We start from the raw sequence: 114641 nt of genomic DNA, 5'->3' as shown, positions 1-114641 counted from the left end.
GGAGTGGCTCAGATTCTTTGGAATAGAGGATCTTGCTGAACGGCCTATGGAGCAAGCCTCATATGGACAGCTTCGCAAGGCTTTTATTGCCAGAGCACTGATAGCCGGGCCGGACGTATTACTTCTTGATGAGCCTATGGCTGGTGTGGATGAAGAATCACGCAAAGAAATTTATGCTCTTCTCGAGCTTTTGGCTGCTGCAGGTGTTTCAATGGTTTATGTTACTCATCATCGTGAAGAACTTATTCCCTCAATTTCTCATGTTCTTGAACTGACTGACGGACGGGTGTCTTTCCGGGGAAGTAAAGAAGATTACTTTTCATTAAAAAATAGAAAATAAATTATGAGGAGCTGTACAGCTCCTCTTTGTTTATTTTTTTATCCAACCTTTTCCAGCCATGCATCTTTCGAAAGCTTTTGATTCATTTGTCTGCTCTTTTTGCTGCGAATCATATGTTTTGAGGAATTGCAAGTCGTTGCGCGGTTCAGAATTTGTAACTTTTTTGGAACGATCACGGCATGCCTGACGGTCTGTTTTGAAACGTTCGTTGCGGTTAACAGATACATCAAGACTGGGATTGTAGTATGAAGTACAACCCACAAGAAGAAGAAAAATTGTAAGAATTAAATAACGCATATGAATTCCTTTTTTCAAGCTTTAACTATAAAACCTTTATTTCGTAAGTTCTCTTTATTGTATGGGAACTCAGATCCATCTAAAGAAGTCATAGTCCCTCCTGCAGCCTCAACAATTGCCTGACCTGCAGCTGTATCCCACTCCATAGTCGGATTAAATCTCGGATAAAGATGGGCTTTACCTTCTGCAACCTGACAAAATTTTAGAGCACTTCCGGCAGGGGACAATTTCGCCACATTAAGTTTGTCCAGATACTCTGCAAGATCAGGTGAAGGGTGAGATCGACTGCCAACAACGATAAGTCCTTCTCCTTCAGATGGAGGTCTCGTACGTATTTGCTGGGGGGAAGATCCGGATAGGCTAACGTATGCCCCTGACTCGGCACAGCCTGTATAAAGTGTATCTTGTGTTGGTGCGTAGACAACTCCGAGAACAGGTCTATTCTTGCGCATCAGGGCAATACATACGCAGAATTCACCGTTATCTTTGATGAACTCTTTTGTTCCGTCCAATGGGTCCACGAGAAAGAATTCTGTCCACTTACTGCGGTCTGTGTAGCTGATCTTCGTTCCTTCTTCCGAAAGAATAGGGATATCCGGATACATTTGCGCAAGCTGATATGAAATCACTTCATTTGAAGCAATGTCAGCTTCCGTAACAGGTGATTTATCTGCTTTGTTTACTACTTCGAATCCTTTGTTTCTTACTTTCATTATAGCTGCGCCCGCACTGCGCGCCACTATAGAAAGATTTTTTATCATGTTCTGCATGATGAAGGATTTATCAGACCTTCGGTTGTGTGTCACCATCAGCAGTCTAATTAATAACATAATTTAGACTTGCTCGTGCAGCTGGATTTACTACATTAATTAATGCCAATGTGTATTAGAGTTATTTTAACCTGAGTATTTTATAAACAATTGGTTTTCGTTATTCAAAGCTTGCGGTATGCTGAATCTGCAATATCGTATTTTTGAAAGAAGTATAGATTGCATCAGTTTTTAATTAAGTAGCGATATTATTAAAAATTCTCTCATAACAGGTGGTTGAATTGTGCGTATTGAAAATAAAATCCGCGACATGTTAAGCTGTAAGCTGGTTGAGAAAGATTTCTCTGAAAGTGGGATAGTAAAGATTGCCCCACATGAAGTGTCACTAAACATTGCCAGTGAATTGGGACTCGACATTAATTGTGTAGAGAGAGTTATTTTTACGCAAGGAGCAGTCCCTGAAAGATATGTGCGAAATTTGATAACTTTCAGTGCAAAAGAACAGACGTCTCTTTTTTTTTCTAAGGCCGCTGTTATAGGGCTTGGTGGATTGGGAGGACATTTGCTGGAATCCATTGCCCGTGCCGGAGTTGGTACTATAAAAGCTTGTGACGGAGATTCCTTTGAACCCTCCAATTTAAATAGACAACTGCTTGCAACTGAAAATTCACTTAACATTAAAAAAATTGACGCTGCTTTTGAACTTGTCAGAAGTATTAATCCAGCAGTATTTCTTGATGTACGTGATGAGTATCTTACAGGGGATAAATTTTATGATTTTGTTTCTGGTGCTGATATAGTGATCGACTGTCTTGGTGGTCTTGAACATCGCGGGCAACTTAAAGATGCTGCAGCTAAGGCGGGAATTCCTATGGTGACAGCGTCAGTCGCAGGATGGACTGGTATCGTATCCACTGTATATCCGGGTGATGTTTCACCGTCAGATTTTTTTGGTGATGTTAATGGGCTTGAAGAGTTTCTTGGCACTCCTTCGCCTGCTATAACTACTGCTGTGGGAATACAAAGTTCAGAAGTTTTGAAAATACTCAGTGGTAAAGGTGCAGAGCTCACTGGAAAAGCTCTTATGTTTGACTTATCAAAGATGTACTTTGACTTGATAGTTCTTTAGACCGTATAAAAGAATACGGTGAATCTTTTTCATTTCACTGATTACAATTTAAATATGATTTTAAACCGAGTTCTATTTTTTAGAACTCGGTTTTTTTATTTATGAATTATTATAGTTACTATTCTTGATAAATATATAAAATATTATTGTTCAATATAATTTAAAAAAACAATACTGTTGGATGTTGTTTGAATGTTATATGTGAGAAAAAACATCTATAATTAATTAATTGCTATTATATTATATTTATTAAAACTTATAACATTAACTATATATATATTGTAGATGAAAAATACATTTAATTCTTTGAAATATGGTATGTACTATTTTCATATGAAAGTAATATTTATGTTATTTGTTTTTATGTAAAACTTTTAAAAATATAAAAATGATTATATGTTAGCAAATAGGTGAATCTATTGAAAAAAATGCATAAAACGCTAGACAAAATAGTCTTTCATATATAGCTTTTTGCTCATTAACAGCCTTTGTAGTGATTAAATTAAATAGGAGTTTATATGAATAAAAGTATAGAAGATGTTGTTTATGAGCTTAATAACATAACTGCTTCATTGGATTTTCTCAGTAATTCATTAGAGTGTCATGATTTAGAAGGTCGTGAGATTAATGCGGGGGGCATGGCTTATCTGCTAAAGGGGCTCTGCTCAAATTCTGCCTGTGTAGCAGAATTGTGTTGGGAAATTAGGCATGATTCACGGTTAAGAAAGGATAGAGATGAATAATAGTCAAATATATTATACTACAGAAATTTAATATTTTGTGTTAGGCTGGCACCACATATCAGGTTAAGGTATTCTGATATATTTTATAGATACGTTTGGAGGCTGCCTGTGAATGAAGAATCGAGTGTGAAACTCGGAGGTGAAATCCCCAAAGTGCTTGTGGTAGATGATTCTGCAACTATGAGGAATTTCTTGATCCGTGTTCTTGAAGATGATTTTGATGTTGTTACAGCCTCTGATGGAGTTGAGTGCATTGACAGATATAAAGATGTAAAACCCAGCGTGATTCTACTCGACCTCATGATGCCTGTGATGGACGGATTTGATGTGATTGAAGAAATTCGTAATCGTATTTGTGATCAAGAGGTTATTATTATTGTCCTTACCGGGCAGGATGAGCAGGAAATTAAAGCTAAAGCTCTTAACAGCGGGGCAAATGATTATCTTACAAAACCATTTCATGTCGTTGAGTTGAAAGCACGAGTCGGGGTTGCTGTCAGACAGGTCTTGCTGACCAGACAGTTGCAGGCAGCCAACTCCAGTTTGCAGAGAGCTTATAATATTATTGATGATGAAGTCCGGCTGGTTGCCAGACTTCAGGATAAACTGTTACCCACCGTAGTTCCAATCATTGACGGGCTTGATATTAAAAGTCTTTATCGCCCTTCAGGAAGAGCAAGCGGTGATTATTTTGACGTATTCAGTATTGATGAAGGTGTAGTCAGAGTTGTTATGGCTGATGTCTCAGGGCATGGACCTCAGGCAGCCTTTATTATGGCTATCGTCCGTACTTTATTTAAAGCTGATGGTGCTGAGAAAAGTCCTCTTGATCACAGTATGGAGCTGGTCAATACGCATCTGCTGGACTTGATTGGAAAGGACAGTTATTTTGTAACTCTTTTTGCTGCTGATATAGATTTTAACAAAGGTGAAATGAGGTATTTAAGCGCGGGGCATTGTCCGGCAATTGTTATGCTGGATGGTGAAATGATAGAGCCTCTCGTCGCTATGGTTCCACCTTTGGGTTTTTTTCCTATTGATTGTGGTCTATTAGAATGCCGTTTTTCAACTTCTTTGCGTTTGTTTTTGTTTACTGACGGGTGTTATGAATGGCGTATGGGAAGTGATTTCTTCAGTCTCGATCCGTTCATGGAAATTATCAAAGAGCGTTTGGAAAGTAATAGTCTAAATCTTGATTCTATTGAGGATCTTTTGGAAGATAAAACAGGCGTACGTCCCGAATTTGATGATGATGTTACAGCTCTGTTATTAAACTGGACTAAGGTTTAAATATATTCAAAATTTTACACTTTGAGATTAATGGCATAATCCTCTGCCGCTGCATAAATGCGAATATTAAAATAGTAAGAAAAGTTAGAATAATAACTGTTGTGATATGCCAATATCTTTCGTCAGGAAGGGGCATCCATTTTTTTATAATTTCCTGCCGACGTGATTTAGGAATGGCCGTCATAAAGTAATTGATGCGACCAAGTAGTTTTTGGTTTTGGTGGTGGACAGCCGGATATAATTCCCGCGAATATAAAATTTTCTGGCATTTGAACTTATCATTGATTTTAAATTTTTTAAGCTGATACATTGCCACGGGGTAATCAGCGACAAACATTTTTATTCTTCCTTCAGCAGCAGTTTTGAATAATTCTTTTGCTGAGTCGAAAAGCATGAGTGCTGTGAAAGGAAAGTTCGTTTCCATATAAATTTTAGAGTATCCACCCTTGATAACTCCGCAAATAGTATTTTGCATATCCAGTTTGCTTAATCCATCATTCTGATTATCAGTAAACAAAGCCCCTCTCATTGAGAATAAGCAGTTACCGAAGATTAATTGCTCAGCTCTATCTGGAGAGTAAAATAGTCCTCCATTAATAGTATCAGGATTCCGTCCAGTCATGCTCATTGCTTCTTTCCAATTTGTGAGCTCAAAGCTCACGTCACTTCCTGATTTTTTGGACCATTCTTTCCAGAGATCAATGAGAATACCGTCAGCATTTCCTTCTTCATTGATAAAAGAGAGTGGGGGCATGGATGCAGAGTGGATAATTTTTAGTGGAGAAGCAAATACCACAGGCGCACTGGCAGAAATTATTATCATTTCAAATAGAAGAAATAAGAATATTTTTATATATCTGCCCATTTAATTACCAATTGTGCCTTGCATTCATGTTTATTTTTCGACCCAGAAGTCTTCTAATGTATATTATGGATATGTGTAAACAGAGTGTTAGACCAGAAAAATATTACTGGCAATAAAACAGATGGTGTTTTTGACTTATTATAAAAGATGATTTGATTTTGCAGTACATGCTTTTAGAATATTATCAGGTCTGAGCGTAACCGATCATACCGTCTAAAAAATCAGTTTGTCCCTGCAAGCTTAATTAGTAATTGAATGCTTTCGTCCAGAGTTTTTTTGTCCTCAACTAATTGTTGCAGGAATCCGTTGATTGCCGGCTGTATCTTAATTGCTGCATCAATGACTGGATTGGCACCTGACTGGTATGCACCAATATTGACCATATCTTCAACTTTTCGAAATGTAGCCATCTGTCCAGTCACTTTACGTCCGGCTGCGACAACCTCGCTCGGAATAATATCACTGCGAACCCTGCTGACACTTTTCAGTACATCAATACAGGGATAGTGTCCCTGGTCGGCAAGATCGCGTGTCAGTACTATATGACCATCAAGAATAGAACGGACAGCATCGGCAATAGGTTCAGTAAAATCATCACCATCGACAAGAACAGTATAAATCCCGGTGATTGATCCATTTTGGTTTTTGCCTGCCCGCTCCAGCAATTTGGGTAACTGCGCAAAAACTGATGGAGTATATCCGCCACGTGTCGGAGGTTCTCCTGCAGCAAGACCTACTTCACGTCCAGCCATTGCAAAACGGGTAACTGAGTCCATCATGAGCAGAACGTCTTTATTCAGATCACGGAAATATTCAGCGATAGCTGTCGCTGTATATGCTGCCCGCATACGGATAAGAGGGCTTTTGTCTGAAGTTGCAATAACCAGTATAGAACGGGCAAGTCCTTCAGGACCAAGGTCTCGTTCAATAAATTCTACTACTTCACGTCCACGTTCGCCAACAAGGGCGATAACGTTAATATCCGCCACTGTATAGCGGGCCATCATGGAAAGTAATGTCGATTTTCCGACTCCTGATCCGGCCATGATTCCCATACGCTGTCCTTTTCCCAGCGTAAGCAGACTGTTGATGGCTTTTACACCTACATCCAGTGGTTCGTTGATACGAGGACGTTCAAGAGGGTTGGGGGGATCACGATGAAGGGGATTATAGCTGTCGGGAATAATGGGCCCTTTGCCGTCAATTGGTTGACCGAAAGCATCTACTGCGCGGCCCAGCATATTCATCCCTACCGGGACTTTCGGAGGGGCACTTGAGTTCATGATCAAACTACCCTGACTTATGCCATGCAGTTCGCCATAGGGCATGAAAAGGCATGACCCATCTTTGAATCCGACAACTTCGGCAGCAATAGTTGAGTCAGAATCTTCTGGTATGAGATGGCATACAGAACCCAGAGGAGCTCTAATTCCCTTACCTTCAGCAATAAGTCCTACAACTTTGCTTACCTTGCCATAGCTTCGGCACGGATTAATAGATGACAAAAGTTCTGTGCAGTCTTTCATGCCTGCCATGATTTATTCCTCAACTGTTGCTGTCAACTGTGCAAGAATTTCCTGCACTCCTTCCCAGCGGGAAGTAATGGTGTTGTTGATCATAGCATCTTCAGCTTCAACAATAACTCCTCCATTATCTATGGAAGGATCGGGTTTAATGCGCCATTTAGCTAAATCCGGATATTCGGTTTGTGCCTGTTCAAGCAGTGGGCCGATTATTTCTGAATCAGCAGGTGAAATTTTAATTACCAATTGAGTCAGAGAATCTATATGTGAGAGAGATTCATCCAGCAGGGCAGCAAGAATTTCCCTCCTGCTGCTTTCCATTTCTACTGCTAGGGTTTTTTCAATAACCATAAGAACAAGTGATATTGCATCAGCTGACTGGCTTAAAATGATATTACGGGCATTATCCTGTATATTTCCCAGAGTCTGGGCAATATTTTGACTGAACGCTATCATATGCTGTTCAGCTTCTGCCTTGGCTTGATTCTGGCCTTCTGCGTAACCAGCAGCCTGAGCTTCAGCCTTAATGGATTCAGCCTCAGCTATTGCTTTTGCAATAATCTTTTTAGCCATGTCCTGAGCTTTTATTTTGACTCTTTCAAAGTATTCTTTGTCAGTATCATCGTTCCAGGTCGGCTTTTTTTTGCCTTCCATTTCCTGAAGAGTCATTTCCTGGGAGTTGTTGTTTGAATCAAGACCCATGATGACTCTACCAGTGTAGAACTTGTTATCTTCAGCTTTAGACAAAGACATCTCCTGAACCTCTGCTGATCATAATCCGGCCCTCGTCTTCGAGTCTACGGATATTTTTAACAATATTCTGCTGTGATGATTCCACATCGGAAAGTTTCACAGGTCCCATAATTTCGAGGTCTTCACGAATCATATTAGATGCACGCTCGGACATATTCTTGAAAAACAATTCCTGCAGATCATCAGATGCACCTTTGAGGGCTGTAGTAAGCTCTTCATTGGATACTTCTTTGAGGAGTTCCCTGATTGCGCGGTCATCAAGCCCTTTGATGTCTTCGAAGACAAACATGAGGTTTCTGATTTCTTCTGCCATCTGGGTGGATTCTTCTTCAATCTCTGAAAGAACTTCTTCTTCGGTAGAGCGGTCCACTGCGTTGAGAATTTCTGCAACAGCCGGAACACCGCCAACTTTTTTACCTTCTTTACCGCCCATGGCAATGAGCTGACTCTGCAGCACCCGGTCAACTTCCATGAGCATTTCTTCCGCTACTGCTTCCAGCTTAGCCAGTCGCATAAGCACTTCAGCTCTTACTCCTCCCGGCAGGTTGGATATCAGGTCTGCTGCCTGATCAGGGTGTAGATGACCTATAATCAGTGCAAGAGTCTGAGGATGTTCATTTCTTAATATCTGAGCAAGAATCTTAGGGCTGACATTCTGAAGTTCCTGAAATGGGGCAGGTCCGCTTTCCAGATCAAGTTTGTCCAAAATGTATTTTGCGGTTTCTTCGTCAAGAGATTTGCTAAGCAGTCTTTTGACTTGATCAGCACCGCCCATAAGAAGTTCTGCCCCGTATGCCAGAGTTTCATTAAACTCTTTCAGTACTTCAAGAACCTGTTCCTTGGGGACTGAATCCATCTCAAGCATAGCTCTGGATACGTCAGCAATTTCCTTTCGGCTCATGCGTTTGAAAGACTCAGCCGTAAACTTATCTCCGAGGGCGAGAAGTACAATGGCTGTTTTTTGATTACCGGTGAACGGCGTTGACAATTTAAGCTGCCTCCTGCTTCAGCCAGGTCTTCAGTACCTGCACTGCCTGATCCATATTCTTTTCTGAAAGTTGCAGAGCCTGAGCCTTAGCGTTCTCAAGTCTACGTGCCGTATCAAGAGCCTCTTCGTCAAGGTCACTGTCATCAATTGCGAGTCTTTCTCCACCTTCAGGCAGTCCTGCAACCTCATCGATATCCTCTTCAGCAACACGGGGTTTGATGAGAGCCATTACAACCGGGCGTACTACAAGGATCAGGAAGAGGAATATCAGCAGGCCGTTAAGGAAAGGTTTTCCCAGTCTCTGAGCGTATTCCAGCATGGTGCGCATGAGACCTTCGTCTCCGAATATGTCCTGCATACCGAAAGTCATATTGGAAACTTCGAGTGTATCACCGCGGACATCATCATATCCTACAGCGTTTCTTACCAGTTCCCTGATGCGCTGCATCTCTTCTTCAGAGCGGGGGATATAGGTCATTTCTCCTGTTTCAGCATTCTTTTCATATGTGCCGTCAACTACAACCGCAACACTGAGTCGTTTCAGTTCACCTACAGGAACAATAATCTGCTGCTCTTCTTTGTTGATTTCGTAGTTGGTGGTACGTGTTTCACGAGTTGAATCCTGAGTAGTCGCTGTTCCGGTAAAACCATCGCCACGGAAGTTTGCTTCAGGTACGCCGCCGTCAACATTTGCTGTGCCGCGAGTGTTTTCTTCACTGGTCTGTTCTGAGCGTGCAACCTGACCGTCAGGGTCATATGCTTCTTTTTTAATCGTGCGCTGTCTGAAATCTAGATCTGCATTGACCTTAGCGATAACCTTGTCCGGTCCGACTATGGGCATAAGCAGGCGCTGGATGCGCTGTTCTATTTTGGCTTCAAGACCGCTTTTGTAGTCTAGCTGACTATTGCTGATATTGATACCCATGGAATCATCTTCAGGCTGGTAAAGGACCTGCCCGCGCATATCTGTAATAGTCACTGTCGATGGTTTGAGACCTTCTACTGACATGACAACCAGATTCAGAATTCCTTTAATCTGCTTATCTTCAAGTTTTTCACCATCTTTAAGTTTGAGGACTACAGATGCTGTCGGTTCAGCCTGTTCTTCAATGAAAAGTGATTTGGCAGGGAGCACCAGATGTACTCTTGCTCTTTCTATCTGGGGAAATTCGCTGATGGTTCTTGCAAGTTCTCCCTGCAATGCCCGCTGGTAGTTGATGCGCTGGATAAAGTCTGTCTGTCCAATCTGGACCTGGTCAAATATCTCATAACCGATGCCCTGTCCGTGAAGAGCTCCTTCACCGGCAATTTTCAGACGCAGTTCATAAACTCTGTCTGCTGGAACCAGAATGGTAGAGCCGTTATCCTGAATTTTATATGGCTCTTTGGTAGACTGAAGGATGCCCACGACGCGGGAAGCGTCTTCTGAGTATAATTTTGTATAAAGAACACGGTATTCCGTTTGGTTAAGCCAGAAAACCATGAGGATAAACGCGATAACTACAGTAGCTGCGAGGCCTCCGATCATTATTCTCTGGGCAGCAGTACGGTCGGTCCAGAAATTTTGAAACTTACTCAGATATTCAGCGATAAAATTGGGCATAATTAAACTCCTGACGATTTTTCAAGGAGAAATGCAATATGTGGCCCAATGTTATAAGTCTTAATTATATTAGTATCTTATGAGTGAGTTTTAATTCGTATTTGATGTGCTGTGAAGGGAGATGACAATAAAATGTCTATGAAAAAGTTAGAAAATTCCGGCTGGTAACAAGTAATCTTTCTGCTGCTGGGATAATTAAAATTATCCCAGCAGCAGAAAGATTACTACAGATTATACCTGAAATTTGACACTGATCCTGTGAAGGCTGCTTTTATCAAAGCACGTAAGCTACTATACCAAGGAGATGTGTTACGTGCCTATGGCTAATACTATATGTATCAATCCTAGAAAGGCATTTTCAGCATTTCCTGATAAGCGGTCATCACTTTAGAGCGCACTGTGCTGGTCATGGTCATGGCAATATTGGCTTTTTGCATGGATATCATCAATTCATGAACATTCTGATTTTTACCTGATGCAAAGTCTGCAATCATGGATTTTTTTTCAGTTTCCATGTCATTAACTGTTTTGAGTGAGCTTGTCAGAGTCTCTGAAAATGAATTGCCTTGAGGCTTATTCATCTCCATCGTCTTGTCAAACTTCTTCTCAAAATTCTTCTGGGTCTGAAGAGCGTTTGTGTATGCCTGCATTGCTACGTTCTTGATTGCCATTTTATATCTCCTTGGTGTCGGTCAGTTCTTCGTTGTCAAATTTCAGTCAAATTTAAGTCATACCGATTCTAAGGGCACGGTTGAACATGTTTTTAGCTGAATCAACAGCCTGTGCGTTAGCTTCGTATGATTTACTGATGGTGATCATGTTAACCATTTCTTCGACAATGTTGATGTCCGGGTATTTGACAATCCCTTTACTATCTGCATCCGGATGGTTGGGCTCATACACTTCTTTAAATGGCCGTGTATCAGAAACGATTCCGCGAACAGTTACGCCTCGAAGCATTTTGTTTTGTTCCTGATTCATAACGGAATCAAAAGGTGAGAGCAGGGGGCTGGACTCCATGGCAACACTTTTACGGCGGTATGGCCCGCCATCTTCAGTGCGTGTTGTTCTGGAGTTCGCCATGTTCATCGACACGACGTTCAGGTACTCGCGCTGTGCTTTGAGTCCTGACGCTCCGATTTCAAGTGCTGTCATGAAGTTCATTATCTTGCTCCGCTCTGGATGACTTTATTCATGCCTTCAAAGCTTTTTGAAATAACCTGAGTCAGCGCATTGTATTGCAGTGTGTTTTTAGCCATGGTTACCATTTCCTTGTCCATGTCTACTGCGTTTTCCCCGTGGACAACTCTGGGTTCAAAGTTGGAGAGAAATTTTCCGTTAAAGGTTCCGGCATTAAATGCCGTCGGAATATGCATTTTGCTGGTTTTGGTCATGTTACCTTGAGCATCAAGACCAAGAGCTTTTTGCAGCTCGCCTTCAAATTCGATCTTTTTTTCCTTATAACCCGGTGTGTTGATATTCGCGATATTGGAGGCGACAAGATTCTGACGTTGTAATCTCAGGTCCAGTACCTTACCAGTTAACCCGACGTAACCTTCGAACATTCCTTTCATTTATATATCCTCCTGCAAAAATTTCCTGGTGCTGTTTAGCTCAGGAAAAGTGAATGTAAAACTAAGTGACTGTGTATAAGCAAAAGTTGTTCCATCGTTTGTATGTGTTTGTTATATAAAGTTATTTATACTGGAAGAAATGTATGAAAGTAGTGCTGTGTCGGAAAATAGTCAGTGTAAAAGTTTCTATTGTTATAATGTAGTACTAGGTAAAAAAGATTTTGGCACATAGGTTGCATTGTTTGTTGCAGACCAATATCGGTCGAAAATAATGCCGCCAAATATGAATCAGCGGTAAAATTTCCGGAGGGGAATTATGAGTCATCTAGATTATGAAATTAACAAGGAACTCGGTGAGTGTTATCTGTTCATGGGCGAACTGGATAAGGCTGAAGATTATTACAAGAAGGCAGCAGGGTCCAACGGGGTTCATCCTGATCCTTATATAGGTCTCGCAACTATTGCCGTTCAGCGTGGTGAATATGATTCCGCTATGCAGCTTTATCAAAAAGCTCATGCAGTAGAGGTCAACGATAAGAGCTTCGCTGGAATGGGGCTTATTCAGATGGAAACATCACGGCAGGAAGAGGCTTTTGACAACTTTTCTGAAGCTCTCAGGATTAACGCAAGTAATATGGTTGCTCTTTTTGGAATTATCAGAATAGGGCACGAGGCTGAAAGAGTTGCTGAAGCAGCTCCTTTTCTCGAAAAGTTTCTTGAAATAGATCCTGCGAAGCATGAAGTACGTTATTCCCTTGCAGGTCTTTATATCTGCATGGATAAAAAAGATGAAGCTGTTCAGCAGCTTGAAATGATCCTTGAAATGGATCCCGCAAATGCTGCGGCAAAGGAACTTCTTGAGCAGATTTAGCTCATAAGGCTCCATTATATAAAGCCGATCCCCTCCCGGTTGGTCCCGTCCTCGATAAGTGTTAATCGAGGACGGGGACCGACTACAGGGAAAAGCTATATACAGATGCTTGCTTTTGGTGCGTAAATCCGGCACAACTCCACAAAAAACTGTTTTTGGGAGATGTCTAATGGATATGTTGCCTATTAAGCGCGGAGTTCTCAGTGTAACTGATAAATCCGGTCTTGCTGAATTTGCGTCTGAATTGGTCGGCTTCGGTGTTGAACTTATCAGCACTGGTGGTACAAGAAAAATGCTTCTTGATGCAGGACTTGAAGTCAAGTCTGTAAGTGATGTTACCGGTTTTCCTGAAATTATGGGCGGCCGTGTCAAAACTTTGCATCCTAGTGTGCATGGCGGTATTCTTGCGGATAAAGACAATCCTGAACACTTATCGACTCTTGACGAGCATGGTATCAAGACGATCGATATGGTTTGTGTAAACCTGTACAATTTTGCCAAAGCTGTAAGTGAAGGGCAGGATCTTAGGAACGCTGTTGAGCAGATCGACATCGGTGGTCCTACAATGCTGCGTGCTTCAGCCAAAAATTTTCATTCTGTTCTGGTTGTACCGAGTCCGGTACATTATCCCCGCATTCTTGACGATATGAAAAAGAATGATGGTAAGGTTTCTTTGTCTCTTAGAAAAGATCTTGCTGCGGAGACTTTTGCACTTGTTTCAGAATACGATGCGATGATTGCCAAATATTTGGCAGATCATGATGCTTAGATAGTTTAAATGGGACGTCTGTTTTATGACGTCTCATTTTTTTTAATTTAAAACATCCCTTGTGGGTAAAGGAAGATTCAGCCATAGCTCTTAAAGCAAAAGGGAACACTCAGGGTCTGAAGCCCAGTGAACTCAAAAGAATCAACCGCTTGGCAGATCGCCGTTACAGCGATCCATGTGGTTTTTCAAATGAACAGGCTCGTGAGCTTTCATTTTTGAGCCATGAAATTGGCCGCCAGATAGGTTTGCTGATCAATCGTCAGGGTAAACCTGAAATGATTCTGGTGGGTGATCCCTCCTCTATCTATATTCCGGAACTCCCCAGAGCTCGTCAGTCCGAAGGGCGTCTTAGAGGATTGCGTCTTCTGCACACCCATATTGCCGGCGATAATCTGTCTGAAGAAGACCTTATGGATATGGTTTTTCTGCGACTGGACAGTGTCACGGTTATGGCATCTGATTCTCACGGAGAGCCTGATTTTGTTCAGTACGCATATCTTCTTCCTCCTGGCTCCAGTGAAAAAGCATATGAACAATTGCCTCCCTCGCGGTGGGATCGTGCAGATATTGATCTCCCTGCTCAGATTAAAGCTCTTGAAGACGAATTTCGCAGGGCAGATCGTACACGCGATACTACCGATAAACGAGAGCGTGCAATTGTAGTCAGTGTTTCTACCGATCCAAAATCAATTCAGGAACGTTCCCTTGATGAGCTTGAAGATTTGGCAGATACTGCCGGACTTAAAGTTGAAGGGCGCTTAGTTCAGCGCATCAAAAAACTTAATCCTAAATTTATTATGGGTAAGGGTAAGCTGGCAGAGCTTGAAGTTCTCGCTTTGCAGGCTGATGCTGAAGTGGTTCTTTTTGATCAGGAACTTTCTGCCGCGCAGATGCGCAACCTTGCCAAACTTACTGAACGCAAAATTCTCGACCGTACTCAGCTTATTCTTGATATTTTTGCTCAGCATGCCACTACCCGTGCAGGAAAACTGCAGGTGGAAATGGCACAGTTGAAATATACAATGCCCCGTCTGGTCGGTAAAAATAGAGCCATGTCCAGATTGATGGGTGGTATTGGCGGTCGTGGCCCAGGTGAAACAAAACTTGAAATTGATCGTCGTCGTATTACTGATAAGCTGACTAAATTAGGGAATGAACTGAAAAAAATTAGTAAACAGCGTGGATTTACCAGAGAACGTCGTGCCCGCGCAGGGGTTCCCGTAGTCTCATTAGTCGGTTACACTAATGCCGGCAAATCAACTTTGCTGAATACTTTGACAAACAGTATTGTTCTTGCTGAAGACAAACTCTTTGCAACCCTTGATCCAACAAGCAGACGTATCCGTTTTCCTATGGATAAAGAACTTATTTTGACCGATACTGTTGGATTTATTCGCCAGCTTCCCAAGGAACTTAAAGAAGCTTTTAGAGCAACTCTTGAAGAACTTGAAGCTGCTGATGTTCTGCTCCATGTGTGCGATTCTTCTCACCCGGAAGTTGATGAACAGATTGAAGCTGTAGAAAAAATTATTACTGATATGGATTTAGGTGAAGTTTCCAGTATACTTGTGCTTAATAAATGGGATCAGCTTAACGATGAGCAGCGCGAACTCATGCAGAACAGCTATCCACATGGAATTCCTGCAAGTGCTCTTGATCGTAGATCTCTTAATAATCTTGTCGAAAAAATAATGGAAGCTTTAGAAAAAGTTGGTGCATCTCCGCGTTAAAACGATTTTAATTTTATTACTCATCAGCTTCTTTGTTTTTTCTTTTAAATTTTATTGCTGTTTCGGCGTTTGTGTATTGCTAGAAAGAGCGTATGATTGTAAATCAAATTCACACTGTATTTCAGCGAATGTGTTTAAAGTTAATTGCTGTTTGTAGACGGAGGATGTTATGGCTAAAGAAGAAGCCATTGAGGTTGAAGGCATTGTGCAGGAAGCACTGCCTAATGCTATGTTCCGTGTGGAGCTTGAAAACGGGCATGTTGTTCTTGGGCATATTTCAGGAAAGATGCGTAAATTTTATATACGTATTTTGCCTGGTGATAAAGTTAAGATAGAACTTTCTCCTTATGATTTGACTAGAGGGCGAATTACTTTCCGTACGAAATAACAGCTCCAAGCTGTATTTAATTTATGATCCAGTGATGAGGTTTTATGAGTTCAAAAGGAATAGTCAGCTGGTTCAATGATATTAAAGGATTCGGGTTCATCACAGATGAAAGCGGAAAGGATATTTATGTCCATTATTCAGAAGTTGTCAGAGAAGGGTTTAAAACTCTGAATGTGGGGGAAAAAGTAGTTTTCGAAGTTATAGATCAGGAGATTGCACCTAAAGCTATTTCAGTCAGAATTATTAATTATTAACTATCTTCAACTGTTGAAGAAGTCTAAGAATAGTTTAGAGTTCGTTTAATTATATATTTCTTTAAAATGGGTAGAAACCGAAATTTGATTATCGGTTCTACCCATTTCGTGTTTTGATTACTTAAAAATTTTTTATAGAATAATTTTTGACGTGTTACGTTATACAATTTTCTACAGAGACCAGGGTTATCTTTGACCAGCTTCATTTTTGGTAGGTTCTAATACTGCATCAATGTTTATAGCTCTTGAAGATAGCTTACCGTTATTAATTTCGTGCCTTGTAAGTGCCCAGTCTATATGATCAATATAATCTATTTTTGCCCACCCTGTTTCTGGTAAACGTTTGAGCAGTTCTTCAAGAAAATCATCAATATCGATAAAATGTCCCTCGTAATCAACATTGAGGACATTGTCTTTGAAGACAACTTTATTAAAGGGCAGACTATGTTTAATTTCTTCAAAATCCTGCTGCGTCAGACCTTGAACATCACCATATACTCTCACATCTTCCATGTGTAGAATCTCCAATTTAAGATTGAATTTTTAGATATACCGTATTTCGGGAGTATAAAGATATGGCCTAGTTTTAATCTAGGCAAGAAAAAAAGGTCGGCATAATTTTTTATGCCGACCTTATGTGCTTTTAAATCCAGTTGGTGTTAGCTGGTTTTACGGGCTTCAATCAATTTGATTGCTTTTTCCGGGATGAGATTTAGATCAGGCTTGGATACCTGTTCATCAGCACCTACCGAATCTCCTTTATGCTTAAGTTCTTTAGTAATTATGGATGAATAAAGGATAACTGGAATATTCTTAAGCTGGTCATCTTCTCTAATCCATTTTGTCAGGCTGAATCCATCCATGAGCGGCATTTCAATATCTGAAATGACGACCTCTACATAATCGGAGATGGGGCGATTTTCCTGCTTGGCGGCAAGTTTTACCTGTTTTAGAGCATTTTGCATTTCTTCACCGTTGTGCAAAATTGTGTGCCGGAAATTTGCCTTACTAAGACTTTTTTCAAGCATGGCCCTAATTGTAGGTGAATCATCACAAGCCAGGGCAGCATATGCTTCTGAAGCAATTGCAGTTGGATTATCAAAGTCTCCGCCTAGGGTCGGGTCCAGATCTGCTAGTATTGATTCAAGATCCAGAAGCTGTATAAATCTGTCTTCTTTCTCGACTATACCGACAATGCAGCTGTCATCAAAGCTACTCATGAATTTGTCCGGCGATAAAACCTGTTGCCAGCCCACCCTGTGTATTTCTGTAACTCCGCTGACTTGGAAACCAGAAATTGTTTGACTGAATTCCGTGACTATTACAATGTCATATTTATTGTTTTTGCGTTCCAGACCAAGCCATACCGCGAGATCAAGTACTGGAAGAATATGGTTGCGAAGCGGAATAGTTCCCAAGAAACACGGATGCGCAGCTGATTCCGGGTGTTCGAGCTGCGGGCTTTCAATGACCTGCATTACTTTAGCAACGTTAACACCGAAATGACATCTTTCTTCCGGTCCTGATTCAGTTTTTGGAAGATCAATATAAAATTCGAGTATTTCAAGTTCATTAGTACCGGTTTCAAGCAGAATATCAGTTTTTGCCATGACAGCAGCTCCTGAATATTTATTTTTAAAGTGTTAACCTAAACCTTATTTTGCTATATTACTATAATCAATTTTGCAGGTCTATAAAATTTCAATTTGTGTATAAACTAAGTATTGGCTTTACAATTTTGATTTGTTGATGTTTATTATATGTAATGAAATGAAAAGAGGATGTTATGCATAAAATATTAATCGCCGAAGATGATAAGATTTCTCAAAAGCTTGCAGCCAGGTTTGTTGAAAATCTTGGGCATATTCCATTTGTTAGTCCTCATGGTAAACATGCATATGAAGCGTTAAAAGCTGAAAATAATTTTGATGTCTTAATTACTGATATCATGATGCCTGAAATGGATGGAAGGCAGCTTGTTCAGACTTTAAGAGGTGATTCACAGTTCACTGATATGCCTATTGTAATTATGTCAGCAGTTGTAGGAATTTCTGATATTTCAAATTTATTGGCGCTTGGTGCAACTTATTTTTTGCCGAAACCAATAGATAAAGCTGAATTTGACGAGGTTATAAGACGTTGTCTTAAGTAGTTTGAAATTTTTTATTTGTGTTTTTTTATTTTAAGACTCAGCATTTGTGCAGAGTCTTTTTTTTTGCTTTGAAATTATTGTGATCTCCAGGGTTGTTACCGGGCGTAATTGGGTATAATGAAAACAAAAGCTGTTTAAAATATAGAAATATTTTACTTGGATGCATACCTATGTGTCTGATGCTGGGGGCGCAAATATTTGTGGGAAAGGCTTTCGGGCTAGGGTATTTAGCGCTGAAGATTTAGAGGTATGATAAGTACCGTAAACGAATAATTGGGGGTGCGGTTTGTCGCTTAAGATTTTAGAAAAATTTAAGGACCCTGAACTGTGCAAAGAACTTTTAAAAAGATTGCAGGCTGAACTGGATGGGGAAATCCGGTTTATGGAAGTTTGCGGAACTCATACCGTAGCGATTTTTCGCAGCGGACTCCATTCTGTCTTACCTAAAGAAGTTGTTCATTTAAGCGGTCCCGGTTGTCCTGTTTGCGTAACTCACGAATCGGAAGTTAATGCTTTTCTTGAATTAGCAGGTAAAGAGAACGTAATTATTGCAACTTTTGGTGATCTTATTAAAGTTCCCGGAGATAAAGGGCATTGTCTTAAAAATGCTCAGGCAGATGGGGCCAGGGTTGAAATTATTTATTCCCCATTTGATTCTCTTGAGCTGGCTCGCAGGAATCCGGACTGTACCGTGGTTTTTCTCGGGGTAGGATTTGAAACTACGGCACCGACCATAGCTGCAACTGTTTTGATGGCCAAGCAGGAAGGACTCAAAAATTTTAAGGTGCTGTCCTTTCATAAATTGGTACCGCCTGCACTGGATGTTCTTATTTCCGATCCTGAGACCAGAATTGACGGTTTTATACTGCCCGGACATGTTTCGACTGTTATTGGAATTCACCCCTACGATTTCATCGGTGCGAAATATGGTAAACCTGCTGTTGTCACCGGTTTTGATCCCGTAGATATTCTGCAGGCTTTACTGCACATGGTCCGTTCGTCTAAAGAGGAAAAACCAGAACCTATCAACCAGTACCTTAGAGCTGTTTCTGAAGACGGCAATCCTAAAGCTGTCGAGGTTATGTATCAGGTCTTTGAGACAGCTGATGCTCTCTGGCGAGGTATAGGCCTGATTCCTGACAGTGGGCTAGAGTTTCGAGAAGAATTTTCTGAGTATGATGCAAAGAAAGTTTTTGATTTAGATATCGGCGAGTGTCCGCCACTCCCCGGATGCAAATGCGGAGATGTTCTTAAGGGCAAAATGAATCCTGAAGAATGTCCACTTTTTGGTAAAGCATGTACTCCGGCAAAGCCAGTCGGTCCATGTATGGTTTCCACTGAAGGCAGTTGCGCCGCTTACTTCAAATATAAAGTAGATTAATATGTCATCAGATAAAGTTTTACTTGATTATGGTTCAGGTGGACGGGCTTCTCAACGTCTTATTTCAGAACTCTTTGTTAAATATTTTGCTAATCCCGAATTGGAAAGGCTTAACGATGCAGCCTCTTTAAAGCTGAAGGGTAATATCTCTATGAGTACAGACAGCTTTACTGTCGACCCTATTTTCTTTCCAGGTGGTAATATAGGATCGCTGGCTGTGCATGGTACAGTTAATGATGTGGCTATGTTGGGGGCAATTCCAAAGTACTTGACCTGTGCTTACATAATCGAAGAAGGTCTGCCCATGGATGATCTTGAAACGATCGTTAAATCCATGGGTGAGGCCTGTAAAGAAGCCGGGGTCAATATCGTAACAGGTGATACCAAGGTTGTTCCTAAAGGAATGGTTGATAAGATTTTTATCAACACCACAGGGGTGGGTGAAATTATTGCTGATCCTGGACCAAGTGGTGATCGTGCCACTGTCGGAGATGCTGTTCTTGTAAGTGGAACAATGGGTGATCACGGCCTGACCATTCTTGGCACTCGTGAAGGATTATCCCTTGAGTCAAATGTGCAGAGCGACAGCGCATCCCTTAATCATCTGCTGATCAAGCTGGTGCAGGAAATTCCCGATGTTCATGTGTTGCGTGATCCAACCAGAGGTGGACTGGCTACAACTCTTAATGAAATTACAGTGTCGTCAAATGTGTGCTGTGAACTTGATGAGTCAAGCATTCCGGTTAAACCGGAAGTTGCCGGAGGTTGTTCTTTTCTGGGACTTGATCCGCTTTATCTTGCAAATGAAGGAAAGTTTTTGTGTATCCTGCCTCAGGAATACGCTGAAAAGGCTCTTGAAATTATGCGGGCTGATAAACTTGGCCACGATGCATGTCAGGTGGGTACAATCACTGATGCAAATCCAGGGAAAGTTATTCTGGTAACTCCTCTTGGAGGTAGAAGATTGCTGAATATGCTTGAAGGTGAACAACTTCCGCGTATTTGTTAGTAATCAGATTTCCTTATGAATAAAAAGCCCTTCTTGATTAATCAAGAAGGGCTTTTCTTATGACTTGAAAGTAGGGTTGCGCGGTAACATGGATAGGCAACAAATAATGAATAGTGCCGGTTGGTAAATAGTTGCAGTTTGCAGCTGCTCAGTGAAAAATAAAAACGTTGTTTTAAATTGAAGCAGACAGAATACGGTTTTTGTATCGTTTTTGGTGAAATATTTTGAATGCATCTGCTGACTTAATTATTCCGACAATCTTGGTTTCTGCATCAATTACCGGAGCAAATGAAACACCGGTTCTTTCAAACAGCATAAGTGCTTCTTTTAAATTTGAATCAAGTTTGATTGATACTACGGTTCTGACCATTAGTGAATCAACCACGGCAGGATGAATCTCTGGTTCATGTTTGTCGCGTAGATAATGCCGCATATCCCGCAGAGTAAGCACCCCGACTACATGGTTATCTTCATCAAGCACCGGGAAATGCGGAAATGGAGAGTTGATAACCATTTCTGAAGCTTTGTTAAGGCTGTCGGTTGTGCGAAGGAAATCGTATTCTGTTTCAATTACTTCAGTTATTGGGACATTGACTAACACTGATTCATCATGACCGCGAAGAATATTGACTCCCTGACGCAGAAGTTTGGCTTCGTATACAGAATATCCATTCAGCATTCTGACAACTAGCGAACTGGTTATGCAGCCCACCATCATCGGCAGAATTATTTTATATGAATAAGTCAGCTCAAAAACTGTAAGTACCGCCGTGATGGGAGCAAGGGTGGTGCCTGCAACAACAGTTCCCATGCCTACAAGCGCATATTGGCTGTGAGTCAGGGCCAGTTCAGGGAAAAACATATTTATAGCCGAGCTTACAGAAACTCCCAGAGCTGCCCCAAGTACGAGCGAAGGGGCGAAGATACCACCACTCATGCCGGAACCGATACACAACGCTGTGGCGACCATTTTCGCCGCTAAAAGTATAATTGCAAGATCTAATGGCAAAACACCTGTCAGCCCCATGTTAACGGCCTCATAACCAACACCCAGTACTCCTGGGATTTTGAGGGCCATGATGCCTAGCAGGAGTCCACCAATTCCTGGTTTAATCCATTCCTTCACCGGAATTTTATTAAATATATTTTCAGATATTTTTATCATTTGAACAAATGCCAGCGAAACAAGACCCGCGAGAATTCCAAGAATGAAAAAAATGATCAGCTCCTTAAAGTTGCTGAACATGAATTTAGGAGCATCAAAGGTTGGGAAATCTCCCCAGAAAAATTTTGAAAGGGCGGATGCAGTAACTGAGGATACGATAATATGGCTGACATAGGACATTTCAGTATCCAGCAGTAAAATTTCGATTGCGAAAAGAGTTCCGGTCAACGGAGCATTAAAAGTTGCGGATATTCCGGCAGCAGCTCCGGCAGCAACACAGACTGGCAGCATGGATTTGTCCAGCCTGAACAGGCGAGCAGCTGATGATCCCAGAGATGCTCCTATTTGCACAACTGGACCTTCGCGACCAACTGAAGCTCCGCAGCCTATGAGCAGACTGCTGACCAGAGCTTTAAGGAATGTAATGCGATGCCTGATGATACCACCACGAACGGCAATAGCTTTAATAACCTCAGGAACTCCCGGGCCTTTTGCCTCCGGCGCCCATCTGGTGATGATCACTCCGGCGATAAGGCCACCGACGCATGGCAGAAGAAGAACCAGCCACTGTGGAGATTTTGCAACACTGTCCAGAAAATTATTTCCACTCAACCAGAATGCATCTTGGAAAAATTCAATCAGCCAGCGGAAGAAAAATGCACCTAAAGCGGCAGCAATTCCGATTGTTATGGAAATAGCCATAAGTAAAACGTATTGAACCCTCGGATTTACCGAGGGTTCAATACGTTTATTTTCATGTGTAGTGTGCGGAGCAACCATCAGGTGCGTTTTTAAAGCTGACTATTTTTCGATTAATGCGATCGCTCTCTGAGCCAGCTGGGTAACCTCTGGTTTGGAGATCTGATCATCTGCACCGACAGACTCGCCTTTATGGCGTAGCTTATCAGTTATGATGGAGGAAAAGAGGATAACAGGAAGTTGTTTGAGAATCGGGTCGGCTTTAATACGAACAGTAAGATTGTGTCCATCCATTACAGGCATTTCAATGTCTGATATAACAACATTGATAAAGTCGGTAATGGGACGTTCTTCCTCTTCAGCCTGACGTTTGAATTCAAGAAGTTTTTCAAAACAATCACGACCGGTATTGGCCATTTCCACATTAAACTTTGCTCTGGTCATCATTTCATAGAGCATTTCTCTGATCAAAGTGGAATCATCAGCTATAATTGCTTTGTAACCGGCAGTATTGGCCCAGTCGATAGAATCATCGAGTTTCAAGCCCAGTTCAGGGTTGAGCTCGGCAACAATCTTTTCAAGGTCAAGTATAAGTGAGATACGGTCTTCGAATTTTACAACACCGGTAATTGAGTCTTCAGAGAGCGACGAGACATAGTTGGAAGGAGCTTCTACTCTTTCCCAGCTAATCCTGTGAATTCTGGTTACACCGGAAACAAGAAATGCTGAAGAAACATTGTTGAACTCAGTAACAATTACTTTGGGTGGCTCTTTTTCAACACGCGGTTTTTTTAGCCAATGGCTTAAATCAACAAGAGGAATTACTTTGTTGCGCAGATTAAATGTTCCCATAATTGCAGGGTGGGCAACTTTAGGAAGCTTAGTTATTTTATCTGGTATTCTGATAATTTCGAGAACTTTTGCAACGTTGACACCATAGAATCCTCGATAAGAGTCTTCACCTTCTTCACGAGGTTCTTCTTCAAGCCAGAACTCAACGATTTCCAATTCATTGGTACCCGCTTCAAGTAAAATGTCAGTCTGTGCTGCCATATCAATCTCCAATAAAAAGCTGTGTGTATTATTTGATTACAAAATATATATTACGCTGTTAAAGCGGTTAACGTCAACAATTGCATTAAAAAAATAAAAGGCTAGCAACGTTCTTTGGTCAAAGTAGAAACTTCAGCTGCTGCAGCAAGCAATTCCTCCCAGTTCTGGCACTCGGAAAGTCGTGTACGAACTGAGCGAATGCCATCCATACCTTTAGCGTAACGAGGTAGAATTGAACGAATTTTTCTAAAAGATCTATTACTGCCGTCGAAGTCTCTGGTCATATTAATATGTTCAGTCATGGTTTTGCCTAAATCAAAAGGGGGAAGATCATCGCATGAAGGGTCGTTCATGATTTTCAGATAATGACTGAAAATAGCAGGATCAAAAAGTGCCCCTCGCGCAAACATGATTCCATCGATTCCTGTCTGCCGTATGCATTCAATGCCGTCTTCAGCAGTAAAAAGATCACCGCTACCAATTACAGGAATGGATACATTCTGTTTTAGAACAGCAAGTTTAGACCAGTCTGCATCGCCGGAAAACATCTGTTTTGCATAGCGTGGATGTAATGTAAGCCACGCAACACCTATATCTTCAAGACGTCTGGCTATTTCGAGGTAATTATCTTCACTATGCATAAATCCCAATCGTATCTTTACTCCTACACGACCTTCGCCTGCAACCTTTACCATTGCCGCAGCTGTCTCAACTAATCTATCTGGATCAAGATGCAGGGCAGAGCCTCCGCCTGTTTTGAGTACTTTTTTTACAGGGCACCCTGAATTTAAATCAAAAAAACTGTAGCCCTCATCTATCAGTTGGGGCATAGTGTCTGAATAATCCTGTGGTTCTCCACCGAAGAGTTGTACAACAAGTGGGCTGTCTTCGGCACAAGTGGCCAGCAGGACCTTTGTTCCTTTGCCATCGTATTTAAGTCCCTTAACGCTGACCATTTCGGTACAGGCCACTGCACAGCCGCGTTTTCGGCAAAGCATACGGAAAGGAAGATCTGAATAACCGGCTAAAGGAGCCAGCCAGGGTTTATCTGGACTTATGGGAAGTAATTTCATTAGTTTATACCTGAAATAAGATTGAGTTCTATGGAAGCTGCTCAAAAAAAGCAGCGGGGGAGTGAATTACGTACAAATGCTCAGAAAGTCAAAGCCTGCCTGCGTTAAGAGCAATACAGAAGCAGGTAATTTTTGAAAAACTTAAAAAAAGTTTTAAAAAGGTGTTGACTTGTTGAGCCTTTTCCGTTTAAACCCCGCTTCGTTGCTTCGGCGAATCACAAGTTTCACGAAGTTTTCAAGCAAGAACAAACTGAAAAAAAACTTCAAAAAGTACTTGCAATTTGAAAACGAAACTTGTAGAACGGTTCGCTCACAAGGGCTGGCGTAGCTCAATTGGTAGAGCAGCTGATTTGTAATCAGCAGGTTGCGGGTTCAAGTCCCATCGCCAGCTCCACTTGTGAAAGGTAACAAAAAAATATAGTGGTGGGGTTCCCGAGTGGCCAAAGGGAACAGACTGTAAATCTGTCGGCAACGCCTTCGGAGGTTCGAATCCTCCCCCCACCACCACTTTTGATAATCGCGCTGTAGGAGACAGGGGAACCTGTTGTGTGACTACGGACATTAGAAGAGCGGGAATAGCTCAACGGCTAGAGCATCAGCCTTCCAAGCTGAGGGTTGCGAGTTCGAATCTCGTTTCCCGCTCCATTCTGAACTTACCCCAGTCCAGCCTGCGCGTTTAATATGAAAGCCCACGTAGCTCAGTCGGTAGAGCACTTCCTTGGTAAGGAAGAGGTCACCGGTTCAAGTCCGGTCGTGGGCTCCATACATTTGTGTAAATGACCTTTGAACGCTTTAAATCAGTGAAAAAACTGAACTAAAATTTAGGGGGATTTATCATGGGTAAGGCTAAATTCGAACGCGGAAAGCCACATGTTAATATCGGTACCATTGGTCACATTGACCATGGTAAAACTACTCTGACCGCTGCAATCACTAAGATTGCAGGTCTTGCAGGTAACGGCGATTACGTTGCATTTGACGAAATCGACAAAGCACCTGAAGAAAAAGAACGCGGTATCACAATTGCTACTGCACACGTAGAATACGAAACTGAAAACCGTCACTACGCACACGTTGACTGCCCTGGTCACGCTGACTACATCAAGAATATGATTACTGGTGCAGCTCAGATGGACGGCGCAATCCTCGTTGTTGCAGCTACCGATGGTCCTATGCCTCAGACTCGTGAGCACATCCTGCTCGCTCGTCAGGTTGGTGTTCCTTTCGTAGTTGTTTTCATGAACAAATGTGACATGGTTGACGACGAAGAACTTCTCGAACTCGTTGAAATGGAAGTTCGTGAACTCCTCTCTGCATACGAATTCCCTGGTGATGATCTTCCTATCATCATGGGTTCCGCTCTGAAAGCTCTGGAAACTGACGATGTAAACAGCCCTGAAGCTAAGCCCATCCTCGACCTCCTCGCAGCTTGTGACTCTTACATTGAAGAGCCTGAGCGTGATATCGACAAACCTTTCCTCATGCCTATCGAAGACGTTTTCTCCATCTCCGGTCGTGGTACCGTTGTTACCGGTCGTGTTGAGCGCGGTATCGTAAAAGTTGGTGAAGAAGTTGAAATCGTTGGTATCAAAGACACAGTTAAGACTACTTGTACTGGTGTTGAAATGTTCCGCAAGCTGCTCGATCAGGGTCAGGCTGGCGATAACGTTGGTGTTCTTCTCCGCGGTGTTAAACGTGAAGAAGTTGAGCGCGGACAGGTTCTTGCTGCTCCTAAATCCATCAACCCACACACTAAGTTTAAAGCTGAAGTCTACGTCCTTAATAAAGACGAAGGTGGACGTCACACTCCTTTCTTCTCCGGATACCGCCCTCAGTTCTACTTCCGTACAACTGACATCACAGGCGTTGTAACTCTGGATGAAGGCGTTGAAATGGTTATGCCTGGTGATAACGCAACTTTCAACGTTGAAATGATCAACCCCATCGCTATGGATCCAGGTTTACGCTTCGCTATTCGCGAAGGTGGCCGTACTGTAGGCGCAGGTGTTGTAACTGAAATTCTGGAGTAAGACATGCGTGTCAAAGTCCAGATGCAGTGCACCGAGTGTAAGCGTCGTAACTATTCGACGATGAAGAACAAGAAGAACACTACTGGTCGTATCGAATTGATGAAGTATTGCCCTTTTGATAAGAAGCATACTCTTCATAAAGAAAACAAGTAGTTTCTATAAATAAGCAGGCCAGTAGTTCCAACGGCTAGAACGTCGGTCTCCAAAACCGAATGCTGGGGGTTCGAATCCCTCCTGGCCTGCCACTTCATTTTGGGAATCAATATGGCCAAGAAAAAAAATAAAGGTGCGGGAGCTCAGCAGACCAAAGCTGAGACTCAAGGATTTAGCGGTAAACTCAAAGAGTTTTCCGAGTTCCTAGAACAGTCAAAGGTCGAGATGAAGAAGGTCGTATGGCCTACTCAGAAAGAGACTATACAGACTTGTACCGCCGTCTTGGTCCTTGTCGTAGTCATGTCGCTTTTTCTGGGTGTTGTTGACATGGGTCTCAGCAAGCTTGTTGAGACAATACTGTCTTAATCAACCCATAAATAGGAAAGAGCTACATGAACGCAGACGCTGAAAAACCTCAGGGAAGGAAAGCCCGCTGGTACATAGTTCATACCTATTCAGGTTTTGAACAGCGGGTCGAGCAGACTGTTCGTGAAATGATGAGAACTGGTCAGGACAAAGGACTGATCGAGGAAGTAGTCGTTCCCACGGAAAGAGTTGTCGAGTTGGTTAAAGGGGAAAAGAGAACATCCACCCGGAAATTTTATCCGGGCTACGTCATGATCAAAATGATCATGGAGGATGAATCATGGCATCTGATCCAGTCTATTCCCCGTGTTACCGGATTTATCGGTGGTAAAAACCGCCCGACACCAATGCGTGACAGCGAAGCAGCCAAAATCCTGAGCCTGATGGAAGACCGTCAGGAGCAGCCGAGACCTAAGTTCAACTTTGACCGTGGCGATGATGTCAGGGTTATTGACGGACCTTTTAGTGGTTTCAACGGCGTTGTAGAAGATGTCAACTACGACAAAGGCAAGCTTCGGGTGTCAGTCTCCATTTTCGGCCGCCAGACCCCAGTGGAACTTGACTTTGTTCAGGTTACCAAAGGGTAGTCCTGACCGCACTGCTGCATATTCATTTCCGACAGTGAGTATCCTCACTGGAATTTTATATAGGACATAAAGCGATGGCCAAGAAAGAAATAGGCAAAATTAAGCTTCAGATCCCGGCTGGCTCAGCCAATCCGTCCCCTCCGGTCGGACCTGCGCTCGGTCAGCACGGTGTCAATATAATGGAATTCTGCAAAGCGTTTAACGCTAAAACGCAGGATCAGAAGGGCATGATCATTCCGGTGATCATCACTGTCTTCCAAGACAGGTCCTTTTCCTTCATTACCAAGACTCCACCAGCATCCACACTTTTGCTTAAAGCTGCAAAGCTGGCAAAGGGTTCCGGTGAGCCTAATAAGAACAAGGTCGGTAAGGTGACCAAAGCTCAGGTTCAAGAAATTGCCGAGCTTAAAGCGCCAGATCTGACCGCTGCCGATACTGAAGCTGCCATGAAATCCATCATGGGAACAGCCCGCAGTATGGGCATTGAAGTCACAGACTAGGTGAGGGAATAGATCATGCCTAAGCACGGAAAAAATTACAGAAAAGCAACTGAAGGTGCTGAACTCCGCGGTCTGACCGTGGAAGAAGCAGTGAAGGCTGCTGTTGAAAAGGCATTTGCCAAATTCGACGAGACTGTTGATGTTGCCATCAACCTCGGCGTCGACCCTAAATACTCTGACCAGATGATTCGTGGTGCAGTATCTCTGCCTAACGGTCTCGGTAAAGAAGTTAGAGTAGCTTGCTTTGTAAGCGGGGAAAAAGAAGCGGAAGCCAAGGAAGCAGGCGCAGACTTTGTCGGCGGCGATGACTTGGTTGCTAAGGTTAAAGAAGGCTGGCTTGATTTTGATAAAGCCATTGCAACTCCTGATATGATGGCCAAAATTGGTCAGATCGGTAGAGTTCTCGGACCTCGCGGTCTGATGCCTAACGCTAAAACCGGCACCGTTACTTTTGATGTGGCTAAAGCTGTTAATGAAGTAAAAGCAGGACGCGTAGAATTCAAGGTTGATAAAGCCGGTGTTCTGCACGCTCCTATCGGTAAAGTTTCTTTTGGTGCTGAAAAGCTCCTTGAGAATCTTAAATCGCTGCTGGAAACAGTAGCTAAAATGAAACCTTCTTCTGCTAAAGGAACTTACATGCAGGCTGTTGCCATAGCTACTACTATGGGTCCTGGCTTCAAAGTAGATCCTTTGTCTGCAAGAAAGTATTCAGAGTCCTAAATCATCAAAGCCGCCTTCGGGCGGCTCTTGATGTTTAAATACACGGGAAGTTTAGTCGAAGAAAGCAGGTGGGATGGTCCCTTAATATCCTGTTGAGACAACACTTTGACTTGCTTTCCGGGTCAAATCATTAGGAGTGTTACGGTGAACAGGCAAGAAAAAGCCCAGATTATTGAGCAGCTTAAAGAAAAAGCTGAAAGGGCGAGCATTGCCATCGTTACCGACTTCAAAGGCCTTGGTGTGGAAGAGTTTACTCAGCTCCGCTCCAACCTGAGAAATGTCGGTGTCGATTGCCAAGTAGTCAAGAACACTCTGGCCCGGTTGGCTTTTGAAGGTACCGATCACGGTACCATCGCCGATAAATTCAAGGAAAACTGTGCAGTTGTAATGGGTTATGAAGATCCTGTTGCAGCAGCTAAAGCAGTTGCTGATTTCGCTAAAGAAAGTAAAACTTTCGATATGCGTTTTGCATCCCTTGAGGGCAAGTATCTTGACACTGATGGCGTGAAGGCGCTTTCCAAGCTCCCGAGCAAGGAACAGCTCCTCGGCATGACTCTTGGCACAATGAATGCTGTGCCTACGAACTTTGTGAGCTTGCTCGCAAACGTACCTCGCGGTCTCCTCAATGTTCTTTCCGCTGTGAAAGATCAGAAAGAAGCTGCATAATAGCCAAGTCAAGGCAACTCAAAGAATTCCCAGGAGGAAATTTCCATGGCAGATATCACTAAAGATCAGGTAGTAGATTTTATTTCTAACATGACCGTTCTCGAACTTTCCGAATTCATCAAAGAACTCGAAGAAAAGTTCGGCGTTTCCGCAGCAGCACCAGTAGCAGCAGTAGCAGCAATGCCTGCAGCAGACGGTGGCGCAGCAGCAGAAGAACAGACTGAATTTGACGTAATCCTTAAAGGTGCAGGCGGCAACAAAATTGCTGTCATCAAAGCAGTTCGCGCTCTGACCGGTCTCGGCCTGAAAGAAGCTAAAGCTAAAGTTGATGGAGTTCCCGCAGCTATCAAAGAAGGCGTTGAAAAAGCAGAAGCAGAAGAAGCTCTCAAGCAGCTTACTGAAGCCGGTGCTGACGCTGAAATGAAATAATTGAAGCAAAATTGCCGTTAAGCAGAAGAGCGCAAACCCTGGTAAAACGGGGTTGCGCTCTTCTCGCTGTTAAAAAGATTGACAAAATTGCCTTATCTATTATTTTGGGAAGATTCGGAATAGGCGCAGCCGAATCGACTTAGCGCTCTCAAAATAAATTTAAAAAATTTTTCTCAAAGGCAAAATTGTTCTGCCGCCCTCTGTTTATCTTGCACTTTTTGACTTATAATTAAATCTTAGTGGTTGATGTTCGTCAAATTGCTTCATTCCAACCCTAACCTTCTCACTTGATGAGGATACGATGGGTCAGCTCAGAAAAATATTTGGAAAGATCAAAGTTACTTTACCGATTCCCCACTTGCTAGAACTGCAGGTGGATTCCTTCAAGAAATTCCTTCAAGAAGGCGTAGCTCCTGCCAGCAGGGCTGATGTCGGCTTAGAAGGGGTTTTTCGTTCGGTTTTTCCGATTGAAGACTTCAATAAAACAGCAAGTCTCGAATATGTCAGCTACGACATAGGTGAGCCTAAATACGATATGGACGAGTGTATTGCCAAAGGCCTTACATACGAAGCTCCTATCCGCATTAAGGTACGCCTTGTTGTATTTGATGTAGATGAAGAGACCGAAAGCAGAACAATCCGCGACATTAAAGAGCAGGATATCTATTTCGGAACTGTTCCGCTCATGAGTGAGCAGGGCACGTTTATTATAAATGGTACTGAACGCGTAATTGTTAACCAGTTGCAGCGTTCTCCCGGTATCATCTTTGAACATGATTCCGGTAAAACTCATACAAGTCGCCGAGTTCTTTATAGCTGCAGAATTATTCCTATGCGCGGCTCATGGTTGGATTTTGATTTCGACCATAAAGATATTCTTTATGTGCGTATTGACCGTCGTCGCAAGATGCCTGCTACTGTCCTACTCAAAGCTATGGGTATGTCTAAGCAGGACATTCTGGACTATTACTATAATGTAGAAGAGTTCCAGATTGACCGTCATATCGTACGCCGTAAGGTAGATGAAAATCAGTACCGCAAGGAGAACGCTTGGGTTGATCTCTGTTCTGAAGATGGCAAAGTCATTGTTCAGCGTGATAAACCTGTTACCAAGTTCGCTTGGAAAAAAATTGTTCGTGCCGGTATTGAATATATAGAAGTAGATCCAAAGACTCTAGTGGGCCAGTTTGCTTCCCATGATATTACCGATCCTGATACAGGTGAAGTTATTGCAGAAGCTGCTGATGAAATCACTGAAGAAATCTTTGAAAGAATTCTTGAAGTAGGTCTCAAAGAAGTAAAAGTTCTGCACACAATGGGTGTGGACGTTTCTTCAGCTCTGCGTGATTCCATGATGCTTGATAAAAGCACCGATGTTGAGTCTGCTCAGATTGAGATTTACCGTAGATTGCGTCCCAGTTCTCCTCCTACAGCCGAAATTGCTGCCAACTTCTTTGAGAATCTGTTTCGCAGTTCTGACTACTATGACCTTTCCAGCGTCGGTCGTTATAAACTGAATGCGCGTCTCAATGTAGATACGCCTCTTGAGCTTAGAACTCTTACCAATGAAGATATTCTTACTGCGGTTAAAGTGCTTTGTAAGCTTAAAGACAGTCACGGCCCTGCTGATGATATCGATAACCTCGGTAACAGGCGTGTACGTCCTGTTGGAGAACTGGTTGAAAATCAGTACAGAATAGGTCTTGTACGCATGGAAAGAGCCATCAAGGAGCGCATGAGCCTCCAGGAAGTGGCTACTTTGATGCCTCATGATCTGATCAACCCTAAACCTGTTGCTGCTGTACTTAAAGAATTCTTCGGAACTTCACAGCTGTCACAGTTCATGGACCAGACCAACCCGCTGTCAGAAGTAACTCACAAGCGCAGACTTTCTGCTCTTGGACCCGGTGGTCTTACCCGTGAACGCGCAGGTTTTGAGGTCCGTGACGTTCACGTTTCTCACTACGGCAGAATCTGCCCTATTGAGACTCCTGAAGGACCGAACATCGGTCTTATCGTTTCCTTGACCACTTACTCCAAGGTTAACGATTTCGGTTTCATTGAAAGTCCTTACCGGACAATCAAAGATTCTACCATGACTGATGAAATCCTTTATTATGACGCAACCAGAGAAGTTGGTCATGTCGTTGCTCAGGCGAATGCGCCTATCGACGAAAATGGCAAATTCTCTAATCCGCTTGTTACATCACGCTTGAACGGTGATGTTTCCATGATGGCCAGTGAAGACGTTACTCTCATGGATATCAGCCCCAGCCAGACCGTTTCTGTTTCTGCTGCACTGATTCCATTTCTTGAGCATGACGATGCTAACCGCGCTCTTATGGGATCAAACATGCAGCGTCAGGCTGTACCTCTTCTTATAACTTCCCAGCCTCTGGTTGGTACTGGAATGGAAGCCAATGTTGCTCAGGATTCCGGTAGCTGCCTGTTGGCTGAGAATGATGGATATATTGATTATGTAGACGCTGAGCGTCTCGTTGTCAGATATGACGATGGTCCTTCTCCGGCTACAGGTGGAATCAAGCATTACGAACTTCAGAAATGGCATAAGTCCAACCAGAGTTCATGCTATGGACAGCGTCCAAGACTTCCTATTGGTAAACGAGTTAAAAAAGGCGAAGTACTTGCTGACGGACCAGGTATTAAAGATGGTGAACTTGCACTTGGTAAGAACCTTCTCGTGGCTTTCATGCCTTGGTGCGGTTTTAACTTTGAGGACTCCATCCTTATTTCTGAGCGTGTAGTTAAAGAAGACGTTTTTACCTCTGTCCATATTGAGGAATTTGAACTCGTCGCTCGTGACACCAAGCTTGGGCCCGAAGAAGTAACTCGTGATATCCCGAACGTTAGCGAAGATATGCTCAGCAACCTTGACGAGTGTGGTATTATTCGTCTTGGTGCGCGTATATCTCCTGAAGATATTCTCGTCGGTAAAATCACTCCTAAAGGTGAAACGCAGCTTACTCCCGAAGAAAAGCTTCTTAGAGCCATTTTCGGAGATAAAGCTCGCGATGTAAAAAATACTTCTCTCAAGGTGCCGCCGGGAATCGAAGGTACTATTGTTGACGTTAAAGTATTTAATCGCCGCTCAGGTGAGAAAGACGATCGTACTAAAGCCATTGAGGATTTCGAGCTTGCTAAACACGATATGAAAGAAAGCAAGCATATCGAATCTCTCACTATTAAGACTCGTGACAAGATCAAAGTTGTTGTTACCAATAAGCAGATCGCACAGACTCTTATGGGCCGCAGAAAAGGCGAAGTTCTTGCTGAAGCCGGACACATTATAACTGATGAAATCCTCGCAGAAGTTCCTTTGAAGAAACTTGGCGGACTTTTCACAGATAAAGATACAAATGAAGCTGTAAAACAGCTTCTCGCTGAATACGACAAGCAGATTCGCGTTATTAAGGGCATCTATGATGTTAAGCGCGAAAAAGTCACTGAAGGTGACGATCTGCCTCCGGGCGTCATCAAAATGGTCAAAGTCTACATCGCTGTTAAGCGTAAGCTTAGCGTGGGTGACAAAATGGCTGGACGTCATGGTAACAAGGGTGTTGTTTCTTGTATTCTGCCTGAGCAGGATATGCCGTTCTTTGATAATGGTACTCCAATGGATATCGTTTTGAATCCACTCGGTGTTCCATCTCGTATGAACATTGGTCAGATTATGGAAACTCATCTCGGCTGGGGAGCATTGGCAATCGGACAGAAGTTCGCCAATATGCTTGATACCGGCGAGGCCCTTGATGTTATTCGTCAGGAAATTAAAAGTACCTTTGAATCTGAAGATGTTTATGAACTCATTGACTCACTTGATGATGAAGAGTTCAGACTTGCTGTCAATAAGGCGCGTCATGGTATTGTGACCAAGACTCCTGTTTTTGACGGAGCCACAGAAGATGAAATCTGGGATCTGGTTAAGAAAACAGGCATTCCTGATGACGGTAAGGTTACACTTTATGATGGTCGTACTGGGGATGCTTTCCATAACCGTGTAACTGTAGGTGTAATGTACATCCTTAAATTGCACCATCTGGTTGATGAAAAGATTCACGCACGTTCGACAGGTCCTTACTCGCTGGTTACTCAGCAGCCTCTCGGCGGTAAGGCTCAGTTTGGTGGTCAGCGTCTCGGAGAAATGGAAGTATGGGCTCTTGAAGCATATGGCGCAGCTTACCTGCTTCAGGAATTCCTCACCGTTAAGTCTGATGACGTAACCGGCCGTGTTAAAATGTACGAGAAGATCGTCAAGGGAGATAACTTCCTTGAAGCCGGTCTACCTGAGTCATTTAATGTTTTGGTTAAAGAATTGATGTCGCTTGGACTTGATGTCCACCTCCTTCAGGACGAAAGCGAAGAAGCTGCTGATAAGAAATAATGAACGCGGGGCCGTTATACGGCCCCGCGACTAAATAAACCTTTTCATGTAAGGGGTATATTAATGAGTCTGGACGAACTGTTCACTATGCGTAGAACATCCGGTGCAGGCCACGCAGGACGCGGCCTCAAAGGTATTCAGATTTCCATTGCTTCTCCGGAGAAGATCAGAGAATGGTCTTTTGGTGAAGTCAAGAAGCCCGAGACCATTAACTACAGAACTTTCAAGCCGGAAAGAGATGGTCTCTTCTGTGCTAAGATTTTCGGGCCTGTAAAAGACTACGAGTGTAACTGCGGTAAATATAAACGCATGAAGCACCGCGGCATTGTCTGCGAAAAGTGCGGCGTTGAAGTTATTGCCTCGAAAGTAAGACGTGAGCGCATGGGCCATATTGAGCTCGCTGCTCCGGTTGCACATATCTGGTTTCTGAAAACTCTTCCTTCCAAGATTGGTACCCTGCTTGATATTACCATGGCCGATCTTGAAAAGGTCTTGTATTTTGATTCTTATATTGTACTAAATCCGGGTGAAACACCGCTTAAGCAGTACCAGATTATCTCTGAAGATCAATATTTTCAGGTTATAGATCATTATGGTGAAGATGCTATCGAAGTCGGTATGGGTGCTGAGACTATCAAAGGTCTTTTGGCTCAGATTGATATGCCTACTTTAAGGCATGAACTTCGTGAAGAGTCTTTGACTACCCGTTCTCAGACCAAGAAGAAAAAGCTTACTAAACGTCTCAAAATTGTTGAGGCTTTTCTTGAGTCAGGTAACAACTGCCAGTGGATGATCATGGATGTTATTCCAGTCATTCCACCTGAGCTTCGCCCTCTTGTTCCTCTTGATGGCGGACGTTTTGCCACATCCGACCTTAACGACCTTTACCGTCGTGTTATCAACAGAAACAACCGTCTCAAACGTCTTATTGAGCTTGGTGCTCCTGACATCATCATCCGCAACGAAAAAAGGATGCTGCAGGAGTCTGTCGATGCATTGTTTGACAACGGACGTCGTGGCCGTGCTATCACAGGTACTAATGGTCGCCCTTTGAAATCCTTATCTGATATGATTAAGGGGAAGCAAGGTCGTTTCCGTCAGAACCTGCTTGGTAAACGTGTTGACTACTCCGGTCGTTCAGTAATTGTTGTTGGTCCGAAGCTGAAACTGCATCAGTGCGGTCTTCCTAAGAAGATGGCTCTGGAGCTGTTTAAACCTTTCATTTATGCTGAGCTTGAGCGCAGAGAAATCGCTACAACTATCAAGAGCGCTAAAAAGATGGTTGAACGTGAAGATCTGGTTGTCTGGGATATCCTGGATGACGTAGTTCGTGAATATCCAATTATGCTCAACCGTGCTCCTACATTGCACAGACTCGGTATTCAGTCTTTTGAACCTACCCTTGTTGAAGGTAAGGCTATCCAGCTTCACCCATTGGTATGTTCAGCATATAACGCTGACTTTGACGGTGACCAGATGGCTGTTCACGTACCTCTTTCTGTCGAAGCGCAGATTGAGTGTCGTGTTCTAATGATGTCTTCAAACAACATCCTTTCTCCTGCTAATGGTCAGCCAATTATCAACCCTTCGCAGGATATCGTTCTTGGTCTATATTATCTGACTGTTGAGCGTGCTTTTGCAAAAGGGGAGGGCATGACCTTCACCGCTCCGTGGGAAGTGGTTGCTGCTCTTGATGCGGATGTAATCAGTCTTCATGCTGCTATTAAAGTAAAAGTAGAAGGCGAGGTTGTTGAAACAACTGCCGGTCGTATTCTTGTTGGTGAACTTGTTCCGGAAGGAATGGGATTTGACTATGCTAACAAAGTTATGACCAAGAAAAATATTGCCGGGCTTGTTTCTAATGCATACCGTACTGCAGGTAGTAAGGCTACAGTCATTCTTTGTGACCGCTTGAAGGATCTCGGTTACGAATATGCAACCAGAGCAGCTATCACTATCGGTCTGAAAGATTTGACTATTCCTGCTGCTAAGGCTGGAATGCTTGACGCAGCCTATACTGAAGTTGAAAACATTGAAGCGCAGTATCGTGAAGGTATTATCACCCGTACTGAAAAGTACAATAAGGTTGTTGACGTTTGGACTAAAGTTACAAACGACGTTTCAACTGAGATGACCCGCGAAATGTCTACTGATGTTCTGGTTGACCCTAAAACAGGTAAGCAGCAGACTAACTCCAGTTTTAACCCGGTCTTCATGATGGCCCACTCTGGTGCCCGTGGTAACCAGGACCAGATGAGACAGCTTGCAGGTATGCGTGGTCTTATGGCGAAACCTTCCGGTGAAATTATCGAAACTCCGATTACTTCATCTTTCCGTGAAGGTCTGTCAGTTCTTCAGTACTTCATTTCAACTCACGGTGCTCGTAAAGGTCTCGCCGATACTGCGCTGAAAACAGCTAACTCAGGTTACCTTACCCGTCGTCTGGTTGATGTTGTTCAGGATGTTACTGTCTCTGAACATGATTGTCGCACTGTTGACGGACTTGAACTTACCCACTACATCAAGGGCGGCGAGATCAAGGAAAGACTTTCTGAGAAAGTTCTTGGTCGCGTAACTATTTACCCTGTAGTCAAAGAAGAAACAGGCGAGATTCTTGTTCCTGCTGACACTCTTATTGACGAAAGGGCTGCAAAAATAATTGATGAGAACGGTATCAATTCGATGATAGTACGTTCACCTCTTACTTGCCGCAGTAAGCATGGCGTCTGCGCTATGTGTTACGGACGTGACCTTGCCAGAGGACATGTTGTAAATGTGGGTGAGACAGTAGGTATTATTGCTGCTCAATCAATTGGTGAACCTGGTACACAGCTGACAATGCGTACCTTCCATATTGGTGGTACAGCCAGCCGTGAAATTCAGCAGTCATCTTTTGAAGCACAGCATAACGGTACAATCGTTCTGAACCGTATGCGTTCCGTTCGCAACAAAGACGGCCACCAGATGGTACTCGGTAAGAGTTGTCAGATCGGTGTTGTTGACGATCAGGGGAGAGAACGTGAAAAATACGTTCTTCCACTTGGTGCAAAACTTTATGTAGAAGAAGGTCAGAGCATTACCCCCGGTGAAGTACTTGCCGAGTGGGATCCACTTTCTGAACCATTCGTAACTGACGTAAGCGGTATTGTTAAGTTTACTGATCTTGTTGAAGGTAAAACTTTTCAGGAACGTATTGATGAAGCCACAAATCAGGCTACTTATACTATTACTGAGTACCGTACTACAAACTTTAAACCGTCAATTTCTATCTGCGGTGAAGATGGCGAGCCCTTGTCTCGTCCAGGATCAAGCCTCAAAGCTACTTATCCTCTACCTGTTGGTGCTATTTTGATGGTTAAAGACGGTAGTGTCATCGATGCGGGTGACATTATCGCACGTAAACTCCGTGAGACATCCAAAACCAAAGATATTGTTGGTGGTCTGCCTCGAGTAGCGGAGTTGTTTGAAGTGCGCAAACCAAAGGAACTTGGAATCATTTCGGAGATTGATGGTGTGGTCTCCTATGGACCTGAATCCAAAGGCAAGCGCAAAATTGTTGTTACACCTGAAGTAGGGGACACTAAAGAGTACCTCGTACCGAAAGGTCGTCATATCACAGCTCAGGAAGGTGACTTCGTTGAAGCAGGTGATTTAATGACTGAAGGTCTGCCTGAGCTTCATGATATCCTGAAAGTTAAAGGTGAGAAATATCTTGCACGCTTTCTGGTTGAAGAAATTCAGGATGTTTACCGCTTCCAGGGTGTTGGAATTAACGATAAGCATATCGAAGTTATTGTCCGCCAGATGCTCAAAAAGGTCAGCGTCGTTGATCCCGGCGAGACCCATTTTCTTGTGGGCGAACAGGTGGACAAGCAGCGGTTTATGGAAACCAACCAGGAAGCTGTCAATAACGGACAAAAGCCGGCGACTGCTCAGACTCATGTTCTGGGTATTACTCAGGCATCACTTTCTACTGCGTCATTTATCTCTGCTGCATCATTCCAGGAGACGACTAAGGTTCTTACCGAGTCATCCCTGAGCGGCAAAAAAGATTACCTGCGCGGATTGAAAGAAAACGTTATTGTTGGTCGACTGATTCCTGCGGGAACAGGTTTTCGTAAGTACGCACGCACAGATATAATCGTACCTGATCAACCTGAGCGTGCCGACAAGTTCCTTGAAGAACTTGAAGAAGAGCCTCTGCTCATTAACGAATGATAATGCCGGCGCCAGAACGCAGTTGACATTTTACCAAGCAGGTCGTTGCAGCCTGATTTGAAGATGTGACATATACTATTTCTTATTTGTTCTTGACAAATCTTGAAATTTTAGTCTAACTGCGTCGGTCTTTGCAATAAAATTAAATTTGGAGGGTTCATGCCAACCATTAATCAGCTCGTAAGAAAAGGGCGTGAAAAGCAGCTCAAGCGTAAGAAAACTCCTGCGCTTCAGGCTTGCCCCCAGCGTCGTGGCGTATGCACTAGAGTGTATACAACCACCCCTAAAAAGCCTAACTCCGCTTTGCGTAAGGTCGCTCGTGTTCGTTTGACCAACAGCATGGAAGTAACAGCATATATCGGTGGTGAAGGCCACAACCTTCAGGAACACTCCGTGGTACTTATCCGTGGTGGTCGTGTAAAAGATTTACCTGGTGTTCGTTACCACATTGTTCGCGGCTCTCTTGACACCGCTGGTGTTGCAGATCGTCGTCAGGGTCGTTCCAAGTACGGCGCTAAGCGTCCTAAATAGTTTTTAATTCCAAGGAGTATACCTATGCCTCGTAAAGGTCCGGTAGCTAAAAGACAAATTCTTCCTGATCCGGTATACGGCTCTCAGCTTGCAACCAAGTTCATGAATAGACTCATGTACGATGGTAAGAAGAGTGTGTCTGAAAATATATTCTATCAAGCTCTTGAATTCCTCGGTGAAAAAACCCAGGAAGATCCTATCAAGGCTTTTGAAAAAGCTCTTGAAAATGTTAAGCCACATGTTGAAGTCAAATCCCGCCGTGTCGGTGGTGCTACATATCAGGTTCCGGTCGAAGTTCGTCCTGAACGCCAGATATCTTTGGCTATCAGATGGTTAATCAATTTTGCCCGTTCCAGAGGTGAAAAGGGTATGGTTGCTCGCCTTAGTGGTGAATTCCTCGATGCTTATAACAAGCGTGGCGGAGCTGTTAAGAAAAAAGAAGACACCCATCGTATGGCCGAAGCTAACAAGGCTTTTGCACACTACCGTTGGTAATCGGAGTACAAAGTGCCTAGAAAGGTTGCAAGAGATAAACAGCGCAATATTGGTATCATGGCCCACATTGATGCGGGTAAAACTACCACTACTGAGCGCATTCTTTTCTATACTGGTGTTTCTCATAAAATCGGTGAAGTTCATGATGGCGAAGCTACCATGGACTGGATGGTTCAGGAACAGGAACGTGGCATCACTATCACTAGTGCTGCTACAACCTGCTACTGGAAAGATCACCGTATTAACATTATTGATACTCCTGGTCACGTTGACTTCACAATGGAAGTTGAACGTGCTCTGCGCGTACTTGACGGCGCAGTAGCAGTATTTGATGCTGTTGCAGGTGTTGAACCTCAGTCTGAAACCGTATGGCGTCAGGCTGACAGATACAACGTTCCACGTATGGCTTTCGTTAACAAGATGGACCGTATCGGAGCAGATTTCTTCCGTTGTGTAGAAATGCTCAAAGACCGTCTTGGCGCAAAAGCTGTACCTCTCCAGATTCCCATCGGATCTGAAGAAAACTACCGTGGTGCTGTTGACCTCGTTACAGGTAAGGCTTTTACTTATACTGATGTCATGGGTAAGGACTACGATATCGAAGATATCCCTGCTGACATGGTTGATCAGTATGAAGAAATGCGCCTTGAAATGATTGAGGCTATTGCTGAAGAAAACGAAGAACTGCTCGATAAGTACCTCGGTGGTGAAGAACTTACCTCCGAAGAAATTGTTGAAGGTATTCGTCAGGCAACTATTAACCTGACAATATGCCCTGTTCTTTGCGGTACTGCATTTAAAAACAAAGGTGTTCAGCCTTTGCTCGATGCTGTTATCGATTATCTTCCTTCTCCTTTGGATATTCCGCCTATCATAGGTATCGAACCCGGTACTGATAAGCAGATTGAATGTCCTTGTGATGATACTCTGCCTCTTGCAGCTCTTTCCTTTAAGCTCATGACTGACCCCTTCGTTGGTCACTTGACTTTCCTGCGTCTCTACTCAGGTAAGATTGTATCCGGTGATACTTTCATTAACGCTGCAAGCGGTAAGAAAGAACGTATCGGACGTCTCCTGAAGATGCACGCTAACAAGCGTGAGGAAATCAAGGAAGCATATGCAGGTGACATCGTAGCTGCTGTTGGTCTTAAGACCATGGCAACAGGTGACACCCTTGCTGAGCAGAAGAAAGCAGTTGTACTTGAATCTCTCGATATTCCTGAACCGGTTATCGAAGTTGCGATCGAGCCTAAGACTAAAGCTGACCGGGATCTTCTCAGTCAGGGTCTTGCCAAACTTGCTAAAGAAGATCCCTCTTTCCGCGTTAAAGGTGATGAGGAAACAGGTCAGACTCTTATTGCAGGTATGGGTGAACTTCACCTTGAAGTTATTGTCGACCGTCTGCTTCGTGAGTTCAACGTAAATGCTAATGTCGGTGCTCCACGTGTTTCATACCGTGAAACAATCACCAAATCCGTCGAATCAAACCTCAAATACGCTAAGCAGTCCGGTGGACGTGGTCAGTATGGTCACGTAGTTGTTACCATTGAGCCGAACAAAGAAAGCGAATATGAGTTTGTTGACGAGATTAAGGGTGGGGTTATTCCGAAAGAATATATTCCTGCTGTCGATCGTGGTATTCATGATGCCATGAAGAACGGTGTTATTGCTGGTTTCCCTCTCGTGGACATCAAAGCTACACTGACCTTCGGTTCTTACCATGATGTTGACTCTTCAGAACAGGCATTCTACATTGCCGGTTCTATGGCACTTAAAGACGCTGTTAAGAAAGCTGGACCACAGCTTCTTGAGCCTATCATGTCTGTCGAAGTCGTAACTCCTGAAGATTACCTCGGAGACGTCATGGGTGACCTTAACGGTCGTCGTGGCCGCGTTGGAAACATGGAAGCACGTTCTAATGCACAGGTAATCTCCTGTGACGTGCCTTTGAGTGAAATGTTCGGTTATGCAACCGATCTTCGCTCTAAAACTCAGGGTCGTGCTACATTTAGCATGCAGTTCGACCATTATGAGCCAGTTCCTGCTTCTATCGCGGAAGAGCTGATCAATAAAAATTAGAATAATTTTGAATTTATTCTCATTTTAGCTTGACAGCAGCTTGCAAAAAGCAGTAAACCTCCCGAACCATAGTGTTTGGGAGGTTCTTATTTTTTTTACGGGAACCGCCCCGTGAAACCACAGAGATCAGGTATAAGGTCCGGCATGCTGGCTGGACGACCATACCAGGCTATTGAAGGAACAACCTCACAATCCTTCTAACCGTTGCAAGTTACGCCGTCTCTGAATTCAATTAGGAGAAATTAACATGGTTTCTATGACTAGTGATCGTATCAGGATCAAGCTCAAGGCATACGATTACCGTATCCTTGATAAAGCAGTTACCGAGATTGTGGATACTGCCCGCAATACCGGAGCTGCTATCGCAGGTCCCATCCCACTGCCTACACAGATCAATCGTACAACGATTCAGCGTTCTGTGCACGTAGACAAAAAGTCTCGTGAGCAGTTTGAGATGAGAATCCACAAGCGTCTGCTTGACATTCTTGAACCCACCCAGCAGACAGTTGATGCCCTTGGTAAGCTTAGCCTTCCCGCTGGTGTTGACGTCGAAATTAAGCTCTAGGGAGGGGTTCAACATGGCAAAAACTATCGGTATACTCGGTAAAAAACTGGGCATGACCCGCGTGTTCTCTGACGATGGTACAATTACCCCCGTCACAGTACTCGAAGTTGGTCCTTGTCCTGTCATTCAGGTTAAGACTGAAGAGAAGGAAGGCTATAACGCCATCCAGATCGGTTACGACACTCTGCCCGAACGCAAAGTGAACAAGCCCTCCAAAGGTCATCAGGAAAAAGCTGGAAAAGGCTACTTCCGTCACCTTCGTGAGTTCCCGCTTGATTCCGTAGCTGATTATGAACTTGGCCAGGAAATATCCGTGGATATCTTTACCAGTGGTGAGAAGGTCAAAGTGACTGGAACATCTAAAGGTAAAGGTTTTCAGGGTGTAATGAAGCGTTGGAACTTCAAAGGTTCCCGTGCATCTCACGGTGCTGAAAAGGTACACCGTTCTCCTGGTTCTATCGGCCACGCTACTTTCCCTGGTAAAGTCTTCAAGGGTAAAAAAATGCCCGGTCAGATGGGTAACGAACGTGTGACTATTTCCAATATTGAAATTGTAGACGTTCGCACCGAGGAAAATGTTCTCGTGGTTAAGGGACAGGTTCCCGGCCCCAAGAACGGATTGGTGATGATCCGCAAGACCAGCTAGAGGAATAAAAAATGGCTACCATTACTATATATGATCAAACTAAAAAGGAAGTCGGGAGCATGGATCTTGCTCCGGAAGTATTTGAAGTTCCGGTCAAGCCCGAAATCCTGCATCTCGTTGTCCGCTCTCAGCTCGCTGCTAAACGCAGCGGCACACATGCTACCAAGACTCGTGGCATGAAGCGCGGCGGCGGTGCAAAACCCTGGCGCCAGAAAGGCACAGGACGCGCACGTTCAGGCTCCACCCGTTCACCTTTGTGGCGTGGTGGGGGAACCACTTTCGGTCCCCAGCCTCGCGACTACTCCTTCAAGGTAAATAAAAAGGTCCGCCGTCTGGGTCTCAGAATGGCACTCACATCCAAATTCAGCGAAGAAAAGCTGATGGTTGTTAAGAGTATTGACCTTCCCGAGATTAAAACTAAGCTTTTTGCTGAAGTTGCAGAAAGTCTCGGACTTTATAAAGCCTTGATCGTTGTCAAGGACGCTGATAATAAACTCCTCCTTTCTGCGAGGAACTTCCCTGGCATCAAGCTTATCTCTGCCGAACAGTTGAATGTTTATGACATTCTTCGCCATCGTCAGGTTGTAATGCTTGAGAATGCAGCACAGGATTTGCAAGAGAGGTTGAAGTAGTCATGGACTATACTCAGATTCTCATCAAGCCGGTCATTTCGGAAAAGGCCACTGACATTAAGGAATCATCCAATCAGGTGACCTTTTATGTGCTGCCTTCTGCCAATAAGACTGAAGTTAAAAAAGCTGTTGAAAAAGCTTTTGACGTTAAGGTTGATTCCGTACGTATCGTACGTAAAAGACCCGGTCTTCGCAGAAAGTTCGGCCGTGTTGTCGGTAAATTGTCCGGCTATAAAAAAGCTTATGTTAAGCTTTTGGCGGGCGAAAAAATCGAATTCTTCGAAGGAGTTTAAGAGATGGCAACTCGCAAGCTGAAACCGACCTCTCCAGGTCGCCGGTTCCAGACTATCTCCACCTTTGAGGAGATTACCAAGTCTACTCCGGAAAAATCCCTCACAAAGGGATTAACAAAGACAGCTGGTAGAAACAACAACGGTAGGGTTACTTCCCGTCGTCGTGGTGGCGGTACTAAACGTTTGTACCGTATCATTGACTTCAAACGTAATAAAGTTGAAGTACCCGCAATTGTTGCATCAATTGAATACGATCCCAATAGAAGCGCACGCATCGCTCTGCTTAACTATGCAGACGGTGAAAAACGCTACATCCTTGCTCCTGTAGGACTTAACAAGGGTGACCAGATTCTCGCTGGAGAGAAAGCCGATATTAAACCCGGTAATGCTCTTTTGCTGAAGAATATACCTGTTGGTACTATCATTCATAATATTGAATTGTATCCCGGAAAGGGTGGACAGTTCTGCCGTGCAGCCGGTACCTATGCACAGTTAGTTGCGAAAGAAGGCAAACATGCTCTTCTTCGCATGCCTTCCGGTGAAGTCCGCAAGGTTCTCGCAATTTGTTGTGCAACCGTTGGACAGGTAGGTAACATCCACCACGAAAACATTACCATTGGTAAGGCCGGACGTAACCGTTGGCTTGGTCGTAGACCTAAAGTCAGAGGTGTCGCAATGAACCCGATCGATCACCCACTTGGTGGTGGTGAAGGTCGTAGTTCCGGTGGTAGACACCCCTGTTCTCCTTGGGGCATGCCTGCCAAGGGATACAAGACCCGCAATAAGAAGAAACCTTCTTCCAAGCTCATCGTTAAACGCCGCGGGCAGAAGTAGGAGACTGTAATGCCAAGATCACTGAAAAAAGGCCCGTTTATTGACGATCATCTGCTTAAAAAGGTCGTAAAAGCTCAGGAATCAGGTGACCGCAAGGTTATCCAAACCTGGTCCCGTCGCTCAACCATCATTCCAGAAATGGTAGGTTTGACCTTCGCAGTACATAATGGCCGTAAGTTTATTCCTGTCTTCGTGACCGAAAACATGGTAGGACACAAATTGGGAGAATTCTCTCCCACCCGTACCTACTACGGCCACGCTGCGGACAAGAAAAGCAAGGCCAAACGCTAGAAGGTGTTGAGCAATGGAAGCAAGAGCTATTGCAAAATATATGCGCATTTCCGCTAGGAAAGTGCGCTTGGTAGCGGAAAACATCAAGGGAAAGCCTGTTGAGGAAGCACTCAACATCTTGAAGTTCACTCCCAAAAAGGGAGCTGAAATGCTCAGTAAAGTGCTTTATTCTGCTGTTGCTAACGCAGAGCAGATTCCCGGTGTGGATGTTGACTCTCTTTGTGTAGACATCGTTAAAATTGACGAAGGTCCTACTTGGAAGAGGATTCAGCCCAGGGCTATGGGGCGTGCGTACCGCATTTGCAAGCGCACAAGCCATATAACCGTCGTAGTTAAAGAAATGTAGGGTAGTGTCATGGGTCAGAAAGTACATCCATACGGGTTCAGACTTGGATACACCAAGAACTGGCTCTCCAGATGGTTCAGTAAAAAGGACTATCCCGCTTTCGTCTTTGAGGACGACAGCATTCGTAAATATGTAAAAGAGAAGATTTTCCACGCAGGAATTTCAAAGATCGAGATTGAACGTGCCGGTGGCAAAATTCGTCTGATCATTCACACTGCGCGTCCAGGTATTATTATCGGTCGCAAAGGTGTTGAAATTGAAAAGCTCCGTGATGATCTTCGTACTAAATTCAATAAAGAATTCGCTCTCGAAGTAAATGAAATTCGCCGTCCGGAAACTGATGCGCAGCTCGTTGCTGAGAATATTGCTCAGCAGCTTGAGCGCCGTGTAGCTTTCCGCCGCGCTATGAAGCGTATTGTTGGGCTTGCCCGCAAATTCGGCGCAGAGGGTATTAAAGTAGCTTGTGCTGGTCGTCTGGCCGGTGCTGAAATCGCACGTACCGAATGGTATCGCGATGGCCGCGTTCCTCTTCAGACTCTCAGAGCTGACATCGATTACGGTGTAGCAAGAGCTAACACTACCTACGGTGTCATCGGCATCAAGGTCTGGATCTTCAAAGGTGAAATTCTTGACCACGAGGTGGAACAGTAATGCTATCACCTAAGAAAGTTAAATTCCGTAAACGTCAGAAAGGTCGCCTGAAAGGTAAAGCTCAGCGCGGTTCCACTATCGCTTTCGGTGATATCGCAATCAAAACTGTGGAACACGGAAAATTGAGCAACAACCAGATTGAAGCAGCTCGTGTCGCTATTATGCGTCACATTAAGCGTGGCGGACAGGTATGGATCAGGGTTTTCCCTGATGTGCCAGTTACTGCTAAGCCTGCTGAAGTCAGACAGGGTAAAGGTAAAGGCTCCCCCGTCGGTTGGTGCGCTCCGGTTAAGCCCGGTCGCATTCTTTACGAAGTGAAGGGCGTTGACATTGAACTGGCCAGAGAAGCTCTGGTCCGTGCATCACACAAGCTTCCTGTCAAAACTACTATTGTAGTCAAGGAGGGGTTGTAATATGAAAGTCAAAGAACTTCGTGAACTCGACAACGCTGCTCTGGAAGAAAAGCTGATGGGTTTCCGTCAGGAGCTTTTCAATCTTCGTTTTCAGCACGCAACTGCGCAGCTTGAAAACACCCAGAGACTCAGCGATGTTAAAAAAGACATTGCTAAAATCCTGACCGTGCAGCGCGAAAAGGAACTGGGAGCATAAGCCATGGCAGAGCTTAATCTGAAAGGAAACAGGCGCGTACTTAACGGCGTAGTTATCAGCGATAAGGCAGACAAGACAATTGTTGTCCGCGTTGAAACTCTCGTTAAACACCCCCTGTATAAAAAATTCATTCGCCGTCACACTAAATTCATGGCACATGATCCTGCTAATGAATGCAGTATCGGCGATAAGGTACAGATTGTTGAATTCCGCCCCTTGAGCAAACGCAAAAGGTGGCATCTCGATAAAATTCTGGAAAAAGCAGTTTAGGGGTATTAGCTATGATTCAGGTAGAATCCAAACTTGACGTAGCAGATAACTCTGGTGCCAAAAAGGTTTCCTGCATCAAGGTCCTTGGCGGTTCCAAGAGACGCTACGCCAGTGTCGGAGACATCATTGTGGTTTCCGTTAAGGAAGCGATGCCCCATTCCAAAGTGAAGAAGGGCGCTGTGATGAAAGCGGTTGTGGTTCGCACCAAAAAAGAAATTGGTCGTCCTGACGGTTCTTACATCAAGTTCGACAATAACTCTGCCGTTCTTCTGAACAATTCAATGGAACCAGTTGGGACTCGTATTTTCGGTCCCGTTGCGAGAGAGCTTAGAGCCTGCGGCTTTATGAAAATTGTTTCTCTTGCACCTGAAGTTCTGTAAATCCTTATCACAAAAAGGTATACGGCATGAACAAGATACATGTTGATGACAAGATAATGGTCATCGCCGGCAAGGATAAGGGGAAGATCGGCAAGGTCCTTAAGATCAACCGCAAGAAGGACGAAGTCCTCGTGGAGCAGGTTAATATGGTTTCCAGGCACACAAAGCCAAATCCATATGCAAACCAGCCCGGCGGAATTGTTGAGAAAGAAGCCCCTATTCACATTTCTAATATTCAGGTTGTGTGCCCCGCTTGCACAAAAGCAACCAGAGTTGGAATTCGTGAGACCGAAGACGGAAAAAATATCCGTTTTTGTAAAAAATGTAACGAAATCATCGACTAGGGTTCTGCGATGACACGTCTCGAAAAAATATATACGGACAAGGTCGCCCCGACTCTAAACAAGGAGTTCGGGTACAAGAGTTCGATGGAGATTCCTGAAATTAAGGCAATCTCTCTCAATATCGGACTCGGTGAAGCAAGCCAGAACGCAAAGCTCATTGATGGTGCTGTTGACGAATTGACCGCTATTGCGGGTCAGAAAGCAGTAGTTACCAGAGCGAAAAAGTCAATTGCAGCTTTTAAGCTGCGCGAAGGAATGCCTGTCGGTTCCCGTGTAACTCTTCGCAGAGATATGATGTGGGACTTCCTGGATAAGCTTATCAGCTTTGCACTCCCTCGTGTCCGCGATTTTCGCGGAATCCCTGACAAAGGCTTCGACGGACGCGGTAACTTCACCCTCGGAATCAAGGAATTAACTATTTTTCCTGAGATTCAGCTCGACAAAATCGAGTTAACTAAAGGGATGAACGTGACTATCGTCACCTCCGCCAAAACTGATAAAGAAGGCAAGATGCTCCTCGAGCTTCTTGGAATGCCCTTCAAGAAATAGGAGGAATCGCTTTGGCCAGGACAGCATTAAAAGTTAAGGCTAAACGTAAGCCTAAGTTCAAGGTGCGCGAATATAACAGATGTCCAATTTGTGGTCGTCCTCGTGCATTCCTGCGGAAATACGGTGTATGCCGTATTTGCTTCAGGGAGAAGGCCCTCGCGGGTGAACTTCCCGGCGTGCGTAAAGCCAGCTGGTAATATAAGGAGTTTAAAATGCCTGTTGTCGATCCTATCGCCGATATGCTGACCCGCATTCGTAATGCTCACGGTGCTTATCATAAGACCGTTAGTATTCCGGGGTCCAAAATAAAAACAGCAATCGCCGGAATTCTTAAGGAAGAAGGCTATATCTCTGACTTCACTTCTGAAGAAAGTGAGATTAATGTCACCCTTAAGTATGTTGATGGAAAAGCCCTTATTAGCGGCATGAAGAAAATCAGCACACCCGGACGTCGCGTGTTTGTAGGCGTTGAAGATATTCCCAGTGTTCTTAATGGACTCGGGATTTGCATACTTTCCACTTCAAAGGGCGTAGTTGACGGCGTTAAAGCGACAGAGCTTAACGTTGGCGGCGAACTCTTGTGCGAAATCTGGTAGAGAGGTTTTATTATGTCCAGAATTGGAAAAAAACCTATTGATATACCTTCCGGAGTGGAAGTAACTGTTGGTGCTGATGTGGTTTCCGTAAAGGGCCCTAAAGGCACCACCACCACCCCGATACACCCCATGGTCAGCTACAAGGTAGCTGACAATGCGGTGGAGGTACTGAGGTCTGGCGATTCCCGTCAGGAACGTGCTCAGCACGGTCTTCACCGTACACTGCTCTTCAATTGTATTGAAGGCGTATCCAAAGGGTTTGAAAAAACTCTGGAAGTTGTCGGTGTTGGTTACAAAGTTAACGTACAGGGTTCAAACATCGTTTTAAACGTTGGTTTTTCCCATCCCGTTAACTATGCTATTCCTTCCGGCATTGAAGCCAAGGCTGAAGGCAGCAAACTGGTCATCAGCGGAGTTGATAAACAGCTCGTTGGTGAAGTTGCAGCTCAGCTTCGTCGTGTACGTCCGCCAGAACCTTACAAAGGTAAAGGCATCAAGTACATTGATGAACAGATCAGACGTAAAGCCGGTAAGTCCGGTAAATAGTAGGGTACAGCCATGAAAATGACTAAAGAACAGGCTAGACGCCGCAAAAAAGTTCGCATCCGCAAAAAAATCAGCGGTACTGCAACTCGCCCGCGTCTTGTCGTATTTCGTTCAAATAAACACATCTACGCTCAGCTTGTAGATGATCTCATTGGCAAAACCGTGACCGCATCTTCTTCTTGTGCTCTTTTCAAGGGCGAAGAAGCAGCTGGCCTCACCTGCAAGACTGCTGAAGCTGTTGGTAAGGACATTGCTGCCAAGGCTAAAGAGCTCAAAATTGAGAAGGTCGTTTTCGACCGCAGCGGTTATATATATCACGGCAGGGTCAAGGCCCTTGCAGACGGCGCTCGTGAGGGTGGCCTGAAATTCTAAACTTATGGGAATATCCATGGAACAGAATGATCTGGGTCTGATTGAAAAAATCGTTTATCTCAACCGAGTAGCTAAAGTTGTGAAGGGTGGTAGAAGGTTCTCCTTCAGTGCCCTGGTTGTGGTAGGTGACGGTAAAGGTCAGGTCGGTTTCGGACTTGGTAAAGCCAACGAAGTACCTGAAGCTATTAGAAAAGCTTCAGAGAAGGCTCGTAAAGAAATGATTTCCGTACCTCTTTTGGACGGAACCCTTCCTTACGAAGTTCTCGGCCGCTACGGTGCTGGACGCGTAATGCTCAAACCCGCCTCTAAAGGTACCGGTATCATTGCCGGTGGTCCTGTACGTGCGGTGCTTGAAGTAGTCGGAGTCCACGATATCCTTACTAAGGCTATCGGCACTAACAACCCGCATAATGTCCTTCGCGCAACAGTCGCTGGACTTGCTTCTCTGCGCAGTGCTGATGAAGTTTCTCATCTTCGCGGGAAGAAAGTTGTGACTCCCAGAAAGTAGGAGGACAGATAATGCTTAAGGTAAAACTCGTACGCAGCAAGATCGGTTGCAATCCCAAACAGCGTGCAACTCTCGTTGCACTGGGACTGCGTAAGATCAGGCAGGAAAGAAGCTTTGAAGACAGTTCCGTTGTACGCGGAATGATCAAAAAAGTTGAGCACCTTGTGGAGGTATCAGAATCATGAGGCTGCACGAAATATATCCGTTCCCAGAGGAACGTAAAAATCGCAAACGCGTAGGTCGCGGCGGCGGTTCAGGCACAGGTGGAACATCCGGTAAAGGCCATAAAGGTCAGAACAGCCGCTCCGGTGGTGGTGTCCCAGCTTGGTTTGAAGGTGGCCAGATGCCTCTGGCTCGTCGTCTTCCTAAACGCGGTTTCAAGAATCCCTTTCGTGAAGAGTATGTTGCTTTGAACGTTGGCCAGATTCTTGGAGCTTTCGAAGGCAAAACTGAAATATCTCTCGAAGACATTTATGAAAGAGGCCTTTGCAAAAAAGGCGCACTCGTAAAAGTTCTTGGAGTGGGTGAAGTAAGTGCTGCTGTAACCATCGAAGCACACCGCTTCAGCGCTTCTGCGACTGAAAAAATCACAAAGGCCGGTGGTTCGGCTAAAGCCCTGGAAGGATAAAACGTGGCATTGTCTGGCGTTGATAATCTTTCCCGTCTGCCGGAACTGAAGAAAAAGATCTTTTGGACTTTTCTTCTTCTGGCTGTCTACCGGATCGGGATTCACATCCCGGTCCCGGGCGTAGACAGCGCAGCATTGGCCGATTTTTTTGAGAGTGTTTCTAACACTCTCTTCGGCCTTTTTGACATGTTCTCTGGTGGCGGGTTGCGTAACTTGTCCATATTCGCGTTAGGGATTATGCCCTACATCTCCGCGTCTATTATTATTCAACTTCTTAATGTAGTAAGTCCTGAACTCAAGCGGCTTAGTCAGGAAGGGGCCCAGGGACGCAAGAAGATTACTCAGTACACCAGGTACGCTACTGTTGCGATTACTATTGTTCAGGGTTTCGGCATAGCCATGGGCCTTGAAAGTATGACCAGTCCTACCGGAGCTCCTGTTGTACTACATGCAGGGTGGGCCTTTAGGGGTATTACCATCCTTACACTGACAGCCGGTACTGTTTTTCTCATGTGGCTCGGTGAACAAATGACCGAGAAAGGCATAGGAAACGGTATATCCATGATCATTTTTGCAGGTATTGTTGCAGGTCTTCCTGCTGCTATTTTTAATACCGTGCGTTTGATGCAGGCCGGAGAGATTACTCTCTTCCTGCTTTTATTCGTTATGGCATTTATGGTCGTAATTCTGGCTTTTATTGTTTATATGGAACGTGGGCAGCGTAGAATACCTATTCATTATGCTAAGCGTATGATGGGACGTAAAATGATGGGCGGTCAGACAACACATCTTCCGCTTAGAATCAACACCGCTGGTGTTATTCCACCAATTTTTGCATCCAGTATTCTTATGTTTCCTGCAACTCTTGCCAGTTTCTCTAATAACGAGATTCTTTCCAAGATATCGGCTAATTTTAAGCCTGATGCCATACTTTACAATGTAATTTATATCTCCCTGATCATCTTTTTCTGCTACTTCTATACAGCGATCATTTTTGATCCTAAAGGAATTGCTGAAAATATTCAGAAACAGGGTGGGTTTATTCCTGGTATTCGCCCAGGAGTTAAAACACGTGAATATATTGACCGTGTTCTTGCAAGAATTACCCTTTGGGGTTCCTTGTATGTCTCCGCAATCTGTGTAATCCCTATGCTTCTTATTGCTCAGTTTAATGTTCCTTTCTACTTCGGTGGAACAGCACTTCTCATTGTAGTTGGTGTTGCTATGGACTTTATGGGTAAAATCGAATCTTACATGATCTCTCGTCAATATGAGGGACTCATGGGTAAGGGCAGCAAGATTAAGGGCAGGTAGTTACTTTGAAAAAGTTCAGAGGGATCTACCTCAAGAATGAAAAAGAGATTGGCCTCATGCGTGAGGCCAATCGTCTTGTTTCTAACATACTGGATATTCTAGGCGATTCAATTAAGCCCGGTATTACGACCATGGACCTTGAAAACCTTGCTTGTAAAGCTTGCGAAGGTTATGGGGTAGAACCAGCATTTAAAGGCTACCATGGTTTTCCTTTCGCTCTCTGTTGTTCTGTGAACGAAGAAATTGTTCATGGTTTTCCTTCTGATAAGCGTGTGCTGAAAGAAGGTGATATTGTAAGTATTGATATGGGTGTTATTTTTCAGGGATTCTACGGTGACTCAGCCCGTACATATCCTGTAGGAAAAATTTCTGCCACTGCACAGAAACTGCTTGATGTGACTCGTGAATCTCTAATGCGAGGAATAAATCAGGCTTTGACTGGGAACAGTCTTTATGACATTTCTAAAGCTGTTCAGGATTATGCTGAAGGTGAAGGGTACGGAGTAGTCAGGAGATTTGTAGGGCATGGCATTGGCCGTAACCTGCATGAGAAACCTGAAGTTCCTAACTTTGTTCCTTCTGGTCTTCCTGGTGTGCAACTCAAAAGCGGAATGGTTTTGGCCATTGAACCAATGGTCACTGAAGGTTCGTATGACATTGAAATTCTCGATGACAAATGGACTGCTGTAACCAAAGACAGGAAGCTGTCTGCCCATTTTGAGCATACCATTGCCGTAACTGCTGATGGACCTATTATTTTAAGTCGACCTTAAAATATCGTATAAGTACTTTTTAGGGGTTGATTTTTTTGAAATCGTTCTATAGAGTACACCTCTTGAATTTCGCGGCAACGAAAGACTGGCATGGATCGATTGTCTTTTAGTCAGACGGTCGAGGCATATTAGGCCACAACCGGCTAGCTCCCGGTTGGTGAAACTGTAAAACTGCATTATTTGGAGACGGTCATGAAAGTTAGACCATCTGTTAAGAAGATTTGTCCCAAATGCAAAGTAATCAGACGCAAGGGTGTTCTGAGGGTTATTTGTGAAAACCCCAGACACAAACAGCGTCAAGGATAGAGAGGTATAACTGTGGCTCGTATCGCTGGAGTAGACCTTCCGAAAAATAAGCGTTTGGATATTGCATTGACTTACATCTTTGGTGTAGGTCGTACTACTGCTCTCAAGGTTCTTGATACTGTAGGTATAGACTGGACAATCAAAACTGATGACCTCAGTGGCGACCAGGTTAACACCATCCGTAAAGAGCTTGAAGACAACTATAAAGTTGAAGGTGACCTTCGTCGCGATCAGATTGCTGATATTAAGCGTCTGATGGACATCGGAAGTTACCGTGGACTCCGCCATCGTCGCGGTCTTCCCGTTCGTGGACAGAGCTCCAAGACCAACGCAAGAACTCGCAAAGGTCCACGTCGCTCTGTAATGAGCAGGAAGAAGAAATAATTCAATCCGCAGTTTTATAAGACCATGTAATAGGTCTTCTTGCTGCTGATATAAATTCTATTCATCTGGAGAGAATGGTATGGCTAGACCTCGCCGTTCCGGCAAGAAAAAAGAGAAAAAGAATGTTCCCGTGGGCATTGCCCACGTTAAAGCAACATTCAATAATACAATAATTACCTTCACTGACCTGAATGGTAACGTAATCAGCTGGGCTACTTCCGGTGCATCTGGTTTTAAGGGATCTAGAAAATCTACTCCCTTTGCTGCACAGGTTGCTGCTGAAACCGCTGCAAGAAAAGCTCAGGACCAGGGTATGCGTACCGTTGGTATCTTTGTTAAAGGCCCCGGCTCCGGTCGTGAAGCTGCTATGCGCGCTATCGGTAACGTCGGTATGAAGGTTAACTTCATTCGCGATATCACGCCCATCCCGCATAACGGCTGTCGTCCGCCGAAACGCCGCAGGGTCTAATTCGCAGGAGGAAAACCTTGGCTAGATATACTAAAGCAAAGTGCAGACTGTGCCGCCGTGAAGGTGAAAAACTTTTCATCAAAGGCGACCGCTGTTTTACTGATAAGTGTTCTTATGAACGTCGTCCTTATGCACCAGGTATTGCCGGTCGCATGAGAAAGAAAATGAGTGACTATGCAATTCAGCTTCGTGAGAAGCAGAAAGTGCGCCGCATGTACGGTGTCCTTGAAGGCCAGTTCCGCAGCTACTTTAAGCGCGCAGACGGCATGAAAGGTGTTACCGGTGCGAACTTGCTCATGCTTCTTGAAACCCGTCTTGATAACACTATTTACCGTCTTGGATTCGCTAATTCCCGCGATCAGGCTCGCCAGCTCGTGAGACACGGTATCTTCAAGAAAAACGGAATTCGTGTTAACATTCCTTCCATGCAGGTTAAACCCGGTGATGTGATAGAGGTTCGTGAAGAAGCTCGTAAGATCCCCGTAATCATGGAAGCACAGGAAGTGATTGCACGTCGTGGCTGCCCTGAGTGGCTTCAGTCCGATGGTGCTGCTTTCAAAGGTGAAGTTAAAGCGATGCCGACTAGGGAAGATATACAGTTCCCTATCAACGAACAGCTGATTGTCGAGCTGTACTCCAAATAAGAAGGATTAGTGCATGCTTATTCAAGACGGTGACAAACTCATCAACACCCGCAACTGGGCCGAGCTGGTTAAGCCGGAGCAGCTTGTGCGTGACCCCAAGTCTAACGAGCTTTATGGTAAGTTCTTTTGTGAACCCCTTGAGCGCGGATTTGGAACAACCATCGGTAACTCTCTTAGAAGAGTACTGTTATCCTCAATGCAGGGTGCAGCCGCGGTTGCTGTAAAGATAGAAGGAGTTCAGCACGAATTCACCACCATTGAAGGTGTGATGGAAGATGTGACTGAGATCGTTCTGAACATCAAGCAGATCAGATTCGCAATGACTACTGATGAACCTCAGTTCGTTACCTTATCGGTTAACAAACAGGGCGCCGTCACCGCAGCTGATATTCAGGAAAACCAGAACGTCAAAGTCCTCAATCCTGAGCAGATTATTGCGACTCTATCCGAAAAAATGGAATTTGAAATGACTTTTGAAGTGCGTATGGGCAAGGGCTATGTTCCTGCTGATATGCATGAAGGTCTTATCAATGAAATTGGTCATATTATTCTTGATTCTAGCTTTTCTCCTATCCGTAAGGTTGCTTACAGCGTGGAACAGGCTCGTGTCGGACAGATGACCAACTATGATAAGCTTGTTTTGGAAGTCTACACAGACGGTTCCGTTACTCCTGAGGATGCTGTTGCTTACAGTGCTAAAATCCTTAAGGAACAGCTCTCCGTTTTCATCAATTTTGATGAACTTGGATCTGAGCAGGAAGAGTCCAAAGAAAGTGACCTCGACCTGAACCCGAATCTGTTCAAGTCTATTGACGAACTCGAACTTTCTGTTCGTGCTACTAACTGCCTCAAGGCTGCTAACATTCGCATTGTTGGTGAACTTGTACAGCGCACAGAGCAGGCTATGCTTAAAACCAAAAACTTCGGACGTAAGTCTCTTGACGAAATCCGTAGAGTTCTGGACAGCATGGAGCTCAAGTTTGGAATGGGCCTCGAGGATTTCGATAAAAAGCATCAGGAATGGCTGAAGAGGAAAGAGAAAAATGAGGCATAAAAAGTCCGGAAGAAAGTTCAACAGATCAGGTTCCCATAGGAAAGCTATGCTTAAGAACATGGTCCGCTCTCTGTTGACTTATGAACATATCCGTACCACTGAGCCCAAGGCAAAAGAATTGAGAAGCTCTTGCGAAAAGCTGATCACACTTGCCCTTCGCAATGACCTTCATTCTCGTCGTCTTGCATTCAAGACACTTGAGAATCACGGTCTTGTACAAAAGCTCTTCGATGAAATCGGACCCCGCTACAATGGCGGTGGTGGTGGTTACACTCGCATCATCAAGCTTGCTGAGCCCCGTAAAGGCGATTGCGCTCCCATGTGCATCATCGAGCTTACTAAACGTGCTGAGGAAGCTCCTGTTAAAGAAGCTCCCGTTGCTACTGAAGCTCCCGCTGAGGAAGCTGAAGCATAGGCACAACCTAATGCGCATTAAAAAGGGGCGGAACTTGTTTCCGTCCCTTTTTTTATACTAATCTATAGATATTTTCGATATGAGTAATCAAATGGACTTACGTCGACTTGAAGCTTTTTGTAAGGTCTATGAACTTAAGAGTTTTTCTAAAGCAGGAAAAGATCTTTTTCTTTCGCAGCCCACTATTAGTGCACATATTTCTACTCTCGAAGAAGAGCTCGGTGTTCAGCTTTTCGACCGAATGGGCCGTTCAATTATGGCCACACAAGCAGGAGAGGTTCTTTATCGTAACGCCAGAGATATTTATGATCTGATTGGTAAAGCCCAGTCTGAAATTAATATTCTGCGTGATAAGGTGGTGGGTGATCTTGATATCGGTGGTAGTACTATTCCTTCTCATTATCTTTTACCCGATATCCTTTATAGCTACTGTAAAAAGTACCCAGATGTAAGCGTTCATCTCTCAGTAGGTGATACAAATGAAATTTTGCAGAAAATAAGACGGGGCGAACTTATTGTTGGTATTGTCGGTGCTACACTTGATGTTCCCAACCTTGAGTTTTATCCGATTATGCGTGATGAGCTTGTTATTGTTGCTCCTCCTGTCCTCGTTAAAAATTATGATAAAATAGATGATATTCAGCACCTTGCAGAATTACCATGGGTAATGCGAGAAGGCGGGTCCGGTACTCGCAAGGCTCTGGAAAGAGGACTTTCAGAACTTGGAACAAGTGTACGTGATCTCAATGTTACTGTCTGGGTTGAGTCTACTCAGGCCGTTGTTCAGTGTGTTCGGGCCGGACTTGGGGTTAGTGTAACTTCACGTCTTGCAGCTCAACCTCTAATTGATTCAGGTGAGCTGGTACACATTAAAGGACTACCTCTTAATCTTGAGCGCAGCTTTTATCTTGCCTATCTTGAAGGGCGTGAATTCTTTCCTGCTGTCCGATATTTTATCGACCACATTAAGCGAAGTTCTTTTACAATATAAGCCAAAATTAAGGCCGGAAATGTTATGCATTTCCGGCCTTTTGTTTTCTTAGAAAATAAATATCAGTCTGTTAAATATCAGCAAATTCAAGTTCTGGAATTTTAGTAATCTGCCTAGTTTTATACAAATATTTAGCAAAAGTTTTCAGTCCTGCAATTTCCTGTTTTCCTAAATCAAAAACAAGACCGTCATAGTATGAACTTGTTTCTTCAGGAGTAAGAATTGATTTTTCAGCAGTCAGTTCAGACATACGGTCAATATTTGCCTGTCCCCACTTTTTGCCTTTTATGATGGAATTTATCGCTTTCTTTACGTTTTCCTGCTCGCATACATCCTTACGTACCACCCATACCCCGAAAATACAGGGCAGACCTGTCCATTTAATCCATTCTTCACCCAGATCAAACTTGTAGGGGTAATCTTTGTGCTTACGCAGGTTTAACGCTTCATCGCCAATGCACAAAATTGCTTCCGGTCGTTCTCCAGACTCAAGTGTTTCAGTAGCTTTGCCTGTCTCATATTCTGGATGTACCGGAATATATTCGGTAAGTAATATCTTGAGTAGTGCTGCGGAAGAATGAGTCTGTGCACTTACAAGAATTTTGCTTCCTTTTAATTCTTCAACAGGTTTACGACTGAGCAGTAACACTGATTGTACAGGGCCACGACTGCCTATTGCCAGATCTGGGAGCAGTTTATACTGTTCTGCATGGCGTAGATATTCAATAGATGAGGTTGATGAGATGTGCATCAACCCTTCAGCCATCATTTTATTCAGTTGTGCAGGAGGTCCGTAAAGAAAATCGAATTCATTTTTTATAAGACCGGACTCCAGAGGATAATAAATAGGTAGTACATTAAGATAAGAAATACGTCCGACTTTAACCCTATCCATTATAATTCTCCACCAGAGTGTAATCCATCAATCGTTGTTTAGGATTGAATCCAGCTTTGCTTATCAGGTTATTTATTTCTTTTTCAGAAAGTCGAAATTTAACTCCAGCAGCTTTAACAACATTTTCTTCTATCATGGTAGATCCGAAGTCATTACCACCATAAAAAAGTGCCAGCTGTGAAATCTTTGGTCCCATCGTGACCCATGAAACTTGCAGATTATCGAAGTTATCCAGAACAATTCGTGAGACAGCCAGCATGCGCAGGTACTCTACACTAGTCATTTTGCGTGCATCAGGGATATTTGTATTATCAGGCTGGAATGTCCAGGGGATAAACGCCGTGAAACCGCCGGTGCGATCCTGCACTTCGCGTAAGGCAAATAAATGTTTAATACGATCTTCTGGAGTCTCTTCATGACCGAACATCATTGTCGCTGTCGTGCGTAACCCGAGATTATGTGCTGTCTCCATCACTTCGAGCCATTTAGCAACTGAACACTTCTTGGGTGCAATTTTGCTGCGTACTTCATCTACAAGGATTTCAGCTCCGCCACCGGGAATTGAAGCCAGTCCGGCTTTGATTAAACGTTTGAGCACTTCTTTAATTGAGATTCCTTCCAGTTCACTGAAATAAAAAATCTCTGGCGGTGAAAATGCATGAATATGTACTGGATAGTTATACTTTATGAACGCAAGCATTTCTTCATAAAAAGTGAGCGGAAGGTCTGGATTGTGTCCACCCTGCATCAGAATCTGGGTTCCTCCCAGATCTAATGTTTCCTGAATTTTCTGCCCCAGTTCTTCACGGCTGATGACAAACCCTCCATCCATTCCCGGAGCTTTGTAAAATGCGCAAAAACGGCAGCCACATTCGCAGATATTTGAGTAGTTGATATTGCGGTCAACGACATAAGTAACATTGAGGTCGGGATGTTTTTCCATCCGGATAGCATGGGCAAGACTGCCTAGATCAAACAAGTCAGCTTTTTCAAGCAGAGTCAGCGCATCATCATAATCAATGCGATTGCCTGCCTGAATCTTCGCAGCAATGTCATGAACGTTAGCAGGACTTTGTGTAAGATTTGTCATGGAGTACCTTATTCTTCTTTGAACTTCGAAAATTTTCCATATCTCTTCGAAGTATTCATCTAAATTTCGTTAAACGCTGCGTCTCTTTCAACAGGTGTGAAACCACATCCTCTGATCATTTCTTCTAGTTCAACGCGAGCGAGGGATTGATCTGATGATGCTCCGGCCATGTGTCCGATTTTCTCTTCAACAACAGTTCCGTCAAAATCATCTGCACCGAAATGAAGTGCCGCTTGAGCCTGTTTAACACCGAGCATTACCCAGTAAGCTTTTATGTGCGGAATATTATCCAGCATGAGTCTACTGATGGCTATGGTTTTCAGTTCATCTATTCCGGTAAGCGGATTTTCGATTTTGAGCTTACTGTTCTCGGTTTGAAATGGCAGGGAGATGAAACAGTTGAATCCACCTGTTTCGTCCTGTTGCTTACGTAATCTGTCAAGATGATCAAGGCGGTCGGCAATGGACTCATAGTGACCGAAAAGCATGGTGCAGTTTGTTGTATAGCCCAGGCTATGTGCCTCTCCATGAACTCTAAGCCATGTTTCAGCATCAATCTTTTTAGGGCAGATTTTGTTGCGTGTTTCAGGAGCAAATATTTCTGCACCGCCACCGGTGAGCATTTCGCTTCCGGCCTTACGCAGTCGCTCAAGCACCTTGATTGTAGGAATACCTTCAAGTTTGGCAAAGTGGACGATTTCTACAGCGGTAAAACTTTTGATAACTCCCAAAGGAAATTCTTTTTTAATTGTAGCAAATGTATCTTCAAAAAAAGAAAGAGGAATATCAGGATGACAGCCGCCAACAACATGGATTTCGCGAGGGGAAACAGGTGCATTGTGCAGTTTTTCCAGAATATCTTCTTTGGACAGCTGGAAAGATCCTTCTTCGCCGCGTTTGCGGGCGTATGCACAAAACAGGCACCCATTAACACAGATATTTGTATAGTTGATGTGGCGATTGAGAACATAAAATGTTTTATCACCATGCATCTTTCTTCTTACAATTGAAGCCAGCGCACCTAGCGCTGTGAGGTCCGCACATTCAAATAGAGCATGACCGTCTTCGATGGAGATTCTTTCTCCGGCAAGGACTTTGTCCAGAATGGAACCAAGTCCGGCATTTTGGAAATAATTTTTTGAAATCATGTATATTCACCTTTGTTCAGCCGTAAATAAAATTCGCTTCCAGCCATGTCAATACTGGATTTTCGGCTCTTAAAAATATAAAACTCATTTCATGAGCAAAATTCTAAAAATGGGTTATTCACCCTGTCCCAACGATACATTTATTTTCCATGCCCTTGCGAGTGGAGCTGTTGCAGTAGATCCGTTCAAACTTGATATAACCCTGGCCGATGTGGAGGAGCTTAATTCTCATGCTCGGGCAGGGCATATGGATATCTGCAAAGTTTCAGTTCACGCCGCAGCCCATATCATGAACGATTATGTTCTGCTGCGTGCAGGCGGTGCTATGGGTAGAGGAGTTGGGCCGCTCCTGCTTACCAGCGCACCTTGCACTATCAAGGACCTTGATGGCAAGCGTGTAGCCATACCCGGACGCAATACAACTGCAAATTTATTATTCAGTCTTATGTGCCGTGAGGCTGAAATTGAAGTTGAAGTTGTAGAAATGGTTTTTGACCAGATAATGCCGGCAATTGCAGACAATACGGTGCAGGCTGGCGTTGTTATCCACGAGGGCCGTTTTACTTATCAGGGTCTTGGTCTTTCTAAGATCGTTGACCTGGGCAAGTGGTGGGAGGATTTTTCCGGCCTGCCTATACCGCTGGGCGCTATCGCCATCAAGCGATCCCTGGGTTCTGAGACCGCAGCACTGATAAATGCAGCTATTCGCAAAAGTATTACGCTTTCATACGTTGATACAGAAACAGCATGGTCTTATATCAAAGAAAATGCACAGGAAATGGATGATGATGTTATCAAAGAACATATTGATACTTTTGTTACCGATTACAGTATGAATGTGGGGGATGAAGGTGAGCAGGCTGTCTCCAGACTGCTTCATGAGGCTGCACTGTTGGACGGTATTGATTTGCCTGAATTGGATATTTTTATAACCGAGTAGAGGATTTTTTGTAGACAGTTTCAGGGGAAAGTATTTTATAACTATTTCTTTGCCCTAAGATTAAAATGGTTAAATGCAGAAAATAATTTTTGCGTTTAACCATTTTCATTATTTCTTCTGACTTATCATTACGCCGCACATGACAAGTGCAGCTGCGCACAGTTGCAGAGGCGTGAATGTTTCACCAAGAATTGTCCATCCAAAGAAGAGAGTGAACACAGGTATCAGGTTAACATAGGCGCTGGTCTGGCTGGCCGGTAGTTTACTCATGCCGAAATTATAGAGTCCGTATGCGCCGATAGTAATGAAAATACCAAGGTAGAAAATGCTACCAACAGCCAGTGGGTCAAAAACAGTAGGCAGTGCTGTAGACGGCAGGGCGATCATAGGCAGATAGAATATGGCTCCCATGAAAGCCTGAAATGATGTAAGAAAAAGTGTTGAGTAAGATGCGGTCAGCCTTTTTAAGGTAGTCATGTAGCCAACGGTACAGCACATGGCCAAAAACTCGAGAAAGTTGCCGTAAGCTGGATTTGGTGCTGACTCAGTTGAGCTCGAAGACACGGAAAGCCATATTCCACCAATGACGGCCAGTATGAAACCGAAGATAGTTCTTCTGGATAATTCTTCCTTGAGAATGAAATGGGCGGAAACAGCCATGAGTAATGGCAGGGTTGCGCAGATCATTCCGGCTTGTGAGGCTGAGGTATGAACAAGAGCATTACTTTCGAAAATAAAATACATACATGGCTCGCAAAACCCCATGAAGAGAAGCCACTTCAAATCGCCTTTACGTATCTTTTGCTTGCGGAATTTCGGTATGTAGAAAAGAAAGCAGAGTGAAGCCAGAATCATCCTTCCGAAAATCACAAAAGTAGGATCATATACAGCCATGGCGATTTTCAAAGCGATAAATGAGCTTGCCCAGAACATGACAGCAGTGAGCAGAGCAACAACAGCAATATATTTGGATTGCACAAAGGACATAACTGGACTCGCGTTGTATCGGATTTCAGGATTCAGGAACGACGATACAGGGTTAAATAATGATAACTGAATATGTTATAGTGAATTCTGTACTTGGCAGGTTGCTATTTTCTACTGGACAAATTGGTCGTCGCTGCAATGGCTTTAGTTTGTCTATGATTATAGAATTCAGTGCAGACTATCTCGTAATACAGGAGATAAATATTGTGTTTTGCTTTGTCAATGGCCGACTTATTTCGGATGGCGAAAAAAAATACGTTAAATAGTAAAAAGCCCGGAAGGCATATGTCTTCCGGGCTTTTTACTTACAGAATTTGAGCTAATTTATTTGCACCATGCAAGCAGGTTGAATGGTGTATACTTATTGTCAGGGTTTTCAGCGTAACGGCATCCCAGGTTGGAGTCGTCACGTTTATTAACAATCAATTCGTCGGAGCCGACATAATGCGGGCATTTGTTGTTATTGCAGACAACAATGACTCCCCAACCTGATTCAGGAGGGGCAATCCACGGAGAAAGAGGTTCATTGCAATGAGGGCAGTTCCTTTCTTCCAGTTCAACTCCGCTGTAAATATAAGTCACGGTATCTCTCCTTGATCTTTGCTTGATTTATATGCTGTGAATTATTTCACAACTTCTATAATGTAAGAATGTATTCTTAAGAGTCAAGTTACTTCTGCTCAGTTAATGCTCGCAGAGCTTTAAAAAGTGCTTTTGCTGATTTTGGTGGCTTAGCATTTTTCTTTTCATTTTTTGCATTTCTGGAGAGCTGAGCAATTCTCTGACGGTCGGCATCAGGAAATTCTTCCATAATCGTTTCGAGTATGGACATGTCACCCTCAACAAGACCGTCACGCCATCTTTCAATTCTATGGAATTTTTCATTGTCTGCACGGTTACCTGTTTCAATATCCTCAAGGAATACTTTAAGAGGCTGTGTGTCTATATTACGTATGAGTTTTCCTACGTATTGGACCTTGCGTCTTTTCGCTTCATGGGCTGTAATTGACATAGCATCAATTACTTCATCTATGAAATAATCCGGCAAACCGCATTTTTTAACCAGTTCAGGGCTAAGCTTCATAAGCTTTTCAGCTAATCCCTGCAAAGCGATCATCTCTCTTTTTTTCTGTGACCTGCTCGGGACCAGATTGTCATCTTCTTCATATAATTCTTCTGAGTCGTACATAATGTGTCTACTTTATTGGTGGCTATTGATTGGCTTTAATTTCGGCGCATCATCCACTTTTTTCAGCTGTAGCACAAGTGGATATATTTTAACGTTTATTGGTTATCCAAACGCCCGATATAGTTAATATTCCTCCGATAAGAAGAGGGAGGCCCACCTTTTCATCAAGAATAATTGCTCCAAGAATAATTGCTGTTACCGGAACAAGGTTGATAAAAATACCTGTTTTGGATGGTCCAATTTCTTTAATTGCTTCAAAATACCAGCTGAACCCGAGTCCGGTGCCGAGGAATGCCAGATATAAAATACAGCTGTAGTCAGTAAATGATGCGTTGATTACTTCAGAAACCAATCCATGATATAATGCTGGGCCAAGTAACATGATAGTCCCGAAGAGGCAGGACCAGAAAACGGAATCAATAGGGCTGATTCGTTTCATCACAGGTTTTCCGGCAAGTGAATAAGCTGCCCAGCTCAGCACGCAGCCGATGATACATAGATCACCGTAACTGGCTCCATGTGTTATTATGAAGACAGGGTTACCATCTCCTATAATTGTTGCCACGCCTATTAAAGCGAGTATGAAACCTGATATCTTAGCCAGAGTAAATTTCTCTTTGAAGAAAAGTGCCGAGCCTAAAGCTATAAAGGTTGGTGTTCCTGCGATAATAAGCGCAGCACGCCCTGCGTGCACAGTTTTAAGTCCGCTGAAAAAAAGAATATTATACATAAAAACTCCGGTAAGGCCGAGGAAAGCCAGTGGCAGTATATCTTGCCTGCTGCACTGTGGCTTTTTACCGGAAATTTTAAGTGCCATAAAATACATAAAAATAGTTGCAAAGAAAAAGCGTAGAAAGGCCGCAGAATAAGGGGTCAGATCTCCTGCCACGATTCTTCCTGCGATCCATGTTCCACCCCAGAATATGACTGAACCCATCAGCTTAAAATATAATAGCGCTCTGGACGACATTATTTTACCTGATTATCCATTAGAAGCATGATTGTGTAGTCGGTTATTTCTTCAACTATATTCAGACAAATATTGTGTTTAACGCCTTCTTCTTTGAATTTTTCACGTCCTTGCTGTATGGAAAGATCACAGTCGGTAATTTCAAAGCAGTTGGTCGAAGAATATTTCTCCTGAAAATTTTTACTGAGAATCTGTACCAGCTCATAGCACTTGTCGTAATTTTGATCTGTATTGTTACGTCCATGTATTAAACTTATAGCCAGAACAGCCCCTTGAAGAGCTCCGCAAGTCCCTTTTGTACGAGACACCCCACCGCAAAATGCTGTTGCCATGGCTGGAATCGCTTGGTTTTCATATCCAATTGTTTCACAAATTGTCATCAGGACACTTTCTGCGCAGAAGTATTCATTAGCAAAACGCTGACGGGCTTTATTTCCAGACATTTCTATCTCCAGTTTAGTATGTGGCTGAGTTTTATTCTGAATCGTAGACGTTATATAGTGTGGTATTGTTGTGCCGCTCAAAATTATACACAATGTTAGGCTGAATCATAGAAAAACAGCTCCAAAACTGCTTAATCCGTAGAATGATACTCGAACTTGCACAGAACGATGTAATTACATAGTATAAAAGGTCAATTCGTCAAGTACAAGTTGGTTTAGTTAAGCTGATCATGGTTTTACTTTTCTAATTACAGTACTTAATATTCAAAGTTACTTATTTAGTTATTATTAACAATATACTGTATGGTGTAGCACTGTATTTTGTATGGTTTTAAATTTTTTTTAACAAAAATGTATGTTGTTTTTCAGTTTTATTACAATTTTGGCTGATTGTATAATCAATAAAATGGATAAAAATATTGAGATAGTTGTGTTCATTGTGTTGATTATATTTTAAGATAAACATCTAAGAGAAGTAAATTCTCTTATAGAGACTGTTTTGATAACTTTATTTGTTTTTGTGGCCGTGTTTTTGTGATTCTTCTTGACAAACCTTTAAAAATTGAATTTTATTCTTGGAAAGAGATGAATAAGAGAAAAATTGACGAAACAGATCGTAGAATTCTGACAATACTTCAGAATAGTGGTAGAGTTTCTAATGCTGATATCGCAAGAAAAGTCGGCATGGCTCCTTCAGCAGTTCTGGAGCGAGTGCGTAAGCTTGAGCGAAAGGGGATTCTTGTCGGCTACGAGGCCATCGTAGATCCCAAATCTGTGGGAAGATCTCTGACAGCTTTTATCTTCGTTAATGTAAATGAAGGTGTCGGGGCTACTTCAACAGGGGCCGATCTTTCTCAAGTTCCGGGCGTTCTGGAAGTTCATTACTGCGCCGGTCGGGACAGCTATCTTATAAAAGTTCGCTGCGAAGATACTGACGGACTTGCTATCATGCTTGGTCGGATCGGACGGATCGATACCGTTCGGGATACCAATTCAACAATTGTTTTAAATACTATTAAGGAGTCCAGAGCTATCCCTTTGGAAGAGGAAGCTGAATATGAATCATAGCAGACTGTAATATTCCCATAAACAGATCCGGGAACGGGAATGTGACCGTTTCTTTACAACGATCGGGAGAGTGGTTTTTGATCAGTCTGCAAAATGTAATTTTGACGAACTATTAAAAATCATAGGAGAATGTATTATGAACGTTGAAATCTCCACTCTCGACAGTCAGGTGATTGAACGGGGAAAACAGTTTTTTGAATCTATTTCAGGTGAAGCTCCATCAGTTTTTAACAAGGGCTGGTGGACTGGAAAGGTGATGGACTGGGCAATGCAGAACGAGGACTTTAAAGTCCAGATGTTTCGCTTTGTTGATGTTCTGCCATATCTGAATACCTCTGAGTCTCTATCACGCCATATAGAAGAATATTTTGCCGGAGACGACAGTAACATTCCAGATGTTCTGAAATGGGGTGCTTCCAAAACCGGATTTGGAGGCGGACTTGTTGCCAAGGTTCTCAATAAAACCATTCGCTCAAATATTGAAGGTATGGCCCGTCAGTTCATTATCGGGCAGAAGGCTAAAGAGGCAGTGAAGGGAATCCGTAAACTTCGTAAAGATGGATTCGCCTTTGTTCTGGATCTTCTCGGTGAAGCAACTGTTTCTCATGAAGAAGCCATTGCATATCGTGAAGGTTACCTTGAAGTTCTTGATGCAATTGAAAAAGAATATAAAAAATGGGACGGGCTTGATTCCTCAACGGATCTCGACTGGGGACATGCCCCTAAGATCAACGTAGCTGTCAAGCCTTCAGCTTTTTATTCTCAGGCCAAGCCTGTCGATCTTGAAGGTACTGTTCAGGGCATGATGGATTCCATTGAGCCTGTTTACCAGAAAGTAATGAACATGGGCGGCTTCATGTGCATCGATATGGAAGCTCTCAAATATAAAGAGCCGACTGTTGAGATGTTTAAGCGTCTGCGTAAAAAGTATTCTGATTATCCACATCTTGGTATTGTTTTTCAGGCCTACCTTAAAACTGTTGATGAGGATGTTTCCAGTATGATTGAATGGGCAAGAGAGGAAAATCTGCCTATTTCCATCCGTCTGGTAAAAGGTGCATATTGGGATTCTGAAACAGTGATAGCTAAGCAGAATGACTGGCCTGTCCCTGTATGGACCCATAAACCTGAATCTGACATGGCTTATGAGCGCGTTGCCAGATTTATTCTAGAAAACCATGATATCTGCCATTTTGCCTGTGCTTCCCATAATATCCGTACTATCGCATCAGTAATGGAAACAGCTAATGAACTTAGCGTTCCCGAAGACAAGTATGAATTTCAGGTTCTCTACGGTATGGCTGAGCCCGTACGTAAAGGACTCAGGAATGTTGCCAAGCGTGTACGTCTTTACTGCCCTTACGGTGATCTTATTCCCGGTATGGCTTATCTTGTAAGACGTCTGCTGGAAAATACAGCTAATGAATCTTTTCTAAAACAGACATTTGCGGATGAAGCAGATGTGAATATTCTACTTGAAAATCCTGTAAAGACACTTGAAAGAGAGCTTGCTAATAAGCCTGCGCCAAGACCAGATACACGTCCACGTATGAAGGGTGTTGACGGTGAGCTTGTTCCTTTTAACAACTTCCCACCTTCAGATTTCACTTTAAAAGATGAGCGTGATGGTTTTCCATCTAGTATGAGCAAAATTCGCCAGAACATAGGGCAGCGCTATCCGCTATATATCGGCGGTCAGGAAATCGTTACTGACGATACTTTAGACTCATACAATCCTGCTGATCCTTCTGAAATACTGGGAACTGTATGTCAGGCCGGTGTTGCCGAAGTGGATAAGGCTGTTGCTACAGCCAAAGAAGCTTACCTCGATTGGAGAAATATTACTCCCAGAGAACGGGCCCAGTACCTGCTCAAAGCAGCCAAGTATTGTAAAGACAATATTCATGAGTTGTCCGCATTACAGGTGCTGGAAGTCGGCAAGCAGTGGGATCAGGCACAAGGCGATATTGCTGAGGGAATTGACTTTCTCGAGTATTATGCCCGTGAGATGATCCGTCTCGGCGATCCTAAACGTATGGGTAATGCCCCCGGTGAATATGCTCAGTATTTTTATCAGGGTAAAGGTGTTGCCGCAGTTATCGCACCGTGGAACTTTCCTTTTGCTATCAGCGTGGGAATGGTTTCGGCTGCGATTGTTGCTGGTTGTCCTGTTGTCTACAAGCCTGCCGGAATCTCTTCCGTAGTCGGCTATGGTCTGGTTGAAATGTTCAAGGCTGCCGGATTACCGGACGGCGTTTTCAACTACATACCCGGTCGCGGTTCAGTTATGGGTGACCATCTTGTTGACCATCCTGATATTTCAGTAATTGCGTTTACCGGATCAATGGAAGTAGGACTGCGCATTCAGGAAAGAGCTGCAAAGGTTCATCCAGGTCAGGAGCATTGCAAAAGAGTTATTGCTGAAATGGGCGGCAAAAACGGTATTATCATTGATGATGATGCAGACCTCGATGAAGCAGTGCTCGGTGTCCTTTATGCTGCATTCGGTTTTCAGGGCCAGAAATGCTCTGCCTGTTCCCGGGTGATTGTTGTTGATTCCATATATGACCGTTTTACTCATCGTTTGAAAGAGGCAGCCAATTCCGTAAAGCTTGGACCTGCTGAAGATCCTTCAAATTACATGGGACCAGTTGTCGATAAGGCTGCACAGAAAAATGTGCTTGAGTACTGCGAAATTGCTGAAAAAGAAGGCAAAGTACTTGTTAAGCATGAAGCTCCTGCCGAATATCTCGATAAGGGCGGATGCTATACTCCTATGCTGATTGTAGAAGGTATCACCAAAGAACATCGCATTGCTCAGGAAGAGGTTTTCGGACCTGTTCTTTCAGTTATGCGCGCCAAGGATTTTGAAGAAGCAATAGAAATTGCCAACTCCACTAAGTTTGCACTTACCGGAGCTGTTTATTCCAGAAGCCCTAAACATCTTGATCTGGCTACCCGTGAATTCCGCGTAGGTAACCTCTATCTTAACAAACCAAGTGTTGGCGCTTTGGTAGAAAGACACTCCTTCGGCGGATTTAAAATGTCCGGTGTAGGTTCCAAATCAGGCGGCCCTGACTATCTGCTTCAGTTCATGGATCCTCGCCTTGTTTGTGAGAATACCATGCGTCGCGGATTTGCACCTATCTCTGATGATGATGACTGGATTTTATAGTTAGCATTTGAAGTTGATAGATAGCTGGATGACTTAAAAAACTTTAAGCAAAGTCTGGTTGTTCGGATTTAAAAATATTGTGAATATAGCCGCAGCGCCCCTGGGTGCTGCGGCTTTTTAATTTTTCCTGTAAACTTATATAATAATTTAATGGATAAAATCATATCCTGTTTATCAATCTATTTATTAACTTCAGACTTTCCTTTACGCTAGTCTCCTGCTAAATAATGATGGTAAATTGAAATATTTAAGGATGAAGGATATATGCAATCCGGTTTAATTAAGCTTGAAACATCTGGATCGACATTGAAACTTATCGGTAGGCTTGATGCTGAAGGAGCAGGCGAAGTCTGGGATAAAGCTCGTGCTGCTGTGTCTGCCGGGAGTACTGATGTGGATTGTTCCGGAGTAAATTACATGGATGGTGGCGGGGCATCATTATTTATGATGATGGATGTCTTATGCCGAGACCGTAGAAAAAAGCTGAATGTTAATGGACTTAAACCGGAGTTTTCTAAATTTCTGGAACTCTTTGATGTTGCAAAAGCCGCTCCTCCTGAAAAAAAGCAGACTGAGGAGAAAGGCATCAGAGGCTGGATTACTTCAATAGGTATTTCTGGTCAGCATATTTTAAAAGACATGCATCAGCAGATCGAATTTTCAGGAAATTGCGTACTTGCAGCTATTGGGACGGCCACTCTTCGTAACCGTCTGCGCTGGCCTGATTTCTGGCTTACCTGCGAGAAAGTAGGTGCGGACGGTCTGCCTATCATTTTGCTTATCGGGTTTTTGATGGGACTCATCATGTCATTTCAATCCGCTGTTTCGTTAATGCGATTCGGGGCGGAAATTTATGTACCCAACATGCTCGGGCTGGTGATGTTTCGCGAACTTGGGCCTATGGTTACCGCAATCCTTCTTGCTGGCCGTACCGGTTCGGCTTTTGCTGCCGAGATCGGAACCATGAAGGTTAATGAGGAACTTGATGCTTTAAGTACAATGGGCCTTAATCCGGTAAATTTTCTTGTGCTGCCCAGAATCTTAGCTACTGTTTTTGTTACTCCGCTGCTGACTCTTTTCTTTAACTTCATGTCACTTGTGGGAGGCGCACTTGTAATGCTTTCCATGGGATATCCGTTGGCAACTTATTGCGGACGGGTTTTTCAGAACGTGCAGTGGATGGATTTTTCAGGCGGAATGATCAAGGCCGTTGTTTTCAGTTTTCTTGTGGCCGGAATAGGTTGTCAGCGTGGTCTTGTAACTCAATCCGGAGCCAGTGCTGTCGGGGATTCAGCAACAAGCGCTGTTGTCAGCGGTATTATTCTCATTGCTGTTTTTGATGGCATTTTTGCAGTAATCTTTTTTCTTGCAGGTATTTAAATTGAATCGCACTTCTGAAAATATCATCAGCGTGCAGAATCTGACCTGTGCATACGGAGATTCTGTCATTATCGATAATATCTCATTCGGTGTGCAGCAGGGTGAAATATTTATTATTCTGGGTGGGTCCGGTTGCGGAAAGAGTACCGTGCTTAAACACATGATCGGACTTTATCCTCCTGCCAATGGTGAAATACTAATTGATGGTGACGATATCGGTTCTGCATATGGAGAAGAAAGGCTCGCAATTTTACGCCGGATCGGAGTTATGTATCAGATGGGTGCTCTGTTCGGCTCCATGACACTGCTGGAGAATGTACGGCTGCCGCTGGAAGAATTTACATCTATGCCCAGAGAAGCCATGGATTACACTGCGCGTATGAAACTTTCTCTTGTCGGTCTTGAAACTTCGGCGGACAAAATGCCGTCAGAGCTTTCAGGCGGTATGCTTAAACGCGGAGCAATTGCAAGGGCTATGGCTCTCGATCCTAAAATTCTTTTTCTTGATGAACCTTCAGCCGGATTGGATCCGGTAACATCAGCTGAGCTTGATGAATTAATCCGTAGTCTGTCTCGCTCCCTAGGAGTGACGTTTGTTATTGTCACTCATGAATTGCAATCCATTTTTTCCATAGCGGACCGGATAATCATGCTGGATAAAGGAACTAAAGGAATAATCGCTGAAGGTGATCCCCGTGTTCTGCGTGATGAATCTGATCATCCCATTGTGCATAGTTTTTTTCATAGAGAGTTTGTAGACAAGACTAAAAAATCCTCATTTGTGACGGAGAATATATGAGCCGTAAAACCAATCCATTCAGACTTGGTCTTTTTATAATAATCGGTATGCTGCTGTTTGTGGCTTCACTTGCCATTCTTGGTGCAGGTAAAATATTTGAGAATTCTATAAAAATGGAGACTTATTTAAATGAGTCTATTAACGGCCTTGAAGTCGGGTCTCCCATTAAATTTCGCGGTGTAAAAATTGGTTCTGTCAGTAAGATCGGTTTTGTTACTGATGAATATGTGACCATGGAGGAGAGCGCTCTCAGGTATGTTTATGTTTTAGGTGATCTTAACCATGATATGTTTAAGACTAAAGAAGTTAAAGACGTAATGCGTTATCTAAATAAAGAAGTTGAGCGCGGTTTGCGGGCACGCACAGTTTCACTCGGGCTGACCGGGCAGCTTTTTCTTGAAATTGATTATGTGGACCCTGAAAAAAACCCTCCTCTTAAAATTACGTGGAAACCAAAGAATCTTTATGTTCCTTCAGCACCGTCAATGATGAGCCGAGTTGAGGGTGCGGTCGCATCTATCAGTGAAACTCTTGAAGATATTAATCAGGCTAAAATTGCTGAAGCTATAGAAGATGTGCGCTCTGTAGCAAAAAGTATGGATAATTTTTTAAAGAATTCAGATACGGGTGAAATCAGCAAAAAGTTGACTGGAACCCTTACCCAGGCTGAAAAATTTATGGTTCGTGTAAATCAACTGTTGGCGGCTCCGGAAGTTGATAGTCTTATGCCTGATGTTTCAGCTGCCGCACATAATCTGCGTAAAGTTATGGATTCATCTTCCGGAGATATCATTGCAGCAATGAAAGATATTCGTAAAGCTTCGGCCAGTGCCAGGAATGTTACCGGTAATGTTGAAAGTTATATGAACAGTACCGAAACCAAACAAACCATGGCTAATCTTTCAAAAACACTTAATAATATAAGTGATGCTTCTGATAAAATTAAAGCAGCAGCTGTGCGGTTTGAAGGGACATTGTCAAGAGTGAATATGACCGTAGCCGGACAGCAGGGAAATATCGATGCCATACTTGATAACGTGCGCAGGCTGGTTGAAAATCTGCGGGAGCTGAGCAGTGAAGCCAGACAATATCCATCAGGTGTTCTTTTTGGAGATCCTCCGAAAAAAGGGCAGGTTAAATAATGGAGATGAATATGAGAAATAAAAGTTTTGTTAAAAATAAAATTATCGGCAGCAGCATTGTCTGTGTTATTGTTCTGGCCATGATGGGTGTATCAGCCTGTGTAAGTCTTGAGCGTCCTTCGCTTGATCGCAAGTATTTTGCGCTTGATGTTAAGCGGGATAAATCCGGTGGTTCTTCAGTTAAATCAAAGAATAATCTGGTTGTGCGTCGGGTGAAAGTTTCTCCTCGTTACGAGGAGCGTGATCTGGTCTATAAAGTGGCTGAAAATACATTTGAGTCTGATTATTATAATTCCTTTTTTATTCCCCCTGCTTCACTTCTCACGCAGGAATTGCGCCTCTGGATGGGGGATAGCACAATGTTTGCTAACGTGCTTGCACCTTCAAGTATGGGGACCGGGGATCTGTTGCTGGAGGGTGTGGTCAACTCTATTTATGGGGATTATACCGGTTCAAAACCTGTGGCAGTAGTCAATATGCAGTTCTTTTTGCTGGATAACAGCAATCCTGATCTACCTATTATCTATTCACGTAATTTTGAGAAAAATATACCAATGAAAGGAAGCAGTCCAGACGCACTGATTCAGGCAATGAACAAAGGTGTCAAAGAAATTTTTACTGAACTCGAATCAGATCTGGCTACAGTTGTACAAAAGAGCGTTTATAAGAAAGAGCTGTCACCTGTTTCGCAGGAAAAATAAACTTTGTTTTTTCCTCTTATTTTAGATTTATACATGTTGTCATCAGCTCTTTTTAAGACATCTTCAAGCGGTTCTCCCTGCTTGTATTGAGATACGCCGAAACTCATGGTTTTCTGTACAGGTTTACCATCAAATGGATAATATTTTTCAGCAGCGACAGCCTTACGTATATTTTCAGCCACCAGAGCTGCCTTAGATCCTTCTGTACCGGGGAGGATGACTAAGAATTCTTCGCCGCCATAACGAAATGCCCTGTCAGTATACCGGATATTTTCTCGTATGGTGCGGCCTATACTTTCAAGAACGACATCTCCAGCCGCATGTCCGTAGGTATCGTTAAAATGCTTAAAATCGTCAATATCCATAAGAATGATACTCAGTGCCCGCTCAACTTTTGTACAAGCGTTAACTTCCCTGGTAGCAACTTCAACCATATGCCGGCGGTTGAAAAGTCCTGTAAGCTGGTCGGTTATACTCAAGTTTTTGAATCTTTCTTCACTTTCTTTGAGTTTCTCTTCAGCTTTTTTTCTTTCAGCAATTTCTTTTTCCAGTTCCAGATTCTTTTCATCTAGTTCATGGAGCAGTAAAGCTAACTGTGCAGCATTGTCTTCCTGCATTTCTTTTGCTTCCATGAGTTCTTCCATTAATTCTTCACGGCGCAATTCATGCTCTTTATCGCTAGTTATATCTCTAAATATACATATGCAGCTGCAGGGATCTGAGTTTTCTCCCTTAACGTTTGCAACGGTCATATCTACAAAGCGGTAATTTTTGTCCTTATCAAGAACGCAAATATTAAGATTGGCTTTCTCTTCAGGAGTGCAAAAAAGTTTTTTTATGTATTCCTGTTCATGTATATCATTTTCAGGAACAAGAAGCTTGTGGAGGGGATAGCCGTATATTTCATTCTGATCGTATCCGGTTATTTCATGAAAAGCTGAATTGGTAAAAAGAGTAGAGCCATTTTTGTCAAGTACAGCAATAGCAGAAGCAGCATGTTCAAAAAGACTTTTAAATCGAGTCTGTCCACACTCAGGACATTTCTCGAATACTTTTTGTTGCAGTTCTCCGTATGTCTTTTTCAGCTTGTCATACTCAGCGTGAAAATCAGTCATATCAGATAGATTTTTCAAAGGACCCTCCCATATTAAACACCACCCCTACTGGGTGATAGACATTACACTTATTTGCAAGATAATCAAGAAATATGTCACTTATTGGGAGTATAGGCTGTGGTGCATTGCAAATTCATAAATATGATTTATGGATTGCACTGTATTAACTTGCTCTTTTTGTTTTTTTGGACAAGTATGTGTCCGCACTTTACATATGTCATAATAATAAAGAGTTAATGAGGGGATATTGATAGATGATTACAATGAAGCTTCTTCTTTCACCAATAATTTGTGGACTGATTGGATGGTTCACTAACTATCTGGCCGTGAAAATGCTTTTTCATCCACATAAAGCTATTAAAGTGGGGCCTTTTACAATTCAGGGGATTTTTCCTAAACGTCAGAAAGAGCTAGCACTGCGTTTGGGTGAGATGATTGAAAGAGAGTTGATTTCACACGCTGATATCAAAGATGTAATCAATGACCCAGGCTTTTTGGATAAACATAAAGATGTTGTTCTTGAATATCTGGATGTTTTTTTCAGGGAGAAACTGGTTTCTTTGCATCCTATGGTAGGCATGTTTCTTAATGATGAAACTATGAAGACTGTTAAGGGGATGCTTTCTAAAGAGCTTGATGAAATGCTGCCTAAACTTATTGAAACCACATCTTCACAACTTGAATGTTCTCTTGATTTCAAATGTCTGGTTCAGGACAAAGTTGAATGTTTTTCCATGGAACAGCTTGAAGGAATCCTGTTCAGTATAATGAAAAAAGAATTCAAATTCATCGAAGTTATTGGTGGTGTGCTCGGATTTATTATCGGTCTGATTCAGATGGTACTCTTCATTCTGTAACAGTTGATCTGTTCTTTTCAGCCCTGCCTTTAAAAGGTCAGGGCTTTTCTTTTTTTTTGCTCCAGTAAAAAGGGCAGGCTGTATAAAAATACAGCCTGCCCTTTTTAAAATCATTTTCCAGCTTTGAAAATAACAGCTTACCTAAACTGTAAAAAGTTTTTGATAGTGTTAAATAAGTTGGAGGCGATAGCTAACCTGCGCAGGTCTTTAAAAACATTTTATGACGTTCTGCGTAAGGTGGATACTTAAAGAAGGCTGAACCTGAAACAAGAACATCTGCCCCTGCTTCAACGAGTTCACGACAGTTGTCCATAGTTACTCCGCCATCAAGCTGTATAAGTGTGTCAGCACCTTGCTCAGTAATCATGGCTTTGAGATCACTAACCTTCTGACTACAGAAGGGGATATATTTCTGTCCGCCGAAACCGGGGTTAACAGACATAATCAGCACCATGTAGAGCTGGGGAATCAGATATTTGATTGATTCCAGAGGTGTTGCCGGATTGAGGGCAATAGCTGGTTTAACGCCTCTATCTGCAATGGCGGCAACAGCTCTTTCGAGATGATTGGTGGACTCAGCGTGAATGCAGATCAGATCTGCCCCTGCATCAGCAAATTCATCAATGTAGCGTTCGGGCTGCTCAATCATGAGATGGCAGTCGAAGAAGAGATTGCACTCTTTACGCATTGACTTGATGACCGGAGGGCCGAATGTGATGTTAGGGACGAATCTACCGTCCATTACATCAAGGTGTGCCCATTTGAGTCCAGCTTCTTCAAGGGCTTTCAGTTCGTCAGCAAGACGGCTGAAATCGCATGAAAGAAGTGATGGGGAAATGATCGTTTCCTTGGCAGTCATTATTTTTTCTCCTTGTCATCTGTCATATCAAAATCAACTTTGATTTTAAAAAGCTTGCTGGCAGGCAGATAAAGTATACGTATTCCGGTTTTGTCAGTCATGGACTTGAGAGTTTCTTGTACGGTTTCTTTGTCAGGACCGATGAAAGTAAACCAGATATTGAAGTCATTTTCACGCAGATAGTTGTGGGTAACTCCGCTGTGGCTGTTTACCTCGGCAACAAATTCATCAATTTTATCTTCAGGAACGCTGGCGGCGCAAAGAGTAGAGTGCCAGCCAAGTTCGCGTGAACCGAAGTTAGCACCGATGCGGCGGATAACCCCGTCAGAGCGCAGGGTGTTGACCCTTTTAAGAGCTTCATCCTCACTGCATCCAACCTGTTCTCCTATCTCAGCATAAGGGCGGGAGACAATAGGGAAACCGGATTGAATGATGCCTAGAATCTGTTTGTCTACTGCATCCATTTATTTGTCCTTTCTGGGCTTTTTCTTAGGCTCGTATGAGCATAGAGGCTCAGGTCCCAGATAGTTGTCTTTCATGGTTGCTGCGCGGGCACGGCAACCGCCGCAAACTTTTTCAAATTCACAGTGACCGCATTTACCATCATAGGTTTCTGGATTGCGCAGGTTCAGAAACTGGGGCGATTTAGCCCAGATCTGCGGGAAAGGAATATTGCGGACATTACCACAATCAAGGTCAAGGTAGCCACACGGCTGAACTTGCCCTGTATGGGATATGAAACAGAAACCCACGCCGCCAAGACAGCCACGGCTGACAGCATCAAGGCCGAAGTTTTCAAAGTTAACGGGGATTCCGTCTTCTTTGGCTCGCTGGCGCAGAATACGATGATAATGCGGAGCACATGTTGCTTTGAGCTGCATATCGGTGGTTTTCTGAAAATCGTAAAACCAGTTGAGAACCTCTTCGTATTCGTCAGCAGAGATAACTTCTGCGCCGAGTTCGGAAGCTCTTCCTGTGGGAACCAGCAGGAAAATATGCCATGCAGATGCACCAAGATCTTTTGCAAGATGGAATATCTCTTTGAACATGTGCAGATTGTTTCGAGTCACAGTGGTATTGATCTGAAACTCAATGCCTGCATCTTTAAGATACTGGATTCCTTGCATTGCTTTATCAAATGCTCCAACTTCACCGCGAAATTCATCGTGGTATTCAGCTTGCGCCGCATCAATTGAGATAGAGCAGCGTTCAATGCCTACTTCCTTAAGTTTAACGGAATTTTCAGCAGTAAGCAGAGTTCCGTTGGGAGCCATTACACAACGCAGATCTTTAGTCTTGGCATATTCCACCAGTTCAAAGACATCGTGGCGCATCAATGGTTCGCCGCCGGTGAAAATGATGATGGGGTTGCCTGTTTCAGGAAAGGTATCGATAAGGGCCTTTGCTTCTTCAGTGGAAAGTTCCCCTGGATAAGGCTCGGGATGTGCTTCAGCACGGCAGTGCTTGCAGGCAAGGTTGCAGGAACGGGTGATTTCCCATGCAATAAGGCGCAGCGGTGGTGATCCGTCAGCGTTGTTTGCAGGAATCGGATTTACGCCCGGATGTCCTCCGGGATGACCACCCGGTTTTTTTCCGGGGTGACCGCCGGGATGTCCACCCGGATGTGCAGTATTTTTTTCACTCATATTATTTATTACCCATACGTTTGAGTACGTCTTCAGTAAAATAGGTCAGGATAATGTCGGCACCGGCACGTTTAAGGCCGATAAGCGATTCCCAGACAACAGCTTCTTCGTCAATCCAGCCGTTCAAGGCTGCTGCTTTAATCATAGAGTATTCTCCGCTGACCTGATAGGCAGCGACGGGCAGATCAAAATTATCGCGGACCTGACGGATCATGTCCTGATAAGGTCCGGCAGGTTTGACAATAAGAATGTCAGCGCCTTCTATAGCATCTGCTGCTGCTTCACGCAGGCCTTCACGGGCATTTGCGGGGTCCATCTGGTATGTTTTACGGTCCCCGAATTGAGGTGCACTTTCTGCTGCATCGCGGAATGGGCCGTAGTATGCGGAGGCATACTTTACAGCGTAAGACATGAGCGGCAGATCTTCATATCCGTTTTCATCAAGAACTTCTCTGATGGCGGCGACACGTCCATCCATCATATCTGACGGGGCAACCATATCTGCTCCGGCCTTAGCGTGCGATAAAGCTGTTTCAGCCAGAAGTTTCAGAGTAGGGTCGTTAAGAATACGTCCGTTTTCGATCAGTCCGCAATGTCCGTGGGAGGTATATTCGCACAGACATACATCTGTGCAGACCAGAAGTTCGGGCCAGCGTTTTTTTATTACTTTTATTGCCTGCTGAACAATACCTTCTTCGGCATATGCCTGAGACCCTACAGAGTCCTTTTCGGCAGGTATTCCAAAAAGTATAAGACTTTTCAGCCCATAGGATACAGCCTCTTCAACCTGCTTTTCCAACTGTTTCAAGCTGAGCTGAAATTGTCCGGGCATGGATGTAATAGGCTTTTTAAAATCAGGGTCGTCACTTTCTGTGACAAAGTAAGGCATCATTAAATCAGCAGAGGAAAGGGAAATTTCCCTGACCATATCACGTATAACAGGGGAACGCCTGAGTCTGCGCCCTCTGTGGAAGTCAAAAACCATTATTATCCTTCCTTGGCTAATTATTTGTATATAAATATCAAATCCCGGCGAACCTCATAGAAGTCCGCCGGGATTGTTCTTTTATCGTCGACAGGACGACTGTCTGGCTTTGTCTGTCAAAAACAGTCCAATGCTTTTCTAGTCTTTTTTGATTTCCTCGTCAGTGAGGTAACAAGCCGGGTCCTGAGCCCAGATATCATCATAGTATGCTTCAGCTCTGGCACGGAAGTTACCGCCACAGATAGGCAGGTAGCGACACTGAGCACAGCGACCGCCAACATGAGCCTGTTTGTTTTTGAGCTTGTGAAGCAGTTCGATGTTTTCGTCAGTCCAGATTTCAGAGAAAGGACGTTCGAGAACGTTGCCGAAGGTATGGTTGCGCCAGAACTGGTCGGCGTGAACCTGACCGTCCCAAGAAATACAACCGATACCGCGACCTGAGTTGTTTCCTTCATTGAACTGGAGAAGTTCGAGAACTTCTTTTGCTCTTGCAGGATCTTCTTTCAGCAGGCGCTGGTATACATATGGTCCGTCAGCGTGGTTATCAACGGTGAGGATTTCTTTGGGCATTCCTGCATCAAAAAGAGCTTTGGTCTCATCCATGATGAGGTCAAGCAGCTGACGGGTTTCAGCATGTGACAAATCTTCCTTGATCAGTTCGGAGCCACGGCCTGAGTATACCAGATGGTAGAAACATGCTCTGGGAACGTCAAGATCTCTAAGAACCTGGAAAACTGTAGGAACTTCGGTCCAGTTGCGTTTGTTGATGGTAAAGCGGAGGCCTACTTTGAGTCCTTCGGCCTTACAGTTTTCAACACCCTGAAGAGCTTTTTTATAAGAACCGGGAACACCGCGGAATTTATCATGGGTCTCTTCACCACCGTCAAGAGAGATGCCGACATAGGAAAGACCTACCCCTTTAAGTTCTCTGGCTTTTTCTTTGGTGATGAGTGTACCGTTTGTAGAAATAACAGCTCTCATACCCTTGCTTGTAGCGTAGCTGGCAAGCTCGACCAAGTCTTTACGTACCAGAGGTTCCCCTCCGGAAAAGAGCATTACTGGTGCTCCGAATGATGAAAGATCGTCAATAATTTCTTTTGCCTGTGAGGTGGAAATTTCATCCTGTCCATCAGGATCTATAGCCTGTGCATAACAATGAACACACTTGAGATTGCAGCGTCTGGTCATGTTCCAGACAACTACTGGCTTTTTATCTTTGGAAAACTGCAACAGATGAGAGGGAAGTTTTCCGGATTCACGTCCGTAGCGCAGAGCATCGGAAGTTTCTACTGCACCACAGTAAAGTTTAGAAATACCAATCATTTATAAAGTCCTCCCTAGCTACGGGATCACCGCGCCAGGCTATCAGTTTTGACGACATGTTTCAAAAGGAACAAGGAAGAATCTAATTATTATATTCATTCCGTCAACCATAGAAACATTCGGTTATGCGTAACAGATTGCGTGGTTTGGAGTAACACAAATGGCGGCAAGGGAAAAGAGTAAAAGATGAAGAAGTCTTGATAAGTTTAACTGATTGATAAAAAAGGATAAAATTTAGTTTATTGGTCTCTTAACAGTTAATTTTAATTAAAAATAACCTCCCCGTTTGGTTCGTATTCCAAAGGGGAGGTATAAAGTATCTCTAGCAATGTACCTGGCTAAATTTTTATATACTGCATTTACATCTAAATAAATGGTAGAATAAAATTATTACACAGCTCCATCTGTCAGGCATAGAGTCATTTTTGTCTGGAGTAATATTAAATTTATTTAAACTGTTTACTTCTATGAAGTGATCGAAACCTGCACCCTGCGGTTAAGAAGTTTATTGTATTTTGTACTGTTCGGGACCAGCGGTCTGGTTTCACCAAAGCCAGTAACTCCGATCCGTGAATCCGGAATGGGGAAATTAGCAATCAGATATTTTTTAACAGCTTCAGCTCTTTCCTTGCTGAGTTTTAAGTTATACTCCGTCGAGGCATCAGAGTCAGTATGTCCGGCAATAATGATATTTTTATTTTTCAATTGATCGCTGATAAGTGCCTTACCAAGTTCGTTCAGTAACTGGAATGACTCCGGTTTGATTTCAGCAGAGTCACTGTCAAACTGTACGGCCAGATTAATCGAGCGTGTCTTAGTCTGAGTTGCTGCTTTAGGAGTAACTTTAGGAGGAGCTTCCACAAAGGATGGAGTCTGGGTTATTTTGTCAGTTGTAATCTGATGTTGAACCATTGGCGGTGCAGGTACGTCCATCATGTCAGGCTTAAGTCCGGCAATCATGCCCTGAGTTGTTTTTTCATACCTTGCCCATGAAGTGAGGGGGACAGCCATATCGGTGGCAATGGCACGAATAATATTATAAAATGCGGATTCCGGCATGCGATGTTCGCGCTTTATCAAGATGAAATCATCATCCATTTTCTTTTCAATTCGTCCTGACTGTTCAAATGAACAGACCATCTGTCCACGTTTTGTTTCGTAAATTTTAACTTGAACACTCAGAGCTGAATCGTCCATGGTATGCCCCAGATAAAGATAGGGAACAAAACCTGTTACCAGTAAATCATAGCCACGTGAACGGGCTGTGTAGAGGGCTTCTTCAAGTCCTCGGTAGGTCAGAGTGTCATCATAAACCATGGACGGAAATATTTGTAGGCTGGTCCAGTTTTGCCAGATTCCTCTGGCAACCTGTTTGCCCCAGTCTATAGAATTGGGCATGGTCTGAGTAACCTGAAACGGGTAAAACAGGGCGGAAAGCGGTCCATAGTGCGGCTTTTCAGGTCTTGAGTATACCATAAGCTGTGATAGCTGAACATCGGCATCTTCATAGTAAATAGATTGAGTCGAGATCTGCGGCTCAAATTTTGTGCAGGCCGATAAAAGCAGAACAAATATTATCAGGTATTTTTTCATTGTCAGTAGGGGTGAAAGGTTATTTCCGTGTCTGAAAATTGACCATAGCTTATACGAGTTAATATAAAGCAAATTTCATGCCGCATATTTGTATATTTTTAAAGTTATTAACTGCAATGAATCGCACCATCATTTGCAGATTAATTTATCTTATAAGCATATTTTCTATAAATATTTTTTTAAATACTTAATTTAATCTAATAGATGATATTAAATTTTTGTGTTTCTTAAGAAAAAACTTAGCTTAAACTGAAAAGGGCGACTCTTATGTTAAAGAGTCGCCCTTTATTATTGGATCAGTTTGGTTGGCGATGGTGCGGCCTGCATGGATTCAAGTATCTGTTCTTTGGATTGAATCAGGCTTTGCCTAAGTTCCATCTTTCGTTGAACAGAGAGTTTTTTGAATTCAGGTTGCCTTGTCAGTTCAGTCAATTGTATCATTTCACCTTTGATTCGTTCCACTCTGCTAAGCAGGTCGCTTTCAGGTGAGCTGACTTGAGAACAGGCTTCTGCAAGTTCAGAAATTTCTCTGGCCATAGCCCTGAAATTTCTGGGGTTGATCTCTTTCGCAAGTCTGATGCGTTCTTTCACATTAAAAATCAACCCGTTAATCCATCCAAACATAAATTAATCCTCAACAGAGCTGTTAAATTGTCGGCTGATTAAAATTCATATAAAAGCCGAGAATGACCAATAGTAGCACAACAGGCATCACCATTGAAAGCACAACTCTCATGTATGTCGTATTATGTATGTTTTTGTATGCAATGATCGAAATAGCAACACTTAAAATTGCTCCGATCATATCACCTACAACAGGCAGCACACTCAGAATTATGGGGGCATACGAGTATGCCGTAGCCCTGAATGTTGCCTGATATCCACGGTCTCCTGCACCGAAAACCATGAGCATGATGTGAGTTATTCCAATCAGAGGAAAGCTTATTCCTGCCAGCATTAAAGGGTATAACAGTAGCGAGAACAGTGCTGACGATGTGCCTTCTTTTAATGATTCGGAAATAACAGAATTATTAACCATGTTTCCCACTTCGGAACCAATATTTGAATCTATTCCCGACATGGTCCAAATAAAATTACATATTTCCTGAAATTCCGCCAGTAGGAGAAAAAATATAAGTGGTTTAATGAACCCACGTAGTTCCATTCCCTGAAAAAAAGATGCAGGGGAGATGATAATTTTTTTGATTGTCATGAAAATTCCGGGGAAAAATCCGTATTTTTCAAGATTTTCAAATGGTACTTCCTGTGCGGAAATATTGTTATTCTCTATTTCATCATCTTCCTGAGAGAGACTGTTTTCAGGTTTCATTGAATGAAGTCTTTGCCAGATATCTTTCTTTTCTTCCTGAATCTGTTCTTCATGTATACTTTGGGGTTGTTCAGGCTCTTCCTGATCGGAAGTATATTCCGCTTGAAGGGTTTCATCCATATTTGGATTTTCTTCTGCAAAACCATGCTCATTATATGGTTCAGTCTCATCAGTAGAAGACTCGTCGATCGAGGATTGATACTCATATGTTTCTTCAGGAGATGCAGAAGATTCAAATTCCATATCCGGTTCAAGGGCTGATTCAGGGCCCAATTCACGGAATTGAAATTTGATCTGACATTTAGGACAGGTTGCAAGCTGAGCATTGGCCGGGATTTTATCCTCGGGAATCTCGCTGCTGTAATTACACTCGGGACAAGTAACTTTCATATTAAATCCTTGAAGCTGTTTGTCTGGATATTTTGGTCAGACCTAATAAATTTTATACTGTTAGGCAATGCCAATTGTACATGTTCACTCTTAGAAATTTAACTCTGGCAGAATTACAGGCGCGTTAGGATACATTTTTAAAGGCTTAAGTATACTTGTTGCCAAGTTTGGAAATTCTTTTCCCAATTGATGTTTGAAACGCCCATCAGTTGCAACATTAAATGATTCAAGTTTTGATTCAATGTGGCTTCTGCTTTTAAGCAGATGTGTCAGATGACTGATATATGCCATAGAGGCAATTCCTGATGCGTTTTTAAGACCTTGTAGTTGTTCGTGAATTTTATTTTCAAACATAAGCTCATCTGAATTACGAAAAAAACGCATTTGCAGGTCCGGCCACAATCCGTATCCGGCGCGACAATGATTTTCATCAGGGTAAAAGGTTAGGCGGGGCAGATACCAACTGCTGCATTCATTATAAGAAGCAAGGCTGCGTAGTAATGCCCATCCTTCCTGATGCAGACGTTCATCCGCATCTAAATAAAATATCCACTCACCGCTGCATCGGCTTAACATGCGGTTTCGCTGCTTGCCGAAGTCTGCATTAAGAGGATGATGTCTGTTAATTATTCTTACTCCGGACTGATGGCTTAGTTTCGGGTAATCATTTTCATTACAGCAATCCCAGACAAGTATAATTTCGTGCAGCCAGCCAGGGAAAGAATTTATAAACTTATCAAGGTCAGGTTCGTTTGGGCTGAGTATTGCTGCACCGGAAATAGTTATGTCTTTATTTGTTTCAGGCAAGGTTATTTCTTTCAGGCCGGAAAATATTTTTTGCAATTTTTGATGTTCTGTTTTGCTGTCATTTCTTAGATCTGGATTAAGTATAAGATGGCAGTTTGCAGTATTGTATCCATTTTGTCCAAGTAGCATAAGTATGGACCACATCGATGAATCCGTAAGTAGAAATGTATTGGGAGTTTCTGAAATAATTTTTAATACTTGCTTTTCAGCAGTGCGGATATGGTCTGGATACAGGCCGCAAATAATCAGCTTTAAATGATCCTGTTTATTTAGAGCAATATTTTTAATCAGTTTTCCATCTGTAAAGCCGAAAATTATGAGCGCATCAGCACTTCTTCTTTCGGCAAATTTAAGATGCTGAATGGTAGCCTTTTCAATATCTGCTTCTGGAGAAAAGACTTCTCTTCCATGTTGACCGGAAAGTTTGAAGGCTAAAATTTGTTTGGAATATGTGTCGAAAATATGGCTCATAGTAATTATCTGATTCGTTTTTGATCTAGAAGTTCCATATAAATGTGAGCCAGTTTTTTGACAATCCTTTGTGCATTGAACTGTTTTGCAGCTTTTGCACGACCTTTCTCGCCCATAATTTTAGATTCATTTGGATGAGTCAGCAGGAAACGCACAGCTTCTGCATATTCTTGAGTGCTTTTGGCTACAATTCCAGTCTCACCATGATCTACAAGCTCAAGTTGCGCGTTATCACGCAACCCTTTACTTGGATGCGTAATGACAGCTAGTCCTGCAGCCATAGCTTCAGCAATGACAAGGCCGAATGATTCTCCTGTGTCGTTGGCATGGGCAAGGAATGAAACTGAATTCAGGAAGAGTGAAACCTCAGTATCCGTTAATACAGGAGGTAGAAAATTTACATATTCCCCAAGTTCATGGTCACGGACAAAACTTTCGGCTTCAGGAATTGCTCCGATAATGTTGTAATTAAATGGAGCGATTTTTTTTTGAAGTACCAGACCTTTTAATATGGGTAAAAAATCAAGAGCAAATTTAGACCATTTGCCTTTGTCTGCACGAGAAATTCTTCCGAAGGTATTTGCCGGAAAAATTCTGTCTGATGGACAATTTTTTTTGAATAAATCTGTATCAACCGGATTATATAGTACTGAATATTTGGGTTCAACAGCGGGGATACCGTTCACCGTTTCAAATCTTTCGGCGCAAAAATGTGAGACAAACAAGTGCCGGTCAATCAATTTTCCTTCAGGACTGGGATCATGATGACCGAAAACGTTTGTTTCGACCAGAACAGGGATGCCAGCCAGTTTGTACGGTCTTAGAGAACCTGGTTCTGCCCAGCCCGCGCGGTGAATATGTACAATCTGAGGACGAAATTTTTCTAGAAGAGGCAGCAGAGCCAGACCTATGAAAGTATCAATACCGGCTAGCCTCAGTAATTTGGCTCTGGGGCCGTCTATCGGTGAGTATACAGCAACTTTGAATTTGCTCCTGTCCAGATTGCTGACAAAGGATTGCATTACCTTTTCGGTTCCGCCCAGACCAAGGGAGGAGACAACATGGAGTACTTTGATTTTGGTATCTGGCATGATCAGAAAGAAATGACAGATTAGTTCGATGAAGTAAAGATTCAGAGTTTTTACTATTGAGAAGTATGCTTTGAAGGGATTACAGAAAAAGCCCCTGCAAAACAGGGGCTTCCAATTTTCATATAAGCAGGAGCTTCGTTTCTTACTACCTTCCGCCGTATGCGTTTGCTGCCTTTTTAAGGCGCATGGTATTCGGTGCGGGCATAGATTGCGCATTAGGCATTCCATAACCGGGATCATTAACAAAACTACGTCTTATGTTAGTACTTCCGCTACTGGAAACAGACTGAGTTTCCATTGGAACGGCAGCCTGTGCTTCCTCTGTAGGAATTATTTCTCTGTATGCTGAAGCAATTCCATCAATTATTGTTATCACTTCATCAAGCTTGGTTGTATCCATTTTGAGGTTGGCCTGCAAAAGTCTGGTGTTGCAGAACAGGTAAAGCTGGCTGAGGTTTTCAGCAAGGCTTCCACCTTTTTCTTTATTAAGACTTGAGGTCAATTCGGAGATAACTTCTATGGCCTTGGAGATAAGGATACCCTTTGCTGCGTAATCCTTTTCATCAATTTTAATTTTAGCCTGCTTCATGAATTTAATTGCTGCATCATAAAGCATAAGGAGAAGTTCTCCTTTGGAAGTGGTATGGACCTGAGTTGAAAGATAAGCGTGTGCTGCTTTGTGCATTTATTGCTCCTCCTGATTTACTCATCGGTCGATCTTTCAGGAAACATTAGAGGGATTTTTAAATTTTTCTAATTTTTTTATTTAACCTTGTGTCAGCTGATTAATGCTTGATGCAAGTTGTGCTTGCTGTCCCTGATATTTACCGAGCAAGGTATCAAGACGTGAGAATTTATCTTTGAGCATACGTTCTTTATTGTCAACACGGCGCTCTTCTCTTTCAATTTTGGTATCAATATTCTTAATAATAGTTTTGTAGTTGTCCTCAAGGATGCTCAGGGGACCTTCCTCACCGGTCATTTCGGTGAGAGCCTCACTCATTTCACCTATCTTACCTAGCTTGAGGTGGACATTGATAGCGTCTGCTGCGCTGCTGTTAGAGTTTCCGAAGACGCCGTCTGCACGACTTTCAACACGCAGTGCAATACCAGACTCTGGATTTCCAGGTTTACCGGTAATCTGCCATGTATTTGAATCCACCAGCGCTTCATGCCCATCAATGGTTGCCGAAATGAGTTTTCCGCCGGAAATTTCGTACTGGACATTATATTCGCCCGGTTTTGAAACTCCTGAAATTTGAGACAAAAATGCAATCTCAGGAGATTCACTTTCTCCCTGATAATTTGTTGCAAATAGCTGAGCCACACCCATCGGGTCATTTTTAAGTGCCTTGTCTAGGTCTTCGTCTTTGATTTCCAATAAGCCAGACTTGTCACCACCTGAGTCCGCATTGGTCAAAATTCCTAATTGCGAGAGTGCAGAATATTTATCACCGGAAGTATGTCCTGCAGTGTCTTCAGTATACCATGAAAACCCGATAGCTTTATTCGAAATAATATCTTTAAGACGTTGTCCAACAAGAAGTTCAACACCGTAGTTACCAGTTAACAGCGATCCATTTGCACTGTCAGAAGTGGTATCAACGGCCGTTAAGTCCATAATCATCGTCCTTACTTTGTTGTTCTCCTCGACAAATTTTTCAATATTCTCCTTCATCCCTGATGAATCAGTGGTAATACCGAGACTTATGGCGGAGCCGTTTGTAGGCTTTTTTAAATTTAATGTTATACCGTCAATAGCATCGGAGATAGAGTTTGTATCACGTTCTATCCATTCAGCTGCACCCGGTGGGTATCCATCAACTTTAATCTGTGCATTCTGGGCGGACTGTGTTTCCAGAAAACTTGCCGGAGGATATATCATCCCTGACGTATTGGATATTACAAGCTGATTATCTTCACCAAGATCCATTCCGTATATTTGTAAGTGAAATTTTTCTCCATCGTTGATGGTTGAAGCCCTGATTACATCACGGGTATCAGCATGAGCGTTAATCATACTGACGAAACCTTCCATGGTAGTGCCTGCAGGAATATTACTGAGGGTGATTGATTCACCTTTGTATGAAAAAGAAAATTGTCCTGTAGATGAAAAAATAGAGTCTTTAAGAGAATCCGTACCAAATTGTACGACTTTAACATCGTTCTGGGCCAACTGGTTTATCTCAATGGTATGGGCACTTACCAGTGCTTGACTGTTTGCTGTTGCAGTGAGGCTGTCTTCATCGGATGAGGTTGCTGATCTGGTCATGAACTCATCAAGAGTGTCCATAGACTTAAGAGTCGTCTGCAGAGATAAGAGAGCTGTGTTAAGTTCTTGAAATTTATCAATTTTACTTGACCAGGATGTCTTCCAGCTTTCGAGTCTGTTTATGTTTATACGTTCGAGCTTGACCAGACCTTCAATCATTGTATTGAAGTCTGTGCCTGAGCCAAGCCCTGCAAAGCTTATATTTCCTGAGGTGTAATCAGACATACTATTCTCCGGGAATAATTTTCCCTGGTTATTATCTCACCTCAATGTATGCAAACAGAGTGCCATTGTTTGGATACATGTTGTCGGAAATGAATTAAGACAACTTCCTCTGCCGAGAGTTTATGAATTTATTAAGGAAGCCGGGCCGAATACTCGGGCCCGGCTTTTCATTGTCTGACTTTTCCAGAATTATTATGCTGTCAGTGACGGATTGTTATCCGATGAGCTGCATTGCCATTCTGGGCATGCCGTTTGCCTGTGAGAGCATAGCTACTGCAGACTGGGTCAGAATCTGATTACGAGTGAACTCGGTCATTTCAGTTGCTACATCAACATCAGAGATGCGTGATTCAGCAGCCTGAATGTTTTCTGACTGGATTGACAGGTTGGTAATAGTGTTTTCCAATCTGTTCTGCAGTGCACCGAGGTTAGCGCGGATCTTATCCTTGGAGGTGATCGCGTTGGTCAGCTTGTCAAGAGATTCCTGTGCCATTTGCTGAGTGGAAATTGAGTTACCGGCGGCAAGCCCAACACCCAGAGCGGAAGCAGTAGATGTGCCAATGGAAACATAATAGTAATCTTCTGCAGAGTCGTTAGCGGTACCGAAGTGAACCTTGACTGGACCAGTCGAAGTCAGCCCGCTACCTTCGTGAGAAGAAGTTGCTCCAGACATGTTACCATTAAGCAGGTGAATACCATTAAAGTCAGTTGCGTTTGCAATACGAGTGATTTCTGATGCCATTGCCTGATACTCGGAGTCGATGATCAAACGCTGGCTAGAGTTGTAGGTACCGGTTGATGCCTGTGTTGCAAGTTCCTTCATACGAATGAGCTTTTCATCGATAACACCCAGAGCGCCGTCAGCGGTCTGGATCATGGAAATTGCATCGTTGGCGTTACGGATACCCTGATTAAGAGACTTTACGTCTGCACGCATAAGTTCTCTAATTGCGAGTCCTGCAGCATCATCAGCAGCGGTTCCTACGCGAAGACCTGAAGACAGGCGACGTGTAGACACACCGAGGTTACCGTATGATTCCTGCAAGTTGCGCGAAGCATTCGCGGCCATCATGTTGTGATTAATTACTAAAGACATGTTTTCCTCCTTGAAGTGATCTTTGGCTTCCTTGCCAAAAACATTGCCTTGGAACCAAGGTTCACAAAGCTAACTGGTCCATCGTTGCAAACTTGATCGTCTGAAATATAGATTTCTTTAGGGTAATGAAGGTAATTTTTTTTATTAAATAAAAAAAGGGACCTCCGTTTATGGAGATCCCTTTTTAGAATATAAATTTTTATTAAATATGATTAACGTGGGGTTACATGCGCCAACCTTTTACGTGCCTCATCAAGAGGGATTCCGCTTTTGCCTGCAATATATTCCAGATTTTCTTCTGCATCAGATCCGCGCAGGTACATAGGCACAGGCATAGTGTCTGAGTATTCTGCATGTAAGGCAGCATCAAGAATATCATGTGCTTGCGGTGTATTGAATATGCTTGGCATTTTTATGAAGTCAGAGGTCTCAGCAAAGAACTCATCGAAAAAAGCTTTGTTTCTACTTAACCCGCTTCCGGCAACCAAGGCCTTAGGCTGTTTAAAAGATTTTATTAACTGCACAGCTTCTTCTACAGAAACCGGTAGCGGGGGAGTCAGTGCTGAAAGTATATCCGTCTCACTATCAAGTTGTTCAAAACCCTGAATATAGACTTTCATCCGGCGTGAATGAGTAACTGCCCATACAGGTAGATTTTTGACTGTCGCCGGTCCCTTAGCAATCAAAGGCAGATACTCCATCGCGGCAATCTTAGCTCCGTTTCCGGCAATCAGGCCTGCTGCAGCTGAAAAAACAAGTCGTAACCCTGTAAAACTTCCCGGTCCGGCAGCAAGGGCAACGCGTGAAACATCTGCGGCAGTACAACCGAACAGGTTAAGAGAGTCTCTGATGGACGGGATGATGAAATTTACAGAACGCCCCGGAACAACCAGTGTTTTAGACTCAATCAATTCATATTGCTCATCTTCATCTTCGCGTCTGGCAATGATGATCTGCAAGCTTTCTTCTGTTCCATTAATGGCTAACAGAAGGTCGTTTTTATTTTCAGAAAAGGAACTCATTTACTGCTCAAAGTCCTTACTATATCATTAAAAATTGCAAAGGCCATAAGGCTGAAAAGGAGAAGCAATCCCACTCTGGTCGCTGCGGCCTGTAGTTTTTCACTAATCGGTCTGCGAAGTATTGTCTCAAGACTGAAGAACATGAGGTGCCCACCGTCGAGGACCGGAATAGGCAGAAGGTTAAGCAGGCCTAAATTAATACTGATGAAAGCCGTGAATTGTAAAAGTTGTAATAATCCACGTTCAGACTGCTGCTTAATAGCCTGTGCAATCATAATCGGTCCGCCTATAGAGTCCATAGGGACAACCCGTTCAACCATTTTGACAATACTTGTGCAGATAAGTTTGGTAACACTCCAGGTTTGTTCTGCCGCCGCTGCTGCACCGGATACTCCGCTGAGTTCGACTGTTTTAGAATCTCCTGAAGCAACAATACCTACAACCGGGCGCCTGATTGTTTCCCCAAAAATATTTTTCAGTTCCTGAACTTGCGGTTTAACAATGAGACTTTCTTTTTGACCATCTCTAAGCACGGTAAAGTTAAGAGAATCGCTTTTACTGGTTTGGATAGTGTTGGCAAGGTCGCTCCAGAAGACAATCTTTTTGCCTTGAATGGATAATACCTCGTCATTGACTTTTACCCCGGCCTGAAAAGCGGGACTGTTCGGCTGAAGTTCTCCAACTATTGGAGCAAGTCCCATCTGTCCATGAGTGATGATTATTCCCCAGAAGATGAGCCATGCAAGTACAAAGTTGAAAATGGGTCCGGCAGCAACAACCAGCATGCGATGCCATGGAGGACGGCTCATGAAAAGTTCTTTTTTCGTGAATCCGTTTTCCTCGGTCATATCCCTGTCTTCACCGGCAAGGCTTACATAACCGCCTAAAGGAATGAGGGATAACTTATAGTTGGTTGCCCCCCATGTGAATCCGGCTATTTTAGGGCCGAATCCAAGGGAGAAAGCTTTAACACCTATTCCAAGTATACGGGCTACAAGGAAGTGTCCAAGCTCATGGAAAAAAATAAGACCACCTAGAACCAGAATAAAATCAAGTATCCATGTCATATTTATCCCTGATTAATGGAATCCATCACATCGCGTCTGGTTTTTATATCCAGCTCCAGTACCGCACCTGCTTCACTTACGTCACATCCGCAATGACTTTCAAGAGCATTACCTATAATTGCCGGAATGTCAGTGAATCCGATTTTTTCATGTAAAAATAAATCTACAGCTACTTCATTGGCCGCATTGAGAACAATGGGATGGCTCTGGCCTGCAGCAAATGAATCCGCTGCGTGTTTCAGGCAGGGAAAAACATTGAGGTCTGGTTTTTCAAAAGTCAAAGTTCCTACTTCGGCAAGGTTGAGCTGTTTAAGCTCAAGAGGAACTCGCTTCGGAAAGCACATGCAGAAAGCAATGGGAATCTGCATATCCGGCACACCGAGGTGACCGAGCTGAGATCCGTCAACATATTCAACTAGAGAGTGAATGATGGACTGTGGATGAACCACAACATCAATCTGTTCTGGCGGCAGGCCGTAAAGATGGCATGCTTCTATAAATTCCAGCCCCTTATTCATAAGAGTGGCGGAATCAATGCTGATTTTTGCTCCCATATCCCAGTTAGGATGGGCAAGAGCCTGTTCACGGGTAACTGATTTTAAAAAATCCCAGTCTTTTCCTCTGAAAGGTCCGCCGGACGCAGTCAGAATCAGTCTGCTGACATCTTTACCGTCATGACCTGCAAGGCCTTGAAATAATGCATTGTGTTCAGAATCAACAGGAAGAATAGTTGCTCCTGTTCTGTGACATGCTGCGCGGATAATATGCCCGCCCAGAACCAGTGATTCTTTGTTGGCAAGAGCGATCATTTTGCCTTTTTCAGCTGCTGCCAGAGTAGGTTCAAAACCTGCTGCACCGACAATGGAAGAAAGTACAAGTGAAACTTCTTCAAGGGTGGCGAGGGTTATATATGCATCCGGTCCGGTCAGTATTTCCGGAGAATAGTCAGCCGGCAACAGACTTTTAAGTTCTTTGGCAGCTTTATCATTTAACACAGCAAGGTAGGCTGGGCGGTGTTTTATGGCCTGCTTTGCAAGCAGAGATGCGTTTCTGGCCCCTGCCAGTGCTACGATTTTAAAAAGATCAGGGTGCTGTTCGATTACTTTCAGTGTACTTGTTCCGATGGATCCGGTACTTCCCAGAATTGATACTGTTCTGGGGAATTCAGGCAATTTGGCATTAGCCGGCCATGGTGAAATATATGTTTGCAAGTTGATATATCCGTCTGGGTTATGAGCTTATTGGGTTATGCTCTGTTAAAAAAAAGCGTAAGTCTGTCTTGCCAGAATGTATACGGGCAGAGCAAGGACAAGGCTGTCGATGCGATCCAGAACTCCTCCGTGGCCCGGCAGGATTTTTCCTGAATCTTTAATCTGGAGCTTACGTTTTAAGGCTGATTCAAAAAAGTCACCCATCTGGGCGGCAATGTTTAGGGAAGCGGCAAGTGTCACCCAAAGAACAATGGGGGCATGTCCGAAAATTTTACCGAAAACAGTGCAGCAGATAATGCAACCTATAAAGCCCCCGAAAGAGCCCGCCCATGATTTTTTAGGGCTTATTGCCGGCCAGATCTTCTTTTTGCCGAAAAATGTTCCGGCATAAAAAGCAACTGTATCTGATGCCGAGGCTGAAAGTAAAACAAAAAGAATCTCCCAGCTGTTCATAGATGTAATGAATTGAAGAGTTACCGGAATATAGACCAGTCCTGCAAAAAGAATCAGGCTGTCATGATATGATGCCTTATCAGGTGCAGAACTGAAAGAAAAAAGAAACCTGAAGTTAAACAACCAGAAAGCTCCAAGCATTATGAGCAGCATCCAGACCGGAGAAACCAGAGCGGAGGTAATAATAATTCCTGCTCCGGACGCAAGTCCGACTATTCTGGAAAGTCTGTTGGAACTGTCCTGCCAAAACATGGAATAGAATTCGTGAAGTGCAACAACACTGAAAATTGTTACGGCTCCCGTAAGAACGTAGCCGCCCATGATCAGGGCAGTGGCAAGTGTCGCCACGAGAAGCAATGCTGTGATGATTCTTTGGTGAAGGCTGCTAAGGGGCATGAAATCCTCGGTTAAAATTTCCTAAATATGTACTGAATAATACGGTGCTACTTCCAAAAACTATTCGTCTGTAGTCAAATTAAGCTTATCAAATCTAGAAATTAAAGCTTAAAACCAGTTTATTAGTCATAAAATGAATTTAAACTGACAAAAAACTCCATTTTTATAATTCATTAATAGTTATCGGGCAAGTCGTAAGAAGTTAATTTTAAATATAAGTTTTATCATAATTATCACTAAATTTGTCTTGCTTGCTCAGGCATATTTTAGTCTATTCTTAGATTACGGAATATTTTTTCACTAAGGGATTAATTTCTATATTTACATTAGGTAAAATTGGAAATTATTTTTTTAGATAATTAGCAACTAATTGAAATTGTTTGCTCTTGCTGTATTTTAATTGTAAAATTGTATAAGATGATGTTAAATTGGCAGTAAGTTTGAGGGTCGGGTCTTGGGAGGACATGATTTTGCAAAGCAAAATAGCTGAACTAGCGGCAGCAAGTACTGCTGATATTGAAAAGATTCTTGATGATGCTATCATTAAGTCCGGTAAAGCCGGATGTCGCAGAGCTATTGAAAGTTTGTCCTGTCCGATTAAAGCAATGTTTGCAGACTTAATAGGTGTTCAAGCGAGTCTTGTGGACCGCCTTACCGAGATCGGATTAGCTCTGTCCGGGGAAACTCGGGTGGAGAGACTCTTGGAAATGATAGTTGATGAAGCCCGGGTTCTTACCAAGGCCGATGCGGGAACTTTATATATAGTAGATAAGGATAGCCGGAAGCTTAATTTTTCTATTCTACAGAATGACACCATGAAAGTGCGTATGGGGGGAAGTAGTGGTAATGAAATCAGCCTTCCTCCTGTACCGCTATACTCAGCAGGAAACAAACCAAATAAGTCAAATGTTTCTTCATACTGTGCACTGACCGGTGAAACCGTCAATATTGCTGATGTATACGAAGCAGATGGATTTGATTTTACCGGACCCCGAAAGTATGACGCAGCTACTGGATATCGTTCAAAATCCATGCTGGTGCTGGCCCTTAAGAATCATGAGCAGGATATTATAGGGGTCTTGCAGTTGTTGAATGCCGTTGGTGACAATGGTGAAATTATAGAATTTTCTGATAATATTGTGGACATTGTCGGTTCACTTGCTTCACAGGCAGCTATTGCCCTGACTAACACGCAGCTGATTCAAGGTCTTAAAGATCTGCTTTATTCTGTTATCCAGAGTATTGCTGCTGCAATTGATGCTAAATCTCCATATACCAACGGGCATATCGAACGAGTTGTGACTCTTACGATGATGATTGCCGATAAGGTTAATTTAACTACCGAAGGGATATATGCTGATGTGGAGTTTGCCGAAGATGAGCTTGAGGAGTTAAAGCTCGCAGCCTGGATGCACGATGTGGGTAAAATTTCTATCCCTGAGCATGTTGTCGATAAATCTACAAAGCTTGAAACTATTTTTGACCGGTGCGAGTTGGTTGATGTCAGATTCAGGCTTATTTTTGAAACGATTAAGAACAAACAGCTTGAAGAAACTATTGCAGCAATGGCAGTAGGTGCGGATGCTGAGCAGATTTCTAAAATTGAGATGCATTATGCTGTTAAAATGGAAAGGGCCGAAGATGATCGGCAGTTTATTCTTTCCTGCAATGTCCCTAAAGAATTTATGTCCGATGAGCGTATTGCAAGAGTTGAAGAAATTGCAGCGCGTACTTACGAAAGCGGGGGGGAAACATTCAACTGGCTTACTGAAGATGAAGTTAAAAATCTCTGTATCCGCAAGGGAACACTTACCGCAGAAGAACGTAAAGTTATTGAAAGTCATGCTCAGATTACTCTTGAAATGCTTAACAGATTGCCGTTTCCAAAGCGTCTTTCCCGTGTGCCGGAATACGCATCCGGTCATCATGAAAAGCTTGATGGGTCCGGGTATCCTAAAGGGCTTACTGAAAAGGAACTTCCGCTTCAGGCCCGAATTATGGCTGTGGCTGATATCTTTGAAGCTCTTACAGCCAAAGACAGGCCGTATAAGGAACCTATGAAACTGGCGCAGGCAATCAAAATACTTGGATTCATGGTTAAGGATCGTCACATTGATCCCGATGTTTGCAGTCTTTTCATTGAATCTGGATTGTATATGGAATATGCCAAAAGGGAATTAGACCCTTCACAATTTGAAGAGTAAGTCTATCTTACGATATTTTTTCTCCCATAAGAATACGTCTTGCTCAGAATATCTTTTCTTTATCTATAATAAATAAAAATGGTAGATACTCATTTAAGTATCTACCATTTTTATTCTTTTCAGGAAGGTAATTGTAACAGTAAACTACAGATGAAAATTATTAAAAGTTTTCGGAAGTCTTGAGTTCTTTTCTGAAAAGGGACAAGTCATTGAAGACTTAGTTTTATTTTTTACGTTTATTGTTGTGATCCCAGTGTTTTAGGACGGTATCAATAGTCCTCAGTCTGGCAATTTTGCGTGAAATATCGATAATGGCCAGTTTGATCAGTCGGTCCTTTTTAGGATGCATGTACTCGCCAGTGAGGTTGAGTGCATATGACTTCGGAGGATCAGATTCAACTCCTAGAAAATCTCCATTGATATCAACTAGAGCACTATATTGCTCGTAATCTTCATCATATTCGATTTCTACTTCGGACATACCTATGACTACGTAGTCAATAGCATCATCACGGGCAATGGCGATGATTTCGTTTTCGGCGACAGTCTGCTGTGATGTTGCATAGGACTGTTTACATGCATCAAGCAGGAAACCGGTAATTGCGTTATCACGATGAGTTTCAAATCCTGCTTCGTTGAATTCCTGCTGTAGAGATTTATTCAGATTGCGAGTAAGATTTTCACATTCCTGCTGGGTGAAATTTTCGCCTTTAATTCTTGGGATTAAAGCAAAGACAATAGTTGGTTTTCCTGTCTTATTATAAATTTTGTACCCGTCTTTACCTCCGCAAAATCCAGTGCTTACGAAAACAGCCACAAGCAAAATGCTTAACAAAGACGACATGGTGAATTTAACTTTGCTCATGGTTTACTCCTTGGCAGTTAATTATCTTCTGCACCCATCCAGATCTGCTAACGCATTGATCAGGCTGTTGTAAAAGTGAACATCAGAAACAGTGCTGTGTCTTTTGGCAATGGTTGCATCAACTGCTTTGATACATTTTATGATCTCTCCACCACCCTGAAGGATAGCAGCCGTCGTGTAATTGCGTTCTATATAGGGACCGAGATCGTTATCCTTAGTTCCTGTTTTAATGGTCAGGGTGTATTCCGTTTCCGGCTTAGGCATGCGCATACTTGTCTGGTATACATTGTCTTTTTCCATAAATCCAGATTTATCGGTTCCCTGCTGGAAAGTGACGCCAAACATAGAAACTGCGGCGTGAAGTGCTTTGCGGATAGCAGGAAATCTGGTTTTGGCAGGCAATACGAGGTTTTCTTCAGATAGAGCCTGCGCTGCCAGCATATGAGCAAGGGATATGTATTGTTTTGTATTCTGAATTCGTTTGATTGTTCCTTTAGACAAGGTAATATCTTTTATTTCGCAGGTCTTACTTGAGAACAGGTGCTCGAAATCAGCAAGGCAGTTACCAAGTTCGTCCTGTGCGTTTGGCTTAAGTCTTTTTTTGTCAGTAAAGAACCCTACAATTGCAGCTCTGATCTGTCCGGAAAGAGGATCAAGGCTGAAATTCTTTGTCTTATCCAGATATGGTACAGAAATGAGCATTGGCACGGAGTATACTAAAGATTCTTTTTCAGCTTGAAAAAGCAGAAAATTGAGACCGATGTATACACTGCCTTTGTACAGAATATCATCTCCTGATCCGAATTCGTCAACAAATGATATTACATTATCTACAAAGAGCAGGGGGACCAGAATTGCTGAAGGATCAAATTTTGTATTAAATCCAGCTCGTTTTATGCTTACTTCGTCATTCTTAGCAGCAGCTCTTTTCAGGAATCCAAGCACTCCTTTACGGAGTGCTTTTTTGAATTCCTTGTCTTTCAATATAACTTCAAGCTCTGCTTTGTGTCTGTCCTTTTCTTTATTTCTAACCTTGCCTATGGCTGATTGAATAATATAAAGCTCCCGTGCTTCTGCATAGGATGAACAAAGGATTGCTGAAAGCAGAATTAAAACTATACTGAGTCGGCTGAGCATAGTTTTACCACTGGTAGCCCTGAGTAGAGTTCTGGGCTTCTGTTTCTTTTATTTTTTCAGTCTTTTCTTTGGAAGACTGGCTGTCATCTTTAAGGCCTTCAGCGCACTGGTTAACATCCTGCATTGATGACTTGGCTGATTCTGCATTTTTGAAACCGCAACCAGCACCACCAAGAATAAACAGCAGTGCCATGCATAGAGCAATCAATTTTATTTTATTCATTATTTTCTCCTAAAGAACTAATTAATCGAGTTCGGCTTCTTCAATCGCAACTGATTCAGCCTTCTTTTCTACTTCCTTATAACCTTCTTCTGCTTGACTTGCGAGTCTCTTTTTAAGTCTGCTGCTCAGTTCCATCTTTTTCTGGAAGTATCTTTCAAGAATAGTAGTTATCTGGGTGTTTTTGCGGCGTGCAGTCATGATGATCTTGCTGATATCTTTACCCTGTTTAGAGATAAGTGCGGAGTTTTCTTCAATGTAGTTGTAGTCATTATTAAAGTCATTGAAAAGTGTAACAAATTTTCTAATCTGTTCCTCTGCTCTATAGATCTGCGGGAGTGCAACAACACCATAGATGGGATTACTTGCGGCATTTGCAATTAACTGAGCGATTATCAGTCCTGATTCTGTCATAATTGCTGCCTGTCGGACAGCTTCTGCAGCAACTTTATCAGCTTTTTCGTCATAGGCAGCCATGGCACTATCTATGTTACCGATTACGTTGGATGATTTGTCCATGCTCATGTCATATAATGCGTTGGATGCATGGATATTGTTAGAAAAGGTGCTGATAACGGCATCAATATTTGTAAGCTGTTTTTCCTTAAGTTTAGAAAAGGTGTTAGCTTCAGATTTAATTTTAGATTCCAGGGCCTTGAGCCTTTTTCCATTTTCTGCAATTTTTACAGATGCTTGTTCAATAGAGGTTGTCGGCTCATAGGAAAGGTCTTTAATGAATGCTTTGATAGAGATTTTTTTCATCCCTGTTGAGCATACACCTTGTGCTGTGTCCGTAGCTGTTTTGTAATCATTATTCATGGCAGCGATAGTTGCTCCAACCAGTCCCTGCAAAGCTTTTGTTTCATTAAGAGCCTTGAGCATTTTTTCTCTTATTTCAATTGTTTGCGCAGCTAGTTCTTTGCTTTGGTCAAGTTTTTTGAGAATACTGTCAAGACTGTTAGGATTATTACCCTGAGCCTTGCTCGCATTATCTAATCCTTTGACAAGGTTATCAAAAAAATTACCATTGCTGGCTTCTGCTTTCTTTTGATGCTCTGCAGTTAACTTTTCAGCCTGTTTTTTCTGCTCAGGTGTAGCTTGTTTAACTCCAAAGAAACTGCCGAATATTGCTGCAACGGCATCATTCCCAGCACTTTTTTTGCCCCCGTGAACAGATTTCTTCCCGGTTTTTTTGGTAATTTTTACTTTGTCATCACTTATCGTGGATTTGATTGTAACTGTATTAGTTTTAGCAATGGGCGAAGATGGGTCGGCGACGCAGAGTTCAGACAGAACATATCCTTCAAAAGAATCACCATGTACTTTATAAAAACCATTTTCGTAACCGATGATATCGAAAGTTGTCTGAGGTGAAATTTTAAGTGCTGTCTTACTTTTAGAGCTTGGAGTATCGTGAATTACGGCAAGTTTTTTATTTCTGCCCCTTGTTCCCAGATAGTTACCGAAATCAAGCGTGATATATTTATAAAATACAAATCCGGTTTTACCGGAACCGTCGGTGCGTTTTACTTTATACCAGCTGCCGCTTTTATCTAAAAGCTCAACCTGTGTGTTTTTTGGGAGCTTATCAATTACTGCGGTCTTGGATGAAGCTTTTTCTCTGACATTCAGAAGAAGAGTTGATTTACCTGTTACAACAGGCGTTATAACTTCTGTTTCAGTTCTGACGGCAGTTTGTACCGGAGCCTGATTGCGTGGATGTGCCTGTGGTATGCAAGCTGTAATAAAAATAGATAATATAATTGCCAGCCAGCACCATATTCTTGAAGACATGAAATACCTCCCTGTTCTCATGTAAGCAAACCAATATCCATGAAAAATTGAAATCATGGGGTTACAGTTATTTTCCCTAATCGGAAGCTATTGCACATTTTGTTGCCATTATAAAGTGTTTTAACTGGTTTTTTTGATAAAAAAGATAACGTATGAAAATACAGGATGGGAAAATATAACTCATAGGGGATTAGCAATATTTTAAGGATATTAGTATACATTCCTATACTGTGTTGAGATAGGGGATGAAAAATATTTAAATTATGAATTTAGTCATAGATGTATTACAGTATGTTTATTGGTAGTATAATTTATGTAAATTGGTGGAGTCTTAGAAAACATATGGCCGTGTTAAAAAGGGGGATGTTTTCATGATTATTTTAGATAGCATAATTAAAGGAACATTACTAATAGGTTGGATAGTAGTCTTGTTGATTCTGGCTTCTCTTGCGGCTTCTGAGAAAGGGGACGAAATTCTTGGAGCAGTTTCCACTCAATGCAGTTGGAAATTAATATCGGCCGATGCAGATAATTCTGACTCTACCATAAGTAATCCCGAGACTGGATGGGAATATCTTGTTGCATATGCAGATGATACGTATACACCTTTTTCAATTATTGCTGCTGTGTTAAATATTGTTCGCCCTGGTTGGGCTGATGTGGGAAAAGCTGAAGTTAAAAAAGGATACCCGATAGAAAAGTTAGATTCATTATATTTTCCACTTTTTGATGTTGTTGACGAGCATCTTAAAGCAATTGTTCAAAATGAAAATATTGATCCTAAAACTAGTGGTATCAAAAGAGAAATATTGCCGTCAGCTTTTTTAGAACTAGAAGAGAATAATCAGGGCTCCTTAAAACTACCGGAAATTGCACTTAACTGGATCGATTACAAAAGAAATGATAATCACAAGATAGAGAAACAGAACAAACTTATAGATACTTTTTTCTTTATGCTGGTACTCGGTGCATTCGGGAGTCTGGTGTTTTTGATTAAAGATTTTTTGGATCCTATAACGAATACCAGTTATGCCCAATATCTTTTCAGACCTATACTCGGGATGTTTCTGGCTATGGCTGTGTTTTTGCTGGATCTGCTTACACATTCATTTTTGTCGACATCTTCAATAGAAAATTTGCGGGTCGAGCCCCTTTATATTTTAGGTTTTGCTGCTGGAATGCTTGCAGAACAAGCATATGCCGCAGTTAATTCAAGAGCGCAGAAAGCAATTGACAGAATGATGAAGGATCAAGAACCGCCATCATCTGAAGTTTAAGCAAGTAATGTAGTGGGTTATGATAACTGTTAGGATGGTCTAAGGTGAAGAGACTTTCATTCGTTGTTGGGAGGTCTTCCGCGAATAGACGTTCTATATAACGAAGACTATGAGCCCGGAGGTTAATGTGTTAATTTTTTGGTATTGTCGTTTAAAATAGAAAAATCCCCGTGGAGAAAATCTTCACGGGGATTTTGGTGTTGCTTCAATATTATATCTGATCGCCTGTCTTTCCGAAGCGGCGCTGGCGTCCGGCATAGTCTGCCAAAGCTTTGTCCAGTTCTTCGGGGGTGAAGTCGGGCCAGAATACATCAGTGAAATATAGTTCCGAATATGCAGCCTGATAGAGCAGATAGTTTGAAAGCCTCTGCTCGCCACTGGTACGGATAATCAAGTCGGGGTCAGGTTGTCCAGCTGTATATAAGTAGTCGGACAGGTTTTCCTCGTTGATTTCATTTTCACTGATTCCTTGAGAAATCATTTTTTTGCAGGCTCGCACCAGTTCATCACGCCCTGAATAGTTCAAGGCAAGATTAAGGGTCATGGATCTGCAATTCTCAGTCTTTTTGATGGTGTGGGCTACAACCTGTTTTACGCCGAAGGGGAACTCTGAGAGTTCTCCTAGAATTTTAAGGCGTATATCCTGCTCGCGCAGGCTGGACAATTCTTTCTTCAGAAAGATTGTCAGCAGGTTGAAGAGCGTTGCAATCTCATCCTTTGGTCTGGCCCAGTTTTCCTTTGAAAAGGTGTAAAGAGTCAGATGCTTAATGCCTAGTTTTCGGCATTTAGTTACAATTGCTTTTGCTGCTTCTGTTCCGGCTTTGTGCCCTTCGCTTCTTGAAAGACCGCGAGCCTTTGCCCACCTCCCATTTCCGTCCATTATAACGGCTAAATGTCTGGGCACCATCGTATTAGATTTCCAGAATTTCCTTTTCTTTTACAACACAAGCTGCATCACATTTTTTGACAAAATCATCAGTGATTTTCTGAACATCGTCCTGAGCTTTGCGCTGTTCGTCTTCGGAAATATCCTTGTCCTTTTCCAGCTTCTTCAGAGTGTCATTCATATCACGGCGGACGTTACGGATGGCAACTTTGGAATCTTCTGTATATTTTTTAGCTATTTTTACCAGATCCTTACGACGCTCTTCTGTGAGCGGCGGAATGGAAATGCGTAATTGCTTACCATCATTAACCGGATTGAGACCAAGGTCTGACTGCATCAAAGCTTTTTCAATAAGCGGAAAAGCTCCTTTGTCCCAGGGCTGAATAGTAATTGTGCGTGAATCAGGCACAGCAACAGAAGCCAGCTGAATGATGGGAGTAGGAGTGCCGTAGTAATCAACAACTGTCTGGTCGACCAGAGATGTTGATGCTCGGCCTGTGCGCAGTTTAGCGAAATCGTTTTCAAGGCTGGTCAGAGCGCCGTCCATTCTTTTTTTGCCATCGGCAAGAACTTCATTAATCATTATTATCCTCCGTGAACAATTGTTCCAATCTTCTCACCTCTGACAACTCTTCCGATGTTCCCTTCTTCGAAAAGGTTAAAGACAATTATCGGCATATTGTTATCCATGGCCAGTGAAGTGGCTGTGGAGTCCATTACACCCAGTCTTTTTTCAAGTGTCTCAAGGTAGGTGATAGATTCATATTTAACTGCGTCGTCATACTTCATGGGGTCTTTATCGTAGACTCCGTCAACTTTTGTAGCTTTTATGATAGCTTCAGTTTTAAGCTCCATAGCTCTTAATGCTGCAGCGGTGTCAGTCGTAAAATAAGGGTTACCTGTTCCGGCTGCACAAATTACCACCCGGCCTTTTTCAAGGTGACGGACGGCTCTGCGGCGAATGTAGGGCTCAGCTACTGCCTGCATGGGAATTGCAGACATAACACGTGTGTCACAACCCATTTTTTCAAGGGCATCCTGAACAGCAAGAGCGTTCATGATAGTTGCAAGCATTCCCATATAGTCGGCAGAAGCACGGTCCATGCCTTTTGCTGAGTCAGACATACCGCGAAAAATATTTCCGCCGCCGATTACCAGAGCTACCTGCAAACCCGCTTTTGCAGCTGCAGCTATTTCACCAGCAAACTGGCTGATTGCTGCGGGCTTAATACCGAACTGCTGATCTCCAGCCAGTGCTTCACCGCTGAGTTTGATCATTACCCGTGAATAGTGCAATTTGTCCATAGTTTCCCTCGTTTTTCCGCGGAACTTGTCCGGTTATGAGTACTTGTCCGACTTCCGGATGTTTTAGTGTGTCAAATGGGGAAATTTAACCCCTTGTATCCGGTATCTTCACATATTTTTTTTTACAAAAATCTCGCTGATTCTAGCAGGAAATTATTATTACTGCCAATCGGCCTGTGTAAAAGGGGAGTTCAACCTGAAATTACCCCTTTAAAAAGCTCAAACCCACACGGAGGTGATCCGTTATGAATTTGAGCTTTGAAAAATATCTATCATCGAAATTCTCATACAGTCGAGGTGGTGAAAATGCCACATCGGAGCCGGAGTATTTCGCCGTGAATCTGTGCTGTGAATATCAAAATTATACAGGTTCAATTTTGTCCTTGGTAGTAGGAAATATGCTTGTTAAAAAATGGACAAAAAAAACGGGCCTTGCGGCCCGTTTTATTGAAGTCTTATTCAGCTTCTGCTTCTTCTTGCTCTTCGGCAACTGCTTCCGCAAGGTTGATGCGGGCGAAGCGTCCGATCTGCATATTCTCACCGAGAATAGCGATGGTCTCATTAAGGAGGTCCTTAATGGTCTTTTTATCATCTTTAATGAAAGGCTGTTCAATCAAACAGACTTCCTTGTAGTATTTATTGATACGTCCTTCGACGATCTTTGCAGCGATATTTTCAGGTTTGCCTTCGGCAATTGCCTGCTGGAGGTAGATAGCTTTTTCTTTCTCCAGAATATCCTGAGGAAGTTCTTCAGGATTTACGCAAAGTGGGCTTGTTGCTGCAACCTGCATAGCGAGGTCTTTGGAAAGCTGAATAAACTGGTCTGCTTTAGCAACGAAGTCAGTTTCACATTTAAGTTCAACCATAGCAACGAGTTTACCATTGCTGTGGGTGTATGTGCCGATCAGACCTTCGCTGGTAGCGCGACCTGCTTTTTTAGCTGCTTTAGCGAGACCTTTTTCGCGAAGATATTTAATTGCTTTCTCTTCGTCACCATTAGTCTCATTAAGAGCTTTTTTGCAGTCCATCATTCCTACGCCGGTCTTTTCGCGCAGGGACTTAACCATCTGTGCGGTAATAGCCATGACTATTTTGCCTCCTGAGGAGTTTCTTCTGCTTTTGCTTCAGTTTCTACAGCTTTTTCGGTAGCTTTAGTCTTTTCAGCTTCCATTTCCTTGTCTTCTTTACGGCGGGCTGCGCCTTCAAGACAAGCGTCTGCCATGTGAGCTGCGAAGAGCTTGATAGCACGGATAGCGTCATCGTTACCGGGGATGATGTAGTCAACCATATCTGGGTCGCAGTTGGAGTCTACAACAGCGACTACTGGGATACCGAGTTTACGGCATTCCTGAATAGCGATCTGCTCACGCTTAGGATCAATTACGAAAGCGATAGTTGGGGCACCGTTAAGGTCTTTGATACCACCGAGTGCAAGATTAAGTTTTTTAACCTCACGACCCATCATTACGATTTCCTTTTTGGGGAAACGTTTGATGGAACCGTCTTCGAACATTTCCTCAAGGTTTTTGAGGCGATCGATGCTTTTTTTAATTGTCTGGAAGTTGGTAAGAGTACCACCCATCCAGCGGTGTGTTACGTGGAACATGCCAGCGCGGCTTGCTTCAGCAGCAATTGCTTCCTGAGCCTGACGCTTGGTTCCGATGAACAGGACCTTTCCGCCTTTAGCAACAGTATCAGAGATAAAGTCGTGAGCTTTACGGAAAAGCTTAACAGTCTGCTGCAGGTCCATAATATGGATTCCGTTACGTGCGCCGAAAATGTAAGGACGCATTTTGGGATTCCATCTGCGGGTCTGGTGACCAAAGTGAACGCCGGTCTCCAGCATTTGTTTCATAGTTACATATGCCATAATTTCCTCCTGGGTTTTTCCTCCATCCCGGCCGTAATGAACCTGCACCTGTTGCAGGCACCCTAGAAATTGCGCGGGATGTGCGAATTTGGCTACGCACCATTACAGGGAATTAATTTTAAAAGCAAGTCCCGGTGGTAGCTTTTTGGAAAAATATTTTTGATTTCATAGATTAAGCAGGACAGAATAAATCCTTTACTGCACTGGAATTTTTGATGATTCATCGGAAACGACTGTATTAGTGAGTGTGCCGATGCCTTCGATTTCAATTTCGACTTTGTCACCGGCATTTATAGTACCGATCCCGTCTGGAGTTCCAGTCATAATTACATCGCCTGGATTGAGGGTCATGATCTGAGAAATATAGCTGACCAGCTGTATTGGAGTATACAACATATCCGAAGTGTTGCCTTCCTGCCTTACTTTATCATTAACTATTGTCCGGATAGCCAGTGATGTTGTATCAAGACTGGTTTCAATGCAGGGGCCGATAGGGGCGAAAGTGTCAAATCCCTTGGCTCTGGTGAAAAGGGTATCCTTACGCTGGAAATCTCTTGCTGTGACATCATTGGCGCATGCATAACCGAAAATCAGCGGTGCAATTTTTTCAGGGGGCATGTTTTTAATTGGTTGCCCGATGATTACAGCCAGTTCAGCCTCATAATCAACTTGTTGTGAGGTTGATGGAAGAACTATCGCATCATTGTTGCCGATAATAGCTGACGGCGGTTTCAGAAAGATCATAGGCTCGTCACCCAGATCCATATTCAGTTCGCTGGCGTGTTTTTTATAGTTAAGCCCGACACAGATAATTTTAGAAGGAACTACAATGGGGAGAACGGTGCTTTCAGAAAGCGGGATTGTTTCAGTGTTAGTCAATCCGGCAATCAGAGGTTTGAAATGGTCTTTTTCAAATGTCGCATAAAAAATTTTTTCGTTATGCCTGATTCTGAAAACTTTCATTTATTCTCCTTGAGGAATTTAAACAGATTGTCGTTTGATTATATCATAAATAATAAATCAATCAAATTAATTTTCCTGTCTATATTTAATAATAAATGCCGTTTATAACACGCACTTATCACACATTGCTTCGCTATCTTTATCTTCATCGCCTGTTATGGAAATTACGAGGGGAATCACTACAGGATCACGTCCCAGAACTTTACGGAAAAATCTGCGCAGAGCAGAGCGGATGCGTTCTTTAAGTTTTGTTGTCTGGCCCGGAGGGATATTTTCGTATACATCAAGGACAATACATTTTGCATCTTCCAGCAGATGTGAATATTGCTGTTCGAAAACAAATCCTTTGGATAGAACTTCCGGTCCGCGCAGTATCTCACCTGTAGAAACTTCTACGACCAGTGCAACAATCACCAGACCTTCGCCTGCGAGAAGTTGGCGTTCTTTAAGGACTGTCTGTCCTACATCACCGACTCCTTTACCGTCTACCAGCGTACACTGCACCTGAACATTTTCTTCAAAACGTATGCCATGCAGCAGGAAGGTCACCGGCTCTCCATCTTCGATTACAAGTGCCCTTTCCGGGGCTACACCTGTTTCAACAGCAAGCCGTGAATGTTTGATAAGGTGGCGGTATTCTCCGTGAACCGGAATGAAATATTTAGGTTGTACAGCTTCAAGCATCATGCGCAGTTCCTCTTTGTGCGCATGGCCGGAAGCATGAATTCCCTGAACTTTCTCATAGAGTACTTCTGCACCAAGCTTATAAAGCCTGTTGATTACTCTGGTAATGGCCTTGGTATTCCCCGGAATGAAGCGCGAGGACATGAGCACAAGGTCACCATCTTTAATAGAAAGCTGACGGTGGTCTCCGGTGGAAAGGCGGGCCAGAGAGGCAAGTGCCTCTCCTTGTGATCCTGTCACCAGCAGTACAACTTCATCATCACGGTAATCAGGCAGGTCTTGAAGATCTATTATGTTGCGTTCATGAACTCTTAATTTACCTTGTTCACGGGCGAGATCAATATTGCGTGAAAGGGATTTACCGCTGATGCCGACTTTTCTTCCTGTTTCTTCAGCCAGGTCGAAAATTTCCTGCATCCGCTGAATGTGGCTGGAGAAGAGTGTGACCAGAATGCGGCCTTCGGCTTCTTCAAACAGATCACGCATGGAGCTTTTAATTTCGCGTTCAGTAAGTGCGTATCCGTCCTGCTCGATGTTGGTAGAATCAGAAAAGAGCAGTGTTACACCCTGTCTGGAAAAGTTTTTAAATGCTTCAAGATCGGTAGCGTGACCATCAAGAGGATTACGGTCGATTTTAAAATCACCGGTATGTACAACCCGTCCTACCGGTGTTTCAATGCCCAGTCCGAATCCGTCAATGATGGAATGGCAGACTGGAAAAAAATTAACAGCCATATCTCCAAGCTGTATACGGTCATGAGCTTTGACTTCACGCAGGTCTACATAATTTTCAAGATTATGCTCACGAAGTTTGTTTTCAACCAGACCAAGTGTAAATCCTGAACCGTAGACCGGAACATTAAGATATGGAAGCAGCCATGGCAGGGCGCCGATGTGATCTTCATGACCGTGAGTAAGCACGATTCCTTTAACGAGGTCTTTATTGGCAAGAATATGGTCGAAACGCGGAATAGCGATGTCTACTCCGAACAGGGCATCGTCAGGGAAAATCAACCCGCAGTCAATAACCACAACAGATTCTGCTGTACTGAGCATCATACAGTTCAGCCCAATTTCACCCAATCCGCCGAGAGGACATACCGTAAGCTGAGGTTCGCTCATTTTCTTAGCTCCGCATAGGTCTTGCCCATGACTTCTTCTAGTTGTTCTTTGAGCTTGAGGCGATCGCGCACAGTGTATTCAGAAATATCTATAGGTGGAAGCGCTTTGATTTTGATGTTTTTAAAAGGATTCATCCACATGCTTCCTTTTCTACAGACTTTGTCTGCGCCGCACATAACAATAGGAGCGATAGGCTTTTGGCATTTAAGAGCCAGAACCATACCACCTGTTTTAAAAGGCAGCAGTTGCTTAGGATCGGGATTGCGTGTGCCTTCAGGGAAAATCAAAGGGGCGTTTCCGCCGTTGGCAACATCAATCGCATTCTGGATATCACGCATGCCTTGTCTACGGTTTTCCCGGTCAATAGAAATATGGTTGGCAGCGGTCATTGCATGGCCGAATACCGGAAAATCAAAAAGTGATTTTTTGGCTACAAATTTGAATTGCCATGGAGCAAGAAATTTAAAAAGCAGCGGAATGTCATAAAAACTCTGGTGGTTGACCATGAAAACATAAGTCTGGTTTTCATCTAGCGCGCTTAAATCAACATCATTATTGCTGGCACAGAGCCAGACAACAAGTCTGCCCCAGTTGCGTTCACACCAGTGACTTCCGGCCTGATTTCGGACAATAATGGCTACCATTGAAAAAAAGATGGTGGCCGGAAAAAATACAATGTAAAAAAATAAAGTTCTTAATATGTTCACGGTAATTTAAGTCGGTTAAAGTATTTAATATATATTTATGTATGCTGACTCATCATAGCTACATATAGTATCACATGGATTACATTTCAGTCATCTATACTCTTGAATTTTGTCTATACTTAAGAGCAACCCCTTAAGTAGTTTAATTTTCCTCGGTAAACAAGGGGGGAGCTGCAAAAAAGAAAAAAGGCCTCAGCAGATGCTTCGGCCTTTGTTTCTTTATTGAAATAGCTTGGAATTAATCTTCGCTTTTTTTACTGAATTCTTCAATAATTTTTTCAGCAATTTGTGGAGGGCATTCTTCGTAATGCGACATTTCCATGGTGAAAGTTCCCTGACCACCTGTCATGGAGCGCAGATCCGGTGCATATTGCAGAATTTCAGACATGGGGACGTGGGCCATAACTTCGGTAACTCCGCTGGCAGAGTCTGAACCGAGTACTTTACCACGGCGGCTGGAAAGGTCTCCGATAATATCACCCATAAACTCGTCAGGAACTTCGACCACAACATTCATGAGAGGCTCAAGCAGAGCAACTCCAGCCTGTTCACATGCTTTTTTGAAAGCCATGGAACCTGCAACTTTAAAGGCCATTTCTGAGGAGTCAACTGAATGATATGATCCATCATAAAGCGTGACCTGAAAGTCAATGATAGGTGATCCTGCCAGGAAGCCTTTGGTTGCTGCCTCCTGAACACCTTTATCAACAGCCGGAATATACTGTTTTGGAATTACGCCACCAACAATACTGTTAACAAATTTATATCCATCACCCTTGGTAACAGGTTCAAGTTTGATCCAGCAGTCACCGAATTGTCCGCGTCCTCCAGACTGTTTTTTATAGCGCCCCTGAACTTCTGCATTGCCTTTGATGGTTTCACGGTAGGGAACTTTGGGAGTTTTAAGGATAATATCAGCTTTGTATCTGCGTCTTGCTTTTTCAACGGAGATTTCAATATGGTTCTGACCCATACCGGAAAGCAGGATGTCGCCGGACTCTTCATCACGGGAAAGTTTGAGATTGAGATCTTCAGCCAGGAGTTTCTGTATTGCCTGAAAAACTTTATCTTCATCTCCTTTTTCTGCAGGAGCAAGCGCAAAAGTGATTAATTGCGGTGCTATAGCAGGCTTTTTAAGTCCAAATTTCTCTTTTTCAGAAGAAAGGGTGTCACCTGTGAAAGTTTCTTTCAGTTTGGCAAGAGTAATAATTGCGCCTGGCCCAATTTCGCCTTTTATCGGTTTTTGCTCTTTACCAACCATCATTTGAATATTGCCGAGGCGTTCCTTGGAGTCGGTATTGGTGTTGGTAAGAGTCATGTCACCGGTAACTGTGCCCGAAAGTACACGGCAGACCGTGAGCTGTCCTGCAAACGGATCAGCAATGGTTTTGAAAACAAATAGAGCAACCGGTGCATCTGGGGAAGAATCGCGGGTGGAACCGTCTTCACCTATCCACGGAGCATGTTCCAGCGGTGAAGGCAGATATGTCTGGATAGTATCTAGAAGGAATGATCCCCCATTATTTTCCAGAGCAGAACCGATGCAAACAGGAAAAAGTGTGCGTTTTTTTATGCCGGAAGTGAGACCCTGTGCAACTTCTTCAGGACTGAGTTCACCTTCTTCTAGATATTTTTCCATGAGATCTTCATCGCTTTCCGCAATGTTTTCAATCATGGTTTCGCGCAGAACCTCAATTTCGTCTGCGATGTCGGCAGGGATACCAGCTTTGGCAAGTTTTCCATTCTCTTCGAACAGATAAGCTTGACCGGAAAGCATATCTACAAAGCCTTTGAAATTTTCCTTGATTCCTATGGGATACTGGAGCAGTACTGGGCTGATTCCAAGCGATGAACTCAGACTGTCAAATGCAGCATCAAAATCTGCACGGTCGCGGTCCATTTTATTGATGAAGATAACTGTGGGAAGTTCTGCATTTTCTATTGCGGCCCATGCTTTGCGGGCAAGTGGTTTTACTCCGTCCACAGCGTCGATAGTAAAAACTGCACCGTCGGCCGCAGCTAGAGAGTAGGGGCGGTCTCCGCAGAAGTTTGCGTCACCTGGAGTGTCGATAAGATAGTGGTCGTTTTTCTTCCACTTATAACCGGCAAAACCTGACTGGATTGAGCCGCGGCGTTTAATTTCTTCAGGTTCGGTATCAAGGGCTGTGGTCCCATCCTCGATTTTTCCGAGTCTGTCTATAACGCCGGCATTAAAAAGAATCATCTCTGCGGTTGATGTTTTTCCACAACCGCCGTGGCCTACAAGTGCAAAAGTCCTTTGGTTTTTTAAAGCTTCAGACATTCAACAACTCCGTTTCTCTGAATGTTCAACAGCCGGGACCATTATGACCCGGCTCACAGGTCTTAAGGTGCAACTTATAATTCTTCCTAATGATCCGTATAGGTATACCCATGCTAACATGTCAAGCATAGATAAATTATTTAATTTCGTGCACAAGTAATTATTAAGCAGGGCATTTTTTATTCTTAAAGAGGTTTTTAAAATTGAATGATATTCATATATACTCCTTGGAAACAGCTGAAATAGACTGTTGCGGCAACTGGCTGCTTTACCCCGAATCAGCTCCTGAAAAGCTTATTTTGTCATTTAAAAAGAACGGTCAGCTCGTACCTGTTCTGATTGCAAAAGAAGATGGTAGAAATCTACTTATTGCAGGACGCACGCGCGTTGCCGCAGCCGCAAAACTGGGCATGAAAGTTTCTGCCATATTTGTTGACGCTGCCGATGATATTTCCCGTGCAGTCATGCATCTTGAAGAAAACAGTTCCCGCACTGTTGATGACAGCCTAAGACTTGCCGTTTTTAGATTTTTTTTCGCGCGCATGGATAAAACCGATCTATCGAAGGAAATAGGGCCGCTTCTTGGGCTTAAGCTTAAATCTCGTGAAATGAATTTCTGGCTGGACTGGATGGATATGGAACCTGAGTTTGACCTGTTGCTTGCTGCCGGAAATATCCCGCTTGCAGCTGTCTCAGTGCTTTCCAGACTTTCAGCTTCTGATCGTATCAGTCTTCTTCCGTATTTTGAGAAAGTAAGCTGGTCCCGCTCCAATGCGGTTAATTTTCTGACTTGGCTTTATGAAACTGCCCGTCGTGAAGAAAAATCTGTTTCCGAACTTTTGAAAGAGGGAGCACTTGATACCGCAAGGGAAAATGAATCGCCAAAAGATGCTGTGGCCAGATTGTGCCGGTCAGCTAAGCAGTTTCGTTTTCCGCATCTTAGCAGGCTTAAGAGAGCGCATGAAAAAATTGTTACTGAAATCTGTGCCGGTACCAAATGGCGCGTTGATTGCGTAGGAAACTTTGAAACCGGGGAAGTCATGCTTCAGACCCGTTTTAAGTCGCGTGAAGTTATGCAGAAGGCCATGGATGATCTTGAATCAATTGAGAAACTTCAAGGCTGGGACGAACTTTTTGAGCTGGGCAGGGATAAGTGATGGCAGAAGAATTTCATCTCCCCGATCATCTGAAAGAGATTGCTAAAATTTATATAGACCGTTCCATGGTCGATGCACCGTTAACTGCACGGGTTACCGGCCGCCTGCCTCAATTGCCTGTTGAGATTGTCGATCCAGATAATTTCCCTCACGGAGAACTTGACGGCAAGCAGTCGCTTTACCTGAAAGAATACAAAGGTAAATTCTTACGCTTTTGTCCGGGAACACGTTATTACCACTGTTGCGGATATCGGATCATACACATCGGTGAAGGTTGTCCCATGGCTTGCTCCTACTGTATTCTGCAGGCGTACTTTCAAGATAATGTGCTTAAAATTTGGGCGAATCAGAATGATCTTTTCAGTGAACTCGGCAAGGCTTTTTCAGCTGATCCGGGAACCCGTTATAGGGTAGGGACCGGAGAATTTACCGATTCTCTGGCTCTTGAAGCTGTAACCGGATACAGCCGTGATCTCATAGAATTTCTGGGTGACTACCCAAATGTATGCCTTGAACTCAAGTCCAAGGTTATAGACCTTTCATGGATGGACGTAGTTAAACGTACCGATCGTGTTCTTCCTGCATGGTCACTGAATGCTCCTTTTGTTAACGAGCATGAGGAATTCGGAGTTTCAACTTTGCGTGAACGTCTTGAAGCTGCCCGTACCTGTGCTCAGGCCGGATTCCGAGTCTGCCTGCATTTTGATCCTATCATCCGATTCAAGGGCTGGCGTGAAGGATATGCAGAAATTATCGACATGATTTTTGATTACGTCAAGCCGGAGCAGATAGCTTATTTCAGTCTGGGATCATTCAGGCATATGCCGCATTTGAAGCCGATCATTGAGAAGAACTTTCCTGATACGACTTATATTTTCGATGAATTCATTACCGGAAATGATAATAAAATGCGGCTGCTGCGACCTTTACGCTTGCGTCAGTTCAAATTTATAGTTGATCGTCTGCGATCTCACGGTATGGATAAGCAGCTTTATTTTTGCATGGAATCAACTGAGAACTGGCAGGATATATTCGGCTACACCCCCAAAGACCTCGGCGGACTAGGTAAGCATTTGATGAAGCAGGCTTTTGGAGAGTCGTAAATACTTTCTGCAGTCAATTTGAGACATGAAGTCCTGCCGGACGGGCCTGTGATTAATGCTTCTTGCAGAAGACTACAAAGAAAGCAGAATATACGCCGTTTACTTGTGCATTTTCGGTGTTTATTTTGTGCTGTATGTTGCACTTTGATATATTTTTTTTACCTAAGTACTCTGCAATATAGCTTAAATTTACTGGCATGAAATATGCTTTATTTGAGTATATAATGGAGGTATAAAAATGAGCTTTATCAGTACATTTGGCAATTGGTGCAGCGGTTCGGCATTCGGACATGGTGCAGGGTATGGAATGGCTGGATTTATGCCTTTCCATTTTGGCGGAATATTATCGCTTATTGTGATTGCAATGGCTGTTTATCTTCTTGTGGGTATGTTCCGCAGACCATCAACATGTTCTTATGATCCGTCTCCTTCTGAAATTCTTAAAAGGCGTTATGCCGCAGGCGAGATTGATAAGCAGACATATAATCGAATGAAGGATGATTTGAAGTAGGCTTTTAAAAGACGCTTCATGATCGGCAGATGAAGGCTTGTAGATAGTTTGCTTATGCTGAGCCAGAAGGGAACTCATTCCATGAGTATCGCTAATCTGAACGGTGAATGCATGCTTTGTTTGATATACGATAAAACTTGGTGTAATAATCCGGTTAAAGGGGGATTATGCCAATGTCCTTGAAAGATTATCAAAGTCGAATTGACCGCTTGCAGAAAGGTTTGGGAAAAGCCTTTATTGAAAATCCCTTCATTCTGAATATACCGGGAAAATCCATAGCTCTAAAAGTGGACCCGTATTACTACGTGGCTTTTGAACCGGGATTTACAGATAATCTCAGTCGGTTCGGGGTCATGTTGCAAAAAAATGTACGCGACACTCTTGTACGTACCGGAAATCTCGTAACGGACCATGAGTCCCGCAATCCGCTGATTAAAATACGCATGAAGTGGGATGAGCGAAGTTACTTAATGAATGTCTGTTTTGTTGAATCAGAATTTATCGATCAATCTCTTAAAATGTATGGTGGGGTTGTAGGTGATATAGGATTGTCAGAATTGCGTATCCTTGAAACCGAACGTGAAAGACTTGATAAGTTTTTTGGAGAAAGGACTCTTTTGAAGAGTGTGGCTTTCACAGAGTAATGACTAAAATTATATTTTAAAAAAGCCCTTCAGAGCAGATGCTTGAAGGGCTTTTTTGAGATGCGGGCAGTAATAATTATCTTTTAAGTTTGCTCTTGGGACAGTTTTCTTCAAGGTAGCAGACTTCACATCCGCCGGAGTACGGGAAAGGAGTGAAGACAGCATACTGTCTGTTCACTGTTCCTTCTGCGTTCCATGTGAGTCCTAGTGATTCGAATGCTTCAAGAGCGGCTTCACCCGGTTTTGGCAGAGGCGCACATTTGCCTTCTTCCAATTCCGGTAGAAGTGACTGGGCAGCGGACATGATCAGGGTAATGGCGAGGTTGTGGTGTGCAAGACCTTCGGTCGGGGTCTCCTGCCAGATATCTTCCACTGCATCCTCTACGTCCTTTTCAAGGAACAGGAGCAGAAAATCAGTACCTTTGCCGTCTTCGGGCTGCTTGAGCTTGTAGGCTTTTAGAAATGGAACCCATTCATTCCATCTTTTTTCGAGGCTTTCCATGAGGGAATGCTCAATGCGGGTGGAGCCGTTAAGTTCGGCAAAGTAAAAAATGTTAAATTCCGGTTTGGGACTTGCTTCGGTTATTTTAAGGGAATTCATATGTATTTTCTCCTCGCTCAATCTGCCTGAAAGTAGATTTGTTCAGGCATGCTGATTAATTTTCAAAGTATGTAAGGAGTCTTCTTTACATGGTTAGGGGCAATGGCTCAAGTGTAAAAAGTCCCCGGAAGCATTGTTGCTTCCGGGG

The 114641-nt window shown here is 43.2% G+C and carries 124 protein-coding genes and 5 tRNA genes (1 of these 129 only partly in view); 74 read left to right on the top strand and 55 right to left on the bottom strand.

Annotation, left to right across the window (positions count from 1 at the left end; all coding sequences use genetic code 11):
• Nucleotides 1-340: the final stretch of an ATP-binding cassette domain-containing protein gene (locus tag H589_RS0107720; RefSeq protein ID WP_425411454.1), read on the top strand. Its footprint begins 665 nt before the window's first position; 340 of the gene's 1005 nt are visible here — the last part of the coding sequence; its start codon lies beyond the left edge, outside the window; its stop codon occupies nt 338-340.
• 30 nt (nt 341-370) lie between these two features.
• On the opposite strand, the gene H589_RS0107715 is transcribed toward H589_RS0107720, so the two are convergent.
• On the bottom strand, nt 371-637 hold the full coding sequence (locus tag H589_RS0107715; RefSeq protein WP_027721489.1) for a hypothetical protein: 267 nt from the start codon (nt 635-637) through the stop codon (nt 371-373).
• Between the two features lie 14 nt (nt 638-651).
• Nucleotides 652-1467: a 3'(2'),5'-bisphosphate nucleotidase CysQ gene (cysQ, locus tag H589_RS0107710; protein ID WP_245577069.1), complete on the bottom strand. Its 816-nt coding sequence runs from the start codon at nt 1465-1467 to the stop codon at nt 652-654.
• 223 nt (nt 1468-1690) lie between these two features.
• On the opposite strand from cysQ, the gene H589_RS0107705 reads away from it, so the two are divergent.
• From H589_RS0107705 to H589_RS0107695, 3 genes are all read left to right on the top strand, one after another.
• A complete protein-coding gene (locus H589_RS0107705) occupies nt 1691-2536 on the top strand; it encodes a HesA/MoeB/ThiF family protein (protein ID WP_027721487.1) in 846 nt (281 codons plus the stop codon).
• A gap of 518 nt (nt 2537-3054) precedes the next feature.
• Nucleotides 3055-3279 carry a hypothetical protein gene (locus H589_RS0107700; protein ID WP_027721486.1) on the top strand — a complete coding sequence of 75 codons (225 nt, stop codon included), beginning with the start codon at nt 3055-3057 and terminating at the stop codon, nt 3277-3279.
• 108 nt (nt 3280-3387) lie between these two features.
• The gene (locus tag H589_RS0107695) at nt 3388-4569 is read left to right on the top strand and encodes a PP2C family protein-serine/threonine phosphatase (RefSeq protein ID WP_027721485.1); all 1182 of its coding nucleotides are present in this window, start codon (nt 3388-3390) and stop codon (nt 4567-4569) included.
• On the opposite strand, the gene H589_RS19390 is transcribed toward H589_RS0107695, so the two are convergent.
• The 8 genes from H589_RS19390 to flgB all read right to left on the bottom strand — a co-directional run bounded on the left by H589_RS19390 (nt 4559) and on the right by flgB (nt 11875).
• The gene (locus H589_RS19390) at nt 4559-5434 is read right to left on the bottom strand and encodes a transporter substrate-binding domain-containing protein (RefSeq protein ID WP_051249669.1); all 876 of its coding nucleotides are present in this window, start codon (nt 5432-5434) and stop codon (nt 4559-4561) included. The two genes, H589_RS0107695 and H589_RS19390, sit on opposite strands and share 11 nt — an antisense overlap.
• Before the next feature lie 221 nt (nt 5435-5655).
• Nucleotides 5656-6969: a FliI/YscN family ATPase gene (locus H589_RS0107685; protein ID WP_027721484.1), complete on the bottom strand. Its 1314-nt coding sequence runs from the start codon at nt 6967-6969 to the stop codon at nt 5656-5658.
• Nucleotides 6970-6972: 3 nt separating this feature from the next.
• Nucleotides 6973-7710 carry a FliH/SctL family protein gene (locus H589_RS0107680; protein ID WP_027721483.1) on the bottom strand — a complete coding sequence of 246 codons (738 nt, stop codon included), beginning with the start codon at nt 7708-7710 and terminating at the stop codon, nt 6973-6975.
• Nucleotides 7697-8698 (bottom strand): flagellar motor switch protein FliG, encoded by a 1002-nt coding sequence (gene fliG, locus H589_RS0107675; protein ID WP_027721482.1) that lies wholly within the window; start codon nt 8696-8698, stop codon nt 7697-7699. Before fliG ends, H589_RS0107680 begins: the two co-directional genes overlap by 14 nt.
• Nucleotide 8699: 1 nt before the next feature.
• Nucleotides 8700-10301 (bottom strand): flagellar basal-body MS-ring/collar protein FliF, encoded by a 1602-nt coding sequence (gene fliF / locus H589_RS0107670; protein WP_027721481.1) that lies wholly within the window; start codon nt 10299-10301, stop codon nt 8700-8702.
• 344 nt (nt 10302-10645) lie between these two features.
• The gene (fliE, locus tag H589_RS0107665; protein ID WP_027721480.1) at nt 10646-10972 is read right to left on the bottom strand and encodes a flagellar hook-basal body complex protein FliE; all 327 of its coding nucleotides are present in this window, start codon (nt 10970-10972) and stop codon (nt 10646-10648) included.
• A gap of 52 nt (nt 10973-11024) precedes the next feature.
• Nucleotides 11025-11465: a flagellar basal body rod protein FlgC gene (gene flgC / locus H589_RS0107660; protein WP_027721479.1), complete on the bottom strand. Its 441-nt coding sequence runs from the start codon at nt 11463-11465 to the stop codon at nt 11025-11027.
• Complete coding sequence (gene flgB, locus H589_RS0107655) at nt 11465-11875, bottom strand: flagellar basal body rod protein FlgB (RefSeq protein WP_027721478.1); 411 nt, start codon at nt 11873-11875, stop codon at nt 11465-11467. The genes flgC and flgB overlap by 1 nt, the downstream gene beginning before the upstream one ends.
• 316 nt (nt 11876-12191) lie before the next feature.
• Between flgB and H589_RS0107650 the strand changes: the two genes are divergently transcribed.
• The 5 genes from H589_RS0107650 (at nt 12192) to H589_RS0107630 (ending at nt 15887) form a co-directional block, all read left to right on the top strand.
• Nucleotides 12192-12746, top strand: a complete 555-nt coding sequence (locus H589_RS0107650; protein ID WP_211225334.1) for a tetratricopeptide repeat protein — start codon at nt 12192-12194, stop codon at nt 12744-12746.
• Nucleotides 12747-12915: 169 nt separating this feature from the next.
• Nucleotides 12916-13515, top strand: coding sequence for an IMP cyclohydrolase (locus tag H589_RS0107645; protein WP_027721476.1), 600 nt, complete (start codon nt 12916-12918; stop codon nt 13513-13515).
• Between the two features lie 116 nt (nt 13516-13631).
• Nucleotides 13632-15245 (top strand): GTPase HflX, encoded by a 1614-nt coding sequence (gene hflX / locus H589_RS19385; protein WP_035075592.1) that lies wholly within the window; start codon nt 13632-13634, stop codon nt 15243-15245.
• A gap of 169 nt (nt 15246-15414) precedes the next feature.
• A complete protein-coding gene (infA, locus tag H589_RS0107635) occupies nt 15415-15633 on the top strand; it encodes a translation initiation factor IF-1 (RefSeq protein ID WP_027721475.1) in 219 nt (72 codons plus the stop codon).
• Between the two features lie 44 nt (nt 15634-15677).
• Entirely contained in the window at nt 15678-15887 is a 210-nt protein-coding gene (locus H589_RS0107630; RefSeq protein ID WP_027721474.1) for a cold-shock protein, read from the top strand.
• A gap of 186 nt (nt 15888-16073) precedes the next feature.
• Here H589_RS0107630 and H589_RS0107625 read toward each other — a convergent pair whose 3' ends face one another.
• The gene (locus H589_RS0107625) at nt 16074-16400 is read right to left on the bottom strand and encodes a hypothetical protein (RefSeq protein ID WP_027721473.1); all 327 of its coding nucleotides are present in this window, start codon (nt 16398-16400) and stop codon (nt 16074-16076) included.
• 146 nt (nt 16401-16546) lie between these two features.
• Complete coding sequence (locus H589_RS0107620) at nt 16547-17497, bottom strand: chemotaxis protein (protein WP_027721472.1); 951 nt, start codon at nt 17495-17497, stop codon at nt 16547-16549.
• A 176-nt stretch (nt 17498-17673) separates the two neighbouring features.
• Between H589_RS0107620 and H589_RS0107615 the strand changes: the two genes are divergently transcribed.
• From H589_RS0107615 to hypE, 3 genes are all read left to right on the top strand, one after another.
• Nucleotides 17674-18039: a response regulator gene (locus tag H589_RS0107615; RefSeq protein ID WP_027721471.1), complete on the top strand. Its 366-nt coding sequence runs from the start codon at nt 17674-17676 to the stop codon at nt 18037-18039.
• A 286-nt stretch (nt 18040-18325) separates the two neighbouring features.
• A complete protein-coding gene (gene hypD / locus H589_RS0107610; protein WP_027721470.1) occupies nt 18326-19420 on the top strand; it encodes a hydrogenase formation protein HypD in 1095 nt (364 codons plus the stop codon).
• A gap of 1 nt (nt 19421) precedes the next feature.
• Nucleotides 19422-20429, top strand: coding sequence for a hydrogenase expression/formation protein HypE (gene hypE, locus H589_RS0107605; protein ID WP_027721469.1), 1008 nt, complete (start codon nt 19422-19424; stop codon nt 20427-20429).
• 172 nt (nt 20430-20601) lie between these two features.
• On the opposite strand, the gene H589_RS0107600 is transcribed toward hypE, so the two are convergent.
• From H589_RS0107600 to H589_RS19380, 3 genes are all read right to left on the bottom strand, one after another.
• Nucleotides 20602-22296 carry a chloride channel protein gene (locus H589_RS0107600; RefSeq protein WP_245577068.1) on the bottom strand — a complete coding sequence of 565 codons (1695 nt, stop codon included), beginning with the start codon at nt 22294-22296 and terminating at the stop codon, nt 20602-20604.
• Nucleotides 22297-22395: 99 nt separating this feature from the next.
• Nucleotides 22396-23346 carry a chemotaxis protein gene (locus tag H589_RS0107595; protein WP_027721467.1) on the bottom strand — a complete coding sequence of 317 codons (951 nt, stop codon included), beginning with the start codon at nt 23344-23346 and terminating at the stop codon, nt 22396-22398.
• Between the two features lie 101 nt (nt 23347-23447).
• Nucleotides 23448-24419, bottom strand: a complete 972-nt coding sequence (locus H589_RS19380) for a tRNA dihydrouridine synthase (protein ID WP_035075453.1) — start codon at nt 24417-24419, stop codon at nt 23448-23450.
• Nucleotides 24420-24737: 318 nt separating this feature from the next.
• On the opposite strand from H589_RS19380, the gene H589_RS0107585 reads away from it, so the two are divergent.
• From H589_RS0107585 to H589_RS0107355, 48 genes are all read left to right on the top strand, one after another.
• A tRNA-Thr gene (locus H589_RS0107585) sits at nt 24738-24813 on the top strand.
• 28 nt (nt 24814-24841) lie between these two features.
• A tRNA-Tyr gene (locus H589_RS0107580) sits at nt 24842-24926 on the top strand.
• A 62-nt stretch (nt 24927-24988) separates the two neighbouring features.
• Nucleotides 24989-25064: transfer RNA gene (locus tag H589_RS0107575), tRNA-Gly, on the top strand.
• 42 nt (nt 25065-25106) lie between these two features.
• A tRNA-Thr gene (locus tag H589_RS0107570) sits at nt 25107-25182 on the top strand.
• Between the two features lie 73 nt (nt 25183-25255).
• Complete coding sequence (gene tuf, locus H589_RS0107565; protein ID WP_027721466.1) at nt 25256-26449, top strand: elongation factor Tu; 1194 nt, start codon at nt 25256-25258, stop codon at nt 26447-26449.
• 3 nt (nt 26450-26452) lie between these two features.
• On the top strand, nt 26453-26602 hold the full coding sequence (gene rpmG / locus H589_RS0107560) for a 50S ribosomal protein L33 (RefSeq protein ID WP_027721465.1): 150 nt from the start codon (nt 26453-26455) through the stop codon (nt 26600-26602).
• 15 nt (nt 26603-26617) lie between these two features.
• Nucleotides 26618-26694: transfer RNA gene (locus H589_RS0107555), tRNA-Trp, on the top strand.
• A 19-nt stretch (nt 26695-26713) separates the two neighbouring features.
• Nucleotides 26714-26968: a preprotein translocase subunit SecE gene (gene secE / locus H589_RS0107550; protein WP_027721464.1), complete on the top strand. Its 255-nt coding sequence runs from the start codon at nt 26714-26716 to the stop codon at nt 26966-26968.
• Nucleotides 26969-26994: 26 nt separating this feature from the next.
• Nucleotides 26995-27555: a transcription termination/antitermination protein NusG gene (gene nusG, locus H589_RS0107545; RefSeq protein WP_027721463.1), complete on the top strand. Its 561-nt coding sequence runs from the start codon at nt 26995-26997 to the stop codon at nt 27553-27555.
• Between the two features lie 74 nt (nt 27556-27629).
• Nucleotides 27630-28055: a 50S ribosomal protein L11 gene (rplK, locus tag H589_RS0107540; RefSeq protein WP_027721462.1), complete on the top strand. Its 426-nt coding sequence runs from the start codon at nt 27630-27632 to the stop codon at nt 28053-28055.
• 15 nt (nt 28056-28070) lie between these two features.
• Complete coding sequence (gene rplA, locus H589_RS0107535; RefSeq protein ID WP_027721461.1) at nt 28071-28775, top strand: 50S ribosomal protein L1; 705 nt, start codon at nt 28071-28073, stop codon at nt 28773-28775.
• A gap of 144 nt (nt 28776-28919) precedes the next feature.
• On the top strand, nt 28920-29441 hold the full coding sequence (rplJ, locus tag H589_RS0107530) for a 50S ribosomal protein L10 (RefSeq protein ID WP_027721460.1): 522 nt from the start codon (nt 28920-28922) through the stop codon (nt 29439-29441).
• A 45-nt stretch (nt 29442-29486) separates the two neighbouring features.
• On the top strand, nt 29487-29870 hold the full coding sequence (gene rplL / locus H589_RS0107525; RefSeq protein ID WP_027721459.1) for a 50S ribosomal protein L7/L12: 384 nt from the start codon (nt 29487-29489) through the stop codon (nt 29868-29870).
• Nucleotides 29871-30171: 301 nt separating this feature from the next.
• A complete protein-coding gene (rpoB, locus tag H589_RS0107520; RefSeq protein WP_027721458.1) occupies nt 30172-34272 on the top strand; it encodes a DNA-directed RNA polymerase subunit beta in 4101 nt (1366 codons plus the stop codon).
• Between the two features lie 87 nt (nt 34273-34359).
• The gene (gene rpoC, locus H589_RS0107515) at nt 34360-38490 is read left to right on the top strand and encodes a DNA-directed RNA polymerase subunit beta' (protein WP_425411453.1); all 4131 of its coding nucleotides are present in this window, start codon (nt 34360-34362) and stop codon (nt 38488-38490) included.
• Nucleotides 38491-38649: 159 nt separating this feature from the next.
• Nucleotides 38650-39021: a 30S ribosomal protein S12 gene (gene rpsL, locus H589_RS0107510; protein WP_027721456.1), complete on the top strand. Its 372-nt coding sequence runs from the start codon at nt 38650-38652 to the stop codon at nt 39019-39021.
• A gap of 24 nt (nt 39022-39045) precedes the next feature.
• Nucleotides 39046-39516, top strand: a complete 471-nt coding sequence (rpsG, locus tag H589_RS0107505; RefSeq protein ID WP_027721455.1) for a 30S ribosomal protein S7 — start codon at nt 39046-39048, stop codon at nt 39514-39516.
• Nucleotides 39517-39528: 12 nt separating this feature from the next.
• Nucleotides 39529-41595: an elongation factor G gene (fusA, locus tag H589_RS0107500; RefSeq protein WP_027721454.1), complete on the top strand. Its 2067-nt coding sequence runs from the start codon at nt 39529-39531 to the stop codon at nt 41593-41595.
• Nucleotides 41596-41842: 247 nt separating this feature from the next.
• Nucleotides 41843-42160, top strand: coding sequence for a 30S ribosomal protein S10 (gene rpsJ / locus H589_RS0107495; protein ID WP_027721453.1), 318 nt, complete (start codon nt 41843-41845; stop codon nt 42158-42160).
• A gap of 13 nt (nt 42161-42173) precedes the next feature.
• Nucleotides 42174-42806, top strand: coding sequence for a 50S ribosomal protein L3 (gene rplC / locus H589_RS0107490; protein WP_027721452.1), 633 nt, complete (start codon nt 42174-42176; stop codon nt 42804-42806).
• Between the two features lie 11 nt (nt 42807-42817).
• On the top strand, nt 42818-43438 hold the full coding sequence (gene rplD, locus H589_RS0107485) for a 50S ribosomal protein L4 (RefSeq protein WP_027721451.1): 621 nt from the start codon (nt 42818-42820) through the stop codon (nt 43436-43438).
• Nucleotides 43439-43440: 2 nt separating this feature from the next.
• Nucleotides 43441-43731 (top strand): 50S ribosomal protein L23, encoded by a 291-nt coding sequence (gene rplW / locus H589_RS0107480; RefSeq protein ID WP_027721450.1) that lies wholly within the window; start codon nt 43441-43443, stop codon nt 43729-43731.
• A gap of 3 nt (nt 43732-43734) precedes the next feature.
• Nucleotides 43735-44565 carry a 50S ribosomal protein L2 gene (gene rplB / locus H589_RS0107475; protein ID WP_027721449.1) on the top strand — a complete coding sequence of 277 codons (831 nt, stop codon included), beginning with the start codon at nt 43735-43737 and terminating at the stop codon, nt 44563-44565.
• A gap of 9 nt (nt 44566-44574) precedes the next feature.
• On the top strand, nt 44575-44856 hold the full coding sequence (rpsS, locus tag H589_RS0107470) for a 30S ribosomal protein S19 (protein WP_015851071.1): 282 nt from the start codon (nt 44575-44577) through the stop codon (nt 44854-44856).
• Nucleotides 44857-44869: 13 nt separating this feature from the next.
• Nucleotides 44870-45202 carry a 50S ribosomal protein L22 gene (gene rplV / locus H589_RS0107465; protein ID WP_027721448.1) on the top strand — a complete coding sequence of 111 codons (333 nt, stop codon included), beginning with the start codon at nt 44870-44872 and terminating at the stop codon, nt 45200-45202.
• A 9-nt stretch (nt 45203-45211) separates the two neighbouring features.
• On the top strand, nt 45212-45853 hold the full coding sequence (rpsC, locus tag H589_RS0107460) for a 30S ribosomal protein S3 (protein WP_027721447.1): 642 nt from the start codon (nt 45212-45214) through the stop codon (nt 45851-45853).
• Nucleotides 45853-46266 (top strand): 50S ribosomal protein L16, encoded by a 414-nt coding sequence (gene rplP, locus H589_RS0107455; RefSeq protein WP_027721446.1) that lies wholly within the window; start codon nt 45853-45855, stop codon nt 46264-46266. Before rpsC ends, rplP begins: the two co-directional genes overlap by 1 nt.
• A gap of 1 nt (nt 46267) precedes the next feature.
• The gene (gene rpmC / locus H589_RS0107450; protein WP_027721445.1) at nt 46268-46462 is read left to right on the top strand and encodes a 50S ribosomal protein L29; all 195 of its coding nucleotides are present in this window, start codon (nt 46268-46270) and stop codon (nt 46460-46462) included.
• A gap of 3 nt (nt 46463-46465) precedes the next feature.
• Entirely contained in the window at nt 46466-46732 is a 267-nt protein-coding gene (rpsQ, locus tag H589_RS0107445) for a 30S ribosomal protein S17 (RefSeq protein ID WP_027721444.1), read from the top strand.
• A gap of 11 nt (nt 46733-46743) precedes the next feature.
• Complete coding sequence (rplN, locus tag H589_RS0107440) at nt 46744-47112, top strand: 50S ribosomal protein L14 (protein ID WP_027721443.1); 369 nt, start codon at nt 46744-46746, stop codon at nt 47110-47112.
• A 26-nt stretch (nt 47113-47138) separates the two neighbouring features.
• On the top strand, nt 47139-47456 hold the full coding sequence (gene rplX / locus H589_RS0107435; protein WP_027721442.1) for a 50S ribosomal protein L24: 318 nt from the start codon (nt 47139-47141) through the stop codon (nt 47454-47456).
• A 9-nt stretch (nt 47457-47465) separates the two neighbouring features.
• The gene (gene rplE / locus H589_RS0107430) at nt 47466-48005 is read left to right on the top strand and encodes a 50S ribosomal protein L5 (RefSeq protein ID WP_027721441.1); all 540 of its coding nucleotides are present in this window, start codon (nt 47466-47468) and stop codon (nt 48003-48005) included.
• Nucleotides 48006-48016: 11 nt separating this feature from the next.
• The gene (locus H589_RS0107425) at nt 48017-48202 is read left to right on the top strand and encodes a type Z 30S ribosomal protein S14 (protein WP_027721440.1); all 186 of its coding nucleotides are present in this window, start codon (nt 48017-48019) and stop codon (nt 48200-48202) included.
• A 15-nt stretch (nt 48203-48217) separates the two neighbouring features.
• Nucleotides 48218-48601: a 30S ribosomal protein S8 gene (rpsH, locus tag H589_RS0107420; RefSeq protein ID WP_027721439.1), complete on the top strand. Its 384-nt coding sequence runs from the start codon at nt 48218-48220 to the stop codon at nt 48599-48601.
• A 12-nt stretch (nt 48602-48613) separates the two neighbouring features.
• The gene (gene rplF / locus H589_RS0107415; RefSeq protein WP_027721438.1) at nt 48614-49147 is read left to right on the top strand and encodes a 50S ribosomal protein L6; all 534 of its coding nucleotides are present in this window, start codon (nt 48614-48616) and stop codon (nt 49145-49147) included.
• Nucleotides 49148-49159: 12 nt separating this feature from the next.
• The gene (rplR, locus tag H589_RS0107410) at nt 49160-49519 is read left to right on the top strand and encodes a 50S ribosomal protein L18 (protein ID WP_035075441.1); all 360 of its coding nucleotides are present in this window, start codon (nt 49160-49162) and stop codon (nt 49517-49519) included.
• A 16-nt stretch (nt 49520-49535) separates the two neighbouring features.
• Complete coding sequence (rpsE, locus tag H589_RS0107405; RefSeq protein WP_084146910.1) at nt 49536-50027, top strand: 30S ribosomal protein S5; 492 nt, start codon at nt 49536-49538, stop codon at nt 50025-50027.
• Nucleotides 50028-50038: 11 nt separating this feature from the next.
• Nucleotides 50039-50212 (top strand): 50S ribosomal protein L30, encoded by a 174-nt coding sequence (gene rpmD, locus H589_RS0107400; protein WP_027721435.1) that lies wholly within the window; start codon nt 50039-50041, stop codon nt 50210-50212.
• Entirely contained in the window at nt 50209-50655 is a 447-nt protein-coding gene (gene rplO / locus H589_RS0107395) for a 50S ribosomal protein L15 (RefSeq protein WP_027721434.1), read from the top strand. Before rpmD ends, rplO begins: the two co-directional genes overlap by 4 nt.
• 3 nt (nt 50656-50658) lie before the next feature.
• Nucleotides 50659-51969 carry a preprotein translocase subunit SecY gene (secY, locus tag H589_RS0107390; protein WP_027721433.1) on the top strand — a complete coding sequence of 437 codons (1311 nt, stop codon included), beginning with the start codon at nt 50659-50661 and terminating at the stop codon, nt 51967-51969.
• 5 nt (nt 51970-51974) lie between these two features.
• Nucleotides 51975-52742 (top strand): type I methionyl aminopeptidase, encoded by a 768-nt coding sequence (gene map / locus H589_RS0107385; protein WP_027721432.1) that lies wholly within the window; start codon nt 51975-51977, stop codon nt 52740-52742.
• 192 nt (nt 52743-52934) lie between these two features.
• Nucleotides 52935-53048, top strand: a complete 114-nt coding sequence (gene rpmJ / locus H589_RS20625; protein WP_005027799.1) for a 50S ribosomal protein L36 — start codon at nt 52935-52937, stop codon at nt 53046-53048.
• 12 nt (nt 53049-53060) lie between these two features.
• Nucleotides 53061-53432, top strand: a complete 372-nt coding sequence (gene rpsM / locus H589_RS0107380; protein WP_027721431.1) for a 30S ribosomal protein S13 — start codon at nt 53061-53063, stop codon at nt 53430-53432.
• 79 nt (nt 53433-53511) lie between these two features.
• Nucleotides 53512-53901 (top strand): 30S ribosomal protein S11, encoded by a 390-nt coding sequence (gene rpsK, locus H589_RS0107375; protein WP_027721430.1) that lies wholly within the window; start codon nt 53512-53514, stop codon nt 53899-53901.
• Nucleotides 53902-53918: 17 nt separating this feature from the next.
• On the top strand, nt 53919-54545 hold the full coding sequence (gene rpsD, locus H589_RS0107370; RefSeq protein WP_027721429.1) for a 30S ribosomal protein S4: 627 nt from the start codon (nt 53919-53921) through the stop codon (nt 54543-54545).
• A 13-nt stretch (nt 54546-54558) separates the two neighbouring features.
• A complete protein-coding gene (locus H589_RS0107365; RefSeq protein ID WP_027721428.1) occupies nt 54559-55599 on the top strand; it encodes a DNA-directed RNA polymerase subunit alpha in 1041 nt (346 codons plus the stop codon).
• On the top strand, nt 55589-56014 hold the full coding sequence (gene rplQ, locus H589_RS0107360; RefSeq protein ID WP_027721427.1) for a 50S ribosomal protein L17: 426 nt from the start codon (nt 55589-55591) through the stop codon (nt 56012-56014). The genes H589_RS0107365 and rplQ overlap by 11 nt, the downstream gene beginning before the upstream one ends.
• A gap of 91 nt (nt 56015-56105) precedes the next feature.
• Entirely contained in the window at nt 56106-57005 is a 900-nt protein-coding gene (locus tag H589_RS0107355; RefSeq protein WP_027721426.1) for a selenium metabolism-associated LysR family transcriptional regulator, read from the top strand.
• Between the two features lie 70 nt (nt 57006-57075).
• Here H589_RS0107355 and H589_RS0107350 read toward each other — a convergent pair whose 3' ends face one another.
• The 3 genes from H589_RS0107350 to mqnE are packed head-to-tail and all read right to left on the bottom strand — an operon-like array spanning nt 57076 to nt 60138.
• Nucleotides 57076-57900 carry a menaquinone biosynthetic enzyme MqnA/MqnD family protein gene (locus H589_RS0107350; protein WP_027721425.1) on the bottom strand — a complete coding sequence of 275 codons (825 nt, stop codon included), beginning with the start codon at nt 57898-57900 and terminating at the stop codon, nt 57076-57078.
• Nucleotides 57893-58990 (bottom strand): cyclic dehypoxanthinyl futalosine synthase, encoded by a 1098-nt coding sequence (gene mqnC, locus H589_RS0107345; protein WP_027721424.1) that lies wholly within the window; start codon nt 58988-58990, stop codon nt 57893-57895. The genes H589_RS0107350 and mqnC overlap by 8 nt, the downstream gene beginning before the upstream one ends.
• A gap of 59 nt (nt 58991-59049) precedes the next feature.
• A complete protein-coding gene (mqnE, locus tag H589_RS0107340) occupies nt 59050-60138 on the bottom strand; it encodes an aminofutalosine synthase MqnE (protein WP_027721423.1) in 1089 nt (362 codons plus the stop codon).
• A 91-nt stretch (nt 60139-60229) separates the two neighbouring features.
• On the opposite strand from mqnE, the gene H589_RS0107335 reads away from it, so the two are divergent.
• Nucleotides 60230-61078, top strand: a complete 849-nt coding sequence (locus H589_RS0107335) for a 1,4-dihydroxy-6-naphtoate synthase (protein WP_027721422.1) — start codon at nt 60230-60232, stop codon at nt 61076-61078.
• Nucleotides 61079-61186: 108 nt separating this feature from the next.
• Here the strand turns inward: H589_RS0107335 and H589_RS0107330 are convergent, their stop codons facing one another.
• The 5 genes from H589_RS0107330 to H589_RS19375 form a co-directional block, all read right to left on the bottom strand.
• Nucleotides 61187-62065, bottom strand: coding sequence for a DMT family transporter (locus H589_RS0107330; RefSeq protein ID WP_027721421.1), 879 nt, complete (start codon nt 62063-62065; stop codon nt 61187-61189).
• 324 nt (nt 62066-62389) lie between these two features.
• Nucleotides 62390-62647, bottom strand: a complete 258-nt coding sequence (locus H589_RS0107320) for a hypothetical protein (protein ID WP_027721419.1) — start codon at nt 62645-62647, stop codon at nt 62390-62392.
• 88 nt (nt 62648-62735) lie between these two features.
• Nucleotides 62736-63254: a ribosome biogenesis factor YjgA gene (gene yjgA, locus H589_RS0107315; RefSeq protein WP_027721418.1), complete on the bottom strand. Its 519-nt coding sequence runs from the start codon at nt 63252-63254 to the stop codon at nt 62736-62738.
• Nucleotides 63255-63342: 88 nt separating this feature from the next.
• Nucleotides 63343-64224, bottom strand: a complete 882-nt coding sequence (locus H589_RS0107310) for a DMT family transporter (RefSeq protein ID WP_027721417.1) — start codon at nt 64222-64224, stop codon at nt 63343-63345.
• A complete protein-coding gene (locus H589_RS19375) occupies nt 64224-64667 on the bottom strand; it encodes a C-GCAxxG-C-C family protein (RefSeq protein WP_027721416.1) in 444 nt (147 codons plus the stop codon). Before H589_RS19375 ends, H589_RS0107310 begins: the two co-directional genes overlap by 1 nt.
• A 585-nt stretch (nt 64668-65252) precedes the next feature.
• Between H589_RS19375 and H589_RS0107300 the strand changes: the two genes are divergently transcribed.
• From H589_RS0107300 to H589_RS0107275, 6 genes are all read left to right on the top strand, one after another.
• On the top strand, nt 65253-65735 hold the full coding sequence (locus H589_RS0107300) for an Lrp/AsnC family transcriptional regulator (protein WP_027721415.1): 483 nt from the start codon (nt 65253-65255) through the stop codon (nt 65733-65735).
• Between the two features lie 136 nt (nt 65736-65871).
• Nucleotides 65872-68910 (top strand): proline dehydrogenase family protein, encoded by a 3039-nt coding sequence (locus H589_RS0107295; protein ID WP_027721414.1) that lies wholly within the window; start codon nt 65872-65874, stop codon nt 68908-68910.
• Nucleotides 68911-69174: 264 nt separating this feature from the next.
• Nucleotides 69175-70290 carry an ABC transporter permease gene (locus tag H589_RS0107290; protein WP_027721413.1) on the top strand — a complete coding sequence of 372 codons (1116 nt, stop codon included), beginning with the start codon at nt 69175-69177 and terminating at the stop codon, nt 70288-70290.
• A gap of 1 nt (nt 70291) precedes the next feature.
• Nucleotides 70292-71089 (top strand): ABC transporter ATP-binding protein, encoded by a 798-nt coding sequence (locus H589_RS0107285; protein ID WP_027721412.1) that lies wholly within the window; start codon nt 70292-70294, stop codon nt 71087-71089.
• Nucleotides 71086-72231 carry an MlaD family protein gene (locus tag H589_RS0107280; protein WP_027721411.1) on the top strand — a complete coding sequence of 382 codons (1146 nt, stop codon included), beginning with the start codon at nt 71086-71088 and terminating at the stop codon, nt 72229-72231. Before H589_RS0107285 ends, H589_RS0107280 begins: the two co-directional genes overlap by 4 nt.
• 11 nt (nt 72232-72242) lie before the next feature.
• Nucleotides 72243-72932, top strand: coding sequence for an ABC-type transport auxiliary lipoprotein family protein (locus tag H589_RS0107275; protein WP_027721410.1), 690 nt, complete (start codon nt 72243-72245; stop codon nt 72930-72932).
• Here H589_RS0107275 and H589_RS0107270 read toward each other — a convergent pair.
• Complete coding sequence (locus tag H589_RS0107270) at nt 72893-74065, bottom strand: sensor domain-containing diguanylate cyclase (RefSeq protein ID WP_035075435.1); 1173 nt, start codon at nt 74063-74065, stop codon at nt 72893-72895. The two genes, H589_RS0107275 and H589_RS0107270, sit on opposite strands and share 40 nt — an antisense overlap.
• A gap of 236 nt (nt 74066-74301) precedes the next feature.
• Here H589_RS0107270 and H589_RS0107265 point away from each other — a divergent pair, with 236 nt between their 5' ends.
• On the top strand, nt 74302-74904 hold the full coding sequence (locus tag H589_RS0107265; protein WP_027721408.1) for a DUF445 domain-containing protein: 603 nt from the start codon (nt 74302-74304) through the stop codon (nt 74902-74904).
• A gap of 190 nt (nt 74905-75094) precedes the next feature.
• On the opposite strand, the gene rpe is transcribed toward H589_RS0107265, so the two are convergent.
• The 17 genes from rpe to H589_RS0107180 form a co-directional block, all read right to left on the bottom strand.
• Entirely contained in the window at nt 75095-75763 is a 669-nt protein-coding gene (rpe, locus tag H589_RS0107260; protein WP_027721407.1) for a ribulose-phosphate 3-epimerase, read from the bottom strand.
• Nucleotides 75763-76227, bottom strand: coding sequence for a siroheme decarboxylase subunit alpha (gene ahbA, locus H589_RS0107255; protein ID WP_027721406.1), 465 nt, complete (start codon nt 76225-76227; stop codon nt 75763-75765). The genes rpe and ahbA overlap by 1 nt, the downstream gene beginning before the upstream one ends.
• Nucleotides 76228-77409 (bottom strand): heme b synthase, encoded by a 1182-nt coding sequence (gene ahbD / locus H589_RS0107250; RefSeq protein ID WP_027721405.1) that lies wholly within the window; start codon nt 77407-77409, stop codon nt 76228-76230.
• Between the two features lies 1 nt (nt 77410).
• A complete protein-coding gene (gene hemB / locus H589_RS0107245) occupies nt 77411-78394 on the bottom strand; it encodes a porphobilinogen synthase (RefSeq protein WP_035075432.1) in 984 nt (327 codons plus the stop codon).
• Nucleotides 78395-78532: 138 nt separating this feature from the next.
• Nucleotides 78533-79717, bottom strand: a complete 1185-nt coding sequence (ahbC, locus tag H589_RS0107240; protein ID WP_027721403.1) for a 12,18-didecarboxysiroheme deacetylase — start codon at nt 79715-79717, stop codon at nt 78533-78535.
• A gap of 465 nt (nt 79718-80182) precedes the next feature.
• The gene (locus H589_RS0107235; protein WP_027721402.1) at nt 80183-81310 is read right to left on the bottom strand and encodes an OmpA family protein; all 1128 of its coding nucleotides are present in this window, start codon (nt 81308-81310) and stop codon (nt 80183-80185) included.
• A gap of 288 nt (nt 81311-81598) precedes the next feature.
• On the bottom strand, nt 81599-81934 hold the full coding sequence (locus H589_RS0107230; RefSeq protein WP_027721401.1) for a hypothetical protein: 336 nt from the start codon (nt 81932-81934) through the stop codon (nt 81599-81601).
• 22 nt (nt 81935-81956) lie between these two features.
• Nucleotides 81957-83030, bottom strand: coding sequence for a zinc-ribbon domain-containing protein (locus H589_RS0107225; protein WP_027721400.1), 1074 nt, complete (start codon nt 83028-83030; stop codon nt 81957-81959).
• A 90-nt stretch (nt 83031-83120) separates the two neighbouring features.
• A complete protein-coding gene (locus H589_RS0107220) occupies nt 83121-84308 on the bottom strand; it encodes a glycosyltransferase (RefSeq protein ID WP_027721399.1) in 1188 nt (395 codons plus the stop codon).
• Nucleotides 84309-84313: 5 nt separating this feature from the next.
• Nucleotides 84314-85399, bottom strand: coding sequence for a glycosyltransferase family 4 protein (locus tag H589_RS0107215; protein ID WP_027721398.1), 1086 nt, complete (start codon nt 85397-85399; stop codon nt 84314-84316).
• 145 nt (nt 85400-85544) lie between these two features.
• Nucleotides 85545-86084, bottom strand: a complete 540-nt coding sequence (gene fliS / locus H589_RS0107210) for a flagellar export chaperone FliS (RefSeq protein WP_027721397.1) — start codon at nt 86082-86084, stop codon at nt 85545-85547.
• 81 nt (nt 86085-86165) lie between these two features.
• The gene (gene fliD, locus H589_RS0107205) at nt 86166-87896 is read right to left on the bottom strand and encodes a flagellar filament capping protein FliD (RefSeq protein WP_027721396.1); all 1731 of its coding nucleotides are present in this window, start codon (nt 87894-87896) and stop codon (nt 86166-86168) included.
• Between the two features lie 214 nt (nt 87897-88110).
• Nucleotides 88111-88992: a flagellin gene (locus H589_RS0107200; RefSeq protein WP_027721395.1), complete on the bottom strand. Its 882-nt coding sequence runs from the start codon at nt 88990-88992 to the stop codon at nt 88111-88113.
• A gap of 212 nt (nt 88993-89204) precedes the next feature.
• Nucleotides 89205-90014: a tRNA (adenosine(37)-N6)-threonylcarbamoyltransferase complex dimerization subunit type 1 TsaB gene (gene tsaB, locus H589_RS0107195; RefSeq protein ID WP_027721394.1), complete on the bottom strand. Its 810-nt coding sequence runs from the start codon at nt 90012-90014 to the stop codon at nt 89205-89207.
• Nucleotides 90011-91081, bottom strand: coding sequence for an RIP metalloprotease RseP (gene rseP, locus H589_RS0107190; protein ID WP_027721393.1), 1071 nt, complete (start codon nt 91079-91081; stop codon nt 90011-90013). The genes tsaB and rseP overlap by 4 nt, the downstream gene beginning before the upstream one ends.
• A 2-nt stretch (nt 91082-91083) precedes the next feature.
• Complete coding sequence (locus H589_RS0107185) at nt 91084-92292, bottom strand: 1-deoxy-D-xylulose-5-phosphate reductoisomerase (protein ID WP_027721392.1); 1209 nt, start codon at nt 92290-92292, stop codon at nt 91084-91086.
• A 45-nt stretch (nt 92293-92337) separates the two neighbouring features.
• A complete protein-coding gene (locus H589_RS0107180) occupies nt 92338-93141 on the bottom strand; it encodes a phosphatidate cytidylyltransferase (RefSeq protein WP_027721391.1) in 804 nt (267 codons plus the stop codon).
• 464 nt (nt 93142-93605) lie between these two features.
• Between H589_RS0107180 and H589_RS0107175 the strand changes: the two genes are divergently transcribed.
• Nucleotides 93606-95345, top strand: a complete 1740-nt coding sequence (locus H589_RS0107175) for an HD family phosphohydrolase (RefSeq protein WP_156891677.1) — start codon at nt 93606-93608, stop codon at nt 95343-95345.
• A 223-nt stretch (nt 95346-95568) separates the two neighbouring features.
• Here H589_RS0107175 and H589_RS0107170 read toward each other — a convergent pair whose 3' ends face one another.
• From H589_RS0107170 to H589_RS0107155, 4 genes are read right to left on the bottom strand one after another with little or no spacing between them, the layout of a single operon-like run.
• Nucleotides 95569-96210, bottom strand: a complete 642-nt coding sequence (locus tag H589_RS0107170; protein WP_027721389.1) for a hypothetical protein — start codon at nt 96208-96210, stop codon at nt 95569-95571.
• Nucleotides 96211-96231: 21 nt separating this feature from the next.
• Complete coding sequence (locus H589_RS0107165) at nt 96232-97347, bottom strand: hypothetical protein (protein WP_027721388.1); 1116 nt, start codon at nt 97345-97347, stop codon at nt 96232-96234.
• Nucleotides 97348-97351: 4 nt separating this feature from the next.
• Complete coding sequence (locus H589_RS0107160) at nt 97352-97570, bottom strand: hypothetical protein (RefSeq protein ID WP_027721387.1); 219 nt, start codon at nt 97568-97570, stop codon at nt 97352-97354.
• A 21-nt stretch (nt 97571-97591) separates the two neighbouring features.
• Nucleotides 97592-99361 carry an SH3 domain-containing protein gene (locus H589_RS0107155; protein ID WP_027721386.1) on the bottom strand — a complete coding sequence of 590 codons (1770 nt, stop codon included), beginning with the start codon at nt 99359-99361 and terminating at the stop codon, nt 97592-97594.
• 371 nt (nt 99362-99732) lie between these two features.
• Here H589_RS0107155 and H589_RS0107150 point away from each other — a divergent pair, with 371 nt between their 5' ends.
• The gene (locus tag H589_RS0107150; RefSeq protein ID WP_027721385.1) at nt 99733-100638 is read left to right on the top strand and encodes a hypothetical protein; all 906 of its coding nucleotides are present in this window, start codon (nt 99733-99735) and stop codon (nt 100636-100638) included.
• 211 nt (nt 100639-100849) lie between these two features.
• Here H589_RS0107150 and H589_RS0107145 read toward each other — a convergent pair whose 3' ends face one another.
• The 9 genes from H589_RS0107145 to fusA (H589_RS0107105) all read right to left on the bottom strand — a co-directional run bounded on the left by H589_RS0107145 (nt 100850) and on the right by fusA (H589_RS0107105) (nt 110477).
• On the bottom strand, nt 100850-101545 hold the full coding sequence (locus H589_RS0107145) for an undecaprenyl pyrophosphate synthase (protein ID WP_027721384.1): 696 nt from the start codon (nt 101543-101545) through the stop codon (nt 100850-100852).
• Nucleotides 101546-101549: 4 nt separating this feature from the next.
• Nucleotides 101550-102107: a ribosome recycling factor gene (gene frr / locus H589_RS0107140; protein ID WP_035075429.1), complete on the bottom strand. Its 558-nt coding sequence runs from the start codon at nt 102105-102107 to the stop codon at nt 101550-101552.
• 2 nt (nt 102108-102109) lie between these two features.
• The gene (gene pyrH, locus H589_RS0107135) at nt 102110-102829 is read right to left on the bottom strand and encodes a UMP kinase (RefSeq protein WP_027721382.1); all 720 of its coding nucleotides are present in this window, start codon (nt 102827-102829) and stop codon (nt 102110-102112) included.
• A gap of 455 nt (nt 102830-103284) precedes the next feature.
• Nucleotides 103285-103914: a translation elongation factor Ts gene (gene tsf, locus H589_RS0107130; RefSeq protein WP_027721381.1), complete on the bottom strand. Its 630-nt coding sequence runs from the start codon at nt 103912-103914 to the stop codon at nt 103285-103287.
• Between the two features lie 2 nt (nt 103915-103916).
• Nucleotides 103917-104699, bottom strand: a complete 783-nt coding sequence (gene rpsB / locus H589_RS0107125) for a 30S ribosomal protein S2 (protein ID WP_027721380.1) — start codon at nt 104697-104699, stop codon at nt 103917-103919.
• A gap of 195 nt (nt 104700-104894) precedes the next feature.
• Nucleotides 104895-105662, bottom strand: coding sequence for a fumarylacetoacetate hydrolase family protein (locus H589_RS0107120; protein ID WP_027721379.1), 768 nt, complete (start codon nt 105660-105662; stop codon nt 104895-104897).
• Nucleotides 105663-105764: 102 nt separating this feature from the next.
• Nucleotides 105765-107468, bottom strand: coding sequence for a ribonuclease J (locus H589_RS0107115; protein WP_027721378.1), 1704 nt, complete (start codon nt 107466-107468; stop codon nt 105765-105767).
• Nucleotides 107465-108112, bottom strand: coding sequence for a lysophospholipid acyltransferase family protein (locus tag H589_RS0107110; RefSeq protein ID WP_245577064.1), 648 nt, complete (start codon nt 108110-108112; stop codon nt 107465-107467). The genes H589_RS0107115 and H589_RS0107110 overlap by 4 nt, the downstream gene beginning before the upstream one ends.
• A gap of 301 nt (nt 108113-108413) precedes the next feature.
• A complete protein-coding gene (fusA, locus tag H589_RS0107105) occupies nt 108414-110477 on the bottom strand; it encodes an elongation factor G (RefSeq protein ID WP_027721376.1) in 2064 nt (687 codons plus the stop codon).
• Between the two features lie 203 nt (nt 110478-110680).
• On the opposite strand from fusA (H589_RS0107105), the gene H589_RS0107100 reads away from it, so the two are divergent.
• The 4 genes from H589_RS0107100 to H589_RS0107085 all read left to right on the top strand — a co-directional run bounded on the left by H589_RS0107100 (nt 110681) and on the right by H589_RS0107085 (nt 113892).
• The gene (locus H589_RS0107100; protein WP_027721375.1) at nt 110681-111634 is read left to right on the top strand and encodes a ParB/RepB/Spo0J family partition protein; all 954 of its coding nucleotides are present in this window, start codon (nt 110681-110683) and stop codon (nt 111632-111634) included.
• On the top strand, nt 111634-112737 hold the full coding sequence (locus H589_RS0107095) for an SPL family radical SAM protein (RefSeq protein ID WP_027721374.1): 1104 nt from the start codon (nt 111634-111636) through the stop codon (nt 112735-112737). Before H589_RS0107100 ends, H589_RS0107095 begins: the two co-directional genes overlap by 1 nt.
• A 238-nt stretch (nt 112738-112975) precedes the next feature.
• Nucleotides 112976-113248 (top strand): SHOCT domain-containing protein, encoded by a 273-nt coding sequence (locus tag H589_RS19370; RefSeq protein ID WP_027721373.1) that lies wholly within the window; start codon nt 112976-112978, stop codon nt 113246-113248.
• Nucleotides 113249-113421: 173 nt separating this feature from the next.
• Entirely contained in the window at nt 113422-113892 is a 471-nt protein-coding gene (locus H589_RS0107085) for a hypothetical protein (protein ID WP_027721372.1), read from the top strand.
• Nucleotides 113893-113968: 76 nt separating this feature from the next.
• Here the strand turns inward: H589_RS0107085 and H589_RS0107080 are convergent, their stop codons facing one another.
• Nucleotides 113969-114493 carry a hypothetical protein gene (locus H589_RS0107080; protein ID WP_027721371.1) on the bottom strand — a complete coding sequence of 175 codons (525 nt, stop codon included), beginning with the start codon at nt 114491-114493 and terminating at the stop codon, nt 113969-113971.
• Nucleotides 114494-114641 lie beyond the last annotated feature (148 nt).

The organism is Maridesulfovibrio zosterae DSM 11974, assembly GCF_000425265.1.
Lineage (GTDB): Bacteria > Desulfobacterota > Desulfovibrionia > Desulfovibrionales > Desulfovibrionaceae > Maridesulfovibrio > Maridesulfovibrio zosterae.
This window is presented reverse-complemented; position numbering and strand designations above follow the sequence as displayed.

Bases quoted from the DNA above. Each gene is read 5' to 3' on its own strand.
- H589_RS0107715 (WP_027721489.1), bottom strand. From the start codon at position 637: ATGCGTTATTTAATTCTTACAATTTTTCTTCTTCTTGTGGGTTGTACT.
- cysQ (WP_245577069.1), bottom strand. From the start codon at position 1,467: ATGTTATTAATTAGACTGCTGATGGTGACACACAACCGAAGGTCTGAT.
- H589_RS0107700 (WP_027721486.1), top strand. From the start codon at position 3,055: ATGAATAAAAGTATAGAAGATGTTGTTTATGAGCTTAATAACATAACT.
- H589_RS19390 (WP_051249669.1), bottom strand. From the start codon at position 5,434: ATGGGCAGATATATAAAAATATTCTTATTTCTTCTATTTGAAATGATA.
- H589_RS0107685 (WP_027721484.1), bottom strand. From the start codon at position 6,969: ATGGCAGGCATGAAAGACTGCACAGAACTTTTGTCATCTATTAATCCG.
- H589_RS0107680 (WP_027721483.1), bottom strand. From the start codon at position 7,710: ATGTCTTTGTCTAAAGCTGAAGATAACAAGTTCTACACTGGTAGAGTC.
- fliF (WP_027721481.1), bottom strand. From the start codon at position 10,301: ATGCCCAATTTTATCGCTGAATATCTGAGTAAGTTTCAAAATTTCTGG.
- fliE (WP_027721480.1), bottom strand. From the start codon at position 10,972: ATGGCAATCAAGAACGTAGCAATGCAGGCATACACAAACGCTCTTCAG.
- flgC (WP_027721479.1), bottom strand. From the start codon at position 11,465: ATGAACTTCATGACAGCACTTGAAATCGGAGCGTCAGGACTCAAAGCA.
- flgB (WP_027721478.1), bottom strand. From the start codon at position 11,875: ATGAAAGGAATGTTCGAAGGTTACGTCGGGTTAACTGGTAAGGTACTG.
- H589_RS0107650 (WP_211225334.1), top strand. From the start codon at position 12,192: ATGAGTCATCTAGATTATGAAATTAACAAGGAACTCGGTGAGTGTTAT.
- H589_RS0107645 (WP_027721476.1), top strand. From the start codon at position 12,916: ATGGATATGTTGCCTATTAAGCGCGGAGTTCTCAGTGTAACTGATAAA.
- infA (WP_027721475.1), top strand. From the start codon at position 15,415: ATGGCTAAAGAAGAAGCCATTGAGGTTGAAGGCATTGTGCAGGAAGCA.
- H589_RS0107630 (WP_027721474.1), top strand. From the start codon at position 15,678: ATGAGTTCAAAAGGAATAGTCAGCTGGTTCAATGATATTAAAGGATTC.
- H589_RS0107625 (WP_027721473.1), bottom strand. From the start codon at position 16,400: ATGGAAGATGTGAGAGTATATGGTGATGTTCAAGGTCTGACGCAGCAG.
- H589_RS0107620 (WP_027721472.1), bottom strand. From the start codon at position 17,497: ATGGCAAAAACTGATATTCTGCTTGAAACCGGTACTAATGAACTTGAA.
- H589_RS0107615 (WP_027721471.1), top strand. From the start codon at position 17,674: ATGCATAAAATATTAATCGCCGAAGATGATAAGATTTCTCAAAAGCTT.
- hypE (WP_027721469.1), top strand. From the start codon at position 19,422: ATGTCATCAGATAAAGTTTTACTTGATTATGGTTCAGGTGGACGGGCT.
- H589_RS0107600 (WP_245577068.1), bottom strand. From the start codon at position 22,296: ATGGCTATTTCCATAACAATCGGAATTGCTGCCGCTTTAGGTGCATTT.
- H589_RS0107595 (WP_027721467.1), bottom strand. From the start codon at position 23,346: ATGGCAGCACAGACTGACATTTTACTTGAAGCGGGTACCAATGAATTG.
- H589_RS19380 (WP_035075453.1), bottom strand. From the start codon at position 24,419: ATGAAATTACTTCCCATAAGTCCAGATAAACCCTGGCTGGCTCCTTTA.
- tuf (WP_027721466.1), top strand. From the start codon at position 25,256: ATGGGTAAGGCTAAATTCGAACGCGGAAAGCCACATGTTAATATCGGT.
- rpmG (WP_027721465.1), top strand. From the start codon at position 26,453: ATGCGTGTCAAAGTCCAGATGCAGTGCACCGAGTGTAAGCGTCGTAAC.
- secE (WP_027721464.1), top strand. From the start codon at position 26,714: ATGGCCAAGAAAAAAAATAAAGGTGCGGGAGCTCAGCAGACCAAAGCT.
- nusG (WP_027721463.1), top strand. From the start codon at position 26,995: ATGAACGCAGACGCTGAAAAACCTCAGGGAAGGAAAGCCCGCTGGTAC.
- rplK (WP_027721462.1), top strand. From the start codon at position 27,630: ATGGCCAAGAAAGAAATAGGCAAAATTAAGCTTCAGATCCCGGCTGGC.
- rplA (WP_027721461.1), top strand. From the start codon at position 28,071: ATGCCTAAGCACGGAAAAAATTACAGAAAAGCAACTGAAGGTGCTGAA.
- rplL (WP_027721459.1), top strand. From the start codon at position 29,487: ATGGCAGATATCACTAAAGATCAGGTAGTAGATTTTATTTCTAACATG.
- rpoB (WP_027721458.1), top strand. From the start codon at position 30,172: ATGGGTCAGCTCAGAAAAATATTTGGAAAGATCAAAGTTACTTTACCG.
- rpoC (WP_425411453.1), top strand. From the start codon at position 34,360: ATGCGTAGAACATCCGGTGCAGGCCACGCAGGACGCGGCCTCAAAGGT.
- rpsL (WP_027721456.1), top strand. From the start codon at position 38,650: ATGCCAACCATTAATCAGCTCGTAAGAAAAGGGCGTGAAAAGCAGCTC.
- rpsG (WP_027721455.1), top strand. From the start codon at position 39,046: ATGCCTCGTAAAGGTCCGGTAGCTAAAAGACAAATTCTTCCTGATCCG.
- rpsJ (WP_027721453.1), top strand. From the start codon at position 41,843: ATGGTTTCTATGACTAGTGATCGTATCAGGATCAAGCTCAAGGCATAC.
- rplC (WP_027721452.1), top strand. From the start codon at position 42,174: ATGGCAAAAACTATCGGTATACTCGGTAAAAAACTGGGCATGACCCGC.
- rplD (WP_027721451.1), top strand. From the start codon at position 42,818: ATGGCTACCATTACTATATATGATCAAACTAAAAAGGAAGTCGGGAGC.
- rplW (WP_027721450.1), top strand. From the start codon at position 43,441: ATGGACTATACTCAGATTCTCATCAAGCCGGTCATTTCGGAAAAGGCC.
- rplB (WP_027721449.1), top strand. From the start codon at position 43,735: ATGGCAACTCGCAAGCTGAAACCGACCTCTCCAGGTCGCCGGTTCCAG.
- rpsS (WP_015851071.1), top strand. From the start codon at position 44,575: ATGCCAAGATCACTGAAAAAAGGCCCGTTTATTGACGATCATCTGCTT.
- rplV (WP_027721448.1), top strand. From the start codon at position 44,870: ATGGAAGCAAGAGCTATTGCAAAATATATGCGCATTTCCGCTAGGAAA.
- rpsC (WP_027721447.1), top strand. From the start codon at position 45,212: ATGGGTCAGAAAGTACATCCATACGGGTTCAGACTTGGATACACCAAG.
- rplP (WP_027721446.1), top strand. From the start codon at position 45,853: ATGCTATCACCTAAGAAAGTTAAATTCCGTAAACGTCAGAAAGGTCGC.
- rpmC (WP_027721445.1), top strand. From the start codon at position 46,268: ATGAAAGTCAAAGAACTTCGTGAACTCGACAACGCTGCTCTGGAAGAA.
- rpsQ (WP_027721444.1), top strand. From the start codon at position 46,466: ATGGCAGAGCTTAATCTGAAAGGAAACAGGCGCGTACTTAACGGCGTA.
- rplN (WP_027721443.1), top strand. From the start codon at position 46,744: ATGATTCAGGTAGAATCCAAACTTGACGTAGCAGATAACTCTGGTGCC.
- rplX (WP_027721442.1), top strand. From the start codon at position 47,139: ATGAACAAGATACATGTTGATGACAAGATAATGGTCATCGCCGGCAAG.
- rplE (WP_027721441.1), top strand. From the start codon at position 47,466: ATGACACGTCTCGAAAAAATATATACGGACAAGGTCGCCCCGACTCTA.
- rpsH (WP_027721439.1), top strand. From the start codon at position 48,218: ATGCCTGTTGTCGATCCTATCGCCGATATGCTGACCCGCATTCGTAAT.
- rplF (WP_027721438.1), top strand. From the start codon at position 48,614: ATGTCCAGAATTGGAAAAAAACCTATTGATATACCTTCCGGAGTGGAA.
- rplR (WP_035075441.1), top strand. From the start codon at position 49,160: ATGAAAATGACTAAAGAACAGGCTAGACGCCGCAAAAAAGTTCGCATC.
- rpsE (WP_084146910.1), top strand. From the start codon at position 49,536: ATGGAACAGAATGATCTGGGTCTGATTGAAAAAATCGTTTATCTCAAC.
- rpmD (WP_027721435.1), top strand. From the start codon at position 50,039: ATGCTTAAGGTAAAACTCGTACGCAGCAAGATCGGTTGCAATCCCAAA.
- rplO (WP_027721434.1), top strand. From the start codon at position 50,209: ATGAGGCTGCACGAAATATATCCGTTCCCAGAGGAACGTAAAAATCGC.
- rpmJ (WP_005027799.1), top strand. From the start codon at position 52,935: ATGAAAGTTAGACCATCTGTTAAGAAGATTTGTCCCAAATGCAAAGTA.
- rpsK (WP_027721430.1), top strand. From the start codon at position 53,512: ATGGCTAGACCTCGCCGTTCCGGCAAGAAAAAAGAGAAAAAGAATGTT.
- H589_RS0107365 (WP_027721428.1), top strand. From the start codon at position 54,559: ATGCTTATTCAAGACGGTGACAAACTCATCAACACCCGCAACTGGGCC.
- rplQ (WP_027721427.1), top strand. From the start codon at position 55,589: ATGAGGCATAAAAAGTCCGGAAGAAAGTTCAACAGATCAGGTTCCCAT.
- H589_RS0107355 (WP_027721426.1), top strand. From the start codon at position 56,106: ATGGACTTACGTCGACTTGAAGCTTTTTGTAAGGTCTATGAACTTAAG.
- H589_RS0107350 (WP_027721425.1), bottom strand. From the start codon at position 57,900: ATGGATAGGGTTAAAGTCGGACGTATTTCTTATCTTAATGTACTACCT.
- mqnC (WP_027721424.1), bottom strand. From the start codon at position 58,990: ATGACAAATCTTACACAAAGTCCTGCTAACGTTCATGACATTGCTGCG.
- mqnE (WP_027721423.1), bottom strand. From the start codon at position 60,138: ATGATTTCAAAAAATTATTTCCAAAATGCCGGACTTGGTTCCATTCTG.
- H589_RS0107335 (WP_027721422.1), top strand. From the start codon at position 60,230: ATGAGCAAAATTCTAAAAATGGGTTATTCACCCTGTCCCAACGATACA.
- H589_RS0107330 (WP_027721421.1), bottom strand. From the start codon at position 62,065: ATGTCCTTTGTGCAATCCAAATATATTGCTGTTGTTGCTCTGCTCACT.
- yjgA (WP_027721418.1), bottom strand. From the start codon at position 63,254: ATGTACGACTCAGAAGAATTATATGAAGAAGATGACAATCTGGTCCCG.
- H589_RS0107310 (WP_027721417.1), bottom strand. From the start codon at position 64,224: ATGTCGTCCAGAGCGCTATTATATTTTAAGCTGATGGGTTCAGTCATA.
- H589_RS19375 (WP_027721416.1), bottom strand. From the start codon at position 64,667: ATGTCTGGAAATAAAGCCCGTCAGCGTTTTGCTAATGAATACTTCTGC.
- H589_RS0107300 (WP_027721415.1), top strand. From the start codon at position 65,253: ATGAATAAGAGAAAAATTGACGAAACAGATCGTAGAATTCTGACAATA.
- H589_RS0107295 (WP_027721414.1), top strand. From the start codon at position 65,872: ATGAACGTTGAAATCTCCACTCTCGACAGTCAGGTGATTGAACGGGGA.
- H589_RS0107290 (WP_027721413.1), top strand. From the start codon at position 69,175: ATGCAATCCGGTTTAATTAAGCTTGAAACATCTGGATCGACATTGAAA.
- H589_RS0107280 (WP_027721411.1), top strand. From the start codon at position 71,086: ATGAGCCGTAAAACCAATCCATTCAGACTTGGTCTTTTTATAATAATC.
- H589_RS0107275 (WP_027721410.1), top strand. From the start codon at position 72,243: ATGAGAAATAAAAGTTTTGTTAAAAATAAAATTATCGGCAGCAGCATT.
- H589_RS0107265 (WP_027721408.1), top strand. From the start codon at position 74,302: ATGATTACAATGAAGCTTCTTCTTTCACCAATAATTTGTGGACTGATT.
- rpe (WP_027721407.1), bottom strand. From the start codon at position 75,763: ATGACTGCCAAGGAAACGATCATTTCCCCATCACTTCTTTCATGCGAT.
- ahbA (WP_027721406.1), bottom strand. From the start codon at position 76,227: ATGGATGCAGTAGACAAACAGATTCTAGGCATCATTCAATCCGGTTTC.
- ahbD (WP_027721405.1), bottom strand. From the start codon at position 77,409: ATGAGTGAAAAAAATACTGCACATCCGGGTGGACATCCCGGCGGTCAC.
- hemB (WP_035075432.1), bottom strand. From the start codon at position 78,394: ATGGTTTTTGACTTCCACAGAGGGCGCAGACTCAGGCGTTCCCCTGTT.
- ahbC (WP_027721403.1), bottom strand. From the start codon at position 79,717: ATGATTGGTATTTCTAAACTTTACTGTGGTGCAGTAGAAACTTCCGAT.
- H589_RS0107235 (WP_027721402.1), bottom strand. From the start codon at position 81,310: ATGAAAAAATACCTGATAATATTTGTTCTGCTTTTATCGGCCTGCACA.
- H589_RS0107230 (WP_027721401.1), bottom strand. From the start codon at position 81,934: ATGTTTGGATGGATTAACGGGTTGATTTTTAATGTGAAAGAACGCATC.
- H589_RS0107225 (WP_027721400.1), bottom strand. From the start codon at position 83,030: ATGAAAGTTACTTGTCCCGAGTGTAATTACAGCAGCGAGATTCCCGAG.
- H589_RS0107220 (WP_027721399.1), bottom strand. From the start codon at position 84,308: ATGAGCCATATTTTCGACACATATTCCAAACAAATTTTAGCCTTCAAA.
- H589_RS0107215 (WP_027721398.1), bottom strand. From the start codon at position 85,399: ATGCCAGATACCAAAATCAAAGTACTCCATGTTGTCTCCTCCCTTGGT.
- fliS (WP_027721397.1), bottom strand. From the start codon at position 86,084: ATGCACAAAGCAGCACACGCTTATCTTTCAACTCAGGTCCATACCACT.
- fliD (WP_027721396.1), bottom strand. From the start codon at position 87,896: ATGTCTGATTACACCTCAGGAAATATAAGCTTTGCAGGGCTTGGCTCA.
- H589_RS0107200 (WP_027721395.1), bottom strand. From the start codon at position 88,992: ATGTCTTTAGTAATTAATCACAACATGATGGCCGCGAATGCTTCGCGC.
- tsaB (WP_027721394.1), bottom strand. From the start codon at position 90,014: ATGAGTTCCTTTTCTGAAAATAAAAACGACCTTCTGTTAGCCATTAAT.
- rseP (WP_027721393.1), bottom strand. From the start codon at position 91,081: ATGACATGGATACTTGATTTTATTCTGGTTCTAGGTGGTCTTATTTTT.
- H589_RS0107180 (WP_027721391.1), bottom strand. From the start codon at position 93,141: ATGCCCCTTAGCAGCCTTCACCAAAGAATCATCACAGCATTGCTTCTC.
- H589_RS0107175 (WP_156891677.1), top strand. From the start codon at position 93,606: ATGATTTTGCAAAGCAAAATAGCTGAACTAGCGGCAGCAAGTACTGCT.
- H589_RS0107170 (WP_027721389.1), bottom strand. From the start codon at position 96,210: ATGAGCAAAGTTAAATTCACCATGTCGTCTTTGTTAAGCATTTTGCTT.
- H589_RS0107165 (WP_027721388.1), bottom strand. From the start codon at position 97,347: ATGCTCAGCCGACTCAGTATAGTTTTAATTCTGCTTTCAGCAATCCTT.
- H589_RS0107160 (WP_027721387.1), bottom strand. From the start codon at position 97,570: ATGAATAAAATAAAATTGATTGCTCTATGCATGGCACTGCTGTTTATT.
- H589_RS0107155 (WP_027721386.1), bottom strand. From the start codon at position 99,361: ATGTCTTCAAGAATATGGTGCTGGCTGGCAATTATATTATCTATTTTT.
- H589_RS0107150 (WP_027721385.1), top strand. From the start codon at position 99,733: ATGATTATTTTAGATAGCATAATTAAAGGAACATTACTAATAGGTTGG.
- H589_RS0107145 (WP_027721384.1), bottom strand. From the start codon at position 101,545: ATGGTGCCCAGACATTTAGCCGTTATAATGGACGGAAATGGGAGGTGG.
- frr (WP_035075429.1), bottom strand. From the start codon at position 102,107: ATGATTAATGAAGTTCTTGCCGATGGCAAAAAAAGAATGGACGGCGCT.
- pyrH (WP_027721382.1), bottom strand. From the start codon at position 102,829: ATGGACAAATTGCACTATTCACGGGTAATGATCAAACTCAGCGGTGAA.
- tsf (WP_027721381.1), bottom strand. From the start codon at position 103,914: ATGGCTATTACCGCACAGATGGTTAAGTCCCTGCGCGAAAAGACCGGC.
- rpsB (WP_027721380.1), bottom strand. From the start codon at position 104,699: ATGGCATATGTAACTATGAAACAAATGCTGGAGACCGGCGTTCACTTT.
- H589_RS0107120 (WP_027721379.1), bottom strand. From the start codon at position 105,662: ATGAAAGTTTTCAGAATCAGGCATAACGAAAAAATTTTTTATGCGACA.
- H589_RS0107115 (WP_027721378.1), bottom strand. From the start codon at position 107,468: ATGAGCGAACCTCAGCTTACGGTATGTCCTCTCGGCGGATTGGGTGAA.
- H589_RS0107110 (WP_245577064.1), bottom strand. From the start codon at position 108,112: ATGGTAGCCATTATTGTCCGAAATCAGGCCGGAAGTCACTGGTGTGAA.
- fusA (WP_027721376.1), bottom strand. From the start codon at position 110,477: ATGTCTGAAGCTTTAAAAAACCAAAGGACTTTTGCACTTGTAGGCCAC.
- H589_RS0107095 (WP_027721374.1), top strand. From the start codon at position 111,634: ATGGCAGAAGAATTTCATCTCCCCGATCATCTGAAAGAGATTGCTAAA.
- H589_RS19370 (WP_027721373.1), top strand. From the start codon at position 112,976: ATGAGCTTTATCAGTACATTTGGCAATTGGTGCAGCGGTTCGGCATTC.
- H589_RS0107085 (WP_027721372.1), top strand. From the start codon at position 113,422: ATGTCCTTGAAAGATTATCAAAGTCGAATTGACCGCTTGCAGAAAGGT.
- H589_RS0107080 (WP_027721371.1), bottom strand. From the start codon at position 114,493: ATGAATTCCCTTAAAATAACCGAAGCAAGTCCCAAACCGGAATTTAAC.